The organism is Curtobacterium sp. SGAir0471, from assembly GCF_005490985.1.
Lineage (GTDB): Bacteria > Actinomycetota > Actinomycetes > Actinomycetales > Microbacteriaceae > Curtobacterium.
The window spans coordinates 112,232-222,202 of sequence record NZ_CP027869.1; the positions used below are offsets into that span (position 1 = coordinate 112,232).

Annotated in this window: 115 protein-coding genes, 4 tRNA genes and 1 pseudogene (2 of these 120 only partly in view); 61 read left to right on the forward strand and 59 right to left on the reverse strand. The window is 71.9% G+C overall.

Annotated elements, in window-relative coordinates:
* Together C1N91_RS00585 and C1N91_RS00590 are read left to right on the forward strand one after the other, a co-directional pair.
* On the forward strand, window positions 1-604 hold the final stretch of the coding sequence (locus C1N91_RS00585; RefSeq protein WP_137766153.1) for a proline dehydrogenase family protein. 2,963 nt of this gene lie to the left of the window's left edge; only the last 604 of its 3,567 coding nucleotides appear in the window; its start codon lies off the left edge, out of view; it ends in the stop codon at window positions 602-604.
* Window positions 605-696: 92 nt separating this feature from the next.
* Window positions 697-909 (forward strand): hypothetical protein, encoded by a 213-nt coding sequence (locus C1N91_RS00590; RefSeq protein WP_137766154.1) that lies wholly within the window; start codon window positions 697-699, stop codon window positions 907-909.
* A 12-nt stretch (window positions 910-921) separates the two neighbouring features.
* Here C1N91_RS00590 and C1N91_RS00595 read toward each other — a convergent pair whose 3' ends face one another.
* The 7 genes from C1N91_RS00595 to C1N91_RS00625 form a co-directional block, all read right to left on the reverse strand.
* A complete protein-coding gene (locus C1N91_RS00595) occupies window positions 922-1,290 on the reverse strand; it encodes a hypothetical protein (RefSeq protein WP_137766155.1) in 369 nt (122 codons plus the stop codon).
* The gene (locus C1N91_RS00600; protein ID WP_137766156.1) at window positions 1,287-2,282 is read right to left on the reverse strand and encodes an SDR family oxidoreductase; all 996 of its coding nucleotides are present in this window, start codon (window positions 2,280-2,282) and stop codon (window positions 1,287-1,289) included. Before C1N91_RS00600 ends, C1N91_RS00595 begins: the two co-directional genes overlap by 4 nt.
* A 71-nt stretch (window positions 2,283-2,353) precedes the next feature.
* Complete coding sequence (locus C1N91_RS00605; protein ID WP_175415843.1) at window positions 2,354-3,625, reverse strand: phosphatidylserine decarboxylase family protein; 1,272 nt, start codon at window positions 3,623-3,625, stop codon at window positions 2,354-2,356.
* Between the two features lie 117 nt (window positions 3,626-3,742).
* Entirely contained in the window at window positions 3,743-4,525 is a 783-nt protein-coding gene (locus C1N91_RS00610) for a YqjF family protein (RefSeq protein ID WP_137766158.1), read from the reverse strand.
* Entirely contained in the window at window positions 4,522-5,352 is an 831-nt protein-coding gene (locus tag C1N91_RS00615) for a nitroreductase family protein (protein ID WP_137766159.1), read from the reverse strand. Before C1N91_RS00615 ends, C1N91_RS00610 begins: the two co-directional genes overlap by 4 nt.
* A gap of 28 nt (window positions 5,353-5,380) precedes the next feature.
* Entirely contained in the window at window positions 5,381-5,752 is a 372-nt protein-coding gene (locus C1N91_RS00620) for a hypothetical protein (protein ID WP_137766160.1), read from the reverse strand.
* A 23-nt stretch (window positions 5,753-5,775) separates the two neighbouring features.
* A complete protein-coding gene (locus C1N91_RS00625; RefSeq protein ID WP_058750517.1) occupies window positions 5,776-6,213 on the reverse strand; it encodes an Lrp/AsnC family transcriptional regulator in 438 nt (145 codons plus the stop codon).
* A gap of 236 nt (window positions 6,214-6,449) precedes the next feature.
* Between C1N91_RS00625 and ddaH the strand changes: the two genes are divergently transcribed.
* Window positions 6,450-7,337: a dimethylargininase gene (ddaH, locus tag C1N91_RS00630; protein WP_137766161.1), complete on the forward strand. Its 888-nt coding sequence runs from the start codon at window positions 6,450-6,452 to the stop codon at window positions 7,335-7,337.
* A 2-nt stretch (window positions 7,338-7,339) separates the two neighbouring features.
* Window positions 7,340-8,593: an ornithine--oxo-acid transaminase gene (gene rocD / locus C1N91_RS00635; RefSeq protein ID WP_137766162.1), complete on the forward strand. Its 1,254-nt coding sequence runs from the start codon at window positions 7,340-7,342 to the stop codon at window positions 8,591-8,593.
* 98 nt (window positions 8,594-8,691) lie between these two features.
* On the opposite strand, the gene C1N91_RS00640 is transcribed toward rocD, so the two are convergent.
* Both C1N91_RS00640 and aroQ read right to left on the reverse strand, forming a co-directional pair.
* Window positions 8,692-9,687 carry an SDR family oxidoreductase gene (locus C1N91_RS00640; protein WP_137766163.1) on the reverse strand — a complete coding sequence of 332 codons (996 nt, stop codon included), beginning with the start codon at window positions 9,685-9,687 and terminating at the stop codon, window positions 8,692-8,694.
* A gap of 91 nt (window positions 9,688-9,778) precedes the next feature.
* Complete coding sequence (aroQ, locus tag C1N91_RS00645; RefSeq protein ID WP_175415844.1) at window positions 9,779-10,456, reverse strand: gamma subclass chorismate mutase AroQ; 678 nt, start codon at window positions 10,454-10,456, stop codon at window positions 9,779-9,781.
* Window positions 10,457-10,628: 172 nt separating this feature from the next.
* On the opposite strand from aroQ, the gene C1N91_RS00650 reads away from it, so the two are divergent.
* Complete coding sequence (locus C1N91_RS00650; protein WP_137766165.1) at window positions 10,629-11,639, forward strand: aldo/keto reductase family protein; 1,011 nt, start codon at window positions 10,629-10,631, stop codon at window positions 11,637-11,639.
* 153 nt (window positions 11,640-11,792) lie between these two features.
* Here the strand turns inward: C1N91_RS00650 and C1N91_RS00655 are convergent.
* The 3 genes from C1N91_RS00655 to C1N91_RS00665 form a co-directional block, all read right to left on the reverse strand.
* Window positions 11,793-11,865, reverse strand: a tRNA-Phe gene (locus C1N91_RS00655).
* A 1-nt stretch (window position 11,866) separates the two neighbouring features.
* Window positions 11,867-11,943 (reverse strand) — tRNA-Asp (locus C1N91_RS00660).
* A gap of 50 nt (window positions 11,944-11,993) precedes the next feature.
* Window positions 11,994-12,066: transfer RNA gene (locus tag C1N91_RS00665), tRNA-Glu, on the reverse strand.
* Window positions 12,067-12,321: 255 nt separating this feature from the next.
* Here C1N91_RS00665 and C1N91_RS00670 point away from each other — a divergent pair.
* Window positions 12,322-13,587 (forward strand): M23 family metallopeptidase, encoded by a 1,266-nt coding sequence (locus C1N91_RS00670; RefSeq protein ID WP_137766166.1) that lies wholly within the window; start codon window positions 12,322-12,324, stop codon window positions 13,585-13,587.
* A gap of 936 nt (window positions 13,588-14,523) precedes the next feature.
* Here C1N91_RS00670 and C1N91_RS17160 read toward each other — a convergent pair.
* Window positions 14,524-14,859 (reverse strand): annotated as a pseudogene (locus C1N91_RS17160) (hypothetical protein); the annotation flags it as partial.
* Here C1N91_RS17160 and C1N91_RS17165 point away from each other — a divergent pair.
* A complete protein-coding gene (locus C1N91_RS17165) occupies window positions 14,770-15,108 on the forward strand; it encodes a C40 family peptidase (RefSeq protein ID WP_368074226.1) in 339 nt (112 codons plus the stop codon). The pseudogene C1N91_RS17160 and the gene C1N91_RS17165 sit on opposite strands and share 90 nt — an antisense overlap.
* Window positions 15,109-15,217: 109 nt before the next feature.
* Here C1N91_RS17165 and C1N91_RS00680 read toward each other — a convergent pair whose 3' ends face one another.
* Window positions 15,218-15,709 carry an inorganic diphosphatase gene (locus C1N91_RS00680; RefSeq protein ID WP_058730187.1) on the reverse strand — a complete coding sequence of 164 codons (492 nt, stop codon included), beginning with the start codon at window positions 15,707-15,709 and terminating at the stop codon, window positions 15,218-15,220.
* Between the two features lie 51 nt (window positions 15,710-15,760).
* Between C1N91_RS00680 and tilS the strand changes: the two genes are divergently transcribed.
* The 15 genes from tilS to C1N91_RS00745 all read left to right on the forward strand — a co-directional run bounded on the left by tilS (window position 15,761) and on the right by C1N91_RS00745 (window position 28,682).
* On the forward strand, window positions 15,761-16,780 hold the full coding sequence (tilS, locus tag C1N91_RS00685; protein ID WP_137766168.1) for a tRNA lysidine(34) synthetase TilS: 1,020 nt from the start codon (window positions 15,761-15,763) through the stop codon (window positions 16,778-16,780).
* A gap of 9 nt (window positions 16,781-16,789) precedes the next feature.
* Entirely contained in the window at window positions 16,790-17,341 is a 552-nt protein-coding gene (hpt, locus tag C1N91_RS00690) for a hypoxanthine phosphoribosyltransferase (protein WP_031272831.1), read from the forward strand.
* Window positions 17,342-17,507: 166 nt separating this feature from the next.
* Window positions 17,508-19,496, forward strand: a complete 1,989-nt coding sequence (gene ftsH / locus C1N91_RS00695; RefSeq protein WP_137766169.1) for an ATP-dependent zinc metalloprotease FtsH — start codon at window positions 17,508-17,510, stop codon at window positions 19,494-19,496.
* A gap of 6 nt (window positions 19,497-19,502) precedes the next feature.
* The gene (gene folP / locus C1N91_RS00700) at window positions 19,503-20,507 is read left to right on the forward strand and encodes a dihydropteroate synthase (RefSeq protein ID WP_217496448.1); all 1,005 of its coding nucleotides are present in this window, start codon (window positions 19,503-19,505) and stop codon (window positions 20,505-20,507) included.
* Window positions 20,504-20,893, forward strand: a complete 390-nt coding sequence (folB, locus tag C1N91_RS00705; RefSeq protein WP_137766170.1) for a dihydroneopterin aldolase — start codon at window positions 20,504-20,506, stop codon at window positions 20,891-20,893. The genes folP and folB overlap by 4 nt, the downstream gene beginning before the upstream one ends.
* A complete protein-coding gene (gene folK, locus C1N91_RS00710) occupies window positions 20,890-21,480 on the forward strand; it encodes a 2-amino-4-hydroxy-6-hydroxymethyldihydropteridine diphosphokinase (protein ID WP_137766171.1) in 591 nt (196 codons plus the stop codon). Before folB ends, folK begins: the two co-directional genes overlap by 4 nt.
* A complete protein-coding gene (locus C1N91_RS00715; RefSeq protein WP_137766172.1) occupies window positions 21,477-21,965 on the forward strand; it encodes a DUF3180 domain-containing protein in 489 nt (162 codons plus the stop codon). The genes folK and C1N91_RS00715 overlap by 4 nt, the downstream gene beginning before the upstream one ends.
* Window positions 21,966-21,987: 22 nt before the next feature.
* Window positions 21,988-22,509 carry a PH domain-containing protein gene (locus tag C1N91_RS00720; RefSeq protein WP_137766173.1) on the forward strand — a complete coding sequence of 174 codons (522 nt, stop codon included), beginning with the start codon at window positions 21,988-21,990 and terminating at the stop codon, window positions 22,507-22,509.
* An 8-nt stretch (window positions 22,510-22,517) separates the two neighbouring features.
* Window positions 22,518-24,281, forward strand: a complete 1,764-nt coding sequence (locus tag C1N91_RS00725) for a PH domain-containing protein (RefSeq protein ID WP_137766174.1) — start codon at window positions 22,518-22,520, stop codon at window positions 24,279-24,281.
* Window positions 24,278-24,970, forward strand: a complete 693-nt coding sequence (locus C1N91_RS00730; protein WP_254678292.1) for a Rossmann-like and DUF2520 domain-containing protein — start codon at window positions 24,278-24,280, stop codon at window positions 24,968-24,970. The genes C1N91_RS00725 and C1N91_RS00730 overlap by 4 nt, the downstream gene beginning before the upstream one ends.
* A gap of 81 nt (window positions 24,971-25,051) precedes the next feature.
* Window positions 25,052-26,557, forward strand: a complete 1,506-nt coding sequence (gene lysS, locus C1N91_RS00735; protein ID WP_137766175.1) for a lysine--tRNA ligase — start codon at window positions 25,052-25,054, stop codon at window positions 26,555-26,557.
* A 116-nt stretch (window positions 26,558-26,673) separates the two neighbouring features.
* On the forward strand, window positions 26,674-26,877 hold the full coding sequence (locus C1N91_RS00740; protein ID WP_137766176.1) for a hypothetical protein: 204 nt from the start codon (window positions 26,674-26,676) through the stop codon (window positions 26,875-26,877).
* 67 nt (window positions 26,878-26,944) lie between these two features.
* The gene (locus C1N91_RS17070; protein WP_302641470.1) at window positions 26,945-27,070 is read left to right on the forward strand and encodes a hypothetical protein; all 126 of its coding nucleotides are present in this window, start codon (window positions 26,945-26,947) and stop codon (window positions 27,068-27,070) included.
* 63 nt (window positions 27,071-27,133) lie between these two features.
* Entirely contained in the window at window positions 27,134-27,265 is a 132-nt protein-coding gene (locus C1N91_RS17075) for a hypothetical protein (RefSeq protein ID WP_258375509.1), read from the forward strand.
* Between the two features lie 346 nt (window positions 27,266-27,611).
* The gene (locus C1N91_RS00745; RefSeq protein ID WP_137766177.1) at window positions 27,612-28,682 is read left to right on the forward strand and encodes a sigma-70 family RNA polymerase sigma factor; all 1,071 of its coding nucleotides are present in this window, start codon (window positions 27,612-27,614) and stop codon (window positions 28,680-28,682) included.
* Window positions 28,683-28,824: 142 nt separating this feature from the next.
* Here the strand turns inward: C1N91_RS00745 and C1N91_RS00750 are convergent, their stop codons facing one another.
* Window positions 28,825-29,757, reverse strand: coding sequence for an NAD(+)/NADH kinase (locus C1N91_RS00750; protein WP_137766178.1), 933 nt, complete (start codon window positions 29,755-29,757; stop codon window positions 28,825-28,827).
* 201 nt (window positions 29,758-29,958) lie between these two features.
* On the opposite strand from C1N91_RS00750, the gene C1N91_RS00755 reads away from it, so the two are divergent.
* The gene (locus C1N91_RS00755; RefSeq protein WP_058749393.1) at window positions 29,959-32,475 is read left to right on the forward strand and encodes an ATP-dependent Clp protease ATP-binding subunit; all 2,517 of its coding nucleotides are present in this window, start codon (window positions 29,959-29,961) and stop codon (window positions 32,473-32,475) included.
* A gap of 296 nt (window positions 32,476-32,771) precedes the next feature.
* Here C1N91_RS00755 and C1N91_RS00760 read toward each other — a convergent pair whose 3' ends face one another.
* Complete coding sequence (locus C1N91_RS00760) at window positions 32,772-33,581, reverse strand: hypothetical protein (RefSeq protein WP_137766179.1); 810 nt, start codon at window positions 33,579-33,581, stop codon at window positions 32,772-32,774.
* A gap of 115 nt (window positions 33,582-33,696) precedes the next feature.
* Window positions 33,697-34,149, reverse strand: coding sequence for an SRPBCC family protein (locus tag C1N91_RS00765; protein ID WP_058729305.1), 453 nt, complete (start codon window positions 34,147-34,149; stop codon window positions 33,697-33,699).
* A gap of 179 nt (window positions 34,150-34,328) precedes the next feature.
* On the opposite strand from C1N91_RS00765, the gene C1N91_RS00770 reads away from it, so the two are divergent.
* From C1N91_RS00770 to C1N91_RS16515, 3 genes are all read left to right on the forward strand, one after another.
* Complete coding sequence (locus C1N91_RS00770) at window positions 34,329-34,871, forward strand: amino-acid N-acetyltransferase (protein WP_111240573.1); 543 nt, start codon at window positions 34,329-34,331, stop codon at window positions 34,869-34,871.
* A gap of 90 nt (window positions 34,872-34,961) precedes the next feature.
* Window positions 34,962-35,672, forward strand: a complete 711-nt coding sequence (locus C1N91_RS00775; RefSeq protein ID WP_137766180.1) for a hypothetical protein — start codon at window positions 34,962-34,964, stop codon at window positions 35,670-35,672.
* A gap of 105 nt (window positions 35,673-35,777) precedes the next feature.
* On the forward strand, window positions 35,778-35,939 hold the full coding sequence (locus tag C1N91_RS16515) for a hypothetical protein (RefSeq protein WP_175415845.1): 162 nt from the start codon (window positions 35,778-35,780) through the stop codon (window positions 35,937-35,939).
* Between the two features lie 320 nt (window positions 35,940-36,259).
* On the opposite strand, the gene cspE is transcribed toward C1N91_RS16515, so the two are convergent.
* Window positions 36,260-36,466, reverse strand: coding sequence for a transcription antiterminator/RNA stability regulator CspE (gene cspE, locus C1N91_RS00780; protein ID WP_022904520.1), 207 nt, complete (start codon window positions 36,464-36,466; stop codon window positions 36,260-36,262).
* 343 nt (window positions 36,467-36,809) lie between these two features.
* On the opposite strand from cspE, the gene C1N91_RS00785 reads away from it, so the two are divergent.
* The gene (locus tag C1N91_RS00785; RefSeq protein ID WP_058729307.1) at window positions 36,810-37,193 is read left to right on the forward strand and encodes an SseB family protein; all 384 of its coding nucleotides are present in this window, start codon (window positions 36,810-36,812) and stop codon (window positions 37,191-37,193) included.
* A 155-nt stretch (window positions 37,194-37,348) separates the two neighbouring features.
* On the opposite strand, the gene radA is transcribed toward C1N91_RS00785, so the two are convergent.
* Both radA and C1N91_RS00795 read right to left on the reverse strand, forming a co-directional pair.
* The gene (radA, locus tag C1N91_RS00790) at window positions 37,349-38,710 is read right to left on the reverse strand and encodes a DNA repair protein RadA (protein ID WP_137766181.1); all 1,362 of its coding nucleotides are present in this window, start codon (window positions 38,708-38,710) and stop codon (window positions 37,349-37,351) included.
* A gap of 9 nt (window positions 38,711-38,719) precedes the next feature.
* Entirely contained in the window at window positions 38,720-39,763 is a 1,044-nt protein-coding gene (locus tag C1N91_RS00795) for an SGNH/GDSL hydrolase family protein (RefSeq protein WP_137766182.1), read from the reverse strand.
* A gap of 142 nt (window positions 39,764-39,905) precedes the next feature.
* On the opposite strand from C1N91_RS00795, the gene C1N91_RS00800 reads away from it, so the two are divergent.
* The 3 genes from C1N91_RS00800 (at window position 39,906) to C1N91_RS00810 (ending at window position 40,951) form a co-directional block, all read left to right on the forward strand.
* Window positions 39,906-39,995: transfer RNA gene (locus C1N91_RS00800), tRNA-Ser, on the forward strand.
* Window positions 39,996-40,104: 109 nt separating this feature from the next.
* Complete coding sequence (locus C1N91_RS00805; protein WP_137766183.1) at window positions 40,105-40,371, forward strand: hypothetical protein; 267 nt, start codon at window positions 40,105-40,107, stop codon at window positions 40,369-40,371.
* Window positions 40,372-40,591: 220 nt separating this feature from the next.
* Window positions 40,592-40,951: a hypothetical protein gene (locus C1N91_RS00810; protein ID WP_137766184.1), complete on the forward strand. Its 360-nt coding sequence runs from the start codon at window positions 40,592-40,594 to the stop codon at window positions 40,949-40,951.
* Here C1N91_RS00810 and C1N91_RS00815 read toward each other — a convergent pair.
* Window positions 40,875-41,387 (reverse strand): MarR family winged helix-turn-helix transcriptional regulator, encoded by a 513-nt coding sequence (locus tag C1N91_RS00815; RefSeq protein ID WP_137766185.1) that lies wholly within the window; start codon window positions 41,385-41,387, stop codon window positions 40,875-40,877. The genes C1N91_RS00810 and C1N91_RS00815 overlap by 77 nt on opposite strands.
* A gap of 105 nt (window positions 41,388-41,492) precedes the next feature.
* On the opposite strand from C1N91_RS00815, the gene C1N91_RS00820 reads away from it, so the two are divergent.
* Window positions 41,493-42,434, forward strand: a complete 942-nt coding sequence (locus C1N91_RS00820; RefSeq protein WP_137768598.1) for an NADP-dependent oxidoreductase — start codon at window positions 41,493-41,495, stop codon at window positions 42,432-42,434.
* 27 nt (window positions 42,435-42,461) lie between these two features.
* Here C1N91_RS00820 and C1N91_RS00825 read toward each other — a convergent pair whose 3' ends face one another.
* From C1N91_RS00825 to C1N91_RS00840, 4 genes are all read right to left on the reverse strand, one after another.
* Complete coding sequence (locus C1N91_RS00825) at window positions 42,462-43,883, reverse strand: glycoside hydrolase family 36 protein (RefSeq protein WP_254678293.1); 1,422 nt, start codon at window positions 43,881-43,883, stop codon at window positions 42,462-42,464.
* 115 nt (window positions 43,884-43,998) lie between these two features.
* Window positions 43,999-44,985 carry an N-acetylglucosamine kinase gene (locus tag C1N91_RS00830; RefSeq protein ID WP_137766187.1) on the reverse strand — a complete coding sequence of 329 codons (987 nt, stop codon included), beginning with the start codon at window positions 44,983-44,985 and terminating at the stop codon, window positions 43,999-44,001.
* Window positions 44,982-46,127, reverse strand: a complete 1,146-nt coding sequence (locus C1N91_RS00835) for an SIS domain-containing protein (protein WP_137766188.1) — start codon at window positions 46,125-46,127, stop codon at window positions 44,982-44,984. The genes C1N91_RS00830 and C1N91_RS00835 overlap by 4 nt, the downstream gene beginning before the upstream one ends.
* Window positions 46,124-47,455: a D-tagatose-bisphosphate aldolase, class II, non-catalytic subunit gene (locus tag C1N91_RS00840; protein ID WP_137766189.1), complete on the reverse strand. Its 1,332-nt coding sequence runs from the start codon at window positions 47,453-47,455 to the stop codon at window positions 46,124-46,126. The genes C1N91_RS00835 and C1N91_RS00840 overlap by 4 nt, the downstream gene beginning before the upstream one ends.
* Before the next feature lie 158 nt (window positions 47,456-47,613).
* On the opposite strand from C1N91_RS00840, the gene C1N91_RS00845 reads away from it, so the two are divergent.
* From C1N91_RS00845 to C1N91_RS00865, 5 genes are all read left to right on the forward strand, one after another.
* The gene (locus C1N91_RS00845; RefSeq protein ID WP_058728150.1) at window positions 47,614-48,402 is read left to right on the forward strand and encodes a DeoR/GlpR family DNA-binding transcription regulator; all 789 of its coding nucleotides are present in this window, start codon (window positions 47,614-47,616) and stop codon (window positions 48,400-48,402) included.
* Window positions 48,403-48,581: 179 nt separating this feature from the next.
* Window positions 48,582-49,943, forward strand: coding sequence for an alpha-galactosidase (gene melA, locus C1N91_RS00850; protein ID WP_137766190.1), 1,362 nt, complete (start codon window positions 48,582-48,584; stop codon window positions 49,941-49,943).
* A gap of 47 nt (window positions 49,944-49,990) precedes the next feature.
* A complete protein-coding gene (locus tag C1N91_RS00855) occupies window positions 49,991-51,313 on the forward strand; it encodes an ABC transporter substrate-binding protein (protein WP_217496449.1) in 1,323 nt (440 codons plus the stop codon).
* Window positions 51,314-51,322: 9 nt separating this feature from the next.
* Entirely contained in the window at window positions 51,323-52,273 is a 951-nt protein-coding gene (locus C1N91_RS00860; RefSeq protein ID WP_137766191.1) for a carbohydrate ABC transporter permease, read from the forward strand.
* Window positions 52,270-53,172, forward strand: a complete 903-nt coding sequence (locus C1N91_RS00865) for a carbohydrate ABC transporter permease (RefSeq protein ID WP_137766192.1) — start codon at window positions 52,270-52,272, stop codon at window positions 53,170-53,172. Before C1N91_RS00860 ends, C1N91_RS00865 begins: the two co-directional genes overlap by 4 nt.
* Before the next feature lie 185 nt (window positions 53,173-53,357).
* On the opposite strand, the gene C1N91_RS00870 is transcribed toward C1N91_RS00865, so the two are convergent.
* The 5 genes from C1N91_RS00870 to C1N91_RS00890 all read right to left on the reverse strand — a co-directional run bounded on the left by C1N91_RS00870 (window position 53,358) and on the right by C1N91_RS00890 (window position 58,960).
* Window positions 53,358-54,266, reverse strand: a complete 909-nt coding sequence (locus tag C1N91_RS00870; protein ID WP_254678294.1) for a carbohydrate ABC transporter permease — start codon at window positions 54,264-54,266, stop codon at window positions 53,358-53,360.
* Window positions 54,263-55,222 (reverse strand): carbohydrate ABC transporter permease, encoded by a 960-nt coding sequence (locus C1N91_RS00875; RefSeq protein ID WP_137766193.1) that lies wholly within the window; start codon window positions 55,220-55,222, stop codon window positions 54,263-54,265. The genes C1N91_RS00870 and C1N91_RS00875 overlap by 4 nt, the downstream gene beginning before the upstream one ends.
* 191 nt (window positions 55,223-55,413) lie before the next feature.
* A complete protein-coding gene (locus C1N91_RS00880; RefSeq protein ID WP_137766194.1) occupies window positions 55,414-56,727 on the reverse strand; it encodes an ABC transporter substrate-binding protein in 1,314 nt (437 codons plus the stop codon).
* Window positions 56,724-57,965, reverse strand: coding sequence for a Gfo/Idh/MocA family protein (locus tag C1N91_RS00885; RefSeq protein ID WP_137766195.1), 1,242 nt, complete (start codon window positions 57,963-57,965; stop codon window positions 56,724-56,726). Before C1N91_RS00885 ends, C1N91_RS00880 begins: the two co-directional genes overlap by 4 nt.
* Window positions 57,966-58,171: 206 nt before the next feature.
* Window positions 58,172-58,960 (reverse strand): DeoR/GlpR family DNA-binding transcription regulator, encoded by a 789-nt coding sequence (locus C1N91_RS00890; protein ID WP_137766196.1) that lies wholly within the window; start codon window positions 58,958-58,960, stop codon window positions 58,172-58,174.
* Window positions 58,961-59,091: 131 nt separating this feature from the next.
* Between C1N91_RS00890 and C1N91_RS00895 the strand changes: the two genes are divergently transcribed.
* Both C1N91_RS00895 and C1N91_RS00900 read left to right on the forward strand, forming a co-directional pair.
* Window positions 59,092-60,063, forward strand: coding sequence for an ROK family protein (locus C1N91_RS00895; RefSeq protein ID WP_175415846.1), 972 nt, complete (start codon window positions 59,092-59,094; stop codon window positions 60,061-60,063).
* The gene (locus C1N91_RS00900; RefSeq protein ID WP_137766198.1) at window positions 60,060-61,175 is read left to right on the forward strand and encodes an N-acetylglucosamine-6-phosphate deacetylase; all 1,116 of its coding nucleotides are present in this window, start codon (window positions 60,060-60,062) and stop codon (window positions 61,173-61,175) included. Before C1N91_RS00895 ends, C1N91_RS00900 begins: the two co-directional genes overlap by 4 nt.
* A gap of 183 nt (window positions 61,176-61,358) precedes the next feature.
* Here C1N91_RS00900 and C1N91_RS00905 read toward each other — a convergent pair whose 3' ends face one another.
* Entirely contained in the window at window positions 61,359-61,778 is a 420-nt protein-coding gene (locus C1N91_RS00905) for a BLUF domain-containing protein (RefSeq protein ID WP_137766199.1), read from the reverse strand.
* Window positions 61,779-61,906: 128 nt separating this feature from the next.
* Between C1N91_RS00905 and C1N91_RS00910 the strand changes: the two genes are divergently transcribed.
* A complete protein-coding gene (locus C1N91_RS00910; RefSeq protein ID WP_137766200.1) occupies window positions 61,907-62,809 on the forward strand; it encodes a carbohydrate kinase family protein in 903 nt (300 codons plus the stop codon).
* Window positions 62,810-62,854: 45 nt separating this feature from the next.
* Here the strand turns inward: C1N91_RS00910 and C1N91_RS16825 are convergent, their stop codons facing one another.
* Entirely contained in the window at window positions 62,855-62,956 is a 102-nt protein-coding gene (locus tag C1N91_RS16825; RefSeq protein WP_137766201.1) for a DUF421 domain-containing protein, read from the reverse strand.
* A 193-nt stretch (window positions 62,957-63,149) separates the two neighbouring features.
* Between C1N91_RS16825 and C1N91_RS00920 the strand changes: the two genes are divergently transcribed.
* Window positions 63,150-63,467: a hypothetical protein gene (locus C1N91_RS00920; protein WP_137766202.1), complete on the forward strand. Its 318-nt coding sequence runs from the start codon at window positions 63,150-63,152 to the stop codon at window positions 63,465-63,467.
* A 12-nt stretch (window positions 63,468-63,479) separates the two neighbouring features.
* Here the strand turns inward: C1N91_RS00920 and C1N91_RS00925 are convergent, their stop codons facing one another.
* The 6 genes from C1N91_RS00925 to msrA all read right to left on the reverse strand — a co-directional run bounded on the left by C1N91_RS00925 (window position 63,480) and on the right by msrA (window position 70,514).
* Window positions 63,480-64,403: a PfkB family carbohydrate kinase gene (locus C1N91_RS00925; protein WP_137766203.1), complete on the reverse strand. Its 924-nt coding sequence runs from the start codon at window positions 64,401-64,403 to the stop codon at window positions 63,480-63,482.
* On the reverse strand, window positions 64,400-65,884 hold the full coding sequence (locus tag C1N91_RS00930; RefSeq protein WP_137766204.1) for a purine-cytosine permease family protein: 1,485 nt from the start codon (window positions 65,882-65,884) through the stop codon (window positions 64,400-64,402). The genes C1N91_RS00925 and C1N91_RS00930 overlap by 4 nt, the downstream gene beginning before the upstream one ends.
* A gap of 89 nt (window positions 65,885-65,973) precedes the next feature.
* Window positions 65,974-66,990, reverse strand: coding sequence for an ADP-ribosylglycohydrolase family protein (locus C1N91_RS00935; RefSeq protein ID WP_137766205.1), 1,017 nt, complete (start codon window positions 66,988-66,990; stop codon window positions 65,974-65,976).
* Window positions 66,987-67,697, reverse strand: a complete 711-nt coding sequence (locus C1N91_RS00940) for a GntR family transcriptional regulator (RefSeq protein WP_137766206.1) — start codon at window positions 67,695-67,697, stop codon at window positions 66,987-66,989. Before C1N91_RS00940 ends, C1N91_RS00935 begins: the two co-directional genes overlap by 4 nt.
* 120 nt (window positions 67,698-67,817) lie before the next feature.
* Window positions 67,818-69,836 carry a glycogen debranching protein GlgX gene (gene glgX, locus C1N91_RS00945; protein WP_137766207.1) on the reverse strand — a complete coding sequence of 673 codons (2,019 nt, stop codon included), beginning with the start codon at window positions 69,834-69,836 and terminating at the stop codon, window positions 67,818-67,820.
* Window positions 69,837-69,992: 156 nt separating this feature from the next.
* A complete protein-coding gene (gene msrA, locus C1N91_RS00950; protein WP_058749116.1) occupies window positions 69,993-70,514 on the reverse strand; it encodes a peptide-methionine (S)-S-oxide reductase MsrA in 522 nt (173 codons plus the stop codon).
* A 230-nt stretch (window positions 70,515-70,744) separates the two neighbouring features.
* On the opposite strand from msrA, the gene C1N91_RS00955 reads away from it, so the two are divergent.
* Entirely contained in the window at window positions 70,745-71,005 is a 261-nt protein-coding gene (locus C1N91_RS00955) for a hypothetical protein (RefSeq protein ID WP_058727471.1), read from the forward strand.
* Window positions 71,006-71,039: 34 nt separating this feature from the next.
* On the opposite strand, the gene C1N91_RS00960 is transcribed toward C1N91_RS00955, so the two are convergent.
* Window positions 71,040-71,663 (reverse strand): TetR/AcrR family transcriptional regulator, encoded by a 624-nt coding sequence (locus tag C1N91_RS00960; protein ID WP_137766208.1) that lies wholly within the window; start codon window positions 71,661-71,663, stop codon window positions 71,040-71,042.
* Window positions 71,664-71,753: 90 nt separating this feature from the next.
* On the opposite strand from C1N91_RS00960, the gene C1N91_RS00965 reads away from it, so the two are divergent.
* The gene (locus C1N91_RS00965) at window positions 71,754-72,368 is read left to right on the forward strand and encodes a GNAT family N-acetyltransferase (protein ID WP_137766209.1); all 615 of its coding nucleotides are present in this window, start codon (window positions 71,754-71,756) and stop codon (window positions 72,366-72,368) included.
* A gap of 75 nt (window positions 72,369-72,443) precedes the next feature.
* Here C1N91_RS00965 and C1N91_RS00970 read toward each other — a convergent pair whose 3' ends face one another.
* From C1N91_RS00970 to aztB, 4 genes are read right to left on the reverse strand one after another with little or no spacing between them, the layout of a single operon-like run.
* Window positions 72,444-73,628, reverse strand: coding sequence for a hypothetical protein (locus C1N91_RS00970; RefSeq protein ID WP_137766210.1), 1,185 nt, complete (start codon window positions 73,626-73,628; stop codon window positions 72,444-72,446).
* A gap of 26 nt (window positions 73,629-73,654) precedes the next feature.
* The gene (locus C1N91_RS00975; protein WP_394587051.1) at window positions 73,655-74,560 is read right to left on the reverse strand and encodes a metal ABC transporter solute-binding protein, Zn/Mn family; all 906 of its coding nucleotides are present in this window, start codon (window positions 74,558-74,560) and stop codon (window positions 73,655-73,657) included.
* Window positions 74,557-75,762: an ABC transporter gene (locus C1N91_RS00980; RefSeq protein ID WP_137766211.1), complete on the reverse strand. Its 1,206-nt coding sequence runs from the start codon at window positions 75,760-75,762 to the stop codon at window positions 74,557-74,559. The genes C1N91_RS00975 and C1N91_RS00980 overlap by 4 nt, the downstream gene beginning before the upstream one ends.
* Window positions 75,759-76,667, reverse strand: a complete 909-nt coding sequence (gene aztB / locus C1N91_RS00985) for a zinc ABC transporter permease AztB (RefSeq protein ID WP_137766212.1) — start codon at window positions 76,665-76,667, stop codon at window positions 75,759-75,761. Before aztB ends, C1N91_RS00980 begins: the two co-directional genes overlap by 4 nt.
* Window positions 76,668-76,717: 50 nt before the next feature.
* On the opposite strand from aztB, the gene C1N91_RS00990 reads away from it, so the two are divergent.
* Window positions 76,718-77,344: a metal ABC transporter ATP-binding protein gene (locus C1N91_RS00990; RefSeq protein WP_137766213.1), complete on the forward strand. Its 627-nt coding sequence runs from the start codon at window positions 76,718-76,720 to the stop codon at window positions 77,342-77,344.
* Window positions 77,345-77,365: 21 nt separating this feature from the next.
* Here C1N91_RS00990 and C1N91_RS00995 read toward each other — a convergent pair whose 3' ends face one another.
* Both C1N91_RS00995 and C1N91_RS01000 read right to left on the reverse strand, forming a co-directional pair.
* Window positions 77,366-78,121 carry a copper homeostasis protein CutC gene (locus C1N91_RS00995; protein ID WP_137766214.1) on the reverse strand — a complete coding sequence of 252 codons (756 nt, stop codon included), beginning with the start codon at window positions 78,119-78,121 and terminating at the stop codon, window positions 77,366-77,368.
* Window positions 78,118-79,647, reverse strand: a complete 1,530-nt coding sequence (locus tag C1N91_RS01000; protein ID WP_137766215.1) for a M81 family metallopeptidase — start codon at window positions 79,645-79,647, stop codon at window positions 78,118-78,120. Before C1N91_RS01000 ends, C1N91_RS00995 begins: the two co-directional genes overlap by 4 nt.
* 134 nt (window positions 79,648-79,781) lie before the next feature.
* Here C1N91_RS01000 and C1N91_RS01005 point away from each other — a divergent pair, with 134 nt between their 5' ends.
* The gene (locus C1N91_RS01005) at window positions 79,782-80,513 is read left to right on the forward strand and encodes a S1 family peptidase (protein WP_137766216.1); all 732 of its coding nucleotides are present in this window, start codon (window positions 79,782-79,784) and stop codon (window positions 80,511-80,513) included.
* A gap of 74 nt (window positions 80,514-80,587) precedes the next feature.
* Here C1N91_RS01005 and C1N91_RS01010 read toward each other — a convergent pair whose 3' ends face one another.
* Complete coding sequence (locus C1N91_RS01010; RefSeq protein WP_137766217.1) at window positions 80,588-81,406, reverse strand: SDR family oxidoreductase; 819 nt, start codon at window positions 81,404-81,406, stop codon at window positions 80,588-80,590.
* Between the two features lie 127 nt (window positions 81,407-81,533).
* Here C1N91_RS01010 and C1N91_RS01015 point away from each other — a divergent pair, with 127 nt between their 5' ends.
* Window positions 81,534-82,421, forward strand: a complete 888-nt coding sequence (locus C1N91_RS01015) for an SDR family oxidoreductase (RefSeq protein WP_137766218.1) — start codon at window positions 81,534-81,536, stop codon at window positions 82,419-82,421.
* Between the two features lie 77 nt (window positions 82,422-82,498).
* Here the strand turns inward: C1N91_RS01015 and C1N91_RS01020 are convergent, their stop codons facing one another.
* Entirely contained in the window at window positions 82,499-82,855 is a 357-nt protein-coding gene (locus tag C1N91_RS01020; protein ID WP_137766219.1) for a VOC family protein, read from the reverse strand.
* A 127-nt stretch (window positions 82,856-82,982) separates the two neighbouring features.
* Between C1N91_RS01020 and C1N91_RS01025 the strand changes: the two genes are divergently transcribed.
* Window positions 82,983-83,291, forward strand: coding sequence for a Dabb family protein (locus C1N91_RS01025; RefSeq protein WP_137766220.1), 309 nt, complete (start codon window positions 82,983-82,985; stop codon window positions 83,289-83,291).
* 137 nt (window positions 83,292-83,428) lie between these two features.
* Here the strand turns inward: C1N91_RS01025 and C1N91_RS01030 are convergent, their stop codons facing one another.
* Entirely contained in the window at window positions 83,429-84,022 is a 594-nt protein-coding gene (locus C1N91_RS01030) for a DUF3800 domain-containing protein (RefSeq protein WP_137766221.1), read from the reverse strand.
* 128 nt (window positions 84,023-84,150) lie between these two features.
* Between C1N91_RS01030 and C1N91_RS01035 the strand changes: the two genes are divergently transcribed.
* Window positions 84,151-84,876, forward strand: a complete 726-nt coding sequence (locus C1N91_RS01035) for a phosphatase PAP2 family protein (protein ID WP_175415848.1) — start codon at window positions 84,151-84,153, stop codon at window positions 84,874-84,876.
* 48 nt (window positions 84,877-84,924) lie between these two features.
* On the opposite strand, the gene C1N91_RS01040 is transcribed toward C1N91_RS01035, so the two are convergent.
* Complete coding sequence (locus C1N91_RS01040; RefSeq protein ID WP_137766223.1) at window positions 84,925-86,160, reverse strand: multidrug effflux MFS transporter; 1,236 nt, start codon at window positions 86,158-86,160, stop codon at window positions 84,925-84,927.
* A gap of 46 nt (window positions 86,161-86,206) precedes the next feature.
* On the opposite strand from C1N91_RS01040, the gene C1N91_RS01045 reads away from it, so the two are divergent.
* The 3 genes from C1N91_RS01045 (at window position 86,207) to C1N91_RS01055 (ending at window position 89,150) form a co-directional block, all read left to right on the forward strand.
* Window positions 86,207-86,647, forward strand: coding sequence for a MarR family winged helix-turn-helix transcriptional regulator (locus C1N91_RS01045; protein WP_137766224.1), 441 nt, complete (start codon window positions 86,207-86,209; stop codon window positions 86,645-86,647).
* 233 nt (window positions 86,648-86,880) lie between these two features.
* Window positions 86,881-88,119 carry an MFS transporter gene (locus C1N91_RS01050; RefSeq protein WP_137766225.1) on the forward strand — a complete coding sequence of 413 codons (1,239 nt, stop codon included), beginning with the start codon at window positions 86,881-86,883 and terminating at the stop codon, window positions 88,117-88,119.
* A gap of 59 nt (window positions 88,120-88,178) precedes the next feature.
* Entirely contained in the window at window positions 88,179-89,150 is a 972-nt protein-coding gene (locus C1N91_RS01055) for an NAD-dependent epimerase/dehydratase family protein (protein WP_137766226.1), read from the forward strand.
* 142 nt (window positions 89,151-89,292) lie between these two features.
* On the opposite strand, the gene C1N91_RS01060 is transcribed toward C1N91_RS01055, so the two are convergent.
* The 8 genes from C1N91_RS01060 to C1N91_RS01095 form a co-directional block, all read right to left on the reverse strand.
* Complete coding sequence (locus C1N91_RS01060; RefSeq protein WP_137766227.1) at window positions 89,293-90,267, reverse strand: DUF4190 domain-containing protein; 975 nt, start codon at window positions 90,265-90,267, stop codon at window positions 89,293-89,295.
* Window positions 90,268-90,563: 296 nt separating this feature from the next.
* Entirely contained in the window at window positions 90,564-90,920 is a 357-nt protein-coding gene (locus C1N91_RS01065; RefSeq protein ID WP_137766228.1) for a cation:proton antiporter, read from the reverse strand.
* A complete protein-coding gene (locus C1N91_RS01070; RefSeq protein ID WP_175415849.1) occupies window positions 90,917-91,258 on the reverse strand; it encodes a sodium:proton antiporter in 342 nt (113 codons plus the stop codon). The genes C1N91_RS01065 and C1N91_RS01070 overlap by 4 nt, the downstream gene beginning before the upstream one ends.
* The gene (locus C1N91_RS01075) at window positions 91,255-91,836 is read right to left on the reverse strand and encodes a Na+/H+ antiporter subunit E (RefSeq protein ID WP_137766229.1); all 582 of its coding nucleotides are present in this window, start codon (window positions 91,834-91,836) and stop codon (window positions 91,255-91,257) included. Before C1N91_RS01075 ends, C1N91_RS01070 begins: the two co-directional genes overlap by 4 nt.
* Entirely contained in the window at window positions 91,829-93,532 is a 1,704-nt protein-coding gene (locus tag C1N91_RS01080) for a Na+/H+ antiporter subunit D (RefSeq protein WP_137766230.1), read from the reverse strand. Before C1N91_RS01080 ends, C1N91_RS01075 begins: the two co-directional genes overlap by 8 nt.
* Window positions 93,529-93,954, reverse strand: coding sequence for a Na(+)/H(+) antiporter subunit C (locus C1N91_RS01085; protein WP_137766231.1), 426 nt, complete (start codon window positions 93,952-93,954; stop codon window positions 93,529-93,531). The genes C1N91_RS01080 and C1N91_RS01085 overlap by 4 nt, the downstream gene beginning before the upstream one ends.
* Window positions 93,951-96,878, reverse strand: a complete 2,928-nt coding sequence (locus C1N91_RS01090) for a Na+/H+ antiporter subunit A (protein WP_137766232.1) — start codon at window positions 96,876-96,878, stop codon at window positions 93,951-93,953. The genes C1N91_RS01085 and C1N91_RS01090 overlap by 4 nt, the downstream gene beginning before the upstream one ends.
* Window positions 96,879-97,017: 139 nt before the next feature.
* Entirely contained in the window at window positions 97,018-97,782 is a 765-nt protein-coding gene (locus C1N91_RS01095) for an SDR family NAD(P)-dependent oxidoreductase (protein ID WP_137766233.1), read from the reverse strand.
* A 72-nt stretch (window positions 97,783-97,854) separates the two neighbouring features.
* Between C1N91_RS01095 and C1N91_RS01100 the strand changes: the two genes are divergently transcribed.
* The 6 genes from C1N91_RS01100 (at window position 97,855) to C1N91_RS17080 (ending at window position 103,023) form a co-directional block, all read left to right on the forward strand.
* Window positions 97,855-98,574, forward strand: a complete 720-nt coding sequence (locus C1N91_RS01100) for an SDR family oxidoreductase (RefSeq protein WP_137766234.1) — start codon at window positions 97,855-97,857, stop codon at window positions 98,572-98,574.
* A complete protein-coding gene (locus tag C1N91_RS01105) occupies window positions 98,571-99,257 on the forward strand; it encodes a FadR/GntR family transcriptional regulator (RefSeq protein ID WP_137766235.1) in 687 nt (228 codons plus the stop codon). Before C1N91_RS01100 ends, C1N91_RS01105 begins: the two co-directional genes overlap by 4 nt.
* A 36-nt stretch (window positions 99,258-99,293) precedes the next feature.
* Window positions 99,294-99,914 carry a DedA family protein gene (locus C1N91_RS01110; RefSeq protein WP_137766236.1) on the forward strand — a complete coding sequence of 207 codons (621 nt, stop codon included), beginning with the start codon at window positions 99,294-99,296 and terminating at the stop codon, window positions 99,912-99,914.
* Between the two features lie 38 nt (window positions 99,915-99,952).
* Window positions 99,953-100,828 carry an SMP-30/gluconolactonase/LRE family protein gene (locus tag C1N91_RS01115; protein ID WP_137766237.1) on the forward strand — a complete coding sequence of 292 codons (876 nt, stop codon included), beginning with the start codon at window positions 99,953-99,955 and terminating at the stop codon, window positions 100,826-100,828.
* Window positions 100,829-100,835: 7 nt separating this feature from the next.
* Complete coding sequence (rlmC, locus tag C1N91_RS01120) at window positions 100,836-101,987, forward strand: 23S rRNA (uracil(747)-C(5))-methyltransferase RlmC (protein ID WP_137766238.1); 1,152 nt, start codon at window positions 100,836-100,838, stop codon at window positions 101,985-101,987.
* A 361-nt stretch (window positions 101,988-102,348) separates the two neighbouring features.
* On the forward strand, window positions 102,349-103,023 hold the full coding sequence (locus C1N91_RS17080; RefSeq protein ID WP_137766239.1) for a LysM peptidoglycan-binding domain-containing protein: 675 nt from the start codon (window positions 102,349-102,351) through the stop codon (window positions 103,021-103,023).
* A gap of 91 nt (window positions 103,024-103,114) precedes the next feature.
* On the opposite strand, the gene C1N91_RS01130 is transcribed toward C1N91_RS17080, so the two are convergent.
* Both C1N91_RS01130 and C1N91_RS01135 read right to left on the reverse strand, forming a co-directional pair.
* Window positions 103,115-104,212, reverse strand: a complete 1,098-nt coding sequence (locus C1N91_RS01130; RefSeq protein ID WP_137766240.1) for an LCP family protein — start codon at window positions 104,210-104,212, stop codon at window positions 103,115-103,117.
* 68 nt (window positions 104,213-104,280) lie between these two features.
* Complete coding sequence (locus C1N91_RS01135; RefSeq protein ID WP_137766241.1) at window positions 104,281-104,679, reverse strand: MarR family winged helix-turn-helix transcriptional regulator; 399 nt, start codon at window positions 104,677-104,679, stop codon at window positions 104,281-104,283.
* 86 nt (window positions 104,680-104,765) lie between these two features.
* Here C1N91_RS01135 and C1N91_RS01140 point away from each other — a divergent pair, with 86 nt between their 5' ends.
* The 5 genes from C1N91_RS01140 to C1N91_RS01160 all read left to right on the forward strand — a co-directional run.
* Window positions 104,766-106,895 carry an MMPL family transporter gene (locus tag C1N91_RS01140; RefSeq protein WP_137766242.1) on the forward strand — a complete coding sequence of 710 codons (2,130 nt, stop codon included), beginning with the start codon at window positions 104,766-104,768 and terminating at the stop codon, window positions 106,893-106,895.
* Between the two features lie 12 nt (window positions 106,896-106,907).
* The gene (locus tag C1N91_RS01145; RefSeq protein ID WP_137766243.1) at window positions 106,908-107,558 is read left to right on the forward strand and encodes a GntR family transcriptional regulator; all 651 of its coding nucleotides are present in this window, start codon (window positions 106,908-106,910) and stop codon (window positions 107,556-107,558) included.
* 100 nt (window positions 107,559-107,658) lie between these two features.
* The gene (locus C1N91_RS01150; RefSeq protein ID WP_137766244.1) at window positions 107,659-109,155 is read left to right on the forward strand and encodes an LCP family protein; all 1,497 of its coding nucleotides are present in this window, start codon (window positions 107,659-107,661) and stop codon (window positions 109,153-109,155) included.
* Window positions 109,156-109,240: 85 nt separating this feature from the next.
* Window positions 109,241-109,819, forward strand: coding sequence for a sigma-70 family RNA polymerase sigma factor (locus C1N91_RS01155; protein WP_175415850.1), 579 nt, complete (start codon window positions 109,241-109,243; stop codon window positions 109,817-109,819).
* Between the two features lie 9 nt (window positions 109,820-109,828).
* Window positions 109,829-109,971: the start of an endonuclease/exonuclease/phosphatase family protein gene (locus C1N91_RS01160; RefSeq protein ID WP_137766246.1), read on the forward strand. Its footprint extends 643 nt past the window's final position; 143 of the gene's 786 nt are visible here — the first part of the coding sequence; its start codon is at window positions 109,829-109,831; the stop codon falls past the right edge of the window.

The following is a 109,971-nucleotide window of genomic DNA, read 5'->3' on the forward strand; positions in this document are numbered from 1 at the left end:
GTCGCTGTACGGCCGGTCGCGGGACACCGCCGACCTGGTCGTCGAGCGGAACGTCATCCGCTTCCGCCCGCAGTCGGTCGTGGTCCGGCAGTCCTCGGGTGTCGGGGCCGGGGAGCTCGTCCGCGTGCTCGTCGCCGCGACCGCAGCCCGCGCGCACGTGCTCCTCAGTACCGCCCGACCCCTGCCCGCCGAACTCCTGCCGTTGTTCTCGAGGGCACGGTCGCCCCTCGACGTCGTCGACCAGGTCGTCGAGGACGACGCCACGTTCCTGGGTCGTGCTGCCGCGGGCACCCTGCTGCAGGACGGGTGGTCGGACGGGACGGAGCCCGAGCTCGACCCGATCGACCTGGTCCTCGCGCAGGGGGCCGAGCCGCGCCGCAACGTGGCGTTCGGCGGACCGGGGTCACGCGTGCGGCTGCTCGGCGGTGACGCCCGTGCGCTCGAGGAGGCGCTGGGGGCCGGCACCGAGACGACCATCCACGACGACCCCGCGGTGGAGTCCGGCATCGTCGAGATGCTGCACTTCCTGCGGGAGCAGACGGTCTCGGTCACGGCGCACCGGCACGGGGACGTCTCGCGGTCGTTCAGCCGACTGCGGCTCTGACGGACCGGGCCGGTCACGCTCGAGCGGCGCGCCTGCACGCTGGCTGACCGTCCTCGGTTCCGCGGACCACGCGCCGGCGTAGCGTCCGGTGCATGAACGCACGAGCGAACGACGACGAGGTCCAGACCGCCCCGGTGATGGACGGCGCCACCGAGGCCACCAACGAGGAGAAGCTGCACGGCCTGGTCGAGCAGGTCGAGCACGACCACGGGCACGAGGGTGCCGGTGCCATGGCCGACCACCTGCGCGATCGCATGGACGAGACGGGTGTCGAGGAGGAGCACCCGAACGACGAGGTCGAGTAGCTCCCGACGGGATCAGCGTCGGCACGGGCGTCTGCGTCCCGTGCCGACGAGCCCGACCTCGAGTGCGGTGAGGACCACCGCGACCACGAGCTGCCGGGCGGCAAACCCGCGGGTCTGCCGGTCGAGCGCGATGAGCGGCACCATCGAGACACCGTGCGTGGCGTCGACCGCAGCACCGAGCACGTGCGCCTCGGGTGACGCCGCACGGGTGAGCAGCGCGGCCTGCACGAGCTGCCGCGCGCCGAGCACCCGGCCGAACACGGCCACCCGACCGGTCGACCCGCGCGAGGCGATCAGGTGTGCGACACCGATGCCCGCCCGCAGGCCCTCCACCCAGCCGGCCCGCTGCCGACGAGTGCTGCGGCGGCTGCGGTGGCTCACCGCCGATTCCCCGCGGCCAGGGCGATAGCGCCCGCGACACCGACGGCAGCGCCGATGATCCCGTTGCCGAGCCGGCGGTGCTCCACCCACCACGTCTGCGGCGACCAGGCGTGCGCCGAGTCGTCGAAGACACCGTGCGCCCCGTGGTCACCGGGGACGGGTTCGTGCAGGTTCGTCGGCAGCGACTGCCCGTCCTTCTGCTCGGCCTGCTGCCCGCTGACCAGGGTCTTCGCGGCGTACCAGTCGGCGAAGCGCCCGCTGATCCGGTTGCCCAGGATCGTGTAGACCGTCGACTCGCCCACCCATGTGCGACGGCGGGGCCGTTCGGCGGTGACGGCGATCGCCCGGGCGCCGACCTCGGGCTGGTAGATCGGCGCGACGGGCTGCGGGTGGTGCGGCAGGAGCGACTTCACCCAGTTGAACTGCACCGTGTTGAGCGCCGGCATGTCGACGCGGCTCACGGCAACCTTGCTGCCCTGCTCCGTGAGCTCGGACACCACCGACTCGGTGAACCCGACGATGGCGTGCTTCGCGCTGCAGTAGGCCGCCTGCAGGGGGATGCCCCGGAAGCCGAGCGCCGAACCGACCTGGATGACGTGGCCGCGGTCACGGGGCACCATGCGGGCGAGTGCCGCGCGGGTGCCGTTGACGAAGCCGAGGAAGTTGACGTCGACGGCGCGTTCGAAGTCGTCCGGGCCGGTGTCCGTGAAGCGTCCGAAGACCCCGACCATCACGCAGTTCACCCAGAGCTCGATCGGCCCGAGCTCCTGCTCGGTGCGCTCGGCGGCGGCCTCGACGTCCTGGCGGTCGGCCACGTCGGCGATCAGCGCGAGTCCACGGCGTCCGGCTGCCTCGACCTCCGCGACCGCGGCGTCGACCCCGTCACGACCCCGGGCGAGGACGGCGACGTCCCAGCCCCGTGCCGCGAGCTCGCGGACGGTCGCCCGTCCGAGTCCTGCCGAACCACCGGTCACCACTGCCACGCGCGTCATGCTGTCCGTTGTACGCAGGTCCGCGTCCACACCGGTCCAGCCGGTGTCCCCCGGACGCAGTCGGGGGCGGTTCAGTCCACCGACCGCCGCCGCGCCGTCGCCAGCAGCGACCGCACGGGCAGCACCGAAGGCTCCTCCTCCGGCGCCTGCGGCAGGGCCCCGAGCGAGAACGACTCGACGACGTCCGGCCCGAACAGCACGCACACCGACGACCCGCCGAACTGGAAGTACCCGAGCTCGTCGCCCTTGCCGACCCGAGCACCGGCCTCGATGCCCTCGCCGATCACGCACGACGACACGTCGGACATCCCGATGAACACGACCGCGACGGTGCCGATCGTCGGGTCGTCCGCGTCGATGAGCACGATCGCCCGGGTGGCGACGTGCGCCAGGTACCCCTGCGACAGCTGCGGTTCGGCGGCGTCGGTGCCCTGCGACGAGGCCTCGGAGAAGTAGGTGCCCGGCTCGACCCACGCGCGCAGGACCGTGCCGGCCACCGGGCTGTGCCAGCGGTGGTACTCGAGCGCACTGAGGAAGGCCTGCCACACCGTGCCGTCCACGAACAGGTCGGCGGTCTCGTCCCCGGCGAGCAGCTCCTCGACCGAGTACGGCTCGGCCTTCGCCCAGAACTCGTCGATTCGGTGGACACGACTGGCGATCCGGTAGGGGGTGGCCTCGCACGGGCTGACCACGACCGCGTCGTCGTCGGATGCGGCGACGGGACGCTCGCCGTCCCGGAAGCGCCGGGTGAAGAAGTCGTTCCACGACGTGAAACCCCAGTGCTCGGCGTCGGCGTCGTGCTCGAACCGGTCCATGCCGACCGCCCGGCGCGCAGCGTCGCTGCACCAGCCGGAGGGGGCGTCGACGAGCACCTCGAGGGACTTGTCGCTCGACAGGAAGTCGCACCAGCCCTGGAGGATCGCCCGCAGGGCCTCGTTCACGCGGGGGTCCCGGTAGAACGCGGAACCCGCGGGCGTCGCCTTCGTCCAGTCGAGCACCCCGTCGAGCGGCGTCATCACCATCTGCTCGTCGCTGTACTCGGGCGCCGTCGTGATCACCTCGTCGACGAGTTCGAGCAGTTCGCCGAACGAGTCGAGGTGCCGGTCCTGGTACCGCCGACCGACGGGCACCTGCTCGATCATCTGGTGCGCGTGCATCCGCAGCACCGGATCGCCCTCGACGAGGTCGCGCAGGGCGGAGACCGCCGGGTGCAGCGCGCGGTCGGGATCGCGCTCCTGGTGCCGCTCGCGGCGCCCGCGCAGCCAGGCCTCGAGCCCGCTCTGGTCCTGCGGGAGCCATCCCGCTCGGCGTCGGACGTCCTGCTGCTGCGCTCCACCGGTCACGCGGTGGACGCTACCCACCGCGCACCGCGACGGGTCCCAGCAGCGGACGCCGCGCCTCCCGGCCGACGCGACAGCGCAGCGCACGCAGCACGACCACGGCCGACGCGACCGCCGCCGTCAGCGTCCCCGCCCGAAGCGCGTGGTCACCCCCGGCGAGTACAGCACCGAGTCCGGCTCCAGCCCGGACAGCCCGAAGGGCAGCCCCGCCGCCGCGACCAGGTCGTCCCGCAGCGACACGAGCGACGCCCGGTGCAGCGGCCACGACTCGTGCTCGTTCGGCCAGTACCGCGTCGCGCCCATCCGCCGGACGTGCATGCCCCACCGAGCCGTCAGGAACGTCTCGAGCGGCGTCGGTTCCGCGACGACGTCACCCACGCGCACGTCGAAGGCCGACCGCAGGTGCGTCCCGTGCCGACGCATCGCGTACCCGACGCGACCGTCCGACTTGCGGATCGCCGCGTGCGCCCACCAGTACGGCAGTCTCGTGGCCACCCGCGCGCCGATGGTCGGCAGGAGCTTCCCGGCATCGAGCGACAGGAACGCGACCCCGCGTCGACCCTGGTCGTCGCGCGTGTAGACCCGCACGTTCACCTCGACGAAGTCGCCGACGTTGCCGGCCCGGCCGAGCCGGCCGAGCGGCGGGAAGCGCGTGTCCGTGAACCGGAAGCCGATGAGGCCCACCCACGTCGTGACGCCGTCGTCCGTCCCGTCGGGAGCCATCGTGTCCGGTCGCGCTCCGGCCGGCAGCAGCGGCGCCACCGCCGACACGTCGACGCGCCAGTGTACGAACACCACGTCGAGCCAGTCCTGCGAGATCCAGGGCGTGCCGCGGAGCGGCGGTGCCTCCGGCGAGACGGCCGGGAGGCCCGCCCCACCTCCGCCACGGCGCCCGGCGGTCACGAGATGGTCCCGTCGGTGGTGCGGGCAGCGTCCGGCACGTCGTCCCACCCCTGCTGCGGGGTGTCGCAGGTCCCGCGGAACACGTACTGCGACGGGCGCTTCCGCTCGCTCGAGGTCCAGTCGATCGCGGGCCGTCGACGCTCCGGCGGCAGGTACCCGATCCGGTACACGGCCATCAGCTCGAGCTCCGGCGGGACCCGGAGCAGCCCCTCGATCTCCTCCCACGCGCCGGGGGTCTCCATCGGGAAGGACACGAACTGGATCCCGAGGCCGAGCTCCGTCGTCGCGAGCCACACGTTCTCCATCGCGGCACCCATGCTGAACACCGAGTAGAAGCCCGAGAGCTCCTCCTTCCGGTACTCGTGCCGGTCGAGCATCACGCCGAGCAGCAGCGGCGAGCCGGCGACGAGCTTCCGGTTCTCCTCGCCGAGGGTCTGCGGCACGCGGAGCGCGTTCATCATGAGCTGCCCGCGCTTCGTGAACACCTGCTTCGTGAAGGGACGCAGGGGGCGGGGCAGCTTGTCGAACAGCATCCCGTCACGCCGCTCGTCCATCTCGGCCTGCGAGAACCGGAAGTACGGCCTGTAGCGCTCGAAGAACGTGCCCGCCGCCATCGTCCGGGTCATCGAGCTGCCGCTGATCTCGGCGATGCGGTCGATCGTCGGGCGCTCCTCGACCAGGACGAACCGCCACGGCTGGCTGTTCAGCTGCGAGGGCGCCCGTCCTGCGAGCTCCATCAGCAACCGCTGGTGCTCCTCGGACACCGGGTCGGGCAGGAACGCCCCGTTGGTCGTGCGTCGGCGTCGGATGGCCTCGAAGAGCTCCACTCACGTCCCTCGTGTCTCGTCGTCGTGGTCAGCGCCGCGCGAGCAGCGCCCCGAGGTAGGACGGTGCAGCGGCGACCGCGACTCTCCAGTGTGCTCGCGAGCGGGGGTTCGTGCGCGGGGCGACGGCGAGCGGGACGATTGCCGGCAGCAGGAAGAGCGCCGAGCGGTCGCGGGTCCACACCGGGGTGGTCGCGGCGACACCGGTGAGGGTGGCGGTGACGACGAAGAGGCCGTGGTGCACGACGCGGAGCTTCTTCGTCCGGATGAGCCGGACGGCGACGGCGGTGCCCCAGAGGCAGTTGGCCAGGTACGCCACGGACGCCGCGGTGACCAGGTCGCGGGCCGCCGGCGCTCGTCCGGGAGGCGCGCCGTGCCTCCCGGCTGTCCGCTCACGTCCCACGGACGCGACCCTACGCGCCGTGGCTAGGCGGTTTCGCGGGAGACGAGCTTCGACAGCACGATCGCGCTGCGGGTGTGGTCGACCTGCGGGGCCAGGCGCACTCGGTCGAGCGCCAGCTCGAGGGCCGGCAGGTCGCGCGAGCGCATGTGCACCACGGCGTCGGCGCTGCCGGTGACCGTGCCGGCATCGACGACCTCGGGCACGGTGTCGAGCAGCGTGCGGAGCTCGTCGGGCGACACGGTGCCGCGGCAGTACAGCTCGACCCAGGCCTCGGTGCCGCGGTCCTCGACAGCGGGGTCGACCTTGATCGTGAAGCCCTGGATCACGCCGTCCGCGACGAGTCGGTCGACGCGACGCTTGACCGCGGACGCGGAGAGTCCGACCACCGACCCGATGTCGCCGTAGCCGGCGCGGGCGTTCTCCCGGAGCTGGTCCAGGATGCGGTGGTCGAGCGTGTCCATGTTCGTCAATCGTACGCGGGGTTCTTGCGAGCCAGGTGGGTCCGACGCAGGAATCGTGCGTCACCCGAACGGGTGCCACGCGCTCGCGAACGGGGTACTGCACCGACCGGACCGTTCGTGTCAGACTGCTGCTGGCGTCGACCTGGTCCGCTGCGGTGAGTGAGCCTGCATCTCATCGGAGTGCTTCACCCGTGGTGGTTCCTGGCAGGCTCGGGCCAGAAGTCCCAGGAGGACTGATGTCGAACACCGCAACCGAACCGCAGGCCGCACCGGCACGTGTCGCCACGAAGCGCACGATCCTGATGTGCAAGCCGACGCACTACACGGTGAGCTACCGGATCAACCCGTGGATGCACCCCGAGGAGCCGACCGACACGTCGAAGGCCGTCGAGCAGTGGCAGTCGCTCGTCGACGTCTACGAGCAGCTCGGCTTCGACATCTCGTACATCGAGCCGATCGAGGGGCTGCCCGACATGGTCTACGCGGCGAACGGCGGCTTCGTGCTCGACGGCGTCGCGTACGGCGCGAAGTTCCAGTACCCCGAGCGCCAGCCCGAGGGTCCCGCGTACATGGACTGGTTCCGGGACGCCGGCCTGACCGTCGCCGAGCCGCGCGAGACCAACGAGGGCGAGGGCGACTTCCTGCTCGTCGGGAACACGATCTTCGCGGGCACCGGGTTCCGCTCCGACAGCACCTCGCACGAGGAGCTCGCCGAGATCTACGGCCGCGAGGTCGTCACGCTCAAGCTCATCAACCCGAGCTTCTACCACCTCGACACCGCCATCGCCGTGCTCGACCCGGAGCCCTCCTCAGACGGGACCAGCAACATCGCGTACCTCGAGAGCGCCTTCGACGAGCCTTCGCTTGCGATCCTGCGCGAGCGCTTCCCGGACGCGATCATCGCGACCGAGGAGGACGCCGCGATCCTCGGCCTGAACTCGTACTCCGACGGCTACAACGTCGTGATCGCCTCGCGGGCCACCACGTTCGCCTCGCAGCTCCGGGAGAAGGGCTACAACCCGATCGGCGTCGACCTGTCCGAGCTGCTGCTCGGTGGCGGCGGCGTGAAGTGCTGCACGCTCGACCTGCACCCCGTCGGCACCGGCACCTCGGTCGCGCGGTAGCCGTGAGCACCGCGACCGGAGCCGGTACCCACGCGGGTACCGGTGCGTTCGGCGACGCCACCGCCGCTGCCCTGGCCGTCGAGGACCGCTCCCTCGCCCACAACTACAGCCCGCTGCCGGTCGTCATCGCGTCCGGCGACGGAGCATGGGTCACGGACGTCGACGGCAAGCGCTACCTGGACGGACTCGCCGCGTACTCAGCGGTGAACTTCGGCCACGGCAACCCTCGGCTGCTCGACGCCGCGAGGGCCCAGCTCGACCGCGTGACCCTGACGAGCCGCGCGTTCGTGAACGACCGGCTCGGCCCGTTCGCGTCGGCGCTCGCCGACCTCACCGGCACCGAGCTCGTCCTCCCGATGAACACCGGGGCCGAGGCCGTCGAGTCCGCGATCAAGGTGTCCCGCGCCTGGGGCTACCGCGTCAAGGGCGTCCCGGCCGGGCAGGCCACGATCGTCGTCGCGTCCGGGAACTTCCACGGCCGCACCACGACGATCGTGTCGTTCTCCGACGACCCCTCCGCCCGTCAGGACTTCGGGCCGTACACGCCGGGCTTCCGCACGGTGCCGTACGGCGACGCTGCGGCCCTGCGGGAGGCAATGGACGAGACCGTCGTCGCCGTGCTGCTCGAGCCGATCCAGGGCGAGGGTGGCGTGGTCATCCCGCCCGCGGACTACCTGCCGGCGGTCCGCGCGGTCTGCGACGAGTTCGGCGCGCTGTTCGTCGCCGACGAGATCCAGTCCGGGCTCGGGCGCACCGGCCACACGCTGGCGGTGCAGCGCTTCGGCGTCCGCCCTGACCTGGTCACGCTCGGCAAGGCCCTGGGCGGCGGGATCGTCCCGGTGTCGGCCGTCGTCGGGTCGCGCGAGGTGCTCGGTGTCCTGCGTCCTGGAGAGCACGGCTCGACGTTCGGCGGGAACCCGCTCGCGGCAGCCGTCGGGTCCGAGGTCGTCGCGATGCTCGGCGAGGGCACGTTCCAGCAGCGGGCGCTCGACGGCGAACCGCTGCTCCGCGGGCTGCTCGACGAACTCGTCGGGCACGGGGTCGTGTCGCACCGCGTCGCCGGACTCTGGGCGGGGATCGACATCGACCCCGCGCTCGGCACCGGCAAGGAGATCGCGCACGACCTGGCGGACCGGGGCGTGCTCGTGAAGGACACGCACGGGTCGACGATCCGCTTCGCGCCGCCGCTCGTCGTCACCGACGACGAGGTGCGCCTGGCGATCGGGACCCTCGGAGAGGTGCTGGCCGCGCGGTAGACGCGGCCACCGCCAGCGCGGAACCAGGTTCCGGACACAGCACTGCGGCACCGCGCGGTGTCATGTCCGGAACCTGGTTCCGGCGGGGACGCTGCGCGTCAGCGCACCTGCCACCGCTCCACGAGCTGGTCCATCAGCCCGTCGAGCCGCTCGTCCGTCACCTGGCGCGACGGGTCGGCGTCGAACCACGCGACGATCTCCCGCGCGCCCTGCCGGATCGACGTCGTCTGCGCGAACTCCGGCACGAGCGTCTGCACCTTCGTGTTGTCGAAGACCGAGGTGTTCGCCTTGTCCCCGAGCAGGCTCGCGCCCCAGTCGGCATCGAGTGCGTCGATCGCATCCGACGGCACGTGCACGATCTGCAGGTCCTCGACCCCCGCGGCCGCCGCGAGCTCGTGCGCGATCCGGTCCCACGTCGGCGCCTCGTCACCCGTGATGTGGAAGGCCTCGCCGATCGCCTCGGCGCGGTCGAGCAGGCCGACGAAGCCGACCGCGAAGTCACGCGCGTGCGTGATCGTCCACAGCGAGCTGCCGTCCCCGCACACGACGACCGGCTTGCCCGCCCGCATGCGCCCGAGCACCGTCCACCCGCCCGAGAACGGCACGAGCGTCTCGTCGTAGGTGTGCGACGGCCGGATGATCGTCATCGGGAAGTCGTCCTCGCGGTACGCCTTCGTCAGCAGGTCCTCGCACGCGATCTTGTCCCGCGAGTACTGCCAGAACGGGTTCTTCAGCGGGGTCGACTCGGTGATCGGCAGGTGCGTCGCGGGCGTCTGGTACGCCGAGGCCGACGAGATGAACACGTACTGCCGGGTCCGCCCGGTGAACACCTCGACGTCGCGCTGCACCTGGTCGGGCGTGAAGGCCACGAAGTCGATGACGACGTCCCACCGCCGGTCGCCGATCGCGGATTCCAGCGCGGTGCGGTCCGAGACGTCGGCCTGGAGGCGCGTCACGCTCTCCGGGATCGGCCGCTTGTCCGTCTCGCCCCGGTTGAGCACCGTGACGTCGAAGCCCTGCTCGACGGCTTCGCGGACGCACGCGGCGCTGATGATGCCGCTGCCGCCGATGAACAGCACGCTCGGTCCCGACATGGATGCTCCTTCGCTCCCGGCGGTGCCGCTGTGCACCGCGCCCCTGCGATCCTGCCCCTCCGGCGCTGGGTCGCGTGACGGCCTGTCCGCATCAGTGCCCTGGGCCCGCTGCGCAGAGGTGCTCGATCGCGGTCGGGAGTGCCTGCTGCACGGGTGCGTCGGAGACGTGGACCGCCGTCGCTGCCCGTCGGAGGTCGCGTGCGCAGGACGGCGCGTCCCGCACCTCCTGCAGCCGCGCGAGGCCGGAGACCAGCTCGGTCGTGATGCGGTCGAGCGTCGGACGGACCGTGGTCGTCAGGTCGGGCGCCTCGGCGGGAGCGCGGTCGGGGTGACGGGTCCACTCGTCGAGCAGGGCCGTCTGTGCCTGCTTGCTCGCCTCGATCTGGTCGGCGAACACCGCCTCGACCCAGTCCGGGTCGACGTGGTCCCGCTCGGCGGCGGTGCGTGCGGTGTCGAGGACCGTGCGCTCCCGTGCTGCGTCCTCGACCGGCTGCCCGGAGTGGTACTTCGCGGCGGCGACCTCGGGTGCGGTGTCGAGCCGTTCCGCGACGAGGGCGACCACGGCCCGTGCTGCCGCGGCTGTGGCCGGCTCCGGGCTCGCGCTCGAGGAGGTCGTCGCGGTGCGGGACGACGAGGGAGCGGCTGCGGTCCCGCTCTCCGCCGCGCACCCGGCGAGCGACGTCACGACGGCGGCGCTGAGCCCGAGGGTGCCGAGTCCCAGGGTGACGGCGGAGCGGCGGGGCGTGCGGGTGACGGGCGACGTGGTCATCGGTCGAGGCATGGGACAGTGGTACACCACATTCCGGTACTCCTGCGTCGGTGGTACATCACTGCACGCACCCGTTCGCGGATCGGCCGGCCCGGGTGGTCGCTCGTGGCACGGCGCGTAGCGTCGCGGGCCGGGGCGCACCGAAGCGCTCCACGACAGGAGTGACACGCACATGGAGTACCGCTACCTCGGCGACTCGGGCCTCAAGGTGTCCGAGATCACGTACGGCAACTGGCTGACCCACGCCTCCCAGGTCGAGAACGACGCGGCGATCGCCTGCGTCCGGGCCGCGCTCGACGTCGGCATCTCGACGTTCGACACCGCGGACGTCTACGCGAACACCGGCGCCGAGACCGTCCTCGGCGAAGCCCTCAAGGGGGAGCGGCGCCAGTCGCTCGAGATCGCCACGAAGGTCTTCGGCCCCACCGGTCCGAAGGGCCACAACGACACCGGGCTGAGCCGGAAGCACATCCTCGAGTCGATCGACGGGTCGCTCGAGCGGCTGCAGACCGACTACGTCGACCTGTACCAGGCGCACCGCTACGACCACGAGACCCCGCTCGAGGAGACGATGCAGGCGTTCGCCGACGTCGTGCGGCAGGGGAAGGTCCTGTACGTGGGTGTCTCGGAGTGGACCGCGGACCAGCTCCGCGCCGGCGCCGCGCTGGCGAAGGACCTCGGGTTCCAGCTCATCTCGAACCAGCCGCAGTACTCGGCGCTGTGGCGGGTCATCGAGGGCGAGGTCGTCCCCACGTCGAAGGAACTCGGCATCTCGCAGATCGTCTGGTCGCCGATCGCCCAGGGCGTGCTGACGGGCAAGTACCGGCCCGGCCAGCCGCTGCCCGAGGGCTCGCGCGCCACCGACGACAAGGGCGGCGCGAAGATGATCGAGCGCTTCATGAACGACGAGGTGCTGTCCGCGGTGCAGGAGCTCAAGCCGATCGCAGACGAGCTGAGCCTGTCGATGGCGCAGCTCGCCGTGGCGTGGGTGCTGCAGAACGAGAACGTGGCGTCGGCGATCATCGGCGCCTCGCGGCCCGAGCAGGTGCACGACAACGCTGGTGCTGCCGGGGTGCAGATCCCCGCGGAGCTGATGTCCCGCATCGACGACGCCCTCGGGTCGGTCGTCGAGCGCGACCCGGCGAAGACGAACGACAGCAGCCCGAAGACCCGCGAGGTCTGAGCGGGGCGGAACGAGGTCGAACCACGCTTCCGACGTCGAACCAGCCGCACGCGCCGGTTCGACGTCGGGAACCTGGTTCGACGCCGGGCTGCCCGGAGCGGGCCCACCGGGAACGCAAAAGAGCCCCTCACTCTCGTGAGGGGCTCTTCACCGTGGCTGGACACGGCATCGATCCGTGGACCTTTCGATTTTCAGTCGAACGCTCTACCAACTGAGCTATCCAGCCGTGGCGACCCTGACGGGACTTGAACCCGCGACCTCCGCCGTGACAGGGCGGCACGCTAACCAACTGCGCTACAGGGCCATGTGTTGTGTTGTGTGGTGTTGCTCGGTCGCTTGCTCACTCACGTGGAGTGACCCCAACGGGATTCGAACCCGTGCTGCCGCCGTGAAAGGGCGGTGTCCTAGGCCACTAAACGATAGGGCCGCAAGCTGCGCCGTGCGCTACCGGGAGTCAAGCATACGGACGGTCTGCGTGATGCACAAATCGAGCGCCCTCGAGCGTGCATCCCCGGCGTGTCGCGCCCCACCGATGCTGCTCGGGTCCGTGTCCGGTGCGACCATCGTGGACGGTCCGGACCCTCGCTCGGGGGTGTCCCTGCCGTGACCCGTGTTGTTACTGTTGCGTCTGTTGACAGTGTGGCGTGTCCGAGCCTCGCCGCACCGTTACGAGATCGAGACCATGTCGCCTGCATCCCACCGCTTCCCCCGCTCCCGCCGCCGCGTCCTCGCCGCCGCGGTCGCCGTCGTGCTCTCGGCCGGCGCCGTCGCCGCGGTCGGCCCGGTCTCCGCCGCATCGGCTGCGCAGTACCCGAGCTGGTCGGACGTCCAGCAGGCCAAGGCCTCGAAGGACGCCCAGCAGGCGAAGGTCACCGAGATCAAGGCGCTGCTGCAGGACCTGACCGAGAAGGCATCGGCTGCACAGCAGGCGTCCGAGGCCGCCGGCACGGCGTACCAGACCGCGCAGACGAAGTACGACGCCGCGACCCTCGAGCAGCAGACGCTGCAGCAGCAGGCGGACGAGGCCGACCGCACCGCGAAGCGCTCCGAGGAACAGGCCGGACAGCTCGCCGCGCAGCTCGGCCGCGCGAGTGCGAACGACGTGACCACGGACATCCTCACGCACCCCTCCGACTCGGGTGACCTGCTCTACGAGCTCGGCGCGATGTCGAAGCTGACCGAGCAGGCCGACGGCATCTACTCGCAGGCCTCGCAGGACCGCGGTGTCGCGCAGGGGCTCGCCGACCGTGCCGAGCAGGCCAAGGAGGCCCTCGGTGCGCTCGCGGACGCGGCCCAGGCGAAGATGCAGGCCGCCCAGGACGCGGCCGACCGGGCACAGTCGGCGGTCGACGCGCAGACGGACAACAAGGCCCGTCTCGAGGCCCAGCTCACCCTGCTGACCACCAACGAGCAGGACGTCCAGGCCAAGTACGACGAGGGCGTCGCAGCCGCGAAGGCAGCCGAGGCGGCCCGCGCTGCGGCGGCCGCGAAGGCCGCGGCGACGAGCCAGGGCGGCACGGGCGGCGGCGCGCCGAACTCATCCGGCTGGGTCCGTCCCGCCGGCGGGTACCAGACGAGCCCCTACGGCTACCGCGTCGACCCGTACACGCACTACCGCGCCCTGCACGCCGGCGTGGACCTGGCGCCCGCCTGCTACGCGCCGATCTACGCCGCCCACGCGGGCACGGTGACGTTCGCGGCGAACGGCGGCGGCTACGGCAACGAGGTCGTGCTGGACAACGGCGGCGGCATCTCCACCGCGTACGGGCACATCGTCGACGAGGGCATCCTCGTCTCCGTCGGGCAGCACGTCGAGGCCGGGCAGCAGATCGCGAAGATCGGCTCCACCGGTTGGTCGACGGGGTGCCACCTCCACTTCGAGACCCGGGTGAACGGTTCCGCCGTCGACCCGGTCCCCTTCATGGCAGCGCGGGGGATCTCGGTATGAGCAACAGCGCCGTCGAGAGGCCCTGAGCGAGACATGAAGCCCTCCCCCCGCACCCTGTCCGGCTGCACCGCGGTCGTCGCCGTCCTCGGCATCGGTCTGTCGGTCGTCGTCGCCGGTCCCGCGCAGGCAGCCCCGTCCGCCCCGAGCTGGGACGACGTGCGGCAGGCGAAGGCCGACACCGCTCAGGCCCAGGCCACGGTGGACGAGCTGAGCACCCGGCTGCAGACGCTGCAGGACGCCGCCGACAGCGCGGAGGTCTCCGAGCTCCAGGCGGCGCAGGACTACGCGATGGCGGTGTCGCAGCAGCAGGAGGCGCAGGCGTCCCTCGACGACCTGACGGCGCAGGCGAAGCGTGCCGAGCAGCGGGCGGACGAGTCGGCCGGGCAGGTCGCGGGGCTCGTCGTGGAGCTCTCCCGCACGGGCGGTGGGGACCTGTCGACCTCGATGCTCGTCGACGCCTCGGACGCGAAGGACCTGCTCTACCGCGTGGGCACGGTGTCGCACCTGTCCGAGCGCTCCGCGCGGGTGCTCGCCCAGGCGCAGACCGACCAGAACACCGTCGAGTCGATCGCCGCGCAGCAGTCGGCGGCGACGAAGGCCCTCGCCGCGGCGACCGCGAAGTCCGAGCGGGCGCTCGACGAGGCCAACGACGCATCGGCCTCGGCGCAGGCGCGGGTGCAGGAGCAGCAGGACCAGCAGTCCGAGGTGCTCGAGCAGCTGGCGTTCCTCAAGGGCACGAGCACGGCGACCGAGACGGCGTACTGGAACGCACAGCAGGCGGAGCGGGCGCAGCAGCAGCTCGCGGCGCGTGACGCGGCGACCTCGAGCGGGTCCGGCAGCAGCGCGGACCCCTCGTCGTCCGCGGTGCCCTCGCGCCCGAGCGGCACGCAGTCGAGCGGTTCGCAGCCGAGCACGAGCCAGCCGAGCACGACGCAGCCGAGCACGACGCAGCCGAGCACGAGCCAGCCGAGCACGAGCCAGCCGAGCACGAGCCAGCCGAACACGAGCCCGTCGCGCCCGAGCACGACGCAGCCGAGCACGACCCCGTCGCGCCCGGCACCGGCACCGGCCCCTGCGCCCGCTCCGGCTCCTGCGCCCGCTCCGGCTCCCAAGCCGGTCTCGAGCCCGTCGAAGGCCGCCGGTGCCATCGCCTACGCCCGGAACCAGCTCGGCAAGGCGTACGTGCTCGGCGGCGCGGGCCCGAACACGTGGGACTGCTCCGGCCTGGTGATGATGGCGTACAACTCGCAGGGCATCGCGACCGGCGGTCACAACGTCGTCTGGCAGTACAACTACTTCAAGTCGATCGGGCGCCTCGTCCCGCTGTCGCAGCGGCAGCCCGGCGACATCCTGTTCTACTCGTCGAACGGCAGCGTCTCCGGCGCCTACCACGACAGCATCGTCACGAGCTACGGCACCATGGTCGAGGCCGCGCGCCCCGGCGTCGGTGTGGTCGAGCGCGGCATCTGGCTGCCGAACCAGCTCCTGCCCTACGTCGCCCGTCCGAGCGGCTCGCTGTAGCGACGAGCGGCCAGCGACGAGCGGCCAGCGACGCACGACGTCAGACCCGCACGAACGACGGCGCCCGCACTCCCCGAGGGGAGCGCGGGCGCCGTCGTGTGTGCGAGCGTCAGTGACCGGCGGGCACGTACGCGGCCTGGCCGGCCTGCACGATCGCCTCGGCCTCGGCGGCGTCGCCCCAGCCCTCGGCCTTGACCCACTTGTTCGGCTCGAGGTCCTTGTAGCGCTCGAAGAAGTGCGCGATCTCGGCCTTCGTCTGCTCGTCGACGTCCGAGATGTCCTGGATGTGCTGCCAGCGCGGGTCCTTCGCGGGGACCACGAGGACCTTCGCGTCGTTGCCGGCCTCGTCGCTCATCTTGAAGACGCCGACCGGACGGACCTTGACGCCCACGCCCGGGAACACCGGGTACTCGAGCAGCAGCAGCGCGTCCACGGGGTCGCCGTCGTCGGCGAGCGTGTTCTCGAAGTAGCCGTAGTCGGTCGGGTAGACGAACGAGGTGAACAGCACGCGGTCGAGGTACACGCGACCGGTCTCGTGGTCGACCTCGTACTTGTTGCGGCTGCCCTTGGGGATCTCGACGACGACGTCGTACGCGGTCATGGTGCGCTCCTGGTCTCATGTGCGGGAAGAAAGCGCGGCTAACGTTACCGGGTGAACACTCCGCGTCCCCGGTTGGACCCGGCCGTCGCCGCGACCCGGCTGGCGGTCCGCACGCTGCTGTCGCAGGCACGCGACGAGGGGTTGCTGCACTCGGGTGACCTGGTCACCGTCGCGCTGAGCGGCGGAGCCGACTCGCTCGCGCTCGCCGCGGCCACCGCGTTCGAGGCGCCGAAGCAGGACCTGCGTGCCGGCGCGGTCGTGGTCGACCACGCGCTCCAGGCGGGCAGCGAGGCGGTGGCGAGCCGCGCCTCCAGGACGGCCGCATCGCTCGGTCTCGACCCGGTGACGGTCCGTCGGGTCGCCGTCGGCTCCGACGGTGGTCCGGAGGGCGCCGCCCGGGAGGCACGGCACACCGCGATCGCGCAGGTCGCCGCCGACACGGGGTCACCCCTGGTGCTGTTCGGGCACACGCTCGACGACCAGGCCGAGACGGTGCTGCTCGGCCTGCTGCGCGGCAGCGGACCGGACGCGCTCTCCGGCATGCCGCCGCTGGTGCGGCGGACGGTGGGGCCGGCCTACGGGCGACCGCTCCTGGGTGTCCGTCGACACGCGACGCGGCAGGCCACGGTCGCCGCGGGGCTCGTGCCGTGGGACGACCCGCAGAACGACGACCCCGCGTACGCCCGCGTGCGGGTGCGGAACGCGCTGATGCCGGTGCTGGAGCGGGAGCTCGGAGCCGGGGTTCCCGAGGCGCTCGCCCGCACCGCCGAGCAGCTCCGCGAGGACGCCGCGGCGCTCGACCACTTCGCCGAGGAGATGGCGGAGGACCTCGCCGAGCACTCCGAGGCGGGCATCTCGCTCTCCGTGCCCGGACTGCAGGCGAACCCGCCGGCGCTCCGCCAGCGGCTCGTGCGGCTCGCCGTCGAGGGGGAGTTCGGCGTGACGCTCTCGCGCACCCAGACGCTCGAGGTCTGCCGGCTCGTCACCGACTGGCGCGGGCAGGGACCGATCGACCTGCCGGGAGTCCGGGCGTCCCGGTCCGGCGAGCGGATCGCGTTCTCGGCCGGTTAGGCTTGTGCGGTGGAACTCTCCGACGTCCAGGCAGACCTGTCCGAAGTGCTCTTCACCCCCGAGCAGATCGACGAGAAGCTCGCCGAACTCGCCGCGGTGGTCGACCGTGACTACGCGGGCAAGGACCCGCTGCTCGTCGGCGTGCTGAAGGGCGCCGTCATGGTCATGGCGGACTTCTCGCGGCACCTCAAGATGCAGGCCCGCATGGACTGGATGGCGGTCTCGTCGTACGGCTCCGGCACGAAGTCGTCCGGCGTGGTGCGGATCCTCAAGGACCTCGACACCGACCTGCACGGCCGCGACGTCATCATCGTCGAGGACATCATCGACTCCGGCCTGACGCTGTCCTGGCTCAAGCAGAACCTCGAGTCCCGCGGGGCCGCGAGCGTCGAGATCGTCGCGCTGCTCCGCAAGCCCGAGGCGGCCAAGGTCGAGGTCGACGTCAAGTACGCCGGCTTCGAGATCCCCGACGCCTTCGTGGTCGGCTACGGCCTGGACTTCGACGAGCGCTACCGCAACCTGCGCGGCATCGGCGTGCTCGCGCCGCACGTCTACTCCTGAGGCCCCCCGGGCCGTCCCGAGCGCCGGGCGGCCCGTACGGCTCCCTCCGGGCACGGGTGGAGTTCGCCCGCAGAGGACACCCATTCTCGCCACAGAGTCACCGCCGTATGCTGACCTCCACGCAACTCCGGCAGAGAAAGGTGTCGGGCCCTCGCGCCCGGATCACATGAACTTCAAGCGCATCTTCCGCGGCCCGTACCTCTACGTGCTCATCGCGCTGGTCGGCATCTTCATCGGCTGGAGCGTCATCGCACAGTCCGGCACGCAGCAGATCGACACCCAGAAGGGTCTCGAGCAGCTCGCCGACGGCAAGGTCTCGTCCGTGGTCGTCAACTCGACCGAGCAGCGCGTCGACCTGACCCTGAAGGACGGCAACGCGAAGGAGCAGTTCTACTACTCCACGCCGCGCGGCGAAGAGGTCATCAAGGCCGTCAACGACGCGAACCTGCCCGACGGGTACAACGACACCGTGCAGCAGGGCAACTGGTTCCTGTCGCTCCTCGGCATCATCCTGCCGTTCCTCATCATCGGCGCCCTGTTCTGGTTCCTGCTCTCGAGCGCCCAGGGCGGCGGCTCGAAGGTCATGCAGTTCGGCAAGTCCCGCGCGAAGATGAACAACAAGGAGAACCCGCAGGTCTCCTTCGCCGACGTCGCCGGTTCGGACGAGGCGATCGAGGAGCTCCACGAGATCAAGGAGTTCCTGCAGGAGCCCGCGAAGTTCCAGGCGGTCGGCGCGAAGATCCCGAAGGGCGTGCTGCTGTACGGCCCTCCCGGCACGGGCAAGACTCTGCTCGCACGCGCCGTCGCGGGCGAGGCCGGTGTGCCGTTCTACTCGATCTCGGGTTCGGACTTCGTCGAGATGTTCGTCGGTGTCGGTGCGAGCCGCGTCCGTGACCTCTTCGAGCAGGCCAAGCAGAACGCCCCCGCGATCGTCTTCATCGACGAGATCGACGCCGTGGGTCGTCACCGTGGCGCCGGCATCGGCGGCGGCAACGACGAGCGCGAGCAGACGCTGAACCAGCTCCTCGTCGAGATGGACGGCTTCGACGGCAAGACGAACGTCATCCTCATCGCCGCGACGAACCGTCCCGACGTCCTCGACCCCGCGCTTCTGCGCCCGGGCCGCTTCGACCGCCAGATCGGCGTCGACGCCCCGTCGCTCGGTGGCCGCAAGCAGATCCTCGAGGTGCACGCGAAGGGCAAGCCGCTCGCCGCGAGTGTCGACCTCGAGCTCCTCGCCCGCAAGACGCCCGGCTTCACGGGTGCCGACCTGGCGAACGTCCTGAACGAGGCCGCGCTGCTCACCGCCCGCTCGAACGCGCAGCTCATCGACAACCGTGCGCTGGACGAGGCCGTCGACCGCGTCATGGCCGGTCCGCAGCGCCGCACGCGCATCATGTCCGACCAGGAGAAGCTGATCACGGCGTACCACGAGGGTGGTCACGCCCTGGCCGCCGCCGCGATGCGTCACACCGACCCGGTGACGAAGATCACGATCCTGCCGCGCGGTCGTGCCCTCGGTTACACGATGGTGCTCCCGCTCGAGGACAAGTACTCGGTGACCCGCAACGAGCTCCTCGACCAGCTCACCTACGCCATGGGTGGCCGCGTCGCCGAGGAGATCGTGTTCCACGACCCGACCACGGGTGCGTCGAACGACATCGAGAAGGCCACCTCGACCGCACGCAAGATGGTGACCGAGTACGGCATGAGCCGCGCGGTCGGTTCCGTCAAGCTCGGCTCGGGTTCGAGCGAGCCGTTCGTCGGCCGCGAGATGGGCGGCGGCAGCGGTCGTGACTACTCGGAGAACATCGCCGAGACGGTCGACGCCGAGACCCGTGCCCTGCTCGAGGCAGCGCACGACGAGGCCTACCAGGTGCTCAACGACAACCGCGACATCCTCGACCGCCTGGCCGGCGAGCTCCTCGAAAAGGAGACGCTGGACGCGCCGGAGCTCGTCGAGATCTTCAAGGACGTCCGCAAGCTCCCGGAGCGCCCGCAGTGGCTGTCGAGCGACCGTCGGCCGGTGTCGAACCTGCCCGCGATTGAGTTCCCGGGCAAGGCCGCGGCGACCGCGGCGGAGCAGGGCGACACCGAGTCGTCGTCGAAGCCCCGTCGTCGCCCGTTCGGCAACCCCGGTATCGCGCCCGCGTAGGCCGGCATGACCGACCTGCCGACGAGACGCTCCCGTCGCCTCGCCGAGGCGGACCGCGCCCGTGCCGCAGAGCACGGGGCTCGGGCCGCCGCAGCGGAGCCGCCGACGGTCGCGATCGACCTCCGTGCACCGGCACCGGTGCCGGAGATCGTGACCGGCCGTCGGCGTGACCGCGCTCCCGGCGGTGCCGCCGACGGGTCGGGCGACCGCACGCGTGTGATGGGCATCCTCAACGTCACGCCGGACTCGTTCAGCGACGGCGGCCTGCACCTGGCGGTCGACGCTGCGGTCACGCACGCCCGTGACCTCGTCGCGGCCGGAGCGGACCTGGTCGACGTCGGCGGGGAGTCCACCCGTCCCGGCGCGGACCGGGTGCCGGTCGAGGTCGAGCAGCAGCGCGTCCTGCCGGTCGTCCGGCAGCTCGTGTCCGAGGGCATCGCGGTGAGCGTCGACACGATGAACGCCTCGACGGCGGAGCGTGCGGTCGAGGTCGGCGCCGCGATCGTCAACGACGTCTCGGGCGGCCTGGCCGACGACGACATGGCCCGGGTCGTCCGCGACACCGGAGCCGGCTTCGTCGTGATGCACTGGCGCGGCCACAGCGACCGGATGTACCGGAACGCCGAGTACGCCCACGCGGTGGAGGAGGTCCGCCGCGAGGTCGAGCTCCGCGTCGCCGAGCTGATCGTCCTGGGGGTGCGCGAGGAGCAGGTGGTCATCGACCCCGGGCTCGGCTTCGCCAAGCAGGGCGCCCAGAACTGGGAGATCCTGGCCGGCTACGAGCGCTTCGCCTCGATCGGGTTGCCGGTGCTCGTCGCCGCTTCACGCAAGCGGTTCCTGGACGGGGTCGGCAGCGCTGCCGGCGCACCGCCCCGGGACCGCGACCTCGCCACCGCCGCCATCAGCCTGCTCGCCGCCGAACGCGGCGCGTGGGGGGTGCGCGTGCACGACCCCGCACCGACGCGTGCGGTGCTCGACGTCTGGGATGCCTGGAGGGCAGCACGATCGTGAGGGACACCATCCGACTGACCGGGGTCCGTGCCCGGGGGAACCACGGCGTGTTCGACCACGAGCGCGCCGACGGCCAGGACTTCGTCGTCGACGTCGCGGTCGAGGTCGACGCCCGGGTGTCGTCCGGGTCGGACGACCTGGCGGACACCGTGCACTACGGCGTCGTCGCCGAGCAGGTCGTCGCCGAGATCGAGGGCGGGCCGGTCGACCTCATCGAGACCCTGGCCGAACGGATCGCCGCCGCGGTGCTCACCCACCGCGCGGCGCTCGCGGTCGAGGTCACGGTGCACAAGCCGCAGGCGCCGATCACCGTGCCGTTCACCGACGTCTCGATCACCATCCGCCGCACCCGCGGTGGGTCGGTGTCCCACGAGGAAGAAGAGTGAGCAGGGCGGTCATCGCCCTCGGTGCGAACCTCGGCGACCGCGGGAGCACCCTCCGCGCCGCCGCGCAGGCGATCGCGGATGCGCCGGGCATCCGACCGGTGGCGTCGAGCCACGAGGTGGAGTCCGTCGCCCTGACCCTCGACGGGCTCGACGACACGAAGCCCCGGTACCGCAACGGCGTGGTCGTGGTGGACACCGACCTCGCGCCGCAGGAACTGCTCGACGCCCTGCACCGGATCGAGGACGACCACGGGCGCACCCGCGAGGTCCGCTGGGGTGACCGCACGCTCGACCTCGACGTGATCGCCGTCGAGGACCTCCGGATCGACACCGAGACGCTGACCGTGCCGCACCCGCGGGCGGGGGAGCGGGCGTTCGTGCTCGCCCCGTGGCTCGACGCCGACCCGGACGCCGTCCTGCCGGGGATCGGACGGGTCGCGGACCTGCTCGACGCCCTCGGCGACGACACCGAGCGTGTCGACGAGCCACGGCTGTTCGACGCAGCGCCCGCAGCAGACGCGCCCGCAGCCGCACCCGCAGCCACGCCCGCGCCCGCGCCCACCGCCGGGTCGGAGACGCTCGCGTGAAGCCGACCCGCGCCTCCACCCTGATCAGCGTCGCGGTCGTCGCCGCCGTCGCCGGGTTCGCCCTCGACGCCGTCCTGGCCTCGCGCCAGTCGCCGACCCTGCTGCTCTCGACCCCGCTCGGCGTCACGCTCGCGCTGATCGGTGTCGCGGTCGTCGCCATGGCCCGACCCGTCCGCCGGCACGCGCGCGACGGTGCCGGCCGGCAGCACCCCGTCGACCCGCTGTACGCCACCCGCGTGGTCGTGCTGGCGAAGGCCTCGAGCCTGGCCGGCGCGCTGTTCGGTGCGTTCGCCGCCGGGCTGCTGCTGTACCTCCTGACCCGCTCCGCCCTGCCGCCGCTAGGCTCGGTGCTGCCGAACGCCGTCGCGGTCGGGGGCGGTCTCGTGCTCGTGGTGTGTGCGCTCGTCGCCGAGCGGATGTGCATGGCGCCGCCACCACAGGACGACGACGACGACCTGCCGCGGGGTGGGACGACGGCGAACTGACCGACGACCGCAGGAGGCCGAGATGCCGCTCGAACGACTCGACGAGCCGGGCCTCGGCCTGACCGGGACCACGTGGACGCGGGTGTCGCCGAAGCTGGTCTGGACCGAACTCGTCAGCACGATCGTGGTCGGGGTGATCGTGACGGCCGGGTGCGTGCTGTTCGCGGTGCTCTTCGGCGGGTTCGGGGGTGCGGCCGGCACGGTGTGGAGCTGCATCGCGATCGTGGTCGCCCTCGTCGCGCTGGTCACCGCCGTCCTGACGCCCCGTCGCGTCCGCGCCATCGGGTACGCCCTGCGCGACGACGACCTCGTGCTGCGCCGTGGGCTGATGTGGCAGCGCTTCACGGCCGTGCCGTACGGGCGGATGCAGCTGGTCGACGTGAACCGCGGACCGCTCGACCGGGTCCTCGGGCTCAGCGAGCTGAAGTTCGTCACCGCCGCGGCCGCGACGAACGTCCGGATCCCGGGCATCCCCGCCGCCGACGCCGACGAGCTGCGTGACCGGCTCGTCGAGCTCGCCGAGTCCCGCCGCGCCGGGCTCTAGGGGGCGTCGTGACGTTCCGACCCGGACCGCCCCCGCCCGCGCCGCCGCGGCAGGGCAACGCCGCCGCAGCAGCCCCGCTGACGGACGGCGAGTGGCACCGCCTGCATCCGCTGACACCGCTGCTCAAGGGCGGCATCTTCCTGATCGTGGTGCTCGGCTACACGCTGAGCAACCTGCGCGACCAGCTGCTGGAGTTCTTCGTCCCGGGCCCGGCTCCGCAGGAGGACGGCGACCCCGTCCGCTACGTGTACGAGCACGGCGCGGTCGGCTGGGTGCTGCTCGGGGTGGTCGTGGTCCTGGTCGTGCTGATCGGGCTCTTCTACGTCTCCTGGCGGATGCACGAGTTCCGCGTCACCGGCGACGTCGTCGAGGTCCGCTCCGGCGTGCTGTTCCGCAGCCACCGCAAGGCGCGGCTCGACCGCATCCAGGGCATCAACATCTCGCGGCCGGTGGTCCCCCGCATCTTCGGGACGGCGAAGCTCGAGATCGCCCAGGCCGGCAACGACGCCAACGTGCAGCTGGCGTACCTCGGGGCCCGGGCAGCCGACGACCTGCGGCAGCGCATCCTCGTGCTCGCCTCCGGCGCGCAGGACGACGAGCGGTCCGAGGCGCGGGCGTCGAACGGCGTGCTGCAGGACCGCGTCGACGAGCTGTTCTCACCGGAGCTCGACCCGGCCGCCGTGCACGCGACGCGCATCGTGAAGGTGCACCCCGGTCGGCTCATCGCGTCGATGCTGCTGTCCGGCACGACGGTCTTCTTCGTCGTGGTCATCGTCGCGATGATCGTCAGCATCGCGATCACCGGCGAGTACGGCATCCTGATCGGCCTGTTCCCCGTGGTGATCGGCGCCGGCGGCTACACGGTCCGGAAGTTCTCGCGCTCGCTGCAGTACACGATCGCCGAGACCCGCGACGGCATCCGCATCGGCTTCGGGCTCGTCTCGACCTCGAACGAGACGCTGCCGCCGGGCCGCATCCACGCCGTGAGCGTCGCGCAGCCGCTGCTCTGGCGTCCGTTCGGCTGGTGGGACGTCCGCATCAACCGGGCGACGAACGCCGGCAACGGCGCATCGACCAACCAGCAGGTCTCGTCGATCGTGCTGCCGGTCGGCCGCGCCGAGGACGTCCGCCAGGTCCTCGACATCATCCTGCCGGGGCTCGTCGGCACCGCCGTGGCCGGGCCGACGGCGTCGCGCGAGGAACTCCGCGAGGGCTCGTCCGAGGCCGTCAACGTCGTCGACGACAGCCTCACCACGACCGGCGACCGCGGTGGCTTCGCGCACTCCCCGCGCCGCGGAGCCTGGCTCCGTCCGCTGTCCTTCCGCCGCAACGGCTACCGCTTCGTGCAGGGTGCGGTGCTGCTCCGGCTGGGGGCCGTGTGGCGGTCGCTCGTGATCGTGCCGCTGCCGCGTGTGCAGAGCGTGAAGGTCGAGCAGGGCCCGCTCGAGCGGCTGCTCCGGCTCGCGACCGCGCACGTCCACACCGTGGCCGGTCCGGTGTCCGCACGCATCGGTGCGCTGGACGCGCTCGACGCCCAGCGCCTGTGGTCGGAGACCGCGCACCGCGCCGTCGAGGCGGCCGCGGCCGACACCACGCACCGCTGGCGCGCCCGGGAGGCCCACCGCGCCCCCGCCACGCACGCAGCGGACGGACGGACGGTGCCGACCACCGCCGACCCGGCTGCCACGGGCACGCGGCGGGCCGACGGTGGGCCGCAGGACGCGCCTCCCGGCCGCTGGTCCGACGTCCCGCCGCCCGGAGCGGTGCGGTGAGGGCCGGACGACTCGGCGTCGGCATCGTCGGTGCGGGGAAGGTCGGTCCGGTGCTCGGGGCGGCCCTCGCGAACGCCGAGCACGCCGTGGTCGGCGTGACCGCCGTGTCCGACGCCGGCCGTGACCGGGCCGAGGCGATGCTGCCCGGCGCCCCCGTCCTGGCGACCCCCGACCTGGTGGAGCGGAGCGAGCTCGTGCTGCTCGCGGTGCCGGACGACCAGCTCGCCGGACTCGTGCAGGGCCTGGCCGACGCCGGGATCTGGCAGCCCGGGCAGCTCGTCGTGCACACCAGCCCGGACCACGGCGTCGAGGTGCTGCGGCCGGCCCTGACCGCCGGCGCGATCCCGCTCGCGATCCACCCCGCGATGGCGTTCACGGGCACCAGCGTGGACCTCGCCCGACTGCGGGACGCCTACTGCGCGGTGACCGCCCCGGCGCCCGTGCTGCCGATCGCCCAGGCGCTCGTCGTCGAGATGGGCGCGGAGCCGTTCGTCGTCACCGAGCAGGACCGGCCCGCGTACGCCGACGCCGTGCGCGCCGCGGTGTCGTTCTCGACCGCGATCGTCGACCAGTCCGCCGGGACGCTCTCCGGCATCGGCGTGGAGCACCCCGGCCGCGTGCTCGGCGCCCTCGTGCGCTCCGCCGTCGACAACGCGCTCGCCGCGGCCGACGGCCAGGCCGCGCTGTAGCCGTCCCGGCGGTACCGGGCGCGTGCGGTGTGCCCGGTACCATCGGTGCATCCCCACGACCCCAACGGAGCCGCAGCAGCAATGAGCGAAGAGACCCCCGCCGCAGACGCCCTGTCCGCCGAAGAGACCAGCGAACAGCGACAGGTGCGGCTCGACAAGCGGGCGAAGCTCCTGGACGCCGGCATCGAGGCCTACCCCGCCGAGCTGCCGATCACCACGACGATCCCCGCCGTGCGCGAGCAGTACGCGCACCTCGAGACCGGCGAGGAGACGCAGGACGTCGTCGGCATCGCCGGACGCATCGTGTTCTCGCGAAACACCGGCAAGCTCTGCTTCGCGACCCTGCAGTCCGGCGACGGCGCCCGGATCCAGGCGATGGTCTCCCTCGCCGAGGTCGGGGACGAGTCCCTGGCACGGTGGAAGGAGTTCGTCGACCTCGGCGACCACGTCTTCGTGCACGGGCGCGTGATCTCCTCGCGTCGCGGCGAGCTGAGCATCATGGTCGACGAGTGGGCGATGGCGGCGAAGGCCGTCCTGCCGCTGCCGAACCTGCACAACGAGCTGAACGAGGAGACCCGGGTCCGCCAGCGCTACCTGGACCTGATCGTCCGCGACCAGGCCCGCGAGACCGTCCGCGCCCGTGCCGCCGTCATGGCGTCGCTCCGGCAGACGTTCACCGGGCACGACTACCTCGAGGTCGAGACCCCGATGCTGCAGACCCAGCACGGCGGCGCATCGGCCCGGCCCTTCATCACGCACTCGAACGCGTTCGACACCGAGCTGTACCTCCGCATCGCGCCGGAGCTGTTCCTCAAGCGCGCCGTCGTCGGTGGCATCGACCGGGTCTTCGAGATCAACCGGAACTTCCGGAACGAGGGCGCCGACTCGTCGCACTCGCCCGAGTTCGCGATGGTCGAGGCGTACCAGGCGTACGGCAACTACGAGCAGATGGCCGACCTGACGCAGGAGCTCGTGCAGAACGCGGCGAAGGCGGTGACCGGCGGCTCCCTCGTCGTCACGCTCGCCGACGGCACCGAGTACGACCTCGGTGGCGAGTGGGCACGCATGGACATGTACGGGTCGCTGTCCGAGGCCGCCGGCCGGGAGATCACCCCAGAGACCCCGCTGTCCGAGCTGGTGGCGCTTGCCGAGGCCGAGGGGGTCGAGGTCGCGCACGCCACCCACGGCAAGTACGTCGAGGAGCTCTGGGAGCACTTCCACGGGGACGACCTGCACGCGCCGACCTTCGTGATGAACTTCCCGGTCGACACCTCCCCGCTGACCCGCGAGCACCGCACCCGCCCGGGCGTCGTCGAGAAGTGGGACCTGTACGTCCGCGGGTTCGAGCTCGCGACCGCCTACTCCGAGCTCGTCGACCCCGTCGTGCAGCGCGAGCGCTTCGTCGAGCAGGCGAAGCTCGCCGCGGGCGGTGACCCCGAGGCGATGCGTGTCGACGAGGACTTCCTGCGCGCCCTCGAGCACGCGATGCCGCCGTCGGGCGGCATGGGCATGGGCGTCGACCGCCTGCTCATGGCGATCACCGGCCTGGGCATCCGCGAGACGATCCTGTTCCCGCTGGTCAAGTAGGGGCGCGACCGGCGACGCAACGGGAGGCGCGGTGCCGGCTGGCACCGCGCCTCCCGTCCGTCCACCGGTGCAGTTCCGGGCAGGTGGCGGTCACCGGAGCGAGGTACGATGCTGCGGTGCCAGAGGGAGTCGTGACCGGGATCATCTTCGCCGTGACGCCGACCATCGTCGTCGGCCTGATCTTCTGGTTCGTGATGCGCGCGATCATGCGCGCGGACCGCACCGAGCGGTCCGCCTACGCGAAGGTCGAGGCCGAGGAGCGCGCGCGGTACGAGCGCGAGCACGGCCGCCCCGCTCCCGCGCCGACCTCCGCGGAGTAGTCCAGCGCAGGAGCCCGCGCCGTCCCGCGTCACCCGCCGTTCACCGACGGGTGCTGCACTCGTGCGCGTGGACGCACGACCGACCGACCCGGCCGACCTCGACCCCGAGGACGCCTTCGGGCACTCGGTGCTGCCCGATCCCGCCCGTGACGCCGTCTGGTCCGACGGGGACGACGACGACATCGACGTCTGAGCGTCCGTCGTCGGTCACCGGGCGTTCACCGTGGCGTCGCCGGACGGGGTGAGCATCGTCCGCATGTCCATCACGCACGCCTTCACCGGCCGTAGCCTCGTCGGCGACATCGAGAGCGAGTACGACGAGTTCGACCGCGACGCCGATCTCGAGACCTCCAAGCGACGGGACGGGTGGCTCGAACCCTCCTGGTGACACCGACTCCTGACGATCTTCGGGGTACGACGCCCGGATCACGACGATCCGGAACGCCGTACCCCTTTTTCGTGTCCGCTCCGCGCTGCACCCCGGGGTACACACTTGCGATCGGTGATGAAACATCCCTGCAACACCGGAAACACGGCGACATCCCCTTGTGCGCGGGCATCGGCCGGGTCCATGCTGGCGTCGAGCATGTACCCCGCGGGGGACAGTTCGACGGGTGAAGCACGACGTTCCCTGGGAATCGATCCGATCGGTTTGTGGGGTACACCTCGGGACCGCTTTACTCATCAGCACCCCCCAACGAGGCCATCACCGTCGAACCGCAGGGAGAGTCACCATGACGATCGCGACCGCAGCACCGAAGACGACGACCACTGGCACCACCGCGCGCCGCGGCAAGAAAACCGCAGCCGCGAAGACCGCGGACGCCGCGGTGGAGACCACCACGCTCGACACCGAGGTCGAGGCCGACGAGCAGCTCGCGGGTGTCCGCGGCGCCTCGGTCGACCAGGTCGGCGACTACCTGCGCCACATCGGCCGCCTCTCGCTCCTGACCGCCGAGGAGGAGGCGGACATCGCCCGCCGCATCGAGGTCGGCCTGTTCGCCGAGGAGAAGCTCGCCACCGAGGCCGGCATCGACAAGACCCTGCAGCGCGAACTGCGCTGGCTCGTCCGCGACGGTGAGCGCGCCAAGGAGCGCATGATCACCTCGAACCTCCGCCTCGTCGTGAGCATCGCGAAGCGCTACTCGCAGCGCGGCCTGCCGTTCATGGACGTCATCCAGGAGGGCAACCTCGGTCTGGTCCGTGCGGTCGAGAAGTTCGACTTCACCCAGGGCTACAAGTTCTCGACCTACGCCACCTGGTGGATCCGCCAGGCGATCTCGCGTGGTCTCGCCGACAAGGCGCGCACCATCCGCATCCCGGTGCACACCGTCGAGCTCATCAACAAGATCTCGCGCACCGAGCGTGACCTGACCGTCGACCTCGGCCGTGCGCCGATGCCCGACGAGGTCGCCGCCGAGCTCAGCATGAGCACCGAGGAGCTCCTCGACCTGAAGGGCCGCTCGCACGAGCCGGTGTCGATCCACACCGTCGTCGGCGACTCCGACGACAGCGAGCTCGGCGACTTCATCGAGGACGAGGACGCCGCGAGCCCGAACGAGCTCACCGAGACGACGCTCCTGCACCGCGACATCCGCTCCATCGTCGCCGAGCTGCCGAGCGACGAGGCCAACGTGATCCGCATGCGCTACGGCCTGGACGACGACAAGCCGATGACGCTCGACGAGATCTCGAAGATCGTGCACACCACGCGCCAGGCGGTCAGCCGCGTCGAGTCGCGTGCGAAGCTGCGCCTGTTCGCGAAGGCCGTGAGCCAGGACATGCAGCTGTACCTGACCGACTGAGGTCAGCAGGCTTCGGCCGGGGTCTCGACCTCGGCACGGGGAACCGGGCCGTCCTGTGGGAAGGCGGTCCGGTGGGGTGATGGGACGGCCCGTCCAGGCACTGCCTGGGCGGGCCACTCCGCTGTCCGGGCGCCGGTCGGCGCTAGTCCTCGAGCTCGCGGCCGAGCTTCTGGCGCAGGTCCTGCGGGATGAGCTCGATGAGCTGGTCCGGGCGGACCGGCAGGTCGAGCAGGCTGAGCTTCACCCGGCCGGTGCGTCCGTGGCGCTCGGCGTCCAGGCGCACGACGCTGCCGGCGTCCTTCCGGAGCCGGATGTCGATCTGCGCCCCGGTCGCGACCTCGCCCACGACGAGCCCGTCCACCTCGAGGGCGGCGCTCCGCGTGCTCTCGGCGATGTCGAAGCGGTAGCGCTCCCGCGCCGCCAGGACCACGGCGCGGTCGATGCCCGCCATCGGGGCGACCGGCGTCACCACGGAGCCCGACAGTGCCGGGGACAGCACGGGCCCGCCGGCCGCGTAGTTGTACGCGGTGGACCCCGCCGGGGTCGCGGCGACGACGGCGTCCGCGCGGTAGTAGCCGTAGCCGAGCCCGTTCACGCTGAGGTCGGCGGAGACCTGTCCGGCGCCGGGGCGTCGCACGATCGTCAGGTCGTTGAACGCCAGGTAGTCCGTGCGGGCGCCGCTCCAGGACAGCCGGGCCTCGAGCGCATGGTGCGGCTCGAGCTGGTACTCACCGGCGGACAGTCGGTCGAGCGCGGCCTCGAGCTCGGGCGGCTCGATCTCGACCAGGAACCCGACGTTGCCGTAGTTCACGCCGAGCACGGGGACCGGGCGCTTCGCCACGAGTCGCATCGCGCCGAGCATCGTGCCGTCCCCGCCGAGCGCGACGACGAGGTCGACCTGGTCGGTGAAGTCGTCGTCGCCGATCACCTCGACGTCACCGCCGATGCGCTGCGCGTCCGCCCGCCGGGCCACGAGCCGTCCCGCACCCGACGCGTTCCACCGCTGCAGGGTCGTGATGGACTCACGCACGTTCTTGGTGGGGTGGACGACGAGGCCGACGACGGGCTGCTCCATGCCCAGATCGTACCCGGCGACGCCGAGCCGACTCCTGACGGGAGCCGTGGCGAGCGGTCCGTCGGGGGCGCCGTCGCGGGGCGGTGTGCCCGGTGCGCAACGAGGTCACGCCCACGGCGAACAGGGGCAGCCCTCCGGGGGTCCGCTGGTTAGTCTCGATGTACGTCACCGAGCTCCCACGAGCCCGGCAAGGGAGAGCACATGTTCGAGAGATTCACCGACCGAGCCCGTCGTGTTGTCGTCCTCGCTCAAGAAGAAGCGAAGATGCTCAACCACAACTACATCGGCACCGAGCACATCCTCCTCGGCCTCATCCACGAGGGCGAGGGCGTCGCCGCCAAGGCGTTGGAGTCGCTCGGCATCTCGCTCGATGCCGTCCGCGAGCAGGTCCAGGACATCATCGGGCAGGGCCAGCAGCAGCCGACCGGGCACATCCCGTTCACGCCGCGCGCCAAGAAGGTGCTCGAGCTGTCCCTGCGCGAGGCGCTGCAGCTCGGCCACAACTACATCGGCACCGAGCACATCCTGCTCGGCCTGATCCGTGAGGGCGAGGGCGTCGCCGCCCAGGTCCTCGTCAAGCTCGGCGCGGACCTCAACCGCGTCCGTCAGCAGGTCATCCAGCTCCTGTCCGGCTACCAGGGCAAGGAAGCGGTCGCCGTCGGCGGCGAGCAGCAGCAGAACGCCCAGCAGGGTTCGCAGGTCCTCGACCAGTTCGGTCGGAACCTCACCCAGGCCGCGCGCGACGCCAAGCTCGACCCGGTCATCGGGCGCGAGAAGGAGATGGAGCGGGTCATGCAGATCCTCTCCCGCCGCTCCAAGAACAACCCCGTCCTGATCGGTGAGCCGGGCGTCGGCAAGACCGCGGTCGTCGAGGGCCTCGCCCAGGCGATCGTCAAGGGCGACGTCCCGGAGACGCTGAAGGACAAGCAGCTCTACTCGCTCGACCTCGGGTCGCTCATCGCCGGGTCCCGCTACCGCGGTGACTTCGAGGAGCGCCTCAAGAAGGTCACGAAGGAGATCCGCACCCGCGGCGACATCATCGTCTTCATCGACGAGATCCACACGCTCGTCGGTGCCGGCGCTGCCGAGGGTGCGATCGACGCCGCGTCGATCCTCAAGCCGCTCCTCGCCCGCGGTGAGCTGCAGACGGTCGGTGCGACCACGCTCGACGAGTACCGCAAGCACTTCGAGAAGGACGCCGCACTCGAACGCCGCTTCCAGCCGGTGCAGGTCAACGAGCCGTCGCTGCCCCACGCGATCAACATCCTCAAGGGCCTCCGCGACAAGTACGAGGCGTTCCACAAGGTGTCCATCACCGACGGCGCGATCGTCGCCGCGGCGAACCTGGCGGACCGCTACGTGCAGGACCGCTTCCTGCCGGACAAGGCCATCGACCTGATCGACGAGGCCGGCGCCCGCCTGCGTCTGTCGATCCTGTCGGCGCCGCCGGAGCTCCGCGAGTTCGACGAGAAGATCTCGACGGTCCGCGGGCAGAAGGAAGCCGCGATCGAGGAGCAGGACTTCGAGAAGGCCGCGAGCCTGCGCGACGAGGAGAAGAAGCTCCTCGGCGAGCGTCTGCGCCTCGAGAAGCAGTGGCGTGCGGGTGACGTCGCCGCGTCCGGCACCGTCGACGAGGGCATCATCGCCGAGGTGCTGGCGCAGGCCACGGGCATCCCGGTGTTCAAGCTCACCGAGGAGGAGACCTCGCGTCTCGTCTTCATGGAGAAGGCCCTGCACGAGCGCGTCATCGGTCAGGAAGAGGCGATCTCGGCCCTCTCGAAGACGATCCGCCGCACCCGCGCCGGCCTCAAGGACCCGAACCGCCCCTCGGGCTCGTTCATCTTCGCCGGCCCCACCGGCGTCGGGAAGACCGAGCTCGCCAAGGCGCTCGCCGAGTTCCTGTTCGACGACGAGGGTGCGCTGATCTCCCTCGACATGTCGGAGTTCGGTGAGAAGCACACGGTCTCGCGACTCTTCGGTGCCCCTCCCGGGTTCGTCGGGTTCGAGGAGGGCGGCCAGCTCACCGAGAAGGTGCGCCGCAAGCCGTTCTCCGTGGTCCTGTTCGACGAGATCGAGAAGGCCCACCCGGACATCTTCAACTCGCTGCTGCAGGTCCTCGAAGAGGGTCGCCTGACCGATGGTCAGGGCCGCGTCGTCGACTTCAAGAACACCGTCATCATCATGACCACGAACCTCGGTTCGCAGGGCATCGCGGGTGGCCCGGTGGGCTTCCAGGTCGAGGGCGACTCGGCCGTCGGCTACGACCGCATGCGCTCGAAGGTGAACGAGGAGCTCAAGAAGCACTTCAAGCCCGAGTTCCTGAACCGCGTCGACGACACGATCGTGTTCCCGCAGCTCTCGCAGTCCGAGCTGCTGCAGATCGTGGACCTGTTCGTGAAGCGCCTGTCGGACCGCCTGCTGGACCGCGACATGACGGTGGAGCTCACGCTCGCCGCCAAGGAGCAGCTCATCAAGGTCGGCTTCGACCCCGCACTCGGCGCCCGTCCGCTGCGTCGCGCGATGCAGCACGAGGTCGAGGACCAGCTGTCCGAGCACATCCTGCAGGGTGAGCTCAACGCCGGTGACCACGTGAAGGTCGACTTCGCCGAGGGGAAGTTCCAGTTCGAGACCGGGCGTCAGCCGGGTCGCGAGGAGGTCCTCGCCGGGGCTGCCGCGGTCGAGGCCGCGGAGACCCCGCAGGGCGAGATCGAGTCCTAGGACTCCTCCACACGACGGACGGGAGGCGCGGTGCCAGCTGGCACCGCGCCTCCCGTCCGTTCGTGCGGCGACCACTTGTGCGGGTTCCGGCGTGCGCGGCGGACGCGACCCCCGGGCGGGGGGTACCGTTGTTGCTGCGAGGGTTCCCCCAACACCTCGCGAACGGCGTCCGGCTGGTTCCCCCAACAGGTCGGACGTCCGTGGCCCCGGTCTCCCCCCGACCGGGGCCACGCTTCGTTCCGGGCCACGCTTCGTTCCGGGCCCCGCTTCGTTCCGGGGGTGCCTCGCCCCGGCAGTCAGCCGAGGGCCGCGGCGAAGTCGCGGACGGCGCGCTCCCAGCGCTCCGGGTCTTCGTTCCACTCGAGCGTGTGCCGGGCGTGCGTGAACGTCTCGACCCGGGCACCACGTGCGCGCCGTGCAGCGACGTCGGTCGCGGCCACGAGGGGGTCGGCCGCCGAGTGCAGCAGCAGTGTCGGCGTGCCCTCGTCCTGCCAGCGCGTCACGGACAGCGGGTAGGGCACACCGGCCAGGCGGCTGAGGCCCGGTGTGGTCGCGATGCGTCCGGCGACGACGCCGACGGCCTCTGGGAAGCGGGCGGTCCGCACGGCGCCGCGCAGGGCCGATCGGACGTCGAGCAGGGGCGCGACCCCGACGATGCCGTCGACCGGTGTGCGTGCCGCGGCAGCGGAGGCGGCGAGGGCGCCGGCGGACCAGCCCTGGAGCACCACGCGCTCTGCCCCACGGGCCCGGGCAGCGTGCGCGGCGGCCGCGACCCGGTCGACGGCGGCGGGGTCGAGGGACCGCAGCGGCAGCGCGCTGGTGTCGATCACCTGGTTCGAGGCGCCGAGCTCCCGCCAGACCCGGAGGCCACGGAGGATCTGCTGCGGACCGAGCGACTGCCCGTGCACGTGCACGACGTGGGTGCGTCCGACGACGCCGTCCGGTTCCTCGCCGGGGACGTCGTGCTCGTCGGTCCAGACCAGCTCGGACTCCGGAGGCACGAAGGGTGCGGGGCGGAGGAGGCGGCGTGCGGCGGCGGCCCCGAGGGCGACGCTCCCGGCGGAGGCGATCACGGTGCCGGTGACGGCGGTGCGGACGAGCTGCATGGTGCCCACCCTGCCAGCGGGACGTGTGCGTGCGGTCCGGACCACGACAGAACGGGAGGCGCGGTGCCAGCTGGCACCGCGCCTCCCGTCCGTCGTGTTGCTGGTCCTCGGTGACCTAGGCCTGGACGTCGCCGCGCCAGCCCGGCTCGGTCGGGGCGTTCTCGACGCGCTCCTTGTAGTTCTGCAGGTCCTTCTTGACGGCGTGGCCGCCGACGCCGACGGCGGAGCCGAGCTTCTCGAGCAGGCCCGAGGGCTCCCAGTCGATCTGCGCGGTGACGCGCGTCTCGTTGTCGGACAGCTTGTGGAAGGTCACCACGCCGGCATGGTCGACGTCACCGTCCTTCACGGTCCACGCGACGCGCTCGTCGGGGTGCTGCTCGGTGATGACGGCGCGGAACTCGCGCTCCTGCCCGGCGACCTTGACCGTCCAGTCGGTGGTCTTGTCGTCGACCTGGACGATCTTCTCGACCTCGTCGAGGAAGTGCGGGAACTCCTCGAACCGGGTCCACTGGTCGTAGGCCTGGCGGACGGGGACGTTGACGTCGACGGTCTCGATGATCTGGGGCATGCTCGCTCCTTCGTTTCGTCGTGCTCTTCGGGTTCGGCATCGACGCTATGCCGCGGCGGCTGGAGGCCCTCCAGGGCGGTGTCCCCCTGCTGCGGCGGACGGCCCTCCGGGCGGCGTCCCGCTGCTGCGCCGAGCAGCCACTGGGCGGGGCCCGTCTGCTGCGCCGTATGCTCGACGGGATGACTGGTCACGGCAAGCACGCGTTCGACGAGCGGGACGAGCACGGCATCCGGGTGCGTCCGGCCCTGGCGTCGGACGTGCCGCACATCCAGCGGCTCATCGCACCGTACGTCGACCGGCGCATCCTGCTCGGCAAGGAGAACGTCGCGCTGTACGGCTCGATCCAGCAGTTCCGGATCGCCGAAGGACCGGACGGCGTGCCGATCGGCTGCGGCGCCCTCGCCGTGTTCTGGGACGACATCGCCGAGGTCCGCACACTCGCCCTCGACGCCGACTGGATCCACAAGCGGGTCGGCCACCGGATGCTCGAGGCGCTCGAGCACGACGCCCGCGAGCTCGGTGTCGCGCGCATCTTCTGCCTGACGTTCGAGGTCGAGTTCTTCGCGAAGCACGGGTACCTGGAGATCGGCGAGCAGGTCGTGTCGCCCGATGTCTACGCCGAACTCGTGCGCTCGTCGGACGAGGGGGTCGCGGAGTTCCTCGACCTCGCCCGGGTGAAGCCGAACACGCTCGGCAACACCCGCATGCTCAAGATCCTCTGATCGCCGGCCAGCTGGGGATCGTCTGACGCTTTCGCGGGTGCCGCGGCGTCGCTCCGTGGTCGGGCGTGGTGTTCGCCCTACCCTGTGCGCATGTCGTCGTTCCGTCACCCTGTCGGACCCGAGTCGTCCAGCGTCTACTGGCGTCGTCGTGCGCTCGTCGCCGGCGTGCTGCTGCTCGTCGTCGTGGTGGTCGTGCTGATCGTCGTGGGCCGGGGGAGCGGGGCGTCGTCGGCGTCTGCGCCTGGGGTGTCGGCGTCACCGTCGGCGTCTGCGTCCGCCGACGGTGCCGGGTCGACTGCGGGCTCCTCGTCCGGGTCCGGCTCGGCTGACCCGTCGGCGTCGCCGTCCGCCACTCCTTCCTCGGACTCGTCCGCCGCTGCGTCGTCCTCTGGGGACGCGGCAACGTGCTCGAAGGACCAGATCGAGCTCACGCCGGTCGTCGACAAGAGCACCTACGGGCCGACCGAGGACCCGCAGATCGCGATGTCGATCAAGAACACCGGCTCCGACGCGTGCCACATGGACCTCGGTTCGGCGCAGCAGGTCCTGACGATCAGCTCCGGTCAGGAGCAGTACTGGTCGTCGAAGGACTGCCAGACCGGCGGGACGAACCAGGACGTCACGATCAAGGCGGGGCAGGAGCTCACGACGCCGGCGATCGCCTGGGACCGCACGCGCTCGTCGACCACCACGTGCGACAGTGCCCGCCCGTCGGTGCCCGGGGGTGGGGCGAGCTACCACCTGCAGGTGGCCGTGGGGAGCCTGGAGTCGAAGGAGTCGGCGCAGTTCGTGCTGAACTGACGCTCGTCCCGTATCGTCTGCCGCAGCGTCGCGCGCCGCACCCGGCGGTCATCCACCCACCGCACTCTGCCGTCGGAGCGGTCCACCTTGCGTCATGCTGACAGAGTGTCGGATCAGGGAATCGTGCGGGAATCGTCCTACGAGCGTGACCGCGGCGTCGAGCCGGTGAAGATCGCGACGCTCAAGGGGCTGCGGAAGCGTGCGAAGCGCGGGTTGTTCGAGCCCGCCAGCGACACGATCTGGTCGGACGGCGTCCGCAGCGAGTAGCAGCGTCGGGCCTTTGAACCTGGCTGTCGCCTAGGCCTTCTCTTCGACCGATCCCGGCTCGAGCCCCGTCATGAAGTCGTCGAGGAACGTCTGCATGTCGAACGGCTGCGCGCTGTCTTCCGGTCCGTGGTGCGTGGAAGTCATGCAACAACGGTACGTCACATCGCTAGGTTGTCTAGCGACTTGTCCAGAAGTGGCGTGATCTTCCCCACGTGCACGCGATCGGTTGCGACGCGGGGCTGGGCCAGCACCCGAACGAGCCCGGACGTGCGAACGGGCCCGCCGTCCGGAGACGACGAGCCCGTTCCGAGCAGCTGAGGTCAGCCGATGACCGAGATGTTCTCGGCCTGCGGGCCCTTGCGGCCCTCGGTGATCTCGAACTCCACCTTCTGGTTCTCCTCGAGCGACTTGTAGCCGTTGCCAGCGATCGCGGAGAAGTGCGCGAAGACGTCGGCGCTGCCGTCGTCCGGAGCGATGAAGCCGAAGCCCTTTTCGTTGTTGAACCACTTGACGGTGCCAGTTGCCATGATGGCGTTTCCTTAACTTTCTTGCCAGGCCACGTTCGTTGCCTGTCTTGCGAGACGGCTCTTGCTGCCGCCGATCCACCGACGGTTGTCGTCAGATCAGTGCGTCCCGCGGGCATGGGCCGGTGGGACGGGTTCGGGGCCAGGCGACCTGGGAAGATCAGTGACCGATGGCGCTCGAAGGTGCAGAGCACCGGAAGAACGATGGACTCCCGCCGGAGCGGTTGAGACCAACCTACCGTGCTGCGGCCGCAATGGAAGAGGCAGCGCCCACTTCTGTGCATCATCTCCGCCCCGCAGTCGTTCCTGTTCGCCGACCGCGTCGAAGTCTGGTGGACTAGGGGCGATGGCAGACAAGGAACAGCGCTTCCGGAGCGAGCAGCTCGAGGAGGCCCTCGCGAAGCAGGACGTCGCCGCGGTCGCGTTCGCCCTGCGGAACGACATCGTGATCGTCCCCCGGCTCGTCACCGGCAAGAAGGACATGCAGGTCCGGGTCTTCGGCCGCGAGGGCTCGGACAAGCGCATCCTGTTGCTCTTCTCGTCCGCCGACGCCTACACGGCGATGGTGCCGGACGAGAAGATCCGCCAGGTCATGGTCTACGACGGGCCGCGGCTCGAGGAGTTCCTGGCCGCGCACCTCGACTCGCTCGAGGGCGTGTTCTTCGACATCGCCGGCCCGCACACCATGCAGGCCACCCCGTCGGACCTGCTGGCGGCGCTCCGCGCGTAGTCGCGCTCCGTCGCGGTCGTCCGCCCCGCTGCTCCGGCGTCGCGGTCGGCCGCCGCTGCTCCGGCCTGGAGGCGCTGGTTGCCTCCGCCGCGTCGCGCGCCGTCTCGGGGGCCGGGTTGCGCACGGTCCCTGGTGGCCGGGTTCGTGGCGGCGGGTCAGAACGCGCGGTCGAGCTCGCGTTCGCGCACCGACTGCGTCAGCGAGAACGCGACGCGCAGCGCTTCGCGCAGGTGTTCGGCGTCCGCGCCGAGCACGGTCGTGAACCCGAGCCGTGAGGCCTCGTTCGCCCGCTGCTTCGCACCGGTCGCCGGTCGGATCTCGCCCGCCAGGCTGATCTCACCGACCGCCGCGAGCGTGTGCGGGTAGGGGCGGTCGCGAGCCGCACTCGCCAGGGCCAGCGCGATCGCCAGGTCGGCGCCCGGCTCCGTGAGCTTCATCCCGCCCACCGTCGAGACGTAGACGTCCGCGTCGGAGAGCTTCAAGCCGGCACGTCGTTCGAGCACCGCGAGCAGCATCGCGACGCGTGACGAGTCGACCCCGTTCACGACCCGGCGCGGCTGCGGTGCTGAGCTCGGCACGACGAGCGCCTGCACCTCGACCGGAAGCGCACGGCGTCCCTCGAGCGCGACGGTCACGCACGTGCCGGACACCGGGGTGCCGTTGCGGGACATGAAGAGGCCGCTCGGGTCGGGGACCTCGTGGATGCCGTCGCCGGCCATGTCGAAGCAGCCGACCTCGTCCGTCGGACCGAAGCGGTTCTTGAGGGCGCGGACGAAGCGGAGTGCGGTCTGTCGGTCGCCCTCGAAGTGGCACACGACGTCGACCAGGTGCTCGAGCAGTCGCGGTCCGGCGATCGTGCCGTCCTTCGTGACGTGACCGACGATCAGGACCGGGAGCGACCGCTCCTTCGCCACCCGGATCAGGGTGGAGGCGACCTCGCGCACCTGGGACGTCCCACCGGCGATGCCGTCCACCGTGCTCGACGAGATCGTCTGCACGGAGTCGGCGATCACCAGGTCCGGCTGCACCTGGTCGATCTGCCCGAGGATGACGCCGAGGTCGACCTCGCTCGCCAGGTAGAGCTGGTCGTGCATGGCGTTGGTGCGCTCGGCGCGGAGTCGCACCTGATCCACCGACTCTTCCGCGCTGACGTAGAGGACACGCTTGCCGGTCGCCGCGGCGCGCGACGCGACCTCGAGCAGCAGTGTCGACTTACCGACGCCCGGCTCGCCGGACAGCAGCACGGCGGCGCCGGGGACGATGCCGCCGCCGAGGACGCGGTCGAACTCGCCGATGCCGGTGTTCCAGCGCTGCACGGCGGTGCCCCGGGCCTCGGTGATCGGTCGGGCGACCCGGGCACCGGCGACGGAGACCGCGGCGGTCCCGCGGGAGCTCGCAGCGGCTGCGGTGGTGTCCTCGACCGTGCCCCACGCCTGGCACTCGCCGCAGCGGCCGACCCACTTGATGCTGGTCCAGCCGCATTCGGTGCAGCGGTAGAGGGACTGGGTGCGGGCCATGGTTCGAGGCTAGAGCGCCCCGCTGACACCGCGGTGTCGCGGCGCGTGCCCGTCGTGCGCGTCGTGCTGGTGTTCCGCGTGCGGTTCGTCGTCCTCGTCGTGCTCGGGCGTCCGGTCGCGACCGCGCGCCTGCTCGGGCAAGGGGATCGCGCCCGTCACCCGCTGGCGCAGGCGCTCGACCCGACCGGGCCGATCGTGTTCCAGCTCCGCCGCGTGTTCGGTGTCCTGCTCGGCGCGGGCGCTCGCGACGGCACCCGCGTCGCGCCCGAGGTCCTCGGCCTCGCGCGCGGACAGGTAGTGCCGGATCGCCGCAACGGTGTCGACCCGCGCGTCGACGGCGGGCTCGAACGCACTCGCCCAGATCTCGTACCCACGGTCGTTCGGGTGGAACAGGTCCCCGTAGCTGTTGAAGAATGTCCGACGGAGTCCGACGCGCTTCGTGATGACGTGGAGCGGCGCCACCGTCAGCCCGAGTTCGGCGGCGACGCGGTGCACGATCTCGTTCGCCACCGCGACCTTGCGCTCCCGGTCCGGCACGAACATGCAGGGCAGCTCAGCGACGATCGCGTGCGACGGCACGGCGCTGTAGATCGCCCGGATGTTCCGCTCGAACTTGTCCGGGTGGAAGTCGGCGATGTCGTTCGCGCCGATCGACACGGTGCAGATGTCCGGCGAGTACTGCCGGAGCTTCGGGAGCTGGTCCTGCTTCGCGCCCCAGGTCGTCGCGCCCGAGACGCTGAGGTTCACGACCCGCACCGACATGCGCGACCGGTGCCGGATGCGCCGCGCGAGCAGTCCGACGTACCCGCGGCCAGGAGCGGTCGCGCCGACACCCTGCGCCGCCGAGTCACCGATCGCCAGGTACGTCAGCTGGCCCTCGTGCTGCAGTCGCTCCCGCCACCAGTCGGCGTGCACGGGCAGCATGTCGACCACGCGCTGGGATGCGGCTCGTTGCCCTCGGATCCCCGCGCGAGCCCCGAACGCGCCGCCGCCCACGACGGCGAGTCCGCCGATGACAGACGTGAGCAGGGCGACGAGGGTGCGGGTCTTCATGCCGGAGACCGTACGCGGGCTCGCTCATCTCGGACTCTGTCGGAGCTTGCCGGTGGATGAGCGCTGCGGAGGTGCGGTCTGTGCAGGGGGAGGCACCCGCCGGTGGTCGTGAGCACCGCCGGAGTCGTGTAAACTCTCTCCCGGTACCGTGTCCGAGCGGCCGAAGGATCATGTCTCGAAAACATGTGTGGGGGCAACTCCACCGTGGGTTCAAATCCCACCGGTACCGCCACAGAGAACCCCCGCGCAAGCGGGGGTTCTCTTGTTCCTGGAGGTTTCGCGATCGCTCGGGACCAGGGGACCTCGCCCCCACCACACAGCCTCAGGTCAGGAGCGCCGTGATGACCGAAGACGACGGGTACCGGTACGTCCTCGCGAGCTTCGTAGGGGAGCGGGACGGTATGGCGCTCGAACTGCACGACGCTGACCACTGCTGCATCGCCGAGGTATTCGAGGACGATGCCACCGGCGCATGTTCCCTCTCGATCGCCGACGGCGCGGCGGTCCCGATCGACCGGGTCTGCGACCTGCTGGCGCGGGCTGCCGCCGAGTTCCCGCAGGTGGCCGCGAGCTGGCCGACCGCGCCACAGGACCGGGTGGACCCCTGACGCGCGAGCACGCTCGCCACTGCCGGACGGGAGGCGCGGTGCCAGCGCGCCCCGCGCCTCCCGTCCGGACGCAGCGGAGGCGGCTGCAGCCGCGAGCGGTGCGCTGTCCCCGACAAGGCCGACTGGTGCGGCGACCGGGTAGGCGGCAGTCTTGCCGCATGCGCACGGGTCGACGGTGAACGTACGGAGGGGTGGGACGACCACCACTCCGTGGCAGGGCGTGACCTTCGCTCTCTTGGAGCTCGTGGCGGTCCTCACGGCGATCATCGTCTGGTTCCTCTACCAGTTCACGTTGATGGTCTACACGCCCTGCGGAGGAGCGGGGACGTGTTCGCTGGGAGCTCAGCAGGTCATCTACGTCGCCTTCGTCCTCGCGGTGGGTTCGAGCATCGTGCTGCCGCTGTGGGGCGGGCTCGCCCGTCGCAGGAAGGGACTGAGCTTCTGGTGGGTGCCACTCGTCTCGATCGTCTCGATCGTCACGGTGCTGGCGCTGTCCTGGCCGCTCAACCAGTGGGCGGCGTCGCCTTCCGCCGCCCACGTGCCGCCGACCGCGGCGGGTGCTGTCGCAGGTGCCCGCTGACCCGCCCCAGGACGTCCGCCAGCGCCGCTGCGTCGTCGTCGCTGATCTGCGCGAACAGCAGCCCGTGCACGGTCGCGATGTGGCCGGGGAAGACGGCCGCGAGGGTGTCACGGCCGGCATCCGTCAACGAGACCACGGTGCTCCGCTCGTCGTCCGGCGACGGCCCCCGCGTGACGAGCCCGCGCTGCTCGAGCACCTGCGCCTGGTACGTCAGCCCACTGCGGCTGTAGACGACCCCGTCCGCCAGGTCCGTCATCCGCAGCCGCCCGTCCGGCGCATCGCCCAGCCGCGCCAGCAGCTGGAACTGGACGTAGCTGAGCTCGCCGGCGTCGCGGAGCTGCTGCTCGACCGCCGGGCGGAGCAGTGCCGCGACCTCGGTGAACGACAGGTACGCGTCGAGCTGGGTCCGGGTGAGTGCCGACGGGGGAGAGGTCATGAATCGATCCTACCTGTTGCTTCGAACTCGAAGCAGGTGTACGGTCGCACCATCGCTTCGAATTCAAAGCACATTACGAAGGGGAAGACCATGAACGAGAACACGATGCAGGCGATCCGGTTCCACGAGGTCGGCGGACCGGAGGTCCTGCGGATCGAGGACGTCGAGCGCCCCGAGCCCGGTGTGGGTGAGGTCCTGGTGCAGGTCGCCGCCTCCGCCTACAACGCCGCCGACAACGGCATGCGCGGCGGGTTCCTGCCGATCCCGGTCCAGCTCCCGCACGTGCCCGGCTACGACGTCTCCGGCACCATCGCTGCGCTGGGCGCGGGCGTCGGGGGCCTCGCCGTCGGCGACGCGGTCGTCGGGTTCCTGCCGATGGAGCGCGACGGCGGTGCCGCTGAGTACGTCGTCTCGCCCGCGGAGGCACTGGTCACCGCCCCGACGAGCGTCCCGCTGGTCGACGCGGCGGCACTGCCGTCCGTGGCGCTGACCGCGTGGCAGGCCCTGTTCGACGAGGGGCACCTCGAGGCGGGCCAGCGCGTGCTGATCAACGGCGCCGGCGGCGTGGTCGGGAAGTACGCGATCCAGCTCGCGGTCCGCGCCGGCGTGCACGTGGTCGCCACCGCGAGCCCGCGGAGCGCCGACGCGGTCCGCGCTGCAGGCGCCCAGCAGGTCGTCGACCACACCACGACCGACGTCCTCGCGGCGCTCGACGAGCCGGTCGACGTGCTGCTCAACCTCGCGCCGATCGAGCCGGAGCGCTTCCGGGCGCTCGTCGCGGCGGTCCGTGACGGCGGCGCCGTGGTCAGCACCACGGCGTTCATGGCGACGCCGGACGACGCGTCCCGGGGCGTCCGGGCCGCGACGGTGTTCGTCCTGCCGAACCGCGAGCGACTGGCGGAGCTCGTCGCGCTCGTGGACGCCGGGCAGTTGACCGTCGAGGTCACCCGACGCGTCCCGCTGGCGGAGCTCCCGGCGCTGCACGCCGAGGGCGCGGCCGGTCGGATCGCCGGAAAGGTCGTCGTCACCGTCCAGGACGACGCCTGACGACGCCTGACGACGCTCGGCGGCCGGTCAGCCGATGAAGGACGCCGCGTCGACCGCCCGCTCCCCGGTGACGGACGGGGTGAGGTCGACCACCCGGTCGTCGACACGGAAGACGTACCGGCCGAGCTGCTCGACCACCGCGGTCCCGCCGAGCCAGTCCGCGGCCTCGGCACGCTCCTCCGGCCGGAGCCAGTCGACGGGGTCGGACATCGACCGGAACCCGAGCACCGCCGCGGTGTCCTGCAGCGCCCGACGCTCGTCCGGTCCGAGCAGGTTCCGCTCGCTCCGGAAGTAGACCGAGTCCGGGTCCACCTCGTACAGCCGCCGCATCCACACCCGGTTGACCGAGGACACGAGCGCGTTGCGCGCGCCCTCGCCGGACGGGTCGCCCACGCGTTCGGCGTTGTCCCAGAACGGTGCGACGTCCGGGCCGACGCGGGCGCCGTTGAACACCCCGACCGAGGGGATCATCGGCACCCCGCACCCGAGCAGGTAGACGTCGTCGCCGACGGTGGCCCGGACGTGCTCGATCGCCTGCCGGTAGGCCTGTTCGCGGGGCAGGTCGACGTGTCGGTGTCCGCCGACGGCGCCGGCGTACATGAAGTCGAGCTTCAGGTAGCTGTAGCCGTCCGCGGTGATGCGGTCGAAGACCCCGCGGAGGTGGTCGAGCACCTCCGGGTGCGTCGTGTCGAGCGAGTGGTAGTGCGACCCCCAGTTGTGCCCGGTGACGAGCGGACGGCCGTCGTCACCGGCCACGAGCAGGTCGGGGCGCTCGGTGGCGATCGTCGAGCCGGGCAGGGCGATCAGCGGCGCGAGCCAGATGCCCGGACGGAAGGCGTGCCGCGCGATGGTCCGTGCCGTGGCCGCCATCCCGCTCGGGAAGTCCGGCCCGGCCGTCCAGTCCCCGACGACCGGCTCCCAACCGTCGTCCATCTGGAAGACGTCGACCGGGTACCCCTCGAGGTCGGCTGCCGCACGGGCGATCCGCTCTTCGGTGATGTCCTCGTAGTACGAGTACCAGCTGCTCCACACCGTGCCGGCGCGGGCGGTGCGGCGGCCGAGCCGCTCCGCGACCTGGTCGGCGTAGGCGGCGAAGACGTCCTGCTCGGTGCCGTGTGCGACGAACCACTCCGCGTCGTCGTGCTCGCTCCTCGCCCACAGGACGTTGCCGTCGGCGCCGACCCGCGGGGTGCCGAGCCCGAGCGATCCGACGAGCAGTGTGCCGCCGTCCGGGCTGGTCACCGCTCCCACTGCGCTGCCGGAGTGGGCGTGCGGGGTCTCGTTCGTGGCGTCGTCGGCGGTCAGCAGGCGTTCGGGGCTGTCCTTGATCCCGATCGTGTCGCCGTCGAGCCGCGTCCATCCGCTCGGACTCCACGAGTTCCAGCCGTGCCGGTAGAACTCGGCCGTGGGACCGAACGGGTGGAGCAGCGCGACGGGACCCGCCGGCACGATCCACCCGCCCCTGGTCCGGCGGGGTGGCCCGGAGACGTTCGCGGGGACCCGGAGGCCGTCGAACGCGAAGGTGGTCTGTACGGTGGTCTCCTCGTGGTGTCGGGTCGCTGGATCAGCGCGCCACGGCGGAGCTGATCGCCGGGGTGGCGTCGGCGGCGAACCGCTCGGGGATCGGTGCCCCGGCGCGGCGCATCGCGACGAGGACACTGCCGACGGTCGGGTCGTGGCGCGGCTCGACGAGTTCGAGGTGCGGGTCCTCGACGTGCAGGGCGGTGGCGAACTCCTGGCGGAACCGCGGCGCCCGGAAGAGCCCGCCGGAGTACGACACCGGGACGGCCTCGTCGGCGGGGAAGCCGAGCGCGCGGACGGTCGTGACGACGAGGTTCGTGAGCTCCGCCGCGGCACGGTGCAGGGCGTCGGCAGCGGCCTCGTCGCCGGCGTCGGCGGCTGCGACGACCACCTTCGCCAGGTCGGCGATCGTGCCGCGGTCCGCCCCCCACTCCTCCATGACGACGCCGATCGTGTCGAGGTCCTCGGTCACCCCGACCCGCTCGCGCAGGAGGGCGTGCAGCGGACCCCGGGGCAGCCGTCCGTCCGCCATCCGCGAGAACGCGTTGAGCCCCTGCACCGCGACCCAGTACGCGGAGCCCTCGTCACCGAAGACCTCGCTCCAGCCACCGACGCGGTGGGCGCTGCCGCCGCGCTCGCCGTAGGCCATCGAGCCGGTGCCGGCGATCACGTTCACGCCGTCCCGACCCGCCAGGGAGCCGGCCCACCCGCCGATCATGTCGTTGCCGCAGGAGTACCGGTCGTGGCCGAGTACCGCCGCGGGGAGGGCGTCGAGCACGGGGGTGTCCCGACTCGACTCCCCGTGTCCGGGGATCCCGAAGTACGCGGAGGTGATGTCCGCCGGGGTGATGCCGGCCGCCGCCGTCACCGCGTCGACGCCGGCTCGGACGTTGTCGCCGACGAGACCGGTACCCGCGTCGAACCAGTAGCAGGTCGGCTGCCGTGACTCGGCGAGCGTGGTGCCCTCGCCGTCGGTGAGCAGGAACGCGGTCTTGGTGCCGCCGCCGTCCATGCCGAGGAAGACGGTCATGGTCGGGCGGCTCCCTCGCGGTGGTCGTGGATGGTCACGCCCTGGACGACGCGGTTGACCGTGCCGCCCGGGAACGGGTTGTCCGGCGTGCACCCGTGCGCGACCGACGTGGCGAGGGCCAGGAGCTGCGCGAAGCCGACGAGGGCGACGCTCCGGAGTGCGTCGTCGAGGCCCGCCAGGTCGTCGAGCGGGAAGGAGCGCTCGTCGTCCGCGTCGCCGCCGACGGACACGACCCGGACGGCCCCGTCCGCACGGAGTTCACGGAGGATGTCCGCGTCGTACCGCGCCGTGTACGGGTCGGCCGAGCCGTACACGACCACCAGGGTGTGGGCACCCGCGACGGCCTTCGGACCGTGCCGGAACCCGAGCGGGGTGTCGAAGAACGACACGACCCCGCCGGCGGTGAGCTCGAGCAGCTTCAGCGCCGACTCGCGTGCCAGGCCCTGCAGCGCACCGCTGCCCAGGTAGACCACGCGTTCGGTGCCCTCCGCGAGCGAGGCGATCCGTGCCTCCAGGCCGGCGATCGTCCGGGCCGCGGCGACCAGCGCGCCGGTACCGGCCACGAGCTCCGGCCGGAAGGCCAGGAGCACGGCCAGCAGCATCGTCGAGAAGCTGGACGTCATCGCGAAGCCGGTGTCGTTCGTCTCCGACGGCATCTCGAGGACGAACGACCCTTCCTTCCCCCGGTGCTCACGGGCGAGGGCGCCGGCGGGGTCGCACGTGACGACCAGGTGGTGCGTGCCGGGCGCGACGTCGTCGACGACGCGGGTCGCGGCGACGCTCTCCGGGCTGTTGCCCGAGCGGGCGAAGGAGACCAGGAGCACCCGGCCCGGGGCACCGAGCGACCCGTGCGGGTCGGCGACCACGTCGGTCGTGGCGATCGACTCGACGCGACGGCCGAGGTGGCGGCGCAGGTCGACGCTCGCGATGTCCCCGACGAACGCCGAGGTGCCGGCCCCGGTGAGCACGATGCGCAGCTCCGGGTCGGCGAGCAGCGGCTGCAGGAAGGCGTCCAGCTCGGCGCGGCGGTCGTCGAGCGAGGCCACGAGGCGCTGCCAGCTGTCGGGCTGCTGCAGGATCTCGCGGTGGGTCGCGGTCTCGTCGGCGCGGACGGGGGCGGGGGCGGGGGCGGAGGTGGTCACAGGGACTCCTTGCTGGTGGTGGCGGGGACCGCGTCGGCGACGCGTGAGCGCGGGGCGACGGCGGCGGAGTAGGGGCGCAGGACGTCACGGACCCGGTCGAGCACGATGTCCTCGGCACGGTTCGGCAGCAGGCCCTCGCGGACGCGCTCGTACTGCACGGGCAGGTACTGGCTCAGCAGCGGGAGCGGGATGCCGACCTCGTCGAGGCTGCCCAGGAGCGCCTCCGTCGCGGCGGTGACCTCCGAGTCCGGCCAGTAGTAGCGCATCCGGTCGCTGTAGCTGTACGTGCGGGCGATGCGCTGCTCGTGCTCGTCGCCCTCGTAGTAGCGCTCCCAGCGACCGGGCTCGGCGAGCATCCGGCGCTCGACGACACCGCGCAGGTCGGTGGCGGAGCCCTCCGGTACGAGTTCCGACTCCAGGGCGTCGAGGGCGAACAGGCCCTCGCGGAGGCCGAAGGTCAGACCCGGGCCGACCTTGAGCACCGCCCAGTGGTCGTCGACCAGCGCACGGAGCGCCTCGGGCGTCTGGTAGTCGGTCGAGTGCGCCTCGTACACCAGCCCGGGCGTCGCCTCGATGACCTCCTGCAGGGCGGCCGTGGCCTCCGGGACGTAGTCGATGACCTGCAGGTGGTCGAACTCCACCGCCGGCTGCACGACGAGGGCGACGACGCGCGGCCACACGTCGGCGAGCCCGGCACGCTCGAACGCGGCACGGTGCACGTCGAGCGTGCCGACCGCCGCGGTCGCCGGGGTCGGCTCGAGGTCGTGGAGCGTCTCCTTCGCCCCGCCGGGGGTCGGGACCTCGGTGCCGATGACGTAGACGATGCCGTCGCGGTCGATCCCGGCGTCCGTCGCGGCGGACTCCGCGGCGGCGAGCAGCACCGCGGCCCGCTCGGCGACGACGGCGTCGGTCAGCGGAGCGGTCTCGCCCTGCAGCGGCATGCTGCAGTCGAGGTGGATCTTCGTGTAGCCGGCGGCGACGTACGCGCGGACGAGGTCGACGGCGAGCGGCATGGCCTCGGCAGCAGGGCGGTCCTGCCACGTGTTCGGGCCGAGGTGGTCGCCGCCGAGGATCAACCGCTCGGCCGGGAATCCTTCGGCGTCGGCGAGGTCGAGCACCGCCCTGCGGAAGTCCGCGGGCGTCATGCCGGTGTAGCCGCCGAACTGGTCGACCTGGTTCGAGGTCGCCTCGACGAGCAGGGGTGCGTCGTCCTCGAGCGCCTGGCGCATCGAGGCCCGCAGCACGTAGGGGTTCGCCGAGCAGACCGAGGTGATGCCCTCACCGGATCCGGCACGGTGACGAGCGACGAGCGCAGTGATGGGGTTCACGGGGTTCTCCTGGTGCGTGCGCCGCGATCGGCGGCGCTGCCGACGCGGCACCGTCCGGCGCCGCGTCCGGTCTCAGTGTCGGCAACGACCGATCACTTCCGCTGCCGTAACGATCACTCCGGTCATTCGCAGTGATCGTTCTGCCGCATGATGGGTCCATGGACAACGACACCCCGGACGTCGGCCGCAAGCGGCGGGACCGGATGCGGGACATCCTCGAGCGGGTGCGCGAGCAGGGGTCGACGACCACGGACGAGCTCATCCGCGCGTGCGGCGTCTCCGCCGCCACCGTCCGGCGCGACCTCAGCGAGCTCGAGGCGCGCGGGCTCGTCCAGCGCAGCTACGGTCGGGTCGAGGCCGTCGGTGTGCTCCCCGAGCTGCCCGTCGTGATGCGGGCGTCCGAGGCGGACGCCGCCAAGCGCGCGGTCGGGCGGCTGGCCGCGCGGCTCCTGCCGTCGGGACGCCAGGCCGTCGCCGTGAGCGGGGGGACCACGACGATGGAGGTCGTCCGGGCGCTCGGCGACCGGAACGGCCTGACCGTCATCACGAACGCCGTCACCATCGCGCTGGAGGTCTCGCGCAGCCCCCGGGTCAAGACGATCCTGACCGGCGGGACCCTCCGCGCCACCTCGCTCGAGGCGGTCGGCCCCCTGGCCGAGGCGGCGTTCTCGGCCTTCAAGGTGACGACGGCGTTCCTCGGCACGGACGGCATCAGCGCCGCGGGCGGCGTCACGACCCACGACGACACCGAGGCGCGGACGAACGGCGTGATGGTGACGCACGCCGACCGGGTGGTCGTCGTGTGCGACGGGTCGAAGGTCGGCCGGCAGACGATGGCGCGGATGGCCGACATCGGCGACGTGTCCGTCCTGGTGACCGACGAGCACGCCCCGCGGGAGGCGCTCGAGCAGATCGCGGCGGCCGGGGTCGAGGTCCTCATCGCCTGAGCGCTGCATGCCGAACGCTCACTCCTGGTGTGCGTTTCCAGCCGCCTCGTGGTGATCGTGTGGCGTGCCCCCTACGGTGAAGCCGTCCGGGGAGCCCAGTCGGTCGCGGTCCGCAGCCGCCCGACACCACGGCGCCAGAGATCCGCTCGAGGCGGGGCACCCGGAGATCAGGACGAGCCATGCTCCCCTCCTCGCGGTCCGCCGTCGCACCCGCTGTCGGGCACGCTCCCCGCATCGTGTTCGTCGGCGCCGGCAGCGTCGTCTTCACCCGACAGCTGCTCGCCGACCTGCTCCGCTACGACGACCTCCCCCAGCTGGACCTCCGGCTGTTCGACGTCGACGAGCGCCGCCTCGCCGTCGCCGAGGCCACCGCGCACCAGGTGAGCGAGCGCCTCGGGCGTCCGGTCACCGTCACCGCGACGACCGACCGCCGCCGTGCCCTGGCCGACGCCGACTTCGTCGTCGACATGGTGCAGATCGGCGGGATCGCCGCGACCCGCACGGACCTCGAGATCCCGGAGCGGTACGGCCTGCACCAGACGATCGGTGACACCACGGGTGTCGGCGGCGTGTTCCGGGCGCTCCGGACCTTCCCGTTCCTCACCGAGCTGACCGCGGACATGCGCGAGGTCGCCCCGGGCGCGGTCCTGCTCAACTACACGAACCCGATGGCGATGAACATCTGGTGGGCGAACACCGTCGCGCCGGACATCACCGCGCTCGGGCTCTGCCACAGCGTCTACTGGACCGCGCACGACCTCGCCGAGCTCGTCGGCCTCGACGTCGAGCAGACCCGGTTCCGCGCGGCGGGCGTCAACCACCAGTCGTGGCTGCTCGAGTGGACGCACGAGGGCGAGGACCTCTACCCCCGGCTCCGCGAGCGCATCCGGCAGGACCCCGAACTCGAACGCCGGGTCCGGGTGGAGATGTACAAGCGGATCGGCTTCTACCCGACGGAGACGAGCGAGCACTCGTCGGAGTACCTGTCGTGGTTCCTCCGGTCTCCCGAGCAGGTCGACCGCTTCCGCCTGCGTCCGCTCGAGTACGTCGGCATCTCCGAGGACAACGTCGCGGAGTTCGAGGCGGCCGAGCGTGACCTGGCGGCCGGTCGACCCGTGCAGCTCGAGGAGGGCGCGTCGGAGTACGCCCCGCAGGTCGTCCACTCCCTGGTGACCGGCACCGAGCGCGAGATCCACGCGAACGTGCCGAACACCGGACTGATCGACAACCTCCCGGCGGGCTGCGTCGTCGAGGTCCCGACCACGGTCGGCGCCGGCGGCATCGCCCCGATCCCGATGGGGGCGCTCCCCGTGCAGGCCGCGGCGCTGAACCGCTCGTACGTCTCCGTGAACGAGCTCACGGTGCACGCCGCACGGACGGGTGACCCCGTCGCGATCCGGCAGGCCGTGCTCATGGACCCGAACGCGTCCTCGACGCTCACGCCGGAGCAGATCTGGGAGCTGTGCGACGAGCTGGTGGTCGCGCACGGCGACCTGCTGCCCGAGCCGCTCCGGGTGACGGTCCCCGCACGCGGCATCTGACCCGGCCGATCGCCGACGACGCACCACTGACGACGAAGGAGTCCGCAGTGACACGCACCAGGACACGCACCAGCAGCACCACCCGCACGGCGCTCGCCGTCGCGATCGCGGTCGCCGCCACGGTCCTCACCGGCTGTGCCCCGCAGGGCGCAACCGTCCTCGACACCGCGGCGCCCGTCCGCCTCACCATGTGGTCGGGCCAGAGCGACGAGGCGGCCAAGCTCCTGCAGGGGCTCGTCGACGAGTACGAGGACGAGCACCCGAACGTGACGATCGACATGTCCTCCGGGGCGTCGTCGACCGACGAACTGCTGCAGAAGCTCGCGGCGTCGTTCGCCGGGAACGACTCCCCGGACATCTCGTACACCTTCGGGTCGTGGGCGAGCCAGCTCGAGCGCTCCGGACGGACGCTCGACCTGCGCGCCGAGGCCGAGGACCCGGACACCCGCTGGGACGAGTTCTCCCCGGCGGCCCGCGGGACCGCACAGCCGACCGGCAAGAAGGTGATCGGCTTCCCCGCGGTCGTCGACAACATCTCGCTCTTCTACAACAAGACGGTGTTCGACGCCGCGGGCGAGCCCTACCCGACCGCGGACTGGGACTGGTCCGACTTCCGGCGGGCCGCCAAGGCGTTGACGGACCGGGACAGCCAGACCTTCGGGTACGGCTACTCGGTGTCCGGCAGCGAGGAGACCACCTGGCAGATGTGGCCCCACCTCTGGCAGAACGGCGGCTCGATCCTGTCCGAGGACGGCGAGCACGCCGCCTTCGACTCGGAGGCCGGCGTCGACGCGCTGACGTTCATGCGGTCGATGGCCGTCACGGACCGGAGCGTCTACCTCGACCAGACGGACACGAAGTCCGCGCAGCTGTTCGAGAGCGACCGCATCGGCATGATCACCTCCGGCCCGTGGGAGCTCTCGGCCCTGAAGACCGCGGGCACCTCGTACGGCGTCGTGCGGCTCCCGGGGACGGACGGCGACCACCAGACGGTGTCCGGGCCAGACCTCTGGACCCTGTTCGACAACCACGACGTGAACCGGTCGTACTGGGCGAAGGACTTCACGAAGTGGCTGACCTCGCCCGAACAGGACGAGCGGTTCAACGTCGCGGTCGGCAACCTGCCGCTGCGGTCGAGCGAGGCCGACAGCCCGGCCTTCCGCGAGCAGGTCGCCGCCCTGCCCGGGCTCGACGTCATCCAGGCGAACTCCGCCGAGGCGAAGCAGGTCCGCCCGACCCTGCCCGGCTACAACGGCCTGTCCGAGGCGTTCGGTGACGCGGTGTCCCGCGTGCTCCAGGGCGAGGGCGAACCGGCCGAGGCACTCCGGCAGGCGACCGTCGCCGCCGACAAGGCACTCCGTCAGGGCTAGGAGGCCCCCGTGACCACTCCCGCACTCCGCACCCGTCCGACCACCGACACCGAGCCGCCGCGACCCGAGCGCCGACGTCGGCCCGCCGCCGCCCGCGAGGGCCTCGCTGGCTGGGGCTTCGTCGCCCCGGCCCTGGCGGTCGTGCTCGGCCTCACGATCTTCCCCGGCGTCTGGGCGCTCGTGCTGTCGTTCCAGCGCTGGGACGGCTTCAGCCCGCCGTCCTTCGCCGGCATCGAGAACTACCAGGACCTGGCGACCGACGCGAGCGCGCTCGCGGCTGCCGTGCACACCCTGCTCTACACGGTGCTCTTCGTCCCCGCGTCCCTGCTGCTCGGACTCGCCCTGGCCGTCGCCCTGAACCGGCGCATCCGGTTCATCGGGCTGTACCGCACGGCGATCTTCGTGCCGTTCGTGGCGTCCGCCGCCGCGACCGGCATCCTGACCACCTACCTGTTCAGCCCGCAGTTCGGCATCGTGAACAACGTCCTGCGCGTGCTGCACGTCCCACCGCAGGGGTGGCTGGAGGACCGCTCCGAGGCGATGGTCGTCATCGTCATCATGTCCCTGTGGGGGCAGGCGGCCTTCACGACCGTGATCTACCTCGCAGCGCTGCAGGACGTCCCGGGCGACGTGCTCGAGGCGGCGCGCATCGACGGTGCGAACAACTGGCAGACGTTCTGGCGCGTGGTGTGGCCGCAGCTGGCACCGGTCACCGCGTTCGTCGGGATCTACCAGACCCTGCAGGCCGTGCAGCTCTTCGACCTCGTCTACGCGACCACCCGTGGTGGACCCCTCGACGCGACGCAGACGATCGTCTACTACCTGTGGAAGACGGCCTTCCAGAACCTGCAGTTCGGTTACGGGTCGGCCATCGCCTACGGCATGTTCTTCGTCACCCTCACCGCGACCGTGATCGTCACGGTCGTGCAGCGCCGAGCCGGAAGGAAGGCGTCCCGATGACCGTCGAGACCCGCGTACTCGAGACCCCGAACCGGCCGGCCGCCGTCGCGGCTCCCGCCGCGCGCACGGCGCCCCGCCGCCGACGTCGGTTGCCGTTCAGTCCGTGGCACCTCCTGCTGGCTCCGGTGGCGCTCCTGTTCCTGCTGCCGTTCGTCGAGATGTTCCTCACCTCGCTCGAGCCGGCGTCGGAGATCAACAAGTTCCCGCCGTCGTTCCTGCCGACGCAGTTCACCTTCTCGGGCTACTCGCGTCTGTTCGCGGAGTCGGACATCCTGCACTGGCTCCTCAACACGGTCATCGTGTCGGCGTCGGCGATCGTCTCGCACCTCGTGCTGTGCTCGCTGGCCGGCTACGGGTTCGCGCGGCTGCGGTTCCCGGGACGGACGTTCGGCTTCCTGGCGATCCTCGCGACGATCATGATCCCGTCGCAGCTGCTCATGATCCCGACCTACGTGATGTTCGCCCGGCTGCACCTCGTGGACAGCCTCGGTGCGGCGATCGTGCCGTGGCTCGCGTCGGCGTTCGGCATCTTCCTCATGCGGCAGTTCTTCCTGTCGCTGCCCGCCGAACTCGAGGAGGCCGGCCAGATCGACGGCTGCACCCGCCTGCAGGTGTTCTTCCGGATCGTCCTGCCGCTCGCCCGACCGGCGCTCGCGACGCTCGCGATCTTCACCCTGCTCGGGTCCTGGAACGACCTGGTCTGGCCGCTCGTCGCGATCAACGACGCGGACTCGTTCACGCTGCAGCTCGGTCTGACCAACTTCCAGGGGGCACGGCGGACCGACTGGTCGCTGCTGATGGCCGGCAACGTGGTCGCGACGCTGCCGCTCATCCTGCTGTTCCTGGTGGCGCAGAAGCAGTTCGTCGCGACGATGGCGTCGGCCGGCCTGAAGGGCTGAAGCGGGTCGCAGCAGACGGGAGGCACGGTGCCCACGGGCCCCGTGCCTCCCGTCGTGCGTGCGGTCGGCCTGGAGGCGAGGGGCGGTCCCGCACCGTGCCTCCCGTCCGGGCGCTCACCGGGCACGACGGAGCGCCCCTCGGATCCCGAGGGGCGCTGTCGTCCGGTGGCCGTCCCGGCCACCGCTCACTTCAGGCCGGAGGACGCGAGCCCGTCGATCACCCGCCGCTGCAGCACGATGAACAGGACCAGGACGGGCGCCATCGCCATCAGGCTCGCCGCCATGAGCAGCGGGTAGTCGATGGTGCGGTCGCTGGAGAGCGTCGCGAGCCCGGCGGCGAGCGGCATGTCCTCGGCGCGGGTGGAGACCACCAGCGGCCAGAGCAGCTCGTTCCACGACCAGAGCACCGTCGTGATCGCGAGCACGCTGATCGACGGACGTGCGAGCGGCAGCATGATCCGCCAGAAGGTCTGGAACGGGTTCGCGCCGTCCATGCGCGCGGCCTCCTCGAGCTCGGCGGGCATGTTGAGGAACGCCGTCCGCATCAGGAACGTGCCGAAGGCACTGAACAGACCGGGCGCGACGATGCCGGCCAGGGTGTCCAGCCACCCGAGGCCCTGCACGATCTGGTACTGCGAGATGAGGTAGACCTGTGACGGCACCAGCAGGATCGACAGCACGATGCCGAGGATGATCGCGCGTCCGCGGAACCGCATGCGGGCGAACGCGTAGCCCGCCAGGGTGCACAGCACGATCTGCGCCAGGGTGCGGATCAGGGTCACCCAGATCGAGGTCGCCAGCTGGTCGAGGAAGGGGAGCCGCTCGAAGACCCGGGCGAAGTTGTTCCACTGCAGCTCGCCCGGCCAGAAGGTCGGCGTCGGCGAGGTGACCTGCGCGTTCGTGGACAGCGCCATCACGATCTGCCACAGGAACGGGAAGGCCATGACGAACCCGCCGATGCCGAGCACCACGTGGATCCACCAGTGGCTGCCGCCGCGGCGACCGGGACGTGCGGCGGTCGTCGCGCGGGTGCGGCCCGCCGCCTTCGTGGCTGCCGCGACCCTGCTGCCGCGTGCGTCGATGATGCCGGTCATGACTGGACCCACTTCCGCTGGACCCGGAACTGCACGACGGTGATGATGCCGATGAGCACGAAGATCACCATCGCGATCGCAGCCGCGAATCCCTTGTCGTTGTCGATGAACCCGGCGTTGTAGAAGTAGAAGACGAGGGACATCGTCTGCGGGATGACCGGGTTGGTGGAGCCGAGGATGGCGTAGAGCAGGTCGAACAGCTGGAAGCTCGAGATCGTGGTGACCACGAGCACGAAGAAGATGCTCGGCGTCAGCAGCGGCACGGTGAGCGAGCGGAACTGGCGCCAGCGGCTCGCGCCGTCGAGCTCGGCGGCCTCGTACAGCTCGGGCGGGATGTCCTTCAGCCCGGCGCCGAGGATGATCATCGAGAAGCCGAGCGAGGACCACAGGCCGACGAGGGACACGGCGACGAGCGCGAAGCCCGGGGTGGAGATCCAGTACGGGCCGTCGATGCCGAAGCGTCCGAGGAACCAGTTCACGATGCCGAAGTCGCCGTTGAACATGATCCGCCACACCAGGGCGATCGCGGCGGGCATCGCCACGTAGGGCAGGAAGAAGAGCACCCGGTAGAACTGGGCGAACCGCAGGCCCGGGGTGTTGAGGAGACTCGCGAGCCAGACCGCGATCGGGATGCCGAGCAGGACGATCACCGTGTAGACGATCGTGTTGACGAGCGACTGGTACAGCTGCGGGTCGGACAGCAGGCGGGCGTAGTTCGCGAGCCCGGTGAAGGTGGCGCCGCCGAAGACGCCCCAGCTCGTGAAGGAGTACCAGAAGGTCTGCAGGATCGGCCAGATGAAGAACGTGCCGACGCCGATCAGCAGCGGGAGCACGAACAGCCACGGCCAGATGCCGTCGGTGCGGTGGGCGCGGGTCGGGCGTGGCCGTTCGTCGCGGTGGGTTCGGGGTGGCGGTGACGGCCGGGTCGCCGTCGTCTGCCGGGTGTTCGTGGTCATCGGATCGCTCCTGGGCCGAGGTGGGCGGATCGAGGGGTGCGGATGCGGGTGCGGGTGCGCGGGTGCGGGTGCGCGGGTGCGGTTGCGCGGGGCCGGACGCGGGTGCTTGCGGACCGTGCTCGTGCTGATCGGTCGGGGTGCCGGACAGCGCCGGTCGGCCGGGGTGGACCCGACCGACCGGCGCTCGTCGCTCACTCCTTCGCGAGTGCGGCGTCCATCTCCTTCGCGAGCTCGGCCGTCACCTGGTCGACGGGTCGCGACCCGTCGAAGGCGCTCGGGAGCAGGTTCGTCTCGAGGGTGTTCCACGCAGCGATGTTCTTGGACACCGGGAGCGGCTTCGCGTAGTCGACCGCGTCGAGGAACACCTGCAGGTCCGCATCGGGCATCGTCTTCGTGAAGGCGTCCTGCGTGCCCTCGTAGGCCGGGATGACCGCACCCATGTCGCCCTGCTGCTGTTGGGCCGGCTTGCTCGCCAGGTACGCCTGCAGTGCCTGGGCGGCCGCCTTGTTCTTCGACCCCTCGGCCACGACGTTCGAGACACCGTGGATCACGGTCGCCTGCTCCTTGCCCTTCGGCAGCGGGTAGACGACGACGTCCTTCTCCAGGTCGGTGCCGATGAGCGCCGACCGGAACCAGCTGCCGCCCTGGTACATCGCGAGCTTGCCGGAGGTGAACCACTGGTCCGCCGTGGTGTCGGTCAGCTGCTTGATCGACGGCGAGGCGCCGGAGCCGATCAGGTCGGTCCAGAACCGGATGCCCTCCTGGGCGGCCTTCGTGTCGTACTCCGACTTCCCGTCGTCGATCACGGACCCGCCGGCCTGGAAGATCGTGTCGTAGTAGGTGGTCTGGCCGTCCATGCCGCCGGCGGCGCCGTACGCGCCGTCGCCCTGCAGCTTCTGCGACAGTTCGGCGGCGGTGTCCTGGAAGTCCTGCCAGGTCCAGTCCTTCGACGGCAGCGGCACGCCGGCCTTCTCGAACAGCGCCTTGTTCACCCAGACGCCGATGGTGTCGAAGTCCTTCGGCACGCCGTACTGCGTCCCGTCGTAGGTGTACAGGTCGTCGAGCGCCTTCGAGTACTTCGACGGGTCGATCGCACCCGACTCCACTGCGCCGGTGATCGGCGCGAGCTTGCCGTTGGCCGCGTAGAGCTGGAAGTTCGGGCCGTTCATCCAGAACAGGTCGGGCAGCGTGTTGCTGGAACCCTGCGTCTGCAGCTTCGTGAAGTAGTTGGCGAAGGGCGTCACGTCCACGTTGACCGTGATGTCCGGGTACTCCTCGTTGAAGCCCTTGATGTTCGCCTTGATCGCGTCGACCTGGTTCTGGTCCCAGACGGCGTAGGTCAGGTCGGCCTTCGTGTCCTTCGCGACCGTGCCCGTCCCGGAGTCGGAACCGGCGGACGATGCGCTGCTGCACCCCGCCAGGAGGGCGACGGCGCTGACCACGGCAGCAAGACCGAGCAGGGCGCGGCCGCGGCCGCCGCCGTGGCGGGGAGAGGGGAGGGTCATCGGGTGTTCCTTCCGGAGGGGTCGTCGTGGCCGGCTGCGGCCGTGAAGTGACGGATGGTGGCTTCGGGGAGGGGCGGCACGTCGAGCGGGACGGAGCCGTTCCGCAGGGAACGCGTCGCGAGCGCTCCCGCGGCGACCGCGGCGCGCGCTGCGATCGGGGACAGGGTCGTCGGCTCACCGAGGGCGACGGAGCGGAGGAACTCGGTCATGGTGAGCAGGTCGGCGTCGGCGTGGCCGTCCTCGACGCCGTCGATCGGGTACTCGACGTCACCGGCGACGTCCCAGTTGCGGCGGTGGTTCCACACCTTGACGACCCCGCCGCCGGTGTCCCCGACGTTCTCGAGGCGGCCGTGGGTGCCGATGACGGTGTAGTTCCGCCAGTAGTCGGGCGTGAAGTGGCACTGCTCGTAGCTCGCCTGCACGCCGTTCTCGAGCGTCATCATCACCATCGAGACGTCCTCGACGTCGACGACGGGATTGAGGCCGGTCTGCTCAGCGGGCGGCCAGTTGTCGAACGAGAACCAGTCGGTCATGAGCTCGTCGCTGCGGTCGCGCCGGTCGGTGACGTCGCCGTACACCGAGAGCGACCCCATCCCGACGACCCGGCTGGTGTACGCGCCGGCGAGGGCGTGCACGACGTCGAGGTCGTGGCTCGCCTTCTGCAGCAGGAGCGAGTTCACGCGGCTGCGGTCGGCGTGCCAGTCCTTGAAGTAGTAGTCGCCGCCGTTGCCGACGAAGTGGCGGACCCAGACGGCCTTCACCTCGCCGATCTCCCCACGGGCGATGACCTCGCGCATGAGGCGGACGACGGCTGCGTGCCGGAAGTTGTGGCCGACGTACAGGGGCGTACCGGTCTCGGCGGCAGCGTTCAGGACGGCGTCGGCGTCCTCGATGGTGATCGCCAGGGGCTTCTCGAGGTAGACGGCGATGCCGGCGCGGAGCAGGTCGATCGCGATCTCGGCGTGGGTCCAGTCCGGGGTGGTGACGATCGCCGCGTCGACGAGGTTCGGCGCACCGCCCGTGCCGATCAGTGCCCGGTGGCCGGTCACCACCGCGGCCTCCGGCCAGTGTGCGGCGGCCCGTTCGCGTCCCGCGGCCGTGGTGTCGGCCGCGACGGTGATGCGGGCGTCCACCCCGTCGGCGTCGAGGCCTGCGGCGGACACGTGGTCGGCGATGGCCGATCGCTGGCCGATGCCGACGACGGCGACCCGGAGCAGGCGTGTGCTCGTGGTGGTCATCTCGCTCCTTTGCGTGATTGTGACGGCAATGATGCCAAATCGATCATGAATGCACAATAAGCACGCACGGGTCGATCACGGAAGCGTGCATCCGAGGTTGTTACACGCCGGCAACGTCGGGACGGCGCCGCTCGCGGCACGGCGATGGTCGGCTGCGGCTGCGGCTGCGGCTGCGGCCGCGGGATCGCCGGGGCGACCCCCGCGGGTCAGCTCGCGACGACGAGTTCCACGCCGGCGGACGCCAGGTCGGCGGCGAACGGGACGGGCACGGCCTGGTCCGTGACGAGCACGTCGATGCGCTCGAGCGGGCAGATGCGCGCGAAGGTGGCGCGCTCGATCTTCGTCGAGTCGGCGACGACCACGACCCGGCGGCCGACAGACGCGAAGTGCCGGCTGACCTCGGCCTCGCCCTCGTGCATCGTCGTCGCGCCGTACTGGCTCGTCAGCCCGTCGACGCCGAGCACGACGACGTCGAGTGCGAAGCCGTCGAGCGTGTCCCGCACGGTCGGACCGATGAGCTCGTACGACTGCCGCCGGGCCACACCGCCGGTCACGACGATCTTGACGTTGGCGCGGACGGACAGCTCGTAGCCGATGTTCAGCGCGTTCGTGACGATCGTGATGCCGCACTCGCCGTCGGCGCGGATGAAGCGCTCGCTCTTGCCGAGCTCCCGCGCCACCTCGGTCGTCGTCGTCCCGCCGTTCAGGCCGACCGTGTCACCCGGCGAGACGAGCGCGGCGGTCGCCCGGGCGATGGCGGTCTTCGCCTCGGCCTGTCGGGCGATCTTGTACTGCAGGGGCAGTTCGTACCCGGCTCCCAGCGCCGCTGCGCCACCGTGCGTGCGGGTGACGAGCCGCTGGTCGGCCAGGGTCGTGAGGTCGCGTCGTGCGGTCGCAGCGGAGATGCCCAGCGCCTCACCGATCTCGGCGATGGAGACGTTCCCGCGGTCGCTCACCAGCTCGAGGAGCGCGTTGAGCCTCTGCTGCGGGGTCATGGCGTCATCCTACGGGCGGCGTCGTTCGGCGATGTGAGCGGAATTGCTGCGCGTTGTTTGCACTGATCATGATCGATCGGCAGGCTGACGACGTCCGATCAGTGCTGGTCGGCGCGATCGGAGGGCCCGCGATGACCACTGACGGCGCAGCGCTCGGCATCGACGTCGGGGGCACGAGCATCAAGGCGCGCCTGGTCGCCGGCGACGGACGGGTGCTCGATGAGCAGCGTGTCCCGACCCCGCGAGACGACCCACGGGCGAGTGCGTTGGCCGAGGTCGTCGCGTCGCTGGGGCAGCGGGCACGGACGGACGCTCGGCAGCACGGGAGCGACCTCGGAGCGATCGGGCTGGTCGTCCCGGGGGTCGTCGACGAGGACGCGGGCCGTTCGGTGCTCTCCGTGAACCTCGGGTGGCGGGACGTGCCGGTCCGGGCCCGGGTCACCGAGGCCCTGGGGGTCGCAGGGCTCGACACCGTGCCGCTCGCCTTCGGCCACGACGTCCGGGCCGGAGCGCTCGCCGAGGTCCACGCCGCCGGTCCCACGACGCTCGGCCGTGGCACGGTCGCCTTCGTCCCCGTCGGCACCGGTCTGGCGAGCGCCCTGGTGGTCGACGGCCGGGTGGTCCCGGGCGGCGGCTGGGCGGGGGAGATCGGCCAGGTCCGGATCCGGGACGGTGCCCACGCGGGCCTCCGGGTCGAGGAGATCGCCTCGGCCGGGGCCGTCGCGCGTCGCAGTGGTGCTCCGAGTGCCCACGACGCGATGCTCCGTGTCCTCGACGGCGACCCGGTGGCCCGACGGGCGTGGGACGACTGCGTCGAGGTGCTCGCCGACTCCCTGGCGTGGCTGACCGCCGTGGCCGGCTGCCACACCCTGATCGTCGGCGGCGGCCTCGCGCAGTCCGGACCGCTGCTCTTCGACCCGTTGCGTTCCGCGGTGGCGGACCGACTCACCGGGGTCAGGGTCCCCGAGCTGGTGGGTGCGCAGCACGGCGACGCGGCCGGTGCCATCGGCGCGGTGCTGCTCGCGCGCCAGCAGCTGGTCGGCTCGGCTCGGCTCGGCTCGGTGCGTGCTGGTTGGCTCCCGGACGTCACGGTGACCGCGTGACCGCCCTCGTCCGCGCCCCGCGGATCGTCACCGCCGAGGTCGACCTACCGAACGCCTGGCTCGCGGTCGACGACGGCCGGGTCACCGCACTCGGCACCGGCACGGCGCCCGCGCACGATCGCGTGGTCGAGGCGCCGGGCACCGTCCTGCCGGCCTTCGTCGACCTGCACGCGCACGGCGCACTCGGCCACGACTTCGCATCGTGCTCGGTCACCGAGGCCCGGGCCGCCGCCGCCCACCACGCCGCACGGGGGACCGGACGCCTGGTGGCGTCGATCGCGACGGGCACGGTCCCGGACACGGTCGCCGCCCTGCACCGCCTCCGCCCGCTCGTCGACGACGGCACGCTCGCCGGACTGCACCTCGAGGGGCCCTGGCTCGCTCCGGCCCGCCGGGGTGCGCACGCTGCCGGACTGCTCCACCCGCCGGCCCCGGACGAGGTCGACCTGTTCGTGGACGCCGGCGGTGCAGCGCTCCGGATCGTCACGCTCGCGCCCGAGCTCCCGGGCGCGCTCGACGCCGTCCGGAGGCTGGTCGCATCGGGCGTCGTCGTCGCGGTCGGCCACACCGATGCCGACGCCGACCAGGTGCGCGCCGCAGTGGACGCCGGCGCGACCCTGGTCACGCACCTGTTCAACGGCATGCCGCAGCTGCACCACCGTGCGCCCGGGCCGGTCGGCGTCGCGCTGACCGACGAGCGACTCACGGTGGAGTGCATCGTGGACGGTCACCACCTCGACCCGGTGACCGTCGACCTGGTGCGAGAGTCCGTCGGTGAACGGCTCGTGCTCGTGTCGGACGCCATGGCGGCGACCGGGTGCGCCGACGGCCGCTACCGGATCGCCGGCTCGGAGGTCGTGGTCTCCGACGGGGTCGCCCGGCTCGCCGACGGCTCCTCGTTGGCCGGGAGCACGATCACGGTCGCCGACGCCGTGGCCCGGTTCGTCGACGGTCGTCCGGACCGACTGCCGTCGGCCGTGCGCGCATCCTCCGTGCGTGCGGCGTCGGTGCTCGGGCTGCGTCCGCCGCTCAGCATCGGTGCGGCCGCCGACCTCGTGGTCCTCTGCCGGGACGGCCGGGTCGAGCCGCTGCGGCTCGGTCCGACCGGCTGACCCGCTCAGCGGCTGGCCGACCAGCTGACCACAGCGGCCTGCTCCGGCCGTGCGGGGTGCCGGAGTCGGTCACGGCCGAACGACAGGCACGGCCAGCAACCGGTACCCCGTTCGACGGACCCCCTGTCCGGACGAGCCGATCCCCGCACGCCGCGGGTCGTTGCTCGCGGACGGACCCGGCGGTCAGCGGGGCGAGGGTCGGAACCAGCGGATCAGCTCGCGGAGCGCCGGCAGGGAGCTGATCTGCGTACCGTCGGTGGCGTCGAGGTCGTCGAAGGTGCTCCGGTACCCGGGAGCCTGCTCGACGTCGGTGTCCTCGGCGGGGAAGCCCATCGTCCACTCCGGGAACTGCCGCTCCTCGATGAGCTCCTCGGTGAGCACCGTGACCTTGGTGTGTCGGTCGTCGTGCTTGATCGTGTCCATCTTCGAGCGCACGGCCTGGTCCGGCCCCTCGAGCAGCTGCAGGAAGTAGCCGTTCCGGAAGAGCAGCACCCCGGTGACGTCGTTCTCGGCGTTGGCACGGCGGCTCTGGGCGAGCAGGGCGGCGAGGTCGTCGTCGCCGAGGGGACGGGTGGCGACGCTCGAGTAGATCAGGGACAGCATCGGGGCTCCTTGTCGGGGTCGTGCCGGGCCCGTCAGTCAACTCCGCCGCACCCGTGCGTCCGCAGACCACCGGGGGACGACCGGACAGTGCGCCGTCGCACGGGCGTCCGGTCTGCCACGCTGGACCCGTGGACACCGTCATCGTCATCGGAGAAGCCCTGGTCGACGTGGTCGACCGCCCCGAGGGTCGCGTCGAACACCCGGGTGGCAGCCCGATGAACGTCGCCGTCGGCCTCGCCCGGCTCGGCCGGTCGGCGCGACTCGTCTGCGCACTCGGCGACGACGACCGCGGCGCCTCGATCCGGGCGCACGTCGGCGCGAGCGACGTCGAGGTCGACGCGACCGCGATCGACCGGACCTCGACGGCCGTCGCGACCATCGGCGAGGACGGCGGCGCGTCCTACGAGTTCGACCTCGACTGGCGGCTCGACCCGGTGCACGTGCCCGCTGCGACGCCGCTCGTCCACGTCGGCTCCATCGGCGCCGTGCTCGAACCCGGGGCACGCGCCGTGCTCGAGGCCCTGCGCGTCCGTCCGACCGACGCACTCGTCTCGGTCGACCCGAACGTCCGGCCGTCGATCACGCCGGACCGGGACGCCGTGCTCGCGACCCTCGAGCCGCTGTTCGCCGAGGCCGACGTGGTCAAGCTCAGCGACGAGGACGCCGCGTGGCTCTGGCCGGACCGCAGCGTCGACCAGGTGCTCGACGGCCTGCTCGCCTACGGCACGGCCCTCGCCGCGGTGACGCTCGGCGGAGCGGGGTGTGCGATGGCGTCCACTCGGGCGCGTATCACCGTGCCGGCGCCGCGCGTCGAGGTCGCGGACACGATCGGTGCGGGGGACTCGTTCATGGCGGGGCTGCTCGCGAGTGTGCTGGCACGGGGGAGCGCCCCGACCGCGCTCGACGCCGACGAGCTCGGTCGCCTGGCGTCGCTCGCCCTGGCCTGTGCCGCGATCACGGTGTCCCGCCCGGGCGCCGACCCACCGACCCGCGCCGAGCTCCCGACCGGGGTCGTGTCGGACGTCGACTGACGGCGGACGGGAGGCGCGGGGCTGCTGGCGTGACGCCGGTGACGGTCAGGAGATTCCGGCCAGCGCCAGCCAGTCGCCGAAGGCGTCCTTCGGGATGACGCTCAGGGTGCCGTCCGTCTCGATCACGACCGCGGCCACCGTGCTCACGTCGCCGACCCTCGAGCTGAGGTCGCGAGCAGCGCGCTCGCCAGCGCCCCCTCCGCCCACGACACTCCGCCCACGACACTCCGTCCCGGCGCTCGGCAGCGGCGCCGCCACCCACCGTGCACCGCGGTCGGCTGCCCCGCTGTCAGACCGTGACGGGGAGCTCATCAGCCCGTCCCTGCTCGCCGACGTCGGCGTGCCCGGCTACGTGTTCGCCGTGCTGCTGCTCCTGCTCGCCCGGCCGCTCGCGGTCGAGGTCGCACTCGTCCGCAGCGGACTGGACCGGTGGGAGCGAGCGACGGCTGCGTGGTTCCGTCCGAAGGGGTTCGCGAGCGTGCTCTACGGGCTGCTCGTGCTCGGGAGCACGGTGCCCGACGCCGATCGGCTCTTCGACGTCATCGTGGTCGCGGTCGTGCTCTCGATCGTCGCGCACTCGTCGACCGACGTCCCCATCGCGGACGCCTTCGCGCGCCGGGCGGAGCGCGAAGAGGAGTCCCGACGGGTCGGCCGCTGAGACGTCGTGCGCTCAGGCGTGGGCCGCGAGGAACGCGTCGGTCTCAGCGGCCGTCGGTGCCGTCGCCGGCCCCTGCCGCGTCACCGCGAGGGCGGCTGCGGCGTTCGCGCGCCGGACCGACTCGTGCAGGGACGCTCCGCGGGCCAGGGCTGCGACGAACACCCCGCCGTGGGCGTCGCCCGCGCCGTTCGAGTCCACCGCGTCGACGGGGAAGCCGGGCACCAGGACAGGGGCGCGTCCGGACTCGGCGACCCAGCAGCCCGCTGCGCCGTCGCGGACCAGCGCGGTGCCGCGGGCGGACGCGGCGATCGCGGCGACCGCCTCGGGGAGTCCCGCGGCGGTCGGTGCCATGAGCCGCGCCTCCCGGCCGTTGGCGCTGACCACGTCCGCACGGGCGATGACGGGGCCGAGCACCGCCGGGGGCAGCGTGTCGACCAGGGGCGACGGGTCGAGCACGACGCGCACCGTGTCCGGCACCGTCGTCAGCCAGTCGGCGATCGCCGGACCGTTGACGGCGTGGGCGAGGCCGTAGCCGGAGACGAAGACCGTGTCGTCGGACCGGAGCACGATCCGGTCGAGGTCCTCGCGACCGAGGCGGCCCTCGGCACCGACGCTCGTCACGAAGGTCCGTTCGGTCGTCGCGTCGACGAGTGCCACGCAGTACCCGCTGTCGACGTCGTCGAGTCCCGGCTGCAGGACCTCGACGTCCGAGTCGACGAGCGCGGCTCGGACGACGTCGCCGAACGGCCCGGTGCCGTACTGCCCGGCGAACACCACCGGGAGCCCGTCCCGGACCGCGGCCACCATCGTGTTGAGCCCGCCGCCCGCGGTGATCTCGGATGCCGAAGCGATGACGTCGCCGCCGGGCTCCGGGATCGCGTCCACGCGCATGACGATGTCGACGACGACGTTGCCGACGGAGACGAGGCGGCTCACGCGCGCTCCTCGGGTGCGTGCAGCTGGCCGCGGGGACCGCCGGTGAGCAGGTAGACCAGGGCGGCGACGACGAACGTCACGACCCAGCCGAGGCCGTTCGCGCCGATCCAGCTGTCGGAGAGCGCTCCGACGAACACCGGGTCCGCGTCGCCGACCTGCACCGAGGTGAAGAGGAAGCCGACGACGATCGCGACGACCCAGGCCGAGAGGGCACCCCAGGCGACACCGCCGCGGTACCAGTAGCGGCCGCCGGCGCGCAGGTCGAGCAGCGCGGCCGGGTCGTACCAGCGTCGCTTCGCCATGTCGGCGATGAAGACCCCGAGCCAGGCCGTGATCGGCACCGCGAGCACGGAGATGAAGGTGATGAAGGGCGCGTAGAAGCCGTCGGCCACGAGCATGAAGTACATCGCGCCGAGGGTCGTGACGACCACGTCGACGGCGACCGCCCACACCCGGGGCACCTTGACGCCGAGGGTCAGCGTGGTGAGGCTCGCCGAGTACACCGACAGGTGGTTCGACAGCAGCAGGCCGCCGAACGCGGCGACCAGGTACGGGATCGCCATCCAGCTCGGCAGCAGGTCGCGGATCGCCGCCACCGGGTCACCGGCCTGCGCGAGCGTGGGGTCGCCGGCGGAGACGAGGGCACCGAGACCGACCAGGACCACGAGCGGGATGCCCGCGCCGGCGGCGCTCGCGCTGATCAGTGCGCCCGCCTTCACCGACGTGCGCGTGTACCGGGCGATGTCCGCGCCGGCGGTCGCCCAGCCGATGCCGGTGCCCGCGGCGATGGTGCCGATGCCGATGACCATCGCGGCTACCGGACCCGCCGGCTGCGACCCGACGACGTCCCAGTCGACGCGGAGCACCAGGAAGACGGCGACGAACACGTTGAGCGCGCCGAACACCCACGTCGCCCACTTCTGCACGGCGACGATGAACGCGTGACCGAGCCCGGAGATGAGCACGGTGGCGATCACGAACACCAGGATGGCGACGATCGTCAGCACCGGGTTCGCCTTCGCGTCGCCGTCGGTGCCGAAGAGGATCGTGAAGAGCGACAGCAGCACGAAGGCCGCGGTCGTGGTGTTCACGGTCTCCCAACCCAGGCGGGACAGCAGCGACACCGCGGTCGGCCCGATGTTGCCGCGGACGCCGAACACCGCGCGGCTCAGGGTCAGTCCGGGGGCGCCGCCGCGTCGTCCGGCGATGGAGATCACGCCGACGACCGCGAACGAGCCTGCGGCGCCGATGAGCGCGACGACGAGCGCCTGCCAGATCGTCAGGCCCTGGAACGCCACGAGGGTCGCGCCGAGCGGGAGCCCGAGGATCGAGATGTTCGCGGCGAACCAGACCCAGAACAGTGCGCCGGGTGCGCCGTTCCGCTCGTCGTGGGGCACGGGCTCGATGCCGCGCTGTTCGACGCTCGTCAGCGTGCCGCTGGAGAGCGTGCCGCCGGAGCGTGTGGTGGTGTCCTGGGCCATGGGGATCCTCTTACGTCATCGGAAGGGTGCTGCGGGGGAGGGGTGACCGGACGGCGGCGGAGGGGGGACCGCCGCCGTCCGGGGTCGGGTCAGGCCCGGTGACGGAGCGTGAGCAGTCCGTCGACCAGCGGGCCGAGGTCGAGGTGGTTGACGGTCGTCACGGTGGCGACCGCGTCGGCGGGCCATGCGTCCGGACCGTGCACGGCGCCGAGCACCGCACCGGCCATCGCGGCGATCGTGTCGGTGTCGCCGCCGATCGACGCGGCGGTGCAGAGCGTCTCCCAGGGATCGAGGTCGAGCGCGACGAGCGCGAGCGCAGCGACGACGGACTCCTGGCTGGCCACGCTCGTGCCGATCACCTGCGCGACGGCGTCGATCCGGCCGTCGGTGGGGACGGTGGGCAGGAAGCCGCGCGCCCAGGTGGTCTTCGCCGCGATGTCGCCACCGGCGACCCAGTGGCCGCGCGCCGCACCGATCGTGGCGGCGGCGACCGCGGCGTCGAGTGCCTCGGTCCGCGTGGCACCGTCGATGCCGGCGCTCACCGCGGCGGCGACCGCGCTCGCCCCGGCGATGCCGATCCCGGTGTCGTGGGTGACGCGTGACGCGTCCTGCACGGCGTCGACCAGGCGGACGAGGTCACCGGAGGGCACGGCGATCCCGACCGGGGCGATCCGCATCGCGGCACCGTTCGTCGTGCCCGTCGAGCCGGCCTCGGACGCCGGCACCCCGTCGAGGATCCGCTGCACGGCGGTCTTCGTGCTCGGTCCGAGCAGGTCGAGCGACCCCTTGGCCTCCATCGCGCGTTCCCACGCGATGAGTGCCTCGGCGAAGCGGGTGGGGTCGATGTGTCCGTCGCCCTCGAGGAGCAGCTCGGCGACCATGACCGCCTGCTCGGTGTCGTCGGTGATCGTGCCCGCGGGCATGCCGGCGGCGATCCGCTGGTGCGGTCCGGCGTCGGCGAACCCGGTGATCCTCCCGTGGTCGGCGCGGATCTGCGCGAGGGACATCGATTGCGTGGGCATGCCGAGGGCGTCGCCGATCGCGAGTCCGGTCAGAGCGGCGAGGGCGTGGGGCTGGTCGTTCACGGTGTCCTGTCGGGTCGTCATCGTGTCGTCCCGAAGCGCATGTGCAGGCGGAACCGGTCTGGGTCGAGGAGGCTGTCGACGCGCTCGACGAACGCGCCCTGGGCGGTGCGCGAGTCACGTCGGCTCCGGAGGAACGGGGTCCCCTCGGCGCGGTCGAGCAGGCGGGCGTCCTCGGCGTCGAGGGGCACGACGTCGACCCACTGCTCGGCGCTCGCCGGCACGAGTCCCGCCTCGGCGATGGTCGCGGTGAGCGAGTCGTCGACCAGGCCGGCGGTCGGTGCGGTGGCCAGGCGGCCGATGGCGGGCAGGACGCTCCGCTCGAGGGACACCGGGCGTCCGCCCACGACGGTGCGTAGGCGGTCGACCACGACGAACGTCGCGTCCGCCGCGTCCACCTCGGCCTGGAGGTGCGGGTCGTCCACGCGGTCGAGCCGCAGGACGCGTGTGGTCACCTCGGTGCCCGAGGCGGCGATCGATCGCGCCCAGCCGCCGCGCGGGTCCAGGGCGGCGCCGTCGAAGGTCACGACCGACCCGACGCCCCCGTGGGTCGAGATGTACTCGTCGTCGGCCAGATCGGCGAGGGCGGCGCGGACGGTGCCGCGGCTCACCGCGAAGCGGGCGGCGAGGTCGTGCTCGCCGGGCAGGCGCTCACCGGCGCGGTACCGACCCGTCGCGATCGCGTCGCGGAGGGCGTCGGCGACGAGGCGTCGCTTCGATGAGACGGGCATGGACAGCAGTGTACATGTACAAATCCTGTCCAGTACCACTCGTCCCCGCACGACGGACGGGAGGCACGGTGCCAGCCGGCACCGTGCCTCCCGTCCGTCTCGTCCTGCGTGCCGTCCCCGCTACACCAGCGCCGTGAAGGACGCGTCGCGCACGAGCAGCGTCGTCGCGTCGCCCTCGACGGCCTGGTCCGGGTCGCTCGACAGGCCGAGCGACCACGAACCGCCGCCCGGCTTCTCCGGCAGCGTGAACTCGACCGTGGTGTCCGACGCGTTGAGCAGCGCCGCGACGGTGTCGTCCCCACGCTGCAGCACGAGAATCACCGCGCGGTTGCCGCCGTCTGCCCAGTCGCCGTCCTCGAAGCCCTGCGCGTCGGCGCGGAGCACCTGCACCGTGGACTCCGAGTCGCCGGGGGCCGTACGGTACCACTCCGGGCGGAGCGCCTCGTGCTCCTTGCGGAACGCGATCGCCGCGGTGGTGAAGGCGAGCAGGTCACGGTCGGCGGCGTGCCAGTCGAACCACGAGATCTCGTCGTCCTGGCAGTACGCGTTGTTGTTGCCGCCCTGCGAGCGGGCGATCTCGTCGCCGCCCAGGATCATCGGGACACCCGCCGAGAGCAGCAGCGTGCCGAGGAAGTTCCGGCGCTGGCGGTCGCGGTAGTCGTTCACGGCGCCGTCGTCGGTCGGGCCCTCGATGCCGCCGTTGAACGAGGTGTTGTTGCTCTCGCCGTCGTTGTTGTCCTCGCCGTTGGCCTCGTTGTGCTTCTCGGCGTACATCGTCAGGTCGGCCAGGGTGAAGCCGTCGTGCGCGGTGACGAAGTTCACCGAGCAGAGCGGGGAACGACGGGAGCCTTCGTACACGTCGGGGGAGCCGAGGGCGCGCTGGACGGCGTCGCCGAGCGTGCCCTCGTCACCGCGCCAGAACGCGCGGAGGTCGTCGCGGTACTTGCCGTTCCACTCCGACCAGTCGGCCGGGAAGCCACCGACCTGGTACCCGGCGGTGTCCCACGGCTCGGCGATCATCTTCACCTCGCGGAGCACCGGGTCCTGGTGGATGATGTCGAGGAACGCGGAGTGCTTCTCGGCCTCGCCGTCCTGGCGGGTCAGCGTCGTCGCCAGGTCGAAGCGGAAGCCGTCGACGTGCATCTCCTCGACCCAGTAGCGCAGCGAGTCGGTGATGAGCCCGAGCGCCGACGGGTGCGACACGTTGAGCGAGTTGCCCGTGCCGGTCGTGTCGAAGTAGTTGCCCTCGTCGCCCTCGACCAGGCGGTAGTACGAGGCGTTGTCGATGCCCTTGAAGGACAGCGTCGGGCCCATGTGGTTGCCCTCGGCGGTGTGGTTGTAGACGACGTCCATGATGACCTCGAGCCCCGCGGCGTGCAGGGCCTTGACCATCTCCTTGAACTCGGTGACCTGCTGGCCGGCGGTGCCCGAGGACGAGTACTCGTCGTGCGGGGCGAAGAAGCCGATGCTGTTGTAGCCCCAGTAGTTCCGGAGGCCCTTGTCGGCCAGGGTCGAGTCCTGCACGAACTGGTGCGTCGGCAGCAGCTCGACCGACGTGACGCCGAGGTCGGTCAGGTGCTTGATCGCCGCCGGGTGCGCCAGGCCCGCGTAGGTGCCGCGGATCTCCTCGGGCACGTCGGGGTGCTGCTTCGTGAAGCCCTTGACGTGCACCTCGTAGACGACGGTGTCGCGGTACGGGATGTGGAGCAGCGTGTCCCCGTCCCAGTCGAACTCGCGGTCGGCGACGACGGACTTCGGCATGGCGCTCGCCGAGTCGGTCTCGTCGATCTGCTCGGGGTTGTCCATGTCGTGCCCGAACAGCGCCTGGCCCCACTCGTACGAGCCGTCGATCGCGGTGGCGTAGGGGTCGAGGAGGAGCTTCGCCGGGTTGTGGCGGAGGCCGTTCGCCGGGTCCCACGCGCCGTGCACGCGGAAGCCGTAGCGGGTGCCGACGGTCACGTCCGGCACGACGTCGTGGAACGTGTACCCGGTGCGGTTGCGGAGCTCGGTGCGGTGCTCGGTGCCGTCCTCGTCGAAGCGGCAGAACTCCACGCGCTCGGCGGTGCTGGAGAAGAGGGCGACGTTGGCGCCGCCCTCGACGAGGGTGACACCGAGGGGCGTGCGGGAGGAAGAGGTCATGACGCCACTTGTAGTGGTCGGCGGCTGTGTCCTCGGGCCGGGTGCGTACCCCGGCGACGGGACGACGGACGGGAGGCGCGGTGCCGGCTGGCACCGCGCCTCCCGTCCGTCGTCCGGTCACGTCGTCACGTGACCGTCGCGATCACCCGCCGGCGGTCAGACCGAGGCGGTCGCCTCGTCGCGGTGCGGGAGCTTCCAGCCCGGGCGCACGAAGTGGCAGGTGTACCCGGCGGGGTACTTCTCGAGGTAGTCCTGGTGCTCCTCCTCGGCCTCCCAGAAGTCGCCGGCGGGCTCGACCTCGGTGACGACCTTGCCCGGCCAGATGCCGGATGCGTCGACGTCCGCGATGGTGTCGAGCGCGACCTGGCGCTGCTCGTCGTCCTGGTAGAAGATCGCCGAGCGGTAGCTGCGGCCGACGTCGTTGCCCTGCCGGTCCTTGGTGGACGGGTCGTGGATCTGGAAGAAGAACTCGAGCAGGTCACGGTACGAGATCTGTGACGGGTCGAAGACGATCTCGACGGCCTCGGCGTGGTCGCCGTGGTTCCGGTACGTGGCGTTCGGGGTGTCGCCGCCGGAGTACCCGACGCGCGTGCTGATGACACCCGGACGGCGACGGAGGAGCTGCTGCGCTCCCCAGAAGCAGCCGCCGGCGAGGATGGCGGTCTCGGTCGTGGTCATGGTGGCCTCCTGGGGTCGTCGTACCGCTGGCTGCGGCACCGTCGGGTGCAACCACCGCGTGGGTGCAGGTGTTCCCGCGGGTCCATGGTGCCGTGTCGACCCGCGTGGCGGCTGTCCGACGGCCCGCGCGGAGCGCCCGTTGTCCACCGACCGCCGCCACGCCGGAGGCCCTCGCCGGTGTCGTCCCGGTGCTCTACCATTCGAACACACGTTCGAATCGGGAGGTCGAGATGATGTTGACGCACGAGGTCGCCACGGTGTGGTGGGAGCGCGGCGTGCCGGACCGGATGGTGTGGCGTGACCGGCGTTGGCGGGTGAGCGACACCCCGACGCGGCTGACGGCGACGGCCGAGTTCCTGCCGTCGGCGATGACCCACGCGCCCGAGCGCACGGTCGGCTGGCGCTTCCAGGTCAGTGCCGAGGGTGACGCGGTCGTGGTCGACATCGTGCCCGAGGGGGACGGCTGGGTGGTCGCCCGCACCTGGCGCTGACCGCGGGACCGGTCGTGCGCCGACGCGGCCCGGGTCAGTGGGTGAGGGCGTGTGCGAGCCCACGGACGAGCACCGCGCGGGTACGGTCGGTGGGGGAGCCGTCCGGATCGCTCCAGGCCGCGCGCCCGAGTCCGTCGACCAGGGCGAGCACGGCGTCCGCGGCCACCGCGGTCGGCTCGGCGAGTTCGATGCCGTGTCGTGCGGTCCAGCGGGTGATGCCGGCCGTGACGCCGTCGTGCCAGAGGGTCCGCTCGGCGGCGACGAGCGTGTCGTCCCCGTCGAGGGCGGTGCGGCTGACGGCCTCGAGCAGTCGGAAGCGCTCCGGCTCCCGGCGGACCAGGTCCAGGTACGCGGCCACCCCGGCGTCGAGCGCCTCGACCAGCTCGTCGTGCTGGTCCGCGGCGGCGAGCACGCGGGGCAGGACGTCCCGCGCCTGTCGCTCGAGGAGCGCGACGACGAGGTTCCGCCGGGCGCCGAAGACGTAGTGCACGACACCGTGTGCGACGCCGGCGCGCTCGGCGACCGCCCGCGTGGTGAGGCCCGGCAGGCCGTGGTCGCGCACGACGAGGGCGGCGGCGTCGAGGAGCTCGTCGCGCCGTTCCCCTCTGCTGCGGTACGCCCGCGTCTGCTGGTCCTGCGTCTGCTGGTCCTGCGTCATCACAGGAAGCGTACGGGTCGCCTGCAGCGAGCAGCGGGAAGCTGATCTGGCCGAGCGGCCGAATGTGCCACCGCCAGCAGAGGAGTCCCGATGTCGATCACCGTCCGCCCCGCGTCCCGGTCCGAGGTGCCCGCAGCAGCGGCCGTGCTGGCCGAGGCCTTCGCCGCCGATCCCGTCCTCGCCGAGATCCGCCCGTCACGGTCGGGCGAGGACCGCACCGCCGTGCTCGGCGCGCTCTTCACGGCACTCGTCCGCTCGGTCCCCGAGCGTGCCCGCGCGCTCGACGTCGCGGTCGACGGCGATCGTGTGGTCGGTGCAGCGTTCTGGCAGGCGCCACGACCGCACGTGGGTGGCACGGTCGCGTTCCTCCGGCAGGTCCCCGAGCTCCTCCGGGTCCTCGGGGTCGGTGGTGCGTTCCGCGCGCTGCGGCACCTGCGCCGGATGGACCGTGCACGACCGGACGCGCCGCACTGGTACCTCGCCGAGATCGGCGTCGCCGCCGCGGCCCGGGGTCAGGGGGTCGGCGGGCTCCTGCTCGAGCACGCGCTGCGGCGGGTCGACGGACTCGGTGCGGACGCGTACCTCGAGTCCTCGACGCCGCAGAACCGACGGCTCTACCGTCGCCACGGCTTCGGTGACGGGGCACCGATCACCGGCTTCCGTGCGGCGGCGCCCGTCTCGATGTGGCGACCGGCGGTCGCCTGAACCGTGCGACGACGAACGGGAGGCGCGGTACCAGCCGGTACCGCGCCTCCCGTCCGTCAGGTGGTGACGCGTCGGTCAGGCGACCGCGATCTCGTTCGGGACGCCCGGCAGCTCGTCGCTCGAGGCGACGACCTCCCCGGTCGTGAGGTCCACCGCGTGGATCTTCCGCTCCGCAGGGTCGGTGACGTAGGCGACGTTGCCGGCGACCTTGAGGGCCGGGTGGGCGTCCTGCCACTCGGCCGGGCCCTCCCAGGCGTCGATGACGTCGACCGTGTCGGTCGGCTCGCCGGTCGCGACGTCGAAGCTGTGCAGCGCGCCGTCGGAGCCGAGGATCACGGCCTCGTCAGCGGGGCCGCGCGCGATGTCGCGGAAGGTGAACCCGACGCCCTCGGGCATGTCGGTCACGCGGTACTCGCCCGCCGCGGCGTCGATGAGCGCGACCTGGTCGAGCAGGTAGCCCTCGCTGTCCGGGTCGTCGTTGTAGTCGCCGACCGCGATCGAGCTCGACTCGGTCGTGAAGAGGTTGCCGGTACGGCCGTACTCGGTCGGGGCGTCGATCTTCGTGAAGGCGCCGTCCTGGTAGACCAGCGCTCCGTCGGTGCAGCCGAAGACCGCGACCTCGTCCTCGACCGCTCCCTCGCCGTGGACGCTCGGGCACTCCTCGGAACGCGCGATCTCCTGGCCGTCCTCGTCGAGCGCGCGGACGCCGGAGCGGGATTCCTCGGAGCCGATCGTGGAGAGGAGCGTCCCGTCCTCGAGGACGATGGCGACGCCGTGGTGGGCGGCCTCGGACTCCGTCGTCTCGACGTCGGGGAGCGTGTCGCCGTCGAGGTCGTCGTGGTCGAACACCGTCACGTCGCCGCTGCCGTCGGCGAAGAGCGCGGTCTTCTCGCCGTGCACGACCGCGTGCCCGCCGGTGTCGGCCGGGAAGACCGCGTCGGTCAGGGCGGGGTCGGCCGCGGTGTCGAGGACCCGGAAGCCCTCGGGGACGGTGACGAGCACGTGGCGGCCGTCGCCGGCCGGGTTCACGCGGGTGAAGCCGTCGATGCCGTCGTCGGCGACGACCCGCAGGTCCTGGTCGAGGGTGAGCAGGCCGCCGTCGTAGGTGAGGACGATGCGGTCCCCGTCGGTCGAGGCGGCCGTCGCGGTGCGGCCGCCCTCGGCCTCCGCGTCGGCGGGCGAGGTCGAGCAGCCGGTGAGGACGAGGGCTGCGGCGCCGAGCAGGGCTGCGGGCGCGAGCGTGGTGCGCAGGGATGTCATGTCGTTCACTGTACTGATTCTCATTCTCATCTAGAAATCGACAGGCCGTCGACGATCGCGTCCGTGTTCGAGCGCATCATGCCGAGGTAGGTCGACGCTGCTCCGTCCTCGGTCAGTGACTCGGTGGCGAGCGAGCGGATCTCGACGTGCACGTCGACCTCGTCGGCCAGCACTTCGGCCAGGCGCGCGGGCTGCGACAGGTCGGCGAAGATCGTCGGGACCCCGGCCTCGTCGATCGCTGCAGCGAGGTCCCGCAGGTCGGCGGCGCTCGGCGACGCCAGGGTCGTGCCGCTGGGGATCACGGCGCCGACCACGCGGAAGCCGTATCGGTCGGCGAGGTACCCGAACACGTGGTGGTTCGTCACGAGGGCCCGGCGCTCGTCCGGGATGCCCGCGAACGCCTCGGACATCTCGGTGTCGAGCGTGGTCAGCTCGTCGAGGTAGGCGGCGGTCCCGCTCGGCTCGACGCCGGCCTCACGCAGGGCTCCGTCGAGCGCCTCGACGACGTCCACCATGCGAGCCGGGTCTGTCCACAGGTGCGGATCCGGGCCGCTGTCGTCCTCGGTCGTCCACTCGAGCGCGTCGACGTGGTCGCCGGCGGTGAACACCGGGACCCCGTCGGACGCGGCTGCCTCGACGTGCCGCGCGACGCCCTCCTCGAGCCCGAGGCCGTTCTCGACGACGAGGTCGGCGGTCCGGAGTCGGGCGGCTTCCTGCGCGGACACCTCGAACGAGTGCGGGTCCGCGCCCGGGGGCATGAGGACCATCACGTCGGCGGCGTCCCCGACCACCTCGGAGACGACGTCGCCGAGGATGTTCGTCGTCACCGCGACGACCGGGCGGTCCGATCCCGCGGACGAGCACCCCGCCGTGGTCGTCACGAGTCCCGCGGCGAGGGCCAGTGCAGCCCCGACCCGGAACCGGCGCGTCACAGCCCGACCTCGGCGAACGCGACGGGGGCTGCGGTCAGGTCGATCGACCGCGCGACGCGGGCACCGTCCGCGAAGTCGATCTCGTGCACCTGCGGCCCGGAGGCGTCGGCGACGTAGGCGCGCTGGGCGTCGAGCTGCAGGAGCGGCTGCTCGTCGGGGTCGAGCAGCGGCTCGGTCGTGGCGATCGCGCCCGTCGACGCCGTGAGCACCACGACCCGGCTCTGGTCGTCGATGCCGACGACGTGCTCGTCCTCGTCGTCGACGGCGCTCACGGCGCGCAGGGGACGCTCGGTCTCGACCAGCCGCCAATTGCCCTCGCGGCTGTCGAGCAGCCAGGCGCCGCGATCGCCGGCGAGCCCCGCGACCGTCGGCCTGCCTGCACGGGCGGAGAACGCCGTCGGACGGTCGGCGCCGTCGGGCAGCGCGACGGCGGTGACCCCGCCGTCCTCACCGACGACGACCGCACCGTCCGCGCACCCGACCACTGCTCCCGCACGCGTGACGATGCCGCCGGCCGGGTCCGTGCACGCGGCCTCGGCGCCGGTCGGCTGCCCGTCGGTCGGCTCGCCGTCGGCATCGAGCACCCGCACGCCGTCGGCGGTACCGGCGACCAGCTGCTCGCCGAACGGCAGCAGCACGGTCGCATCGACCCGGACGGTCTCCTGGACGACGCCCTGACCGAGTGCCGCCCGGTCGAGGACGACGCCCTCGCCGCGCTCCGGCCACGTGATCGTCGTCATCGTCTCCGAGGAGTGCACCTCGACGGGGCCGCCACCGTCGATCGTGCCGACGACCCGGGGTTCGGCCGCGTAGTAGTGCGTGTGGTCGCCGTGGTCGACCGTCCACGCCCCGCCGTCGATGATCGTCGTGCGGTCCCCGGTGCTGGTGACGAGGAAGCGTCCGTCGGTCGTCGAGTGGTCCGGTGCCTCGACGTCGTCGAGTTCGGTGGTCTCGTCGGCGATCAGGTCGTGGACGGTGGTGGATCCGTCCGCGGACACGGCCAGGAGGCGCACCTGCGGCTCCTGGGCCTCGCTCGCCCCCTCGACGTAGCCGTGCGGCTTCGCGGTGGCGGTGGTCTCGTCGGCTGCCGGCCCGGCGGTGTCCTCGGTCGAGCAGGCGGTCAGGCCGAGCGCGAGCCCGGCGGCGACCACCGCGGTGGTGATGCGTCGCGATGGTGCGCGACGGGTCGTGGGCTGGTTCATGCTCCCTCTCGTGGTGCTGGTCGTGCTGGTGTGCGTGGTGCTGGTGCCGGTGCTGGAGCGGGCGTCCGGGCCGGGCTCGTGCGTCGTCGCCGGAGCGAGGTGAGGGCGGCGAGCCCGCGCGAGACGGCGACCCCGGCGACAGCGACGGCCGCGATGCTCGCGCCGGCGGCGGTCCCGGCGTGCCAGGAGACGAGCAGGCCGGTGGTGACGGCCGCGCTGCCGATCAGGGCGGCGAGGAGCATGGTCGAGCCGACCTGGCGGGTCCACGCCCGGGCCGCGGCTGCCGGTGCGAGCAGGAGCCCGACGACCAGGAGCGTCCCGACGGCCCGGTAGGACGCGACGACCGCGAGGGTGACGAGCCCGACGAGCACGACCTCGGCCAGGCGCGGGCGGAGCCCGAGCGTCGCGGCTTTCCGGGTGTCGAACGCGGCGGCGGTGAAGGGCCGGTGGAAGACCGCGGCGAGCACGAGTGCCACGACGACGGCGATGCCGAGCCCGCCCAGGTCGGTGCGGGTCACGGCGAGGACGTCCCCGAACAGGATCGCGGTCACGTCGGTGGCGAAGGACCGGGAGGACGACACGATGATGACGCCGAGGGCGAGCATGCCGACGAACAGCAGTCCGATCGAGGTGTCGTACGACAACCGGGCGCGCCGACGGAGTGCGCCGACGCCGAGCACCATCACGCCGGCGCTCACCGCGGCGCCGAGCACGGCGGGGACCCCGGTGAGCGTGGCGACCGCGACGCCCGGGAGCATGCCGTGCGCCAGGGCCTCCCCGAGGAACGCCATCCCGCGCACGAGCACCCAGGTGCCGACGACCGCGCAGAGCACCGCCGTCAGGGCGCCGCCGACGAGGGCGCGCAGCATGAAGTCGACGGAGAACGGGTCGGTCAGCCAGGTCACGCTGGGAGACGCTACATGAAAATGACTATCGATACTGATAGCGTGCTCAGGTGCCTACAGCCCTCGACACCAGCGCCCTCCGGGCCTCCGGTCTCGTCGTCCGCCGTGGTGACCGCACCGTGCTCGACGGGTTCGACGCGACCTTCCCCGCCGGGGTCGTGACGGCGCTGACCGGACCGAACGGATCCGGCAAGTCGACCCTGCTCGACGCGCTCGCCGGGGTGGTGACCGTGCACGGCGGAGTGGTGACGGGCCTCCCGGCCGGCGGTGTCGCGTACGTGACGCAGGCCGTCCCGCCGACCGCGCTCCCGCTCACCGTCCGGTCGACGGTCGCGATGGGGCGCTGGCGGGGCCGGCCGTGGTGGCGTCCGCTCGGACGCACCGACCGGGCCGTCGTGGACGAGCAGCTGGCGCGCATGCGGATCGCGGAGCTCGCGGATCGGCCGCTCGACCAGCTGTCCGGTGGCCAGCGCCAGCGGACCTTCGTCGCGCTCGGGCTCGCGCAGCAGGCCCCCGTGCTGCTGGTCGACGAGCCGACGGCGGGGGTGGACGCGGCTTCCGCTGCCCTCGTGACGACGGCGCTCGCCGACGAGGCGGCTGCGGGCGTCGTCGTGGTCCACGCGGCGCACGACCCGCTCGCGATCACCGCGGCGGACCGCGTCGTGGCACTCGGCTGACGGGCTCGGGGGCGGCGGGCGTCAGGCGATCCGATCGAGGGCCGCGCGCGCTGCGGCCACGACAGCCGGGTCCGTGACGGTGTGCCCGGAGCCGTCGTCCCCGCTGCCCATCGGCACACCCCCGTGTCCGGCGCCGCCGACCGACCGCTTCGCGGAGAGGTGCACCGCGGCGACCCCGGCCGCGACCAGTGCCGGGACGTCGGCGGGGGTGACCCCGGCGCCGGCCATCACCTGGACCGGCCCGGCGGCGTCGACCATGCGCGCGATCGTCGCCGCACCCGCAGGGGCACTCGCGGCGCCGCCGGAGGTCAGCACCCGCGTGACACCGAGGTCGGCGAGCCGCGCCACCGTCTCGACCGGGTCGGCCGCGTGGTCGACCGCTCGGTGCAGGGTGACCTCGGCGTGCGCGGAGACCGAGCGGGCTGCGTCCACGAAGCGGCGCAGGGCGTCCTCGTCGAGGGACCGGTCCGGACGCAGGGCACCGACCACGACACCCGCAGCCCCGGAGCGCAGGACCGTGCGGACCTCGCGTTCCAGCAGCGCGAGCTCGTCGGCGTCGTAGGTGAAACCCCCGGGGCGGCAGCGCACCAGGGCGTGCGCGGGGATCCCGGTCTCGTGCGTCGCCTCGACGAGTGCCTGCGACGGGGTGAGTCCGCCGAGTTCGAGACCGGTGCAGAGCTCGACGCGGTCGGCCCCGGCGTCACGGGCGACGATCGCCCCGGCGGGCGAGGTCACGGCGATCTCGAGTGCGACCGTCGATGACGGGGGTGGGTTCACGGGGTTGCTCCGAGTGGCTCGTCCGATGGCGGCACGATGCGCGCGGACAGGTCCGGCGGCGTCGCGAACTCCCGATCGTAGGGGAACAGTGGTCGCTCGATCCGGTGGTGCCCGAGGCGGAGCAGGTCCTGGTCGACGCCACCCGGGGTGAGTGCGAGCATCCAGTCGGCCGCCATGTCGAACAGCTCCGGTTCGAGGTAGCCGATCTTCACGACGACGACGTCAGCCTCCCGCGGGGCGAGGTCCAGGTCGATGAAGTCGTGCTCGTGGTGGTACGGCTTGCGGAGCGTCGTCAGGACCGCGAAGACGCTGCCGACCTGCAGCACGACCTCGGTCTCGGCATCCCGGTCGCCGTGTCGGACCGCGTGCACCCGGCCGGTCATCGTGAGCGGCCCCGCGTGCACGTCGTCGACCTCGGCGCCCGCCGTCACCGTGACGGTCGCGCCGACCCCGGCGGCAACGGCCTCGGCGACCGCAGCCGGACCGGGGACGCTCGCGTAGAGCAACGTCGGGCCGTCCGGGGCGGCGAACGCCGGGTGCGCGAGCACCTGCGTCAGCCCCCACGTCATGTCGCCCGACCCACCGGCGGTCGGGTTGTCGCCCGAGTCGGAGACGAAGAACGGGCGCGCGGCCCCGGGCGCCAGCGCCGCGGTGATGCACTCGTCGAACGTCCCCGTCGGTGCCACGAAGGCGAAGTCCTCGCGGGCGTCCCAGAACGCGCGGGCGAGCCGTTCCGCCCCGGCGGCGACGGCGTCGGTGTCCCATCCGGTGACGACCGTGACCGCATGGTCGCGGGGCTGGTCCGCCCACGCGTACCCGACCCAGAGTGACGCGTCGAGGACCCCGTCGGCGGCCTCGACCTCGGCGACCTGCGCGTACAACGACGCCGCCGGTTCGACCCGGGTGGAGGTCTGCTCGCCCGGCAGCAGCACGGGGATCGGCACCCAGGCCTTCACGGGTCGCCGGTGTCCGACGGGACGCGTCGTGAGCACGTCCACCAGGTTCCGCACCGCGCGCTCCCGGGTCGCGTCGACGTCCTCGTGCGGGGCCGTGCGGTAGCAGGTGACCAGGTCGAGCTGGTGCGCGAGCTCCCGCGTGACGTTGCCGTGCAGGTCCATCGATGCGGAGATGATCGTGTCGGGGCCGACGACCGCGCGGATGCGTCCGAGCAGGTCCGTCTCGGCGTCGTCCAGGCCCTCGACCACCATCGCGCCGTGGATGTCGTACCAGAGACCGTCGACCGGCCCGATCTCCGTCAGCCGGGCGACGATCTCGTCGGCGAGCTCCTCGTAGGCCGATCGGGCGACGACCCCGCCGGGCAGCGCGTGCCCGGTGAGTGCTCCGCGGAACTCGGCAGCGTGCTCGTACGCCGCCAGGAACGGGTGCCGCGCGACGACCTCGTCCCCGCGATCAGGGTGGAAGGCCGGAGCGAGGGTCCGGGTCGGTGTGAAGGTCGAGGTCTCGATCGCGAGTCCGGCGATGGCGATCACCGGGCGGCGGACTCCGTCGGTTCCGTGGGCGGACACGTGCTCACCCTACGACGCCGGCGCCCGGGCGTGGTGTCGGTGGAAGTGCGGACTGGTGCGGCCCCCGGACGGGGGTCAGGATGACTCCCAGTTGCACCCTGCAACGCAGCAGGGTCCCTGACCGAGGAGTCCACATGAAGCACACCCTCGCAGCGGCGTTCGCCGCCGTGGCCGTCGTCGCCGGCGGCGTGTTCGCCGCCGCCCCCGCCTCCGCGCTGCCCGCCGGCGCCGAGGTCGTCGGCGGCGAGAAGGCGCCCTCCACCACCTGGGCCGTCCAGCTCGAGGCCTCCGGCGGCACCATCCCGTCCGGCTACGTCAGCAACTGCACCGGCGAGCAGATCAACGCATCGTGGATCGTCACCGCCCGCCACTGCATCGACGGCATCGGCGCGATGAACGTCTACCACTCGAACTCCACCACGAACCGCGGCACCGCCGTCGCCGTCGACCGCGTCAGCGCCGCGCCGGCCGGGGACATCGCCCTCGTGCACCTGCGCAGCACCTACACGCTGTCGACCTACGCGCCCCTCGACCTGACCGCGGCGGCGAAGTCGAGCGGCACGGGTGTCATCCAGGGCTACGGCCTCCGCGCGAACGCGCAGCAGTCGGACGGGCTCTACCAGGCGACCGTCTCGCTCACGAGTGCGTCGCGTGACGCCTACAGCGGCAAGGCGCAGCACGTCACCGGTGTGACCGGTGCGTCGAACCACGGCGACTCGGGCGGCCCGCTCCTGGTCAACGGCAAGGTCGTCGCGGTGTGCTCGACCGGTGACAGCGCCGACCCGGGTGCGAACACGACGGCCGGGTCGAACTACGCGCTGCTGTCGCAGTCGTCGTCGTGGATCCGCTCGACGGCAGGCGTCTGACCGTCGCGACCCACTGACGGACGGGAGGCGCGGTGCCAGCCGGCACCGTGCCTCCCGTCCGTCACGTGGTGGCGTCAGACGCCGTGCGCCTCCTCGGCGACCGGCTGCCACTCGCGCCACGTCGCGAGCCGCGACTCGTAGTCCCGCTCGGCGATGCCGAGGGGCGCCTTCCCGAAGAAGACGCGCAGCGGCGGCTGCTCCGCGTCGACGACCTTCAGGATGGCGGACCGCGTGGCCTCCGGCTTGCCCGGGTCCGCCGCCGAGGGGCGCTTCGACGCGGCCTCGCGGACGTCGGCGTAGGCGTCGAGCTCCTCGCTGTGCTTCGAGGACGGGCCCGACCAGTCGGTCGAGAAGCCGCCGGGCTCGACGAGCGTGACGTGGACGCCGAAGCCGGCGACCTCCTGCGACAGCGACTGCGACAGGCCCTCGAGCGCCCACTTCGACGCGTGGTAGGCGCCGACCGTCGGGAACGCGCTGATCCCACCGATGCTCGACACCTGCACGATGTGCCCCGAGCCCTGCTCGCGCATGATCGGCAGCGCCGCCTGCGTGACCCACAGCGCGCCGAAGAAGTTCGTCTCGAGCTGCGCGCGGACCTCGTCCTCGGTGAGCTCCTCGACCATGCCGAAGTGACCGTAGCCCGCGTTGTTCACGACCACGTCGAGCCGACCGAAGTGCTCCGCGGCCTGCTGGACGGCGGCGACCGCGGCAGCGCGGTCGGTGACGTCGAGCCGGATCGGCAGGAAGGTGTCCGGGTACTGCTCCACGAGGGGCTGCACGTCGTCGGTGTTCCGCGCCGTGCCCGCGACGGAGTCGCCGCGCTCCAGGGCGGCCTCCGTCCACTCGCGGCCGAAGCCCTTCGATGCTCCGGTGATGAACCAGGTCTTCGCCATGTGGTGCCTCCAGTTGCTGTTCGGGTGACCGCGAGCAGGCAACGCCCGTCGCCCGGACGCGACCTGGGTGCCCGGGTGACAGCACCCGCTGGACCGGCCCGGAGTCGCCGACGAGCAGCATGGCCCCATGAGCCAGTACGAGAAGCGCGACCCGAACTCCCTCTACCCGAAGCCCCCGTTCCCGGAGCAGGAGCAGTCGCTGCCCGGCGCCGCGTGGAAGATGGACCCGGAGCCCGACCACGGTGAGCAGAGCTACGTCGGCAAGGAGCGCCTGACCGGCTTCCGTGGCATCGTCACCGGCGCCGACTCCGGCATCGGGCGTGCGACCGCGATCGCGCTCTCCCGCGAGGGCGCCGACCTCGTCCTCTCCTACCTGCCCGACGAGCAGGAGGACGCCGAGCAGGTCCGTGACCTCCTGGAGTCCGAGGGGCGCAAAGCCGTCCTCGTCCCGGGCGACATCTCCGACGAGCAGTACTGCAAGGACCTCGTCCAGAAGGCCGTCGACGAGCTCGGTGGCCTCGACACGCTCGTCATGGTCGCCGGTCGCATGGACAGCAACGACGACATCCTGTCGCTCACCACCGAGCACTTCGACTCGACGTTCAAGACGAACATCTACTCGCTGTTCTGGCTGACGCAGGCGGCCGTGCCGCACCTCGAGCCCGGGTCGACGATCGTCACGACCGGCTCGATCCAGGCAGCCACCCCGTCGCCCGACAAGATCGACTACGCGATCTCGAAGAGCGCGGTCAAGACCTTCACCGAGGCCGTCGCCCAGCAGCTCGCCCCGAAGGGTATCCGCGTGAACTCGGTCGCACCGGGTCCCGTGTGGACGCCGCTGCAGCCGGGCTCGGACGATGCGCAGACCGTGGCGCACTTCGGTGAGCAATCGCCGTTCGGGCGCCCCGGCCAGCCCGCCGAGCTCGGTGCCGCGTACGTGCACCTGGTCAGCCCGGAGTCGAGCTACCAGTCCGGCTCGACCGTCACGATCGCGGGCGGGACCCCCGCGTTCTAGACGCTCCCACCAGACGGACGGGAGGCGCGTGGCGGATCCGCCACGCGCCTCTCGTCCGTCCATCAGCCGTTCCCGCGTCAGCCCTGCGGCGGTGCGTACAGCTGCAGGTCGTTGCCCTCGCTGTCCCGGAAGGGGACGATCTTCCCCCACGGGTGCTCGCTGACGTCACCCGCGAACTCGACGCCCTTCGACCGCAGGTCGGCGACCTCGTCCTCGATGCTGCCGTCCGGTTGGAACGAGACGACTGCGCCGCCCCCGCTCGACGGGCTCGCCGACTCCCGGCCGTTCAGGCCGATGCGCAACCCGTTCGCGTCGATCTCGCTCCAGTCGTCGTCCTCGCTCGCGACCGTCAGGCCGAGCGTGTCCCGGTAGAAGGCGACCGCGCGCTGCATGTCGCTGACCGGTACCCACACTGCTGCCACTCCGCTTGCCATGGTGTTCCTCTCCGTCGTGCCGTCTCGTACGGGGCCGACGGTAGGTCGGGTGCCCGTGTGCGGACACAGGCGGAGTGGTGTCCCAGTGCGCCGGTGGCAGTGTGGGCGGTGACGACGGGAGCAGGGCATGGCCGGTGTGACGCACGTGGTGCTGGTGCAGTGGGACGCAGGACAGGACGGGATCGGCGAGCACGCCGCACGGGCGGACGACCTGTGCCGCGAGCACCTGTCCCGGATCGACGGGGTGGAGTCCGTGCACTCGGGGCCGAGCATCAGCACCGAGGGCAAGGAGGACGGCTTCGACTGGATGCTCACCGTGCGCTCCCGCGACCGCGAGGCGCTCGCCGGCTACCTGCCGCACCCGGAGCACCGCCCGGTCGCCGACCACATCGGCGCGGGCAGCAGCAACGTCGTCGTGTTCGACGTCGAGGACTGAGCGTGCGCTCTGATCGTCCTGCGCGAGTCGCCTCTGTCGACTAGCATGGACGGACGACGGGCCGTTGATCGGGACGTCGCCAGCCGAAGGCCCCGTCAGCGGGGCCTTCGTTCTTCCCGGACTCGTACGGCGCCGTCTCAGTGCGGCCAGGTCTCCCGGTGGACGACCGCCGGCGCGATCGCCTCCCACTGCCGTGCGAGCGTCCTGCGGGCTGCCGGATGTGGATCGTCGACACGTTCCCGCCGGTAGTGCACGTACATGGCCAGGTCCACGACCTGCAACCCGTCGGCGAAGCGAGAGCACGCGAAGTTGATCGGGGTGGAGATGTTCCGGAGCCTGGACGACTGCGGCCCTGGCGTGCCGAACTCCTGGTAGCCAGCGAACGCACGCTGGTGTTCTGCCTGCGTCGCGATCTCGTCGGCGACGACGATGGCCTGCTCGCCGGCACCGAGCGCGGCTGTGTAGCGGTCGACCTGCTCGAGGACGTGCCCGAACGCGACCGCGTGGGGAGTCCTCGGGTGCCGGTCCCTCGTGTGCAACCTCGCGACGTCGACTCCGCAGAGGACGTACCGGACACCTCCGTCGCGGGCGGCGCGGAGCACAGCCAACGAGATGCCCGCGGCCTCGCGGTGCCTGCCGCGCAGCACCCGCCACGAGCCGGTCCCGCCCATCAGCTCGTGGCCGTGGAACTCGATCGCCGGATCGGTTCCGTGTTCGTCGGAGCCTGACACGGAGGACGCTTCCCCGGGCAGGCCTGTGGATGCAGCACGTGGACGGGAGCGACTCCGGCTGTGTGGTCTCTGATCTGGACGGCCCATGCGTGGCGGGCACGAGCGGCTCTCCCTGGGACGATGGGCTGATGAGCACCGATCCCGAGCGCCGCCGCAGGAGGGCCGACGTCGTCGGCCTCCTCGAGCCGAACCCCCACCCGCTGGCGACCGTCACGATCGGCATCGGCGCAGTGGTCGTCCTGACGGTGATCGGCTTCTTCCTCGGCTCGGTGGACATCGGCCTCGCGAAGGCGTTCAACACGCTGCACACGGGTGCGGTCGGCGCCTTCACGACGGCGGTCTACCACGTCATCAGTCCGGTCCCGGCGATCGCGATCACGTTCGTCGTCGCGGGCATCATCTGGTGGCGGGCCAGGGACGTCCGGCCGGCGCTCGGGTTCGGGATGACGATCGCGATCACCTGGCTGCCCTCGGCGGTCGTCAAGGAGATCGTGCACCGGGCCCGCCCCGACGTGGCGCTCCTGCCGCACCCGTTCCCCGTCCAGCCCGACCCCGGGTACCCGAGCGGCCACACGGTCTACATCACCGCGTTCGTGATCGCGCTCGTGTGGGTCGTCCGTGAGACGCGGTGGCACCAGGTCGCCCGGATCGCCGGTGTCGTGGCGATCGTGGTGGTCTTCCTGTCGGTGTCGATCGACGCGGTGCACTACCCGACCGATGCCGCGGCGTCGATCCTGTGGGCACTGGCGGTGGCACCGGCGGCCCGGGTGGTGTGGGTGGACTGGGCGATGCCGCGCATCCCGTTCCTCCGCCCCCGGGAGGGCGCCGCGGTGCCATTCGTTCGCCGCCACTGACCGCGGCGACGGCCGACGAGCCCCGCTGCGCCGCAGGGTACGGGACGACTACGCCCGGCTGCGCCGCGCCGCCACGAGGGCGACGACGGCGACCACCGCGGCAGCGAGCATGACGACGGCGAGCGGTGCCGCCGTGCCCTCGCCCCCGATGCTGACGAGCGGTGACACGAGTGCTGCGAGCCCGAACTGCAGTGCCCCGAGCACGGCCGACGCACTGCCGGCGACCCCGGGCACCGCGCCGAGCGCCAGCGCCGTGGCGTTCCCGAGCACGAGGCCGAGCGACCCGACCGCGGCGAACAGCGGCACCGCGAGCCAGAGGACCGGCGCCCCGGTCGCGACGAGCAGCGCGAACGCCACGGTCGACGCCACCACGAGGGTGATGCCGAGCGTCAGGACGCCCTCGACCGACCGGGTCGCGGTGAGCTTCGCCGACAGGATGCTCACGCCCATCAGCGCGAGCGCGTTCAGGCCGAAGGCGAGCCCGTAGCCGACGGTGTCGAGCCCGAGCATGCCCTGGTACAGGAACGGCGACGCCGAGATGTACGCCATCATCACCGCGAACGCGAAGCCGAAGACCGCCGTGTAGCCGACGAACGTCCGCGATCGCAGGGCCCGCAGCGGCGAACCGGACGCCACGCGCTCGGCCCGCAGGGCGTCGCGGCGCGACCGCAGGTGCGTCTCCCGCACGACGGCGAGCACGGCGACGAGCATCAGCACCGACAGGCCGAGCACGATCGACAGCAGTCCGCGCCACCCGATCGGTCCGGTGAGCAGCCCGCCGAGCAGCGGCGCCACCACGGGGGCGACCCCGCCGACGATCATCATGAGCGAGAACGCCCGCGCCGCCGGCTTGCCGGTCGCGAGGTCGGAGATCACGGCGCGGCCGATCACCATGCCGGCCGCGCCTCCGAGGCCCTGCAGCAGGCGGGCGACGACGAGCACGCCGACGTTCGGCGCGAGCACGGCAGCGGCGCTCGCGAGCACGCAGAGTGCGGCTCCGGCGACGAGCGGGGGCACGCGGCCGAACCGGTCCGACAGCGGCCCGAAGACGAGCTGTCCCGCGGTCACGCCGACCAGGAACGCCGTCAGGGTGAGCTGCACGGTCGTCGCCGAGGCGGACAGCTCCGTGGTCATCCGGGGGAACGCCGGCAGGTACAGGTCGGTCGCGAAGGGCGCGACCGCGCTGAGCAGGCCGAGCACGAGCAGCAGCGGTGTCGTGATGCCCGTGGGGCGGGTGGAGGGCGTCGCCGTGGAGGCGCGGATGGATCCGGTGTCCGTCGTCATGGTTATGACATCATAACTCATTGTGGAGGAGCGGTACAGTGACGGCATGGCACCAGCGGTCTCCGACGACGCCCTCGCCGAGTTCGCCGACGTCGTGCTGCGCATCGGCCGCGAGGTCGACCCGCACGGCCCGCACGCGCTCGACATCGTGCCGCTCACGGGGACCGAGGCGCTCGTGATGCGCTGGGTGCACCGGAACCCGGGCGACTCGCCGAGCGCCGTCGCCGAGGCCACCGCCCTGCAGCGCAGCAACTGCAGCGTCGCGCTCCGCTCCCTCGTCGCGAAGGGCATGGTCGAGCGCCGCACGGACCCGGAGGACGCCCGGACCGTGCAGCTGCACCCCACCCCGCTCGCCCACGACAGCATCGCCCGGCTGCACGCGCACTGGGCGGGTCGGCTCCGCGCCGCCCTCGGCGGCGACGAGCACGGACTCGACGCGGCTGCCACCCTGCTCGCGCGCATCGACGACGGCCTGCGCCGCGGCTGACGACGGCCTGGAGGCGCGTGGCGGGGCCGCCACGCGCCTCCAGACCGTCCCGTGGTGCGCCCCGTGGTGCGTCCCGACGGATCCCGTGTGCCGTCCGGACGGGCTTGGTACCCTGGTGGGACACAACAGCAAGCAGTGTGTATCTACCGGCCGTCGACCCCACCGACGGACAGCGGCGGCACCCGACGGGCCCGCTGCCCGACCAGGCCGGGCCCCAGAAGGCACACCCCCTCATGCTCCAACCCCGACGCTCCGACGCGTCCCTCGTCTCCCTCGCCGGTCGGTGGTACTTCCCGATCGCGTTCGTCGCCCGGCTCCCCTTCGCGATGATGGTCGTCGGTGTCCTGACCCTCGTGGTCGCGTCCCGTGACTCCGTCGCCCTCGGCGGCATCAACTCCGCGTTCGTCGGCATCGGCTCGGCGGTCTTCGGGCCGCTCGTCGGTGCGGCCGCGGACCGCTTCGGCCAGCGTGCCGTCCTCGTGCCGGTCGGCCTCGCGAACGCCGTGCTCCTCGGGGTCCTGCCGCTCGTCGTCGCGAGCACCGCACCCGACCTCGCCGTCCTCGCCATGTCGTTCCTCATCGGAGCGACCGCGCCCCAGGTCGCGCCGATGTCCCGCACGCGACTCGTCGCGATCATCCGGCAGCGCATGTCCGGGGCCCGACGCGACAAGGTGTTCAGCGGCACGATGGCGTACGAGTCGGCCGCGGACGAGACCGTCTTCATCGTCGGACCGTTCCTGGTCGGCCTGCTCGCGAGCACGATCGCACCGTGGGTCGCCGTCGCGGGAGCCTCGGCGCTGACCTTCGTCTTCGTCACCGCCTTCGCCCTGCACCCGACCGGTGCCCTCGTCGTCGGTGGCCCGGCCCAGGAGACGCGCGCTCCGGCCCGGCAGCTGCTGCGCCCCCGGCTCCTCGTGGTCGTCGTCGGGATCCTCGGGATCGGGCTCTTCTTCGGAGCCACGCTGACCTCGCTGACGGCGTTCATGGAACAGCAGGGCGAGGCGTCCCGGGCGGGCCTGCTCTACGGCGTGATGGGGATCGGCTCCGCGGCGCTCGCGCTCGGGTCGGCTGCGTTCCCGCAGCGGTTCGGCGTCGCCTGGCGCTGGCTCGTGTTCGGCGTCGTGCTGCTCGGTGGCGCGATCGCCTTCAGCCGGGTGGACTCCGTCGGCGCGGTCGTCCTCGTGCTCGGCGTGATGGGCATCGGCATCGGTCCGACCCTCGTGGCGCAGTACAGCCTGGGCTCGGACCGGTCACCCGTCGGACGCTCGGCGACCACGATGACGATCCTCGGCTCGGCGGTCATCGTCGGGCAGTCGATCGCGTCGGCCGTCGTCGGCGAGGTCGCGGAGCGGGCCGGCACCGGTGCCGCGATGGCGTTCCCCGCGTACGCCGCGGCGCTGGTCGTCGCCGCCGCCGTGGTGGACCTGCTGCTCGCACGGCGGGAGCGCACGCCGGTCGCTGCGACCGCCTGACCCACCCTGCGCCCGGCCGGCGCGGCCCGACCGCTGCGGCTCGGTGCAGGCTGGACCACATGCGCATCCTCGTCCTCGGCGGCACCGCCTGGCTCGGCCGGACCGTCGTGCAGCACGCCCTCGACGCCGGTCACGACGTCGCCTGCGTCGCGCGCGGCTCCGACGTCCCCGCGGGCGCTCGGCTCGTGCAGGCCGACCGCGACCACGACGATGCCCTGGCCGTGGTGTCCCGTGAGCACTGGGACGCGGTCATCGACGTCTCGCGCGCCCCGGAGCACGTCCGCCGGGCCGTCCGGGACCTCGAGCCCGTCGCCGACCGGTACGTCTTCGTGTCGACCGTCAGCGTCTACGCCTCCCAGGCCGAGCGCGGTGCCGACGAACACGCCGCCGTGCTCGACCCGTCCGACGACCCCGCCGAGTACGGCGCCGCCAAGGTGGCGTGCGAGCGCGCGGTCGTCGACGCTTTCGGAGCCGAGCGGACGTCGATCGCCCGGGCCGGACTCGTCGGAGGACCGGGCGACCACACCGGACGTTCTGGCTACTGGCCGTGGCGGTTCGCTCGTGCAGCCGCGATCGGTCGCGCAGTCGTGATCCCCGCGCGGACGGACCGGTCCACCTCGGTGATCGACGTCCGTGACCTCGCGGACTGGCTCGTCGGAGCGGCCGAGGGTGGCCGAGCGGGCGTCCACGACGTCGCCGGCGAGGTCCTCACGTTGCGCCAGCACCTCGACGCAGCACGCGCGGCCGCCGCCGCGGACGTCCCGGTCGTGCCGCTGGCGGACGAGGTGCTCCTCGAGCGCGGCGTGGCCCCGTGGGCGGGTGCGAGGTCCCTGCCACTGTGGATCCCCGACGACGACCACCAAGGGATGAACGACCGCCCGGCCCACCGGGCGCGATCGGCCGGTCTGATGCGCAGACCGCTCGCCGAGACGCTGGCGGACGTGCTCGCATGGGAGCAGCTCCAGCCGGTCCACCCGCACGGCGCAGGACTCTCGGACGACGACGTGGACGAGATCTTGGGGGATGAGTAGAGGAAGTAGAGGAAGTAGAGGAAGTAGAGGAAGTGCCCCCGACCGCGGTCGGGGGCACTTCCTCTACAGCGTCGACTCGGTGCGCAGCGTCAGCCGAAGAATCCTGATCGGCGGCAGAAGAGCGTTTGCTGATCTCGGCGGCTCAGAAGGCGATGTACTTCCCGTTGTCGTAGAGCAGGAAGGACTGCGCGCTGTCCGGAACGAGGTAAGCGGTGTACCCGGTGAACTTCGATCCGGGGTAGAGGGTCGGTCCGTCGCTCATGGAGGGCATCCCATCACCGAACATGATGTACTCGCCGTCGTACCGGTTGCCCTCGGGGGTCGCGAGGGAGAGATCGACCGACGCAAGTGAGGGCTCGACGCCATCCGGGTCGATCCCCGTCATCGTCAGTTCCGCGACGACGTACTTGAACCCAGCCGGCGCTTCGTCGTTGAACATGTTGTACTGCGCGACGGCTGCATTTGCGTTGGCATCCACGATGCGCGCCGTCAAGCTGTACTTCTCGCCGCCGAGCAGCCCTTTGGCGGTGTAGGGCTGCGGCGCAGGGTTCTCGACGGTGCCAGCCGCAGCCGGAGCTGCCTCGGACGCCGTCTCAGACTCGTCGGCGGCGGCTGGCGCGTTCGGCGGGGTCTCCTGCTCCGACGGCTCGGTGGGCTTGGCCGTCTCAGCAGCCTCGACCACGCTGGAAGCCGTCGATGCGGAATCGGAGCTGTCATCCCCTCCGCCGGCCACTGCCAGGCCGGTCAGCAGGGCGACCCCGCCGAGGACGAGGCCGGTGATGGCCATCTTCTTCGCCTGCCGCTTGACCAGCGCCATGATCGCCAAGACGACGGCTGCGATGGCGAGCAAGAGGCCGAGCACGGGCACGAGGCCCGTGAGGAAGGCCAGGATGCCGACGACGAGCGCTGCGATGGACAGTCCGGTCGGCTGGGTCCCCGAGCCGGGGGCTTGCACCGTGGGAGGAGCCATCTGCGCCACCGATCCGTGCATCTGCGCGTTTGGCTGATCCGGCTGGAAGGGCGGCGGGGTCTCTGCCCAGTCGCGTCCGTCCCAGTAACGTGGTTCGTTGTCGGCGTGCGGTGCTGGGTACCAGCCGGGGGGTGTGTCCTGGGGCAAGGCTCGTTCTCTCGGGTCGTGGCGCAGGCCGCTCGGGGTGCGTTGCGCGATGGTCGGAGCGCTCGCTGCCCAACAAACCTTGCGGTCGGCTGGGCAGAACGTCGCTGATCGAAGCTCGAACCGGAACCGGTTGGTCTGGGTTGGGTCTCCGACGAGTGCTCCTCGGAGAAGCTAGACGAATTCGAAGGATCTTCGCTACTCGACGGTGCGCCCTAGAACGGGGGGGGGTGAGCCCGACTCTTCGATGGCGAGGTCGGCAGAGGTGCCAAGAGCGGGCCAAGCTAGCGCGGGGTGAGTCAGTCCTCGGTGTCGTCGACCAGCAGGTCCTCGTGCCGGTAGTCGTTCGACCGCAGCCCGGCACGCGCGATCATGTGCGTCGACACCGGCACCAGGAAGAGCTGGAACACGAGCACGGGCAGCACGACCCAGAACGCCGTCCAGGTCCACACCGCCACGACGATCGCGGCCAGGGCGAGTGCCAACCCGAGCACCTGCGGCTTCGCCATCGAGTGCAGTCGGACGAGCGGGTCCCGGAAGCGCACGATGCCGACGGCGGCACCGAGGGACAGCGCCGCGGCGACCAGCATCAGGCCGAGGGCGATCCAGGCGCGCACACCGGCGCCGTCGACGAAGGACTCCAGGATCTCGATCACTTCGACTCCTCCTCCACGGCGTGCTCCGGCGTGGTCACGTCCGTGCCCTCGTCGGACGGGTCCGACGACGGCGTGACGATGCGCGCGACGGCGATGGTCGCGAACACGCTCGTCGCCGCGATGACGACCAGCACCGGCACCGCGGTCAGGTCGCGCCGGACCACCATCGCGGCGGCGATCACGACGAGCGCGGTGGTGAGCACCATGTCGGACCCGATCATCCGGTCGAGGATCGTCGGTCCGCGGACGATCCGCCCGACGGCCAGCGCGAGCGTGGCGCCGAGCAGCACGAGGACGAGGGCGATCCCGACGGCCATGACGACGACCGCGGCGCTCACCAGGTCACCTCCGGCAGCGGCTCGGCGAGTTCGGAGACGTCCTGCTTCGACCCGATGGCGCGGATGACGAGCTCCTCGATTCGTGCGACGGTCCGCCGCTCCTGGTCGACCTGCTCAGGGCGCTCGGTGTCGAGCACGTGGATGAGCAGGCGTCGGCGGGGCAGGTCGACGTCGGCGACGTACGACCCGGGCACGAGGGAGATCGCCAGGGTGGCGAGCGTGAAGGTCATCTCCGACGTGGTGTGCAGCTGCACGAGCACGATCGAGCTCCGGCGGACACCGCGTGGCCGGACGGCCGCCCAGGCCACCCGGAACGAGGCGACGACGACGTGCCCGGCCCAGACCACCAGGAACCACAGCGCGCGCGGCAGCGAGAACCGCTTCGACAGGGGGACCGGCGGCAGCGGCAGCAGCTGCGTGACGAGGAGCGCGACGACCAGGCCGCACAGCAGCGTCAGGACGCTCCACGACCCCCACAGCAGCGCCCAGAGCACGGTCAGTCCGGCCACGAGCGGCACGTCGTACCGCCAGGCGACGGCGATCCGTCGGGCGTTGGTGATGCGGCGAGTGTCACTCATCGGTACCTCCGTCCGAGCTGCCCAGGACCGCCTGCACGTACCGGGCGGGTGACTCCAGCGACTCCGCCGCGCGGGTCGCGTAGCCGTAGAGCGGCCCGGCGACGACGGTCAGGGCGACCGACCCGAGGACCGCCACCGTCGTGACGGCGACGAGCATCCGCGGCAGCGGCGTGTGGACCGACGGCTCGACGGCCGCGGTCTGGCCGGTGGCCGGACTGGAGGCACTGCTCGCGTGCGCCGCGTCGGTGACGGTGGTCGAGCCTCCCGGGTGGTACGCCTCGCCCGTCTCCTCGGAGACGGTCAGCGGCGCGGGTTCCGGCGACCGCAGGTGGGCGTGCGGCTCGGCCGTGCTGGCGTGCGGGGCCGCCGCCTCGGCGGCGGGCTTCGGCCGCCAGAAGGCCGCGTCCCAGACGCGCATCAGCGCGTACAGGGTCAGGAGGCTCGTGACCACCCCGGCACCGACCGTCACCCAGGCCATCGGGGACCCGTCCTCGGCCGCGGCGCGGAACAGGCCGAGCTTGCCGATGAAGCCGGAGAACGGCGGGATGCCGCCGAGGTTGAACGCCGGCACCAGGTAGAGCGCCGCGAGGAGCGGGGCGGCCTTGAGCAGTCCGCCGAGCGACCGGGTCGACGTCGTCCCGCCGACGCGTTCCATCACCCCCGACACCAGGAACAGGGTGGTCTGCACGACGATGTGGTGCACCGTGTAGAACACGGCCGCGGCGGTGCCGACGACGGAGCCGAGCCCGACGCCCATCACCATGAAGCCGATGTGGCTGATGAGCGTGAAGGACAGCAGGCGCTTCACGTCGGTCTGGGACACGGCCCCCAGCACGCCGACGATCATCGTGAGCACGGCGACGACGAGCAGCACCGTGTTGAGCTGGGGTCGCGGGAAGATGATCGTCTCGAGGCGGATGATCGCGTAGATGCCGACCTTGGTGAGCAGACCGGCGAACACCGCGGTGACCGGCGCCGGTGCGGTGGGGTAGGAGTCGGGCAGCCAGAAGGCGAGCGGGAACACCGCGGCCTTGATGCCGAAGGCGATGAGCAGCATCGTGTGGAGCAGGAGCTGCACGTGCTCGGGGAGCCCGGCGACGCGCTCCGAGATCTGCGCGATGTTCACCGTGCCGGTCGCGCCGTAGACCAGGCCGATCGAGGCGAGGAAGAGCGCCGAGGCGATCAGGCTCGTGATGATGTACGTCGTGCCGGCCCGGACGCGCTGCTCGCTGCCACCCAGGGTGATGAGCACGTAGCTGGCCACCAGGAGCATCTCGAAGGCGACGTAGAGGTTGAACAGGTCACCCGCGAGGAACGCGTCGAGCACGCCGGCCGCGAGCACGAGGTACGTCGGGTAGTAGATCGTGACGGGAGCGTCCTCGTCGTCGGCCGCCAGCCCCTGACCGATCGAGAACAGCAGGACGAGCAGGAGCACGCTCGCGCTCACGGTGAGGAGCAGCGCGCTCAACCGGTCGACCACGAGCGAGATGCCGTACGGCGCCTGCCACCCGCCGACCTGCACGACGATGGTGCCGTGCTGGTCGACGAGCACCATGAGCGTGGCGGCGACGACCACGGCGACGGCGAGCACCGCGACCGTGATGGCGCGCTGGAGCTTCTGATGCCGCAACAACCCGAGCGCGACGGCGGCGCCGAGCAGCGGGACGAGGACGAGCAGGGGGACGAGCCAGGTCATCGCGTGGCCTCCTCGTTCTGGGCTGCTTCGGGGTCGGTGTCGATCTCGGGGTCGTCGTCGGCGGGGTCGTCCTCGCGGTCCCGGCCGATGGCGGCGTCGGCCTCGTCGACCTCGACCTCGTCGGCGCGGGACAGCTTCCAGGAGCGGTGGATGAGTGCGAGCAGGAACGCGCTCACCGCGAAGGTGATGACGATGGCGGTCAGGGCGAACGCCTGGGGGAGCGGGTCGGTGATGCCCTCGGACGAGCCGCCGATCGGGGGGTTGCCCGCCGCGCCGGACATGATGAGCAGCAGCAGGTTGAGCGAGTTGCCGAGCAGCAGGAAGCCGAGCAGCATCCGGGTCAGCGACCGCTCGAGCAGCAGGTACACGCCGCACGAGAACAGCACCGCCATCGCGATGACGAGGACCAGGGTGATGGTCATACGGCACTCCCCTCCGGGGTCGTGGCGGCGGTGTTGTCGTCGACGTCGCCCTCCGTGGTGTCGGTGATGCGGGCGCGGGAGTCCTCGAGGCGCTGCCGGTCGACCTCGGCCCCGAGGCTCCGGAGCACGTCGAGCACGAGTCCGACGACCACCAGGTAGACGCCGATGTCGAAGAACGTCGCGGTGACGAACTCGACGTGGCCGAGCACGGGGACGTCTGCCTCGATGAAGGACGAGTACAGCGCTTCCTTCCCGAAGAACAGCGGGACGATCGCGGTCGTGGCCGCGGTCGCGACACCGAGTCCGAGCAGGCGTCCGGCCCGCACGGGAGCGGCGGCGCCGAGCTCCGCGGGGCCGCCGGCGAGGTACCGGCCGGCCAGTGCGATGCCCGCGACGAGCCCACCGGCGAACCCGCCGCCCGCGGCGTTGTGCCCGGCGAAGAGCAGGTAGAGCGACAGCACGACGAGCCCGTGGAAGAGGAGGCGGACGACCACGTCGAGCAGCGCCGAGCGGCCGGTCGGGATCGCGGCGCTCGTCGGCAGCCACGCGCGGGGCTCGCCGTCCGGACGGTGCTTGTCGCTGGTGACGCTCGACGGCAGGTCCCGCAGTCGCGGCAGGGTGTCCTCCCGCGAGTCGAGGAAGATGAGGCTCGCGACACCCGTCGCCGCTGCGACGACGACGGTCAGCTCGCCGAGCGTGTCCCAGCCGCGCAGGTCGACCAGGGCGACGTTCACGACGTTGAGGCCGTGCCCGAAGGACTTCGTGAGGGCCGGGATGTCGGGCCAGATCGGGGTGCTGTTCCGCGCCGAGGCGGCGACGACGACCACGATCGCCATCGTGACGCCGGCGAGTGCGGCGAACAGCGCCCGGGCGATCCGGAAGCGCGACGGGTTGGCCGTGGCGATCCGCGGGGGGAGCCGGCGGAGCACCAGCACGAACGCGATGAGCGTGACGGTCTCGACGACGAGCTGGGTGAGCGCGAGGTCGACCGCGCCGTGCAGGACGAAGAGCACGGACATCCCGTACCCGGTGACCCCGACGAGCACCGCGGCGGCGAACCGGGTCTTCGCCGTCAGCACCGCGATCGCGGCGACGGCCATCACGGCGACCACCGGCACCTGGCCCCACGAGTCGGCGAACCGCACGCGGAAGGCCCACGGGCCGCCGAGCACCAGGTTCGCCAGCGCACCGGCGACGAACACCGACAGGATGACGGTCAGGTAGTAGGGGAGCGAACCACGCTGCACCCCGGCGGTGAGTCCGGTCGCCAGGCGGTCGAGCCCGCGCATGGTCTTCCGGTAGGTGTCCGCCGCGCTCGGCGACCCGGAGAGCCGGTGCTGCAGGGCCTCGACCCATCGTCGCGCGAGGAAGAGGGCGACACCGCCGACGAGGGTGATCGCGGAGAGGCCGAGTGCGGGCTCGAGTCCGTGCCAGAGCGCCAGGTGCGGGACCTCGCCCTCGGGCAGCGCCGCGGCGGTCGCAGCGGGCTCGACGCCGTGTGCGACGACGGGCGTGAGCACACCCAGTGCCAGGCCGGCGACCGCGAGGACGGACGGGACGACGCCGAGTCCGTGCAGGCCGTGTGCCTCGGTGTCGGCCACGCCGGACTTCCGCGCGAAGGTGCCCCAGAGGAAGCGGAGCGAGTAGGCCACGGTGAGGAGCGAGCCGAGCGTGACCCCGACGAGCGCGATCCACGCCCAGGCGGCCTGCGGACCGTGGAGTTCCTCGACGAGACCGGTCAGGACGGCCTCCTTCGCGACGAACCCGACCGTCGGCGGGATGCCCGCCATCGAGGCGAGGGCGAGGACGGCCACGACGGCGAGCCACGGCATCTTCCGTCCGAGCCCGCTGAGCTTCCGCAGGTCACGGGTTCCGGTCACGTGGTCGACCGCGCCGACGACGAGGAACAGCGTCGACTTGAACGTGGCGTGGGCGACGAGCAGGGCGACGCCGCCCAGGGCGACGGCCGGTGCGCCCCACCCCGCCGCGAGGACGAGGAACCCGAGCTGCGCGACCGTGCCGTAGGCGAGCAGCAGCTTGACGTCGGTCTGCCGCAGCGCCCGGTAGCCACCGATCAGCATGCCGAGCACGCCGAGCACGGTGATCGTCTCGCGCCAGCCGGTCAGCAGCGCGAAGGCCGGGGCCAGGCGCGCGACCAGGTAGATGCCGGCCTTGACCATCGCGGCGGCGTGCAGGTAGGCGCTGACCGGGGTCGGCGCGGCCATCGCTGCCGGCAGCCAGAAGTGGAACGGGACGATCGCGGACTTCGTCAGCGCGCCGAGGAGCACGAGGACGACCACGACCGGCACGAGTGGCCCGGGACGGTCGACGAGCTCGGGCGCCTGCGCGATGATGCCGGACAGGCTCGTGGTGCCCGCGGTGACCGACAGGGCGACGAGTCCGGCGAGCATCGCCAGCCCGCCGGCGGTCGTCACGACGAGGGCCTGCATCGCGGCGGCACGGCTCGCGCGCTTGTCGGCGTCCTGCCCGATGAGCAGGTACGAGAAGACCGTCGTGGCCTCCCACAGCACGAAGAGCACGATCACGTCGTCGGCGACGACCAGGCCGTACATCGACCCGGCGAACGCGGTCAGGACGGACGCGAACCGGCCGAGCCCGGGCTCGTCCCGCCCGAAGTACGACGCGCAGTAGACGAGCACGAGCGCCCCGACGGCCGAGACGACCAGGGCGAGCACCCACGACAGGGCGTCCATCCGCAGGGACAGCGCCAGGTCGAGCTCCGGGATCCACTGCCACCGACTCGTGACCCCACCGTGCAGGGCGGCGTCGGTCTGTGCGACGGTCAGCACCGCGGCGGAGGCGGGCGCGAGGGCGGCGACGTAGAAGACGCGGCGCCCCATCAGCGGGGTCAGGGCGGGGACGATCAGGGCGACGATCGCGAACGCGACGAGGACGGAGACCATCGGGCACCTCCTCGGGGTCGGGCTGCAGTCCGGCTCACTGGGTCCTCACAGCCTACGGAATGAGGGATGACAGGTTCCTGAGCGCCCGGACAGGCGCGCTCGTCGGTGCGGACGGCTCCACTCTGCTCCGTGCCCGGCCTCAGCGCCCGTGCGCCCGTGCCGGGATCTGCGTCGCGAGCTTGCCGCCGGACACGTCGACGAGCGTCCCCGTGATGTAGGCGGACGCGTCGCTCGCGAGGAAGACCAGCAGGTCGGCGACGTCGTCCGGGGTCTCCCACCGCCGGAGCGAGAGCGTGTCGAGCAGTCGGTCCTGGTCGGCCTGCGGCATCGCGGCGAAGCCGTTCATCGCGGTCGGCACCATGCCCGGGGCGTACGCGTTCACGGTGATGCCCCACGGGCCGAGCTCCGATGCGAGCACCCGCGTGAAGGAGACCACCGCGGCCTTCGACGCCGCGTAGGCCGCACTGCCCACGCTCGGCACGATCGCCGCGAACGATGCCGCGTTGACGATCCTGCCGCGTCCGGCTGCCTGCATCACCGGCGCGATCGCCTGGCTGACCAGGAAGGTCCCGCCGAGGTTGACGTCCATGCAGCGCCGCCACTCGTCCCACCCGAGCTCGGCGACGGTCCCGGTGACGTTGATGCCCGCGTTGTTGACGAGCACGTCGACGGTGCCGTGTCGACGCACCACCTCGTCGACGGCGGCGCGGACGGAGCCCGGATCGGCGACGTTGCACACGACCTGCTCCACGTCCGGCGTCGCCGTCGCGGTGTCGTCGTCGAAGGCGAGGTCGAACGCGACGACGCGGCACCCCTCGGCGGCGAACCGAGCGGCGAGGGTCCGGCCGATCCCCCTGCCGGCTCCGGTGACGACCACCACGCGGTCGGTCAGGTCGAGGTGCATGCACGGCTCCCGTTGTCGGCGCTGACGAGGACCGACGGGCGCCGGTGCCTCCAATGGTCATACTATTCGAGCATGACGGCGAAGGTGCTCTGGATCACGGGTGGCGGCAGCGGGATGGGGGCGGCGAGCGCGATCGCCGCGGGCCGCGACGGATGGACGATCGTGCTCAGCGGTCGTCGGCGGGAGCGACTCGAACGGGTCGCGGACGAGGTCCGGGCGACCGGCGGAACGGTGGACGTGCTGCCGCTCGACGTGACGGATGCCGGAGCCGTGTCGGCCGCTCGCGACACCGTGCTCGAGCGGTACGGGCGCATCGACGGCCTGGTGCTGGCCGCGGGGCTGAACACGCCGGCGCGACGCTGGGCCGACCAGTCGCTCGCCGACGTCAGAGCCGTCCTCGACACGAACACGACCGCGGTGGTGACGGTCGTCGACGCGGCGCTGCCGGCGCTCCGGGAGTCGGGCGGCGTGGTCGTGGTGGTGTCGTCCTACGCGGGCTGGTCCTTCCAACCCGGCGCCGGTGTCGCGTACTCGGCGAGCAAGACGGCGCTCGGATCGATCGTCCGGACGCTCAACCAGCAGGAGGCCGAGCACGGCGTGCGTGCCACCCACCTGTGCCCGGGCGACGTCGCCACGGACTTCCTCGACCAGCGGCCGGAGGTCCCCGACGCGGCGGCCCGTGCACGGATGCTGCAGCCCGAGGACGTCGGCCGGACCGTCGTCTTCGTGCTCGGGCAGCCGGAGCACGTGCGGATCGACGAGCTGGTCCTGTCGCCCGTCGCGCAGCGGTGACGAGCGCCTTCGACCGGGTGCTCGACGGGATCGGCGCCGCCGTCGTCACCGGTGCCTTCGCCCCGGGCAGCCGCCGGAGCACGGACGACCTGGTCGCGTGGTCCGGCGCGAGCCGCAGCATCGTGCGCGAGGCGGTCCGGGTCCTCGTCGCCCTCGGCATGCTCCGTGCGCGGCCCCGGGTCGGTGTGGTCGTCGCGCACCCCGCCGACTGGGACGTCCTCGATCCGCGGGTCGTCCGCTGGCGCCTCCAGGGACCGGACGCCGCGCGGGTGTCCGCCGAGCTCCGCGAGCTGCGGACCGCCGTGGAGCCGGCAGCGGCCGCCGCGGCGGCCCGACGAGCTCCCCTCGACGAGTGCGCGGCCGGCCGGGAGGCGCTGCTCGCCACCGCGGACGAGCTCGCGTCCGCCGCGGCCGAGGACCGCCGCCTCGACTTCACCGTCGCGGACATCCGGCTGCACGCCCTCGTGCTGGACCTGTCCGGCAACGCGCTGTACCGACGACTGCACCGGGTGGGCGGGGAGACGCTCCGTGAGCGCGGCAGCATCCGTCCGGACCGGCACGACGTCGGACTCCACCGCACGCTCGCGCAGGCGGTCGCCGGCGGTCGACCGGACGAGGCCGCCGACGTGATGCGCGAGATCGAGCGACGGACCGAGCGCCGACCGGGCCCCGACCTGGGATGATCGAGGTCGACGCGCCCGCGTCGACGGAGGTGACCGGTGGACGCAGCGCAGGAGATGGTGCTCCAGCTCGTCGGCACGCCGTGGGCCTTCCTCGTCGTCGGGCTCGTGCTCGCCGTCGGCAGCGTCGCGGTCTTCCTGCCGAGCCAGGCGCTGGTCGTGGCGATCGGCACCCTGCTCGTCGGGGGTGACGGCGGCCTCCTGCCGGTGCTCGTCCTGGTGGTCGCGGCGACGGTCGGCATGGTGCTCGGCGACGTCGCACTCTGGCACCTCGCGCGGACCGTCGACCTCGGCTCGCGGTCGTGGTTCAGCCGCCCGAAGGTCCGGAAGGCGCGCGAGTCGATCGACGCCCGCTACCGGAAGGCCCCCGGACGCATCGCCGTCCTCGGTCGGTTCATCCCGATGGGCCGGCTCACCACGAACCTGGTCGGTGCCGACAGCGGGCTCGACCTCCGACGCTTCCTGGTCACCTGCCTCGTCGCCGACGTCGTCTGGGCCGCCTACTGCGTGGGCATCGCCGCCGCCACCGGGAGCTGGAGCCGCGACCAGCCCTTCCTCGTCACGACGCTCGCGGTCGTCGCCTCGATCCTGCTCGGCCTCGCGATCTCGGCGGTCGAGAAGGCCGTGCGGCGTCGCGCCGAGGGCGCTGCGGTCGCCTGACGTCGTAGCGTGGGGTCACCGTCCGAAGGAGGACCCCCGTGCCGAGCCTCACCGACCTCGTCCCCGATCCCGACGCGGTCGAGCGCATCGCGACGGGTAGCACGTGGGCCGAGGGGCCGTGCTGGATCCCGTCGAGTCGCACGCTGCGGTGGTCGGACATCCCGGGCGACCGGATCCTCCAGTGGCACCAGGAGTCCGGCGAGACGACGGTGTACGCATCGGGTGTCGAGTACACGAACGGCCGGACCCTCGACCGTGACGGTTCCGTCGTGCAGTGCTCGCACGGCCGGCGACGCGTCGAGCGCGACCGGGACGGTACGGTCACCGCGGTCGTCGACGGCTGGCGGGACGCGCGGTTGAACTCGCCGAACGACGTCGTCGTCGCGCGGGACGGCTCGATCTGGTTCACCGATCCGGCGTACGGCATCACGCAGCCACGCGAGGGGCATCCGGGGGAGCGGGAGTACGGCGACCACTGGGTGTTCCGGTGCGGGCCGCACGGAGCGGACCTGCGTCCCGTGGTGCTCGACGTCGACGAGCCGAACGGCCTCGCCTTCTCGCCCGACGGACGGACGCTGTACGTGGCGAGTTCGTCGGCGCAGGACCCGGTCGTCCGCGCGTACGACGTCGACGGGACACGGGTGAAGAACGGCCGCGTGTTCGTCCGGCTCGACGAGGGCGAGGGCGTCCCGGACGGCATCCGCGTCGACGCCGACGGCAACGTGTGGTCCTCGACGCACCGGGGTGTGACGGTGTTCGCGCCCGACGGCACCCGCACCGGCGACGTCCCCGTGCCGGAGGTCGTCTCGAACCTCTGCTTCGGCGGTGACGACGGCACGACCCTGTTCGTCACCGCGACGACCTCGCTGTACCGCATCGCGACCACGACCCGGGACGCCGCTGCCGTATCCTGAGCCGGCCATGCAGTGCGACTACTTCGACCGGGGGGTGTGCCGGTCGTGCACGCTCATGGGCCAGCCCTACGGCGACCAGGTGCTCGACAAGGAGATCCGCACACGCGAACTCCTGCACGACGCCGTCGAGGCCGCGGGTGGTGCCGGCGCCGTGGAGTGGCTGCCCGCGATCACCAGCCCGGAGTCCGGCTACCGGAACAAGGCGAAGATGGTGGTCGGCGGCACCGTGCAGCGTCCCACGGTGGGGATCCTCGACCACCGGCAGCGCGGCGTCGACCTGCGGCACTGCGGCATCTGCACGCCGGGCATCCAGCGGGCGCTCCCGGTCCTGGCGGACTTCATCGCCGACGCCGGGTTGATCCCGTACGACGTCGCGGCCCGTCGGGGCGAGCTGAAGTTCGTGCTCGTGACCGAGTCCCCGGACGGCGAGCTCATGGTGCGCTTCGTGCTGCGATCCGAGGGACAACTGCCCCGGCTGCGGGAGCACCTCGACCACCTGCGACGGGTGCTGCCCGAGGCGGGCGTGGTCACCGCGAACCTGCTGCCGGAGCACAAGGCGGTGACGGAGGGCGAGCGCGAGGTCGTGCTGACCGAGCAGGAGACGCTGCCCATGCGCTTCGACCGCGTCACGATGCACCTCCGGCCGCAGAGCTTCTTCCAGACGAACACGAGCGTCGCGACCCAGCTGTACGACCAGGCCGCGGCGTGGATCGACGAGGTCGCACCGGCCTCGATGTGGGACCTGTACTGCGGGGTCGGCGGCTTCGCCCTGCACGCCGCGCGCCCCGGTCGTGCCGTGACGGGGATCGAGACCAGTCGCGAGGCCATCCGGTCCGCGAAGCAGTCCGCGCGGGAGGCCGGGCTGACCGACCTCCGCTTCGCCGCCGACGACGCGACCGAGCACGCCCTCCGTGCGCGGCCGGACGCGCTGCCCGAGCTGGTCGTCGTGAACCCGCCCCGCCGGGGCATCGGCGAGACGCTCGCGACCTGGCTCGAGGAGTCCGACGTCGACCACGTCGTGTACTCGAGCTGCAACCCGGTCACCCTCGCGAAGGACCTCGCGCGCATGCCGTCGCTCCGCTTGCGGCGGGCGCGCGTACTGGACATGTTCCCGCAGACCGGTCACCTGGAGGCCGTGACGCTGCTGTCCAGGCGCTGACCAGGACGCGACCAGGCGGCGGTCGGGAGGCTCGCGGCCAGGCCGCCACGGGCCTCCCGGCCGCAGCATTGCCAGGAAACTGCCAAGGTGACGTACCCGGGTACAGACCGATCTGCGCGCCCATGGTGATCGGGGCACTCAGGAAAGCCGGTGGGGGACATACCACTCACGGGTAGAACCCATTGTCTCGGTTTGATAACAGTCACGGATTTCCTATGGTTGCCGACCAGCGCCACCGGCACGAGACCACTGCCCCCGGCGGCGCACCCCACGACACGACCGCGATCGGTCGGGGCGGGCAGTGGCGACCGGGTCCGCTCAGGCGGGCCTCGGGTCCGTGGTCCCGGTGGAGCGATCAACCATGAAGAAGCTTTCCCGTACCCGCACCATCGTCGGTGGCCTGGCGTTCGCCGGCATCGCCGCGACCGGTGTCGGCCTCGCGGCAGCGCCCGCGAACGCAGCGTCCGGCTCGACCTGGGACGCCCTCGCGCAGTGCGAGTCCGGCGGCAACTGGGCCATCAACACCGGCAACGGCTACTACGGTGGCCTGCAGTTCAACCTCGGCACCTGGCAGGCGCACGGCGGCACCGGCAACCCGGCCTCCGCGAGCCGCGAGGCCCAGATCGCCGTCGCGGAGCGCGTCCTCGCGTCGCAGGGTTGGGGCGCATGGCCGGCCTGCTCCGCGAAGCTCGGTCTGAGCGGGACGACCGGTGCCGCACCGCAGGCCGCGGCCCCGGCCGCACCGCAGCAGCAGGCCGCGCCGAAGGCGACCACGCCGTCCGCGCCGAAGGCGACCACGCAGGCGGCTCCGAAGGCGACCACGCCGGCCGCCCCGAAGGCTGCCGTGTCGAGCAAGCCGGCAGCCGTGCCGACCAGCGGCAAGACGTACACGATCCAGTCGGGCGACACGCTCGACCAGATCGCGACGAAGCTGAACATCGACGGCGGCTACATGAAGCTCTGGGCCGCGAACACGTCGACCATCGACGACGCGAACCTGATCTACGCCGGCCAGGAGCTCCAGCTCCCCGCCTGATCGACCTCCCGATCCGACGGGACCCCCGTGGCACACGTGCCACGGGGGTCTCGTGTCGCGTGCCTCGTGTCTCCTGTCCCCTGGAGCGCGTCTAGCGCGGTCGGGTGTCGAGCCAGCGCTGCAGGTCGTCCGATCGCAGTGCTGCGGAGATCGCCGAACGGTCGTGCTCGTCGAGCCGGACGAAGGACTGCCCGTCCGCGGTGGTGCCACCGCCCGCGGTCGGCATCGTGAACGTCACGAGGTCGTCCGGCCGGACCCCGCGCAGCGACCACCCGAGGCGGGCGATCGTCGCGGCGTCGAGGCCGGGGTCGACCGCGAGGTGCTCACTGGTCGCGGTGACGAACTCCTGCAGTCGGCCCGGATTCGTCAGGGTGCCGCGGGAGACGACCTGGTCGAACACCCCGCGCAGGAACGCCTGCTGGTTCCGCACGCGGGTGTGGTCGGCGTCGGCGAAGGCGTACCGCTCCCGCACGAACGCCAGGGCCTGTTCGCCGTCGAGCCGGTTCGCGCCGCGGGTGAAGTGGTGGCCACGTGCGGTGAAGTCCTGCGGGGACTGCACCGTCACCCCGCCCAGCGCGTCCGTCATGCCCGCGAACCCGGCGAGGTCGATCTCGGCGACGTGGTCGATCCGCACGTCGAGCAGCTGCTCCACCGTCTGCACCGTGAGCGGGACACCGCCCCACGAGTACGCGGCGTTGATCTTCGCCCGGCCGTGGCCCGGGATGTCGACCCACGAGTCGCGCATGATCGACATGAGGTAGACGTGCCGGCGGTCGGCCGGGACGTGGGCGAGCATCAGCGTGTCCGACCGTCCCCCCGCAGCGTGGTCGCCGTCGGGGTCGAGGCCGGAGCGGGAGTCCGACCCGATGAGCAGGATGTTCTCGGCCCCGCTCGACGGCGCAGGTCGGTCGCCGACGGGGAACGGTTCGGGGATCGCCTCGGTGTGGGTGTCGAAGCTCCGGGCCAGGCCGCCGAGGAAGGCCGCCGCGACGACCGCGAGCACGGTGGCGACACCGGCCAGGGCGCCGAGCGTGGCGAGCAGCGCGACGAGCACCGGGCGCTTCCTGCGGGCCGACACCCGAGAGTGCTTCGCCGCTGCTCGCGCTTCGGCCGCTGCTGCCTTCGCGGCGGCCCGCGCTCCGGCTGCTGCTGCTTCCGCCGCAGCTCGTGCGGCACGTCGCTCGGACATCGGGACTCCTGCGGATCGGGTCGGCCCTGCGCCGACCCGAGGAGTCTACTGCATGTGGTATTTCAATGTCACGATCGCCGAAGGACGTCGGTGAGGCGCTGTCGGAGCTCGACGTCCTCGGGCAGGACCTCACGCTCGATGTGCTGCGCGGTCTCCCACGCGCGACGACCCTCGTCGGTGACGGTCACCACGCGTCGCCGACGGTCCTCCGGGTGCGACGTCCGCTCGACCAGGCCGTCCCGCTCGGCGCGCTCGAGCGTCCGCGACATGGTCTGCGGCTGGACGCGCGCGGTCCTGGCGAGGGTGTCGGCGCCCGTCGGGCCGGTCCGGAGCAGGATGTCGATCGCGACGAGGGCTGCGTGCGTCAAGCCGACCGCCCGGAGTCGTTCGTCCCACTCGCGTTCGACGGCACGCGCGGCGGCGGAGAGCAGGCGTCCGAGGGGCCACTGCTCCGCGGGTTCGTGCATGGTGGGGAGTCTACGGGCGCGACGCCGAGGCGAGCCGCTCGCGGCAGGATAGTCAGCATGCTGACGATCGGTGTACGCTCGCCGACGTGCCCCGGTCCCTCCGCGTCGTCCTGCCCGCCCTCGTCATCCTCGCCTGGCTCGTCGTGGCCGGGATCGGCGGTCCCGTCTTCGGGAAGATCTCCGAGGTCGCCACGAACGACCAGACGTCCTTCCTGCCGGCGTCGGCGGACGCGACGCGGGTGCAGGAGCGCGCCGCGGAGTTCCGACAGGCGTCCGGGGCGCCGGCGATCGTCGTGCTCGAGCGCGACGGTGGTCTGACGCGCGACGACCTCGCGGCGGCCGACCGGATCGCCGAGGACCTCGGTGCACGGGACGACGTCCAGGGCACGAGCCCGGTGATCCCGAGCGAGGACGGCGACGCGGCCGAGATCGTCGCGACGCTGACCGAGGGTGCGGACACCGGGGACGCGGTCACGGCGATCCGGACCACGGTGGACGACGCGCTGCCCGCCGGCGTCGCGGGGTACGTCACCGGACCGGCGGGCTTCACGGCCGACCTGACCGCGGCGTTCGCGGGCATCGACGGCCTGCTGCTCGGGGTGGCGCTGGCCGCGGTGTTCGTCATCCTGGTCGTGGTCTACCGTTCGCCGCTGCTGCCGTTCCTGGTGCTCGGCACGGCGACGTTCGCACTGTGTGCCTCGATCCTCGTCGTGTACGCGCTGGCGAAGGCCGGCGTGGTGACCGTCAACGGGCAGGTGCAGGGCATCCTGTCGATCCTGGTGATCGGGGCCGCGACCGACTACGCGCTCCTCTACACGGCGCGCTACCGCGAGGCGCTCCGCGAGCACCGCACCGGCTGGGAGGCCACGCGCGCTGCACTCCGCGGGGCGTTCGAGCCGATCGTCGCCTCGGGTGGCACCGTCATCGTCGGCGTGCTCTGCCTGCTCCTGTCCGACCTGAACTCGAACAAGGCGCTCGGCCCGGTCGCGGCGATCGGGATCGCGTTCAGCCTGCTCGCCGCCCTCACCCTGCTCCCCGCCCTGCTGCTGGCGTTCCGACGAGCGGCGTTCTGGCCGCTGCGACCGACGTTCGGCTCCGGCGGTCGCCCGACGACCGGTCCGGACGCGACCGGACTGTGGGCACGGGTCGGACGGCTCGTCGCGCGACGGTCCCGGACGGTGTGGATCGTCTGCACGGTGGCGCTCCTGGCGATGGGCAGCGGACTGGTCGGGCTCCGGGCCGACGGCGTGCCGCAGAGCGACCTGGTGATCGGTGCGTCCCAGGCCCGGGACGGTCAGCGCGTGCTCGCCGACCACTTCCCCGGCGGGTCCGGCAGCCCGGCGCAGGTGATCGGCGCCGAGCGGGACCTGGACGCCCTCGTCGACGCCGTCCGCTCGGTCCGCGGGGTCGACGGCGTGGTGGCGGCATCGACCGACTCGCCGTCGGGCACGGTCCCCGTCGGAGCGGGAGCCGCCGACGGGAGCGCCGCGGGCACGGCGGAGCCGACCGTGTCGCGCGGGGACGTCCTGCTCGAGGCAACCCTCGCCGACCCCGCCGACTCCGCCGCCGCCGAGCGGACCGTCCGGGACCTGCGGGTCGCCGTCGAGCGGGTCGACCCCGACGCGGTCGTCGGCGGGGTCACCGCCACCGCCGTCGACACGAACGACACCGGGATCCGGGACCGGACGGTGATCATCCCCGTGGTGCTGGCCGTGATCCTGCTGATCCTCGTGCTGCTGCTGCGCAGCGTGGTGGCCCCGCTCGTGCTCATCGGCAGCGTCGTCGTGTCCTTCGCGGCCGCGCTCGGTGTCGGCGCGCTGGTGTTCGACCACGTCCTCCGGTTCCCCGGGGCCGACCCGTCCGTACCGCTGTACGCGTTCGTGTTCCTCGTGGCGCTCGGGGTCGACTACAACATCTTCCTCATGACCCGTGTGCGCGAGGAGTCGTTACGGCACGGGCCACGGGAAGGGGTGCTCCGCGGGCTCGCCGCCACCGGTGGCGTGATCACCTCGGCGGGCATCGTCCTTGCGGCGACCTTTGCGGCGCTCGGCGTGATCCCGATCCTGTTCCTGGCGCAGATCGCCTTCGTGGTGGCGTTCGGCGTGCTGCTCGACACCGTGGTGGTCCGTTCCCTGCTCGTGCCGGCGCTCGTGATCGACCTGGGGCGTCGCGCATGGTGGCCGTCGCGCCTCTCGCGCGCAGCCCGTCACATGTGACACGCTGGTGGCATGCCAGTCCCCTCCACGCAGCCGGCCGCCGAGCGCAAGCTGCTCCGTGACACCGTGCAGGACAAGATCCGCGACGCGATCATGGACGGCACGCTCGAGCCGGGCGAACGGCTGAACGACGACGACCTCATCGCGTGGCTCGGCGTCTCCCGGACCCCGATCCGCGAGGCACTGGCGGAACTCGCCCGAGCCGGACTGATCGAGATGGCGCCGAACCGCTACACGCGCGTCGCCGCTCCGACCAAGGACGAACTGCTCGACGCGTACCGAACGCTCGGCGTCATCTACGGCGGGGTCGTCCGGCTGGCCGTCCCGCGGTTCTCGGACGCCGAGCGCAAGCGGGTCCTCGGCGTGATCGACGACGTCCTGGCGCGCCTCGACGCCGATCGGCAGGCCGAGGTCGCACGAGAGGGTGCGGACATCTACTCGCTGTGGGCCGACGCCTGCGGCAACGCCTCGCTCGCCCAGCTGTGCCGCTCGACCACGGACGGCCTCGCGTTCCGGCTCCGGGTCCCCGAGCTCGCCGAGCTCGTCCCCACCGACGTGGTGCGCCCCGAGCTCGTGAAGCTCCGCGACGCGGTGGCCGCGGGCGAGCCCATCGCCGCCGAGCTCGCGATGGAGGCGATCCACCTCCTGCCGACGCGCGACTGAGCGGATCCCGCGGGCCGGGCTGGTCCCGCACGTACAGCGTCGACCAGGAACCCCCAGGGATCTCCCTGTCCGATCCGCGCTGTGCCGTTATGGTTTCCGGGTGAGCATCGAACCCGAGCAGACGACGCGCCGTGCCCGCCGCGGCCACGTGCCGCCGCGCCACGGGCGCCAGAAGCGCGGAGGCGGGGTGGTCCTGCCGGCGATAGCCGGTGTGCTCGCCATGGGTCTCGCGCTGACCGGCGGCTACGTCGCGTTCGCGTACACGAGCCTGAACAACGGCGTGACGAAGATCGATGCGATCAGCCCGCGGTCGAAGGACGACGCTGACGACGTGGACGGTCAGGCGCAGAACATCCTGCTCGTCGGTGACGACCACCGCCCGGACAACGCTACGCCGGAGGAGATGGCGGAGCTGAGCACCGAGTCCGACGGTGGTGCGACGAACACCGACACGATGATCGTCCTGCACATCAACGCCGACGGGACCCAGGCGACGATGATCTCGTTCCCGCGTGACTCCTACGTCTCGATCCCCGGCGTCGGCAAGGGCAAGCTCAACAGCGCGTTCTACTACGGCACGCTCAACGGCGGTGGCGACACCGGCGGCGCGAAGCTGCTCATCCAGACGATCCAGGACCTCAGCGGTCTGACGATCGACCACTACGTCCGGGTGTCGCTGCTGGGCTTCTACCAGGTGGTCAAGGAGCTCGGGCCGGTCGAGGTCTGCCTGAACAACCCGGTGAAGGACCCCTACTCCGGCGTCGACCTGCCGGCGGGCACCTCGGAGCTGGACGCCAAGCAGGCACTGTCCTTCGTCCGCCAGCGGCACGGGCTGCCGAACGGCGACCTCGACCGCAACGTGCGTCAGCAGTACTTCCTGTCGCAGGAGGCGCGCAAGGTGCTCTCCGCCGGCACCCTGCTCAACCCGATCAAGATGAACAACATCCTCAGCGCCGTCGGCGGCTCCATTCAGACGGACACCGACCTGGTCTCCCTCGCGACGCAGATGCGGAACCTGCGGCCCGGCAACATCCAGTCGGCGACGATCCCGACGCTCGGCACCCCGACCATCTCGACGAGGTCGGGCCCGCTCTCCATCGTCGAGGTCGACACCGTCGGACTCCCCACCTTCGTGCAGGGCCTGGTGGGCGAGCCGGAGGAGTACACGAAGGCGACGGCCGCCGAGCCCGCAGCGACGACCGTGACCGTGCTCAACGGCAGCGGGGTCTCGGGCGCCGCCGCGACCGCCACCGCGAACCTGACCGCGCGCGGGTTCCAGGTCGGGACGCCCGGTTCGTCCGACACGACGCAGAAGACCCAGGTGCAGTACCCCGCCGGACAGGAGGCGCAGGCCAAGGCCGTCGCGGCGGTGGTGCCCGGAGCGGTCGCGGTGCGGTCCGCCTCGGTCACCGGCGTCACGCTCGTCCTCGGGTCCGACGGTGTCACCGTCACCGCACCGGCCACGCCCGGCGACGCCGCCCCGGCCCCGGCCGAGGAGTCGCCCTCGGCCGAGGCGTCGCAGCCGACGGAGCCGGAGCCCGCGCCGAGTTCGACGGACGTGAAGAACTACGGCCAGGAAGGCGTCTGCATCAACTGACAGACGGCCGACAGTGGGCTGCCGATCCCTCGACAGCCGGGCGTCGGAGTTGCCGATCGTCAGGACCGGCATGTGGAATGTCACGGTGCACGATGACCTGCTCCACCGCCGCGATGAGGAACGACAGCTGCTGCTCGACGTCGCCGCGGGGGACCGTGTGGCGTTCACCAGACTCCACGACCGGTTCCGCCCGCTGGTCGAACACTGGGTCCGGCACCACGTCGTCGACCGGTGGCAGTCGGAGGAGGTCGTGCAGGACGTCCTCCTCGAGCTCTGGCGCATCGCCGACCGCTACGACCCCCGCCACCCACCGGTGTCCTGGATCCGGATGATCGCGCAGCGGCGGGCGATCGACCGTGTCCGGAAGGCCGAGGCGGACCGGCAGCGGGACGCCCGCGTCGGAGCCCGGTACGCCGACGCCGTCGACCACGCATCCGTCGAGCGGGCCGAGGGCGTGCTCGAGCGCGAGTCGCTGCGGCGGGCGGTCGCGGCCCTGCCCGCGCGGCAACGTGAGGCGGTCGTGCTCCGGCACCTCGCGGAGCTGAGCGGCCCCGAGCTCGCCGAGCGCCTCGGCGTCCCCGTCGGTACGGCGAAGACCCGGGCGCGGGACGGCGTCCTGGCGTTGCGCCGGATCCTGGGGCGGTCGGGGGTCGCCGGTCGGTAGGTTCGACCGGTGAGCCACGTCGCACGTCCGATCACCCTGATGACCTACAACGTGAAGAACCCGGACCCGCGGCACGACTGGCCGGCGCGACTGCCGCTGGTGCTCGACGTCATCCGTCGGCACGACCCGGACGTCCTGTGCGTGCAGGAGGC

Coding starts and splice junctions, on each gene's coding strand:
- C1N91_RS00590 (WP_137766154.1), top strand. CDS start 697: ATGAACGCACGAGCGAACGACGACGAGGTCCAGACCGCCCCGGTGATG.
- C1N91_RS00600 (WP_137766156.1), bottom strand. CDS start 2,282: ATGACGCGCGTGGCAGTGGTGACCGGTGGTTCGGCAGGACTCGGACGG.
- C1N91_RS00625 (WP_058750517.1), bottom strand. CDS start 6,213: ATGGACACGCTCGACCACCGCATCCTGGACCAGCTCCGGGAGAACGCC.
- ddaH (WP_137766161.1), top strand. CDS start 6,450: ATGTCGAACACCGCAACCGAACCGCAGGCCGCACCGGCACGTGTCGCC.
- C1N91_RS00640 (WP_137766163.1), bottom strand. CDS start 9,687: ATGTCGGGACCGAGCGTGCTGTTCATCGGCGGCAGCGGCATCATCAGC.
- aroQ (WP_175415844.1), bottom strand. CDS start 10,456: ATGACCACGTCGCCCGTCACCCGCACGCCCCGCCGCTCCGCCGTCACC.
- C1N91_RS00650 (WP_137766165.1), top strand. CDS start 10,629: ATGGAGTACCGCTACCTCGGCGACTCGGGCCTCAAGGTGTCCGAGATC.
- C1N91_RS00670 (WP_137766166.1), top strand. CDS start 12,322: ATGTCGCCTGCATCCCACCGCTTCCCCCGCTCCCGCCGCCGCGTCCTC.
- C1N91_RS00680 (WP_058730187.1), bottom strand. CDS start 15,709: ATGACCGCGTACGACGTCGTCGTCGAGATCCCCAAGGGCAGCCGCAAC.
- ftsH (WP_137766169.1), top strand. CDS start 17,508: ATGAACTTCAAGCGCATCTTCCGCGGCCCGTACCTCTACGTGCTCATC.
- folP (WP_217496448.1), top strand. CDS start 19,503: ATGACCGACCTGCCGACGAGACGCTCCCGTCGCCTCGCCGAGGCGGAC.
- C1N91_RS00720 (WP_137766173.1), top strand. CDS start 21,988: ATGCCGCTCGAACGACTCGACGAGCCGGGCCTCGGCCTGACCGGGACC.
- lysS (WP_137766175.1), top strand. CDS start 25,052: ATGAGCGAAGAGACCCCCGCCGCAGACGCCCTGTCCGCCGAAGAGACC.
- C1N91_RS17075 (WP_258375509.1), top strand. CDS start 27,134: ATGTCCATCACGCACGCCTTCACCGGCCGTAGCCTCGTCGGCGACATC.
- C1N91_RS00745 (WP_137766177.1), top strand. CDS start 27,612: ATGACGATCGCGACCGCAGCACCGAAGACGACGACCACTGGCACCACC.
- C1N91_RS00750 (WP_137766178.1), bottom strand. CDS start 29,757: ATGGAGCAGCCCGTCGTCGGCCTCGTCGTCCACCCCACCAAGAACGTG.
- C1N91_RS00755 (WP_058749393.1), top strand. CDS start 29,959: ATGTTCGAGAGATTCACCGACCGAGCCCGTCGTGTTGTCGTCCTCGCT.
- C1N91_RS00760 (WP_137766179.1), bottom strand. CDS start 33,581: ATGCAGCTCGTCCGCACCGCCGTCACCGGCACCGTGATCGCCTCCGCC.
- C1N91_RS00765 (WP_058729305.1), bottom strand. CDS start 34,149: ATGCCCCAGATCATCGAGACCGTCGACGTCAACGTCCCCGTCCGCCAG.
- C1N91_RS00770 (WP_111240573.1), top strand. CDS start 34,329: ATGACTGGTCACGGCAAGCACGCGTTCGACGAGCGGGACGAGCACGGC.
- C1N91_RS00775 (WP_137766180.1), top strand. CDS start 34,962: ATGTCGTCGTTCCGTCACCCTGTCGGACCCGAGTCGTCCAGCGTCTAC.
- cspE (WP_022904520.1), bottom strand. CDS start 36,466: ATGGCAACTGGCACCGTCAAGTGGTTCAACAACGAAAAGGGCTTCGGC.
- C1N91_RS00785 (WP_058729307.1), top strand. CDS start 36,810: ATGGCAGACAAGGAACAGCGCTTCCGGAGCGAGCAGCTCGAGGAGGCC.
- radA (WP_137766181.1), bottom strand. CDS start 38,710: ATGGCCCGCACCCAGTCCCTCTACCGCTGCACCGAATGCGGCTGGACC.
- C1N91_RS00795 (WP_137766182.1), bottom strand. CDS start 39,763: ATGAAGACCCGCACCCTCGTCGCCCTGCTCACGTCTGTCATCGGCGGA.
- C1N91_RS00805 (WP_137766183.1), top strand. CDS start 40,105: ATGACCGAAGACGACGGGTACCGGTACGTCCTCGCGAGCTTCGTAGGG.
- C1N91_RS00815 (WP_137766185.1), bottom strand. CDS start 41,387: ATGACCTCTCCCCCGTCGGCACTCACCCGGACCCAGCTCGACGCGTAC.
- C1N91_RS00820 (WP_137768598.1), top strand. CDS start 41,493: ATGCAGGCGATCCGGTTCCACGAGGTCGGCGGACCGGAGGTCCTGCGG.
- C1N91_RS00830 (WP_137766187.1), bottom strand. CDS start 44,985: ATGACCGTCTTCCTCGGCATGGACGGCGGCGGCACCAAGACCGCGTTC.
- C1N91_RS00845 (WP_058728150.1), top strand. CDS start 47,614: ATGGACAACGACACCCCGGACGTCGGCCGCAAGCGGCGGGACCGGATG.
- melA (WP_137766190.1), top strand. CDS start 48,582: ATGCTCCCCTCCTCGCGGTCCGCCGTCGCACCCGCTGTCGGGCACGCT.
- C1N91_RS00865 (WP_137766192.1), top strand. CDS start 52,270: ATGACCGTCGAGACCCGCGTACTCGAGACCCCGAACCGGCCGGCCGCC.
- C1N91_RS00870 (WP_254678294.1), bottom strand. CDS start 54,266: ATGACCGGCATCATCGACGCACGCGGCAGCAGGGTCGCGGCAGCCACG.
- C1N91_RS00875 (WP_137766193.1), bottom strand. CDS start 55,222: ATGACCACGAACACCCGGCAGACGACGGCGACCCGGCCGTCACCGCCA.
- C1N91_RS00880 (WP_137766194.1), bottom strand. CDS start 56,727: ATGACCCTCCCCTCTCCCCGCCACGGCGGCGGCCGCGGCCGCGCCCTG.
- C1N91_RS00885 (WP_137766195.1), bottom strand. CDS start 57,965: ATGACCACCACGAGCACACGCCTGCTCCGGGTCGCCGTCGTCGGCATC.
- C1N91_RS00890 (WP_137766196.1), bottom strand. CDS start 58,960: ATGACCCCGCAGCAGAGGCTCAACGCGCTCCTCGAGCTGGTGAGCGAC.
- C1N91_RS00895 (WP_175415846.1), top strand. CDS start 59,092: ATGACCACTGACGGCGCAGCGCTCGGCATCGACGTCGGGGGCACGAGC.
- C1N91_RS00905 (WP_137766199.1), bottom strand. CDS start 61,778: ATGCTGTCCCTGATCTACTCGAGCGTCGCCACCCGTCCCCTCGGCGAC.
- C1N91_RS00930 (WP_137766204.1), bottom strand. CDS start 65,884: ATGGCCCAGGACACCACCACACGCTCCGGCGGCACGCTCTCCAGCGGC.
- C1N91_RS00935 (WP_137766205.1), bottom strand. CDS start 66,990: ATGACGACCCGACAGGACACCGTGAACGACCAGCCCCACGCCCTCGCC.
- C1N91_RS00940 (WP_137766206.1), bottom strand. CDS start 67,697: ATGCCCGTCTCATCGAAGCGACGCCTCGTCGCCGACGCCCTCCGCGAC.
- glgX (WP_137766207.1), bottom strand. CDS start 69,836: ATGACCTCTTCCTCCCGCACGCCCCTCGGTGTCACCCTCGTCGAGGGC.
- msrA (WP_058749116.1), bottom strand. CDS start 70,514: ATGACCACGACCGAGACCGCCATCCTCGCCGGCGGCTGCTTCTGGGGA.
- C1N91_RS00955 (WP_058727471.1), top strand. CDS start 70,745: ATGATGTTGACGCACGAGGTCGCCACGGTGTGGTGGGAGCGCGGCGTG.
- C1N91_RS00960 (WP_137766208.1), bottom strand. CDS start 71,663: ATGACGCAGGACCAGCAGACGCAGGACCAGCAGACGCGGGCGTACCGC.
- C1N91_RS00965 (WP_137766209.1), top strand. CDS start 71,754: ATGTCGATCACCGTCCGCCCCGCGTCCCGGTCCGAGGTGCCCGCAGCA.
- C1N91_RS00970 (WP_137766210.1), bottom strand. CDS start 73,628: ATGACATCCCTGCGCACCACGCTCGCGCCCGCAGCCCTGCTCGGCGCC.
- C1N91_RS00980 (WP_137766211.1), bottom strand. CDS start 75,762: ATGAACCAGCCCACGACCCGTCGCGCACCATCGCGACGCATCACCACC.
- C1N91_RS01005 (WP_137766216.1), top strand. CDS start 79,782: ATGAAGCACACCCTCGCAGCGGCGTTCGCCGCCGTGGCCGTCGTCGCC.
- C1N91_RS01010 (WP_137766217.1), bottom strand. CDS start 81,406: ATGGCGAAGACCTGGTTCATCACCGGAGCATCGAAGGGCTTCGGCCGC.
- C1N91_RS01015 (WP_137766218.1), top strand. CDS start 81,534: ATGAGCCAGTACGAGAAGCGCGACCCGAACTCCCTCTACCCGAAGCCC.
- C1N91_RS01020 (WP_137766219.1), bottom strand. CDS start 82,855: ATGGCAAGCGGAGTGGCAGCAGTGTGGGTACCGGTCAGCGACATGCAG.
- C1N91_RS01025 (WP_137766220.1), top strand. CDS start 82,983: ATGGCCGGTGTGACGCACGTGGTGCTGGTGCAGTGGGACGCAGGACAG.
- C1N91_RS01035 (WP_175415848.1), top strand. CDS start 84,151: ATGAGCACCGATCCCGAGCGCCGCCGCAGGAGGGCCGACGTCGTCGGC.
- C1N91_RS01040 (WP_137766223.1), bottom strand. CDS start 86,160: ATGACGACGGACACCGGATCCATCCGCGCCTCCACGGCGACGCCCTCC.
- C1N91_RS01045 (WP_137766224.1), top strand. CDS start 86,207: ATGGCACCAGCGGTCTCCGACGACGCCCTCGCCGAGTTCGCCGACGTC.
- C1N91_RS01050 (WP_137766225.1), top strand. CDS start 86,881: ATGCTCCAACCCCGACGCTCCGACGCGTCCCTCGTCTCCCTCGCCGGT.
- C1N91_RS01055 (WP_137766226.1), top strand. CDS start 88,179: ATGCGCATCCTCGTCCTCGGCGGCACCGCCTGGCTCGGCCGGACCGTC.
- C1N91_RS01075 (WP_137766229.1), bottom strand. CDS start 91,836: ATGAGTGACACTCGCCGCATCACCAACGCCCGACGGATCGCCGTCGCC.
- C1N91_RS01080 (WP_137766230.1), bottom strand. CDS start 93,532: ATGACCTGGCTCGTCCCCCTGCTCGTCCTCGTCCCGCTGCTCGGCGCC.
- C1N91_RS01085 (WP_137766231.1), bottom strand. CDS start 93,954: ATGACCATCACCCTGGTCCTCGTCATCGCGATGGCGGTGCTGTTCTCG.
- C1N91_RS01090 (WP_137766232.1), bottom strand. CDS start 96,878: ATGGTCTCCGTCCTCGTCGCGTTCGCGATCGTCGCCCTGATCGTCCCC.
- C1N91_RS01095 (WP_137766233.1), bottom strand. CDS start 97,782: ATGCACCTCGACCTGACCGACCGCGTGGTGGTCGTCACCGGAGCCGGC.
- C1N91_RS01100 (WP_137766234.1), top strand. CDS start 97,855: ATGACGGCGAAGGTGCTCTGGATCACGGGTGGCGGCAGCGGGATGGGG.
- rlmC (WP_137766238.1), top strand. CDS start 100,836: ATGCAGTGCGACTACTTCGACCGGGGGGTGTGCCGGTCGTGCACGCTC.
- C1N91_RS17080 (WP_137766239.1), top strand. CDS start 102,349: ATGAAGAAGCTTTCCCGTACCCGCACCATCGTCGGTGGCCTGGCGTTC.
- C1N91_RS01130 (WP_137766240.1), bottom strand. CDS start 104,212: ATGTCCGAGCGACGTGCCGCACGAGCTGCGGCGGAAGCAGCAGCAGCC.
- C1N91_RS01135 (WP_137766241.1), bottom strand. CDS start 104,679: ATGCACGAACCCGCGGAGCAGTGGCCCCTCGGACGCCTGCTCTCCGCC.
- C1N91_RS01145 (WP_137766243.1), top strand. CDS start 106,908: ATGCCAGTCCCCTCCACGCAGCCGGCCGCCGAGCGCAAGCTGCTCCGT.